The sequence below is a fragment of the Chryseobacterium shigense genome (assembly GCF_900156575.1).
Classification (GTDB): Bacteria; Bacteroidota; Bacteroidia; order Flavobacteriales; family Weeksellaceae; genus Chryseobacterium; species Chryseobacterium shigense.
Window position 1 is genome coordinate 173,015 of record NZ_FTNY01000006.1, and the last position, 94,736, is coordinate 267,750.

Sequence of the window (94,736 nt, forward strand, 5' to 3'; positions counted from 1 at the left end):
CTGCTTTTTCTGGGGAAATGTCAGTCAGCCCTTTATATTGGCAAGGTGCCTCATCACACTTTCCAATATTGTGAAATCCAGCTTTAATCTGTCGCCGTTTCAGATGGCCCTCCTTAAAGACCCCATCGTTACTGCCGGAAACAGCAGATTGCGATTTGAGGGATTTTCACACTGTGCCGGTGTGTATGCCAGAGTAGATGTACTGCCTGATGGTCTTGATGGTGAGTTTCTGGAAAATGGGACCACCAATGTAGATTTCAACCAGCCGATGATCACGGCTTTAGGAAGCATTCGGCCTAACGAAAAGATTATCCTTTCCGTAGGTGACAAAGAAGTAGGACTCTACAGAGAGGAACAAAAAATAGTGGAAAGAAAAGTTCCGCTGCCTGTAAAATGGATCAAGGGGCTCAGTACTGTCCAGATTTATCTGTCCCAGTCCGAAAAGCTTCATACATTCAACAAAATTCAGACCCAGCAGCTATTCAGAGGAATACCGAAAGGTCCGGTGAAATCCGATTATTACCTGATTATAAGAGGCAATAAGCCTATGTTCTCTCCGGTAAAATCAGCAAATGCTGTGTGTATTGGCGGACTCAACAGGCTTCGCCTGCTGGAGCCGCTTCTTCCTTATATCGATCAAATGCAGGTATTTCCGCATGCAGATATGCAGTCTACCACATGGCAGCTGTATATGGGACATATCCGGTTCAGTTTTTCATTGTCAAGAGAAAGCTGGAGAGGATTTTCCGGAGAAGGCGCTGTGTTAGACAGTCTGATTGATGATATATCTGATGAGTGGATTGATGCGCTGGATAAGTATGCTTATGCCAACCAGTCTTTTAATCCTACAGCTTTTGCTTTAGATGAAAAGATAAGCCTGAAGAAAACGGATAACCTCGCCGGACGATTGGCTGCCATGGGACTATTGGGGTATGACCTTGATGACAATGGATTTTTCTATCGAAGATTGCCGTTTAAACTCAATAGAATTATCGGTTTAAATCCAAGGATGAAAAATGCTGAAAAATTAATTGCTGAAGGAAAAGTACAGATATTAAATAAAAGTCTCGCCAGAACGGAAGCTAGGGTAGAAGGGACGGGGGTTCACCATACCGTCATTATCGACGATAGCAAAGAGCGTTGTACCTGCGAATGGTTCAGTAAATACCAGGGCGAAAGAGGACCATGCAAACATGTACTTGCGGTAAAAAAAATAGTACAGATGTAAAAACAAGGACAGCTTATCAGATAAGACTGTCCTTTTTTATTATTGATGGTTCATCCATTCTTCATAAGAGATCACCCCCAATTCAGGTTTTCCTTCTCCTTCAAGGATGGAGATAAACTCAAGTTGGTTACCATCCGGATCATTGAAATATATAGCTAATGCAGGCATCCAGGCAAAAACCATAGGTTCATCAAGACCATCTTTCAGGAAGTTATAAGGTTTCAGATCTTTATTTTTCAGAAAATCCACGGAATAATTTAAAATATCTTCTTTACTGCTTGAAAAAGCAAAATGTCTTGGCTGCAGGTTTTCTTTCTGCTCCCACAATCCCAGCATAAATTCTTTGCCTTCACCGATCCACAGAAATGCAATAGGACGCGTCTTGTCCATATGGGCCAGCTTCAGCCCCAGCACCTCAGTGTAAAACCGGATAGAATTTTCTAAACTGCTTACCTGCACATGGGTTTCATATAATCCTCTAATCATAGCTTGAATATTTATGTACACAAAACTAGACAATGCTATTTGGAAAAGCAGAGAATGGCGATTCCTTTATTGGAATTGAATGATAGACATTTTGTATGTGGGAAAGATTAGATAAAAGATAAAAGATAAAAGATAAAAGATAAAAGATAAAAGATAAAAGATAAAAGATATTGTCATTAAACATCAATTGCAGTGGGTTTAGTCCGCTTGAAAAATATCCCAGATTTTTCTGGATTTAGCCAAAAGCTAAATTTAAAGCACAAATACTCCCAATCCTTTACACAAAACACAATGATATGCACACATCTGAGAAATCTGTGGGAGATAAAACATGCATGCCGTTTAAAATTCACCAATTTGATTAAGCAAAAAAAATAATATAAATATTCACTACGCAAAAAGACTGCGTAATACTGTTTTTACTTTGCATTAGAAATCAGAGAGGATGAGGTGATCCTCAGAATAATGTTTAACAAAAAAACAGTAACTCATGAAATTTAATTTTTTAAAAAAAGAGAAAAATACCGTATTCAACCATGAAGGGACAAAGGCGTTCTCGTTGACACCTTCCGAAGAATTGTATAGTGCTGTTGTTACCACAGGATTATCCAACACTTCTTATGAAAAGGGGAATGACCGATGGAAAAGAATTCAGTCTCTGATCAAAAAAAATGATCCGGAATTTGTAGCTAAACTGGCAGTCTATGCCAGAAAGGATATGCATCTCCGTTCGATTCCTTTGGTTTTGACTGCGGAGCTTGCCAAACAGGCCTCCGGTACAGATCTGGTTAGCAGAACAGTTGACGGTATTGTCCAGAGAGTGGATGAAATCACCGAACTTTTAGCCTACTATCAGACTGCTAATGAAAGAACAGAAACCAAAAAACTGAACAGGCTTTCAAAGCAGATCCAGAAAGGTCTTGCTAAATCTTTTAATAAATTTGATGAATACCAGTTCGCAAAATACAATAGAAAAGCAGAAGTCACCCTTAAAGACGCCTTATTTCTCGTTCATCCGAAAGCAAAGGATGAAAACCAGCAGGCTATTTTCAACAAAATTGTGGCTGATACTTTGGAAACTCCGTACACTTGGGAGGTTGAACTTTCAGTTTTAGGTCAGACTAAATTTGCAGATGAAGCAGAAAAAAAGCAAGCTTTTAAAACAAAATGGGAAGAATTGATCTTCAGCAACAAACTGGGGTATATGGCAACGTTGAGAAATCTGAGAAATATTTTGGAATCACACGTTTCCTCGGATGCCATCTGTAAAATATGTACTTATTTATCTAATGAAAAAGCGGTCATCAACTCGAAGCAGCTTCCGTTTAGGTTTTTAGCGGCCTACAGAGAATTGAAGACTATTGATTCACCTTATGTATCATCTATTTTGGAGTCATTGGAAGATGCAGTGATGGTAAGTGCAAAAAATATAAAGGGTTTTGGCTTTGATACTTCGGTAGTCATCGCGGCAGATGTTTCAGGTTCTATGCAACAGCCGGTTTCTCCTAAAAGTAAAGTGTTGCTTTACGATATCGGATTATTGATGTCGATGATTTTGCAGTCTCAGTGCAAAAATGTGATCACCGGTATGTTCGGTGATAGCTGGAAAAGAGTGCCAATGCCTAAAAGTGGTATTTTGAGAAACGTTAATGAATTGTACAAAAGGGAAGGGGAAGTTGGTTATTCTACCAACGGTTATCTGGTGATCGAAGATCTGATTTCCAGAAAAGAAAAAACAGATAAAATAATGTTGTTTACAGACACTCAATTGTGGAATAGCAACTGGACCAAAAATTCTTTTGAAGATTCCTGGAATCGTTATAAAAAAATAGCTCCGGATGCAAAATTATATATTTTTGATCTGGCAGGTTATGGAAAACAACCGCTAGATATCAAAAAAAATGATGTCTACCTTATTGCTGGCTGGTCAGACAAGATTTTCGACGTACTGAATGCTTTGGAAGACAGAAAATCTGCGATTCAGGTTATTAAAAAAGTGGTGCTGTAAAAGGCACTGCTTTTAAATTAATGATGAATGATCTTCAAGTTTGGGATTGATTAAATAAGTCATTTGAACGTTAAAAAAATCTACTGTCTGAGTGCGGGATGAATTTTGAGTAAAGACATCAATATATAATTTGTGCAAGTTTTAAAATTTTTAGAGTGTATAGATTATTTTTAGCTGGAGTTTCCAAATATTGAATTTTGGGTTCTTTCGCTTCAAGGCAAAACGAACGAGTATGATTAATGAGACTGCTTCGTCACTTCATTCCTCGCAACGACAAAAATATAATACCATGTCCGAAAATTATCAATACCAGGAAAATCCTTTTATCAGAGAAGATCTCACGCATCTCTGCTTGTGCCCTTGTTGCGGAGCGCCCGATTGTGGTGAAGAATATAGGCTTCTTACCAAATCAGAAGGAAGACGTGAGGCGGTACTTTTTGGTGGGGCAAGTTTCAGAATGTATTTAAACTACTGGTTTTATGAAGGTATTACTCCGGAAGAATACGATAGATTACCGGAATTGGTGAGACAGAATAATGAGTGCATAGGTTGGCAGGATATCAGTGCTGAATGTACAGAAATAAATGCAGATGATTTTCTGTTCACTTTAGAATCCATAAAAAAAGGTAGCCGTAAAGGACATCTGGATAATGATTTTGAAAACTATTATTATCCCGTATTTAAAAGTTTCACACAGGAGGTTATAAGAAAAGGGCAGAAGCTCTATATCAACATTTAAAAAAATAATAAAAATAAAACAAGCTGCGTAAAATGAATGCGCACTTCTAAAATAACTTTGCAGTGTTATTCATCCGGTGCCGTATGGAAAGAACTTCTTCGACTTGAAACAAAGTCTTTCCGCCAGATGCCCGGTACCAACAGACCAATGCCGTACCATAAGAGTTTCATCGTCAAACTTCCAATTTGAATACATTCAAAACGCTTATGACTCCATTGCTTGGCTTTAATAAAATGAAAAATTAATAGTTAAAAACAGAACCATGAAAACTTACAAACCATGTCTTAAAGAAGCAGTGTATTGAGGTTAATTCCCAGTATACATGAAAAAATATAAGACATTAAAACAAACTTTTGGAATCAATGAATACGGACTGATTGATTTTCCAAAGAAAATTTCCGGAATACAGATATCAAGAATGCTATACGGAAATGAAATGGGGTGCTCCTATTGCTTTCCGCATGGTATTGAAACGGCTAATTCCCATCAGGAAAACGATCAGAGAAACTGGAAAAGATACAGGAAAACCCGTTGGAAAAATATAAAGCAGGTGCCGTAAAACAGAATTGCTTCGTTGGGTGGCAGCAATACAGGTTCGAATCCTGTTCTGGAAACAGATGGCGTAATGGTATCGCTCTGTCGTGAGTTTCTGTTTGATTGAATGCCCTGCTTAAAAAAAATCAAGTGTCGTTTTAGGATCATACTTCGATTGTTAAACGTTTAGGTCGCAGGTTCGACTCCTGCCTTCCCTGTTGTAAACGGGAGTGAAGCTCAGAAGGTAGAGCAAAACGCAGAAAAGATCCTTACATTATTACCTTGATTTCAACAAAAGAGTGTCGTTAGAGAAAACTTACTTCGGTTACTATTGGTTCGACTCCAGAATAAGCCTGATGGTTTATGTATTAAAGTTTTTTCGCCTTTAGCCTCTTTTTAATTTTAAAAAAACTTAGCAGATAAGTGTCGTAGAGAAGAGTTCCTTCGAATTAACGGTCCTAAGGTAGCGTCATTCGGGCGACCGAACTAGCGACGCTGGATTGAAACCCAGCCTGGCAAAAGTTTTTCTTCTGGGAAAATGCAAGTCTCAAGCAGATGTAGAATTGCCGGTTCACTGCCCGATAGGGTAAGAACGACGCTCTGAAAAGAGCAAACTCTTTTCGCCTGTTGCCTTATCTGCTTTTAAAAAACAAACAAGTGCCGTAGAACAGTGTTACTTCGCTCATTACGACGGGGTCACGGGTTCGAGTCCCGTCTCTTCCACAAAAAACACAATTCATCAATAGGAAGAGTAGCTCAGTTGGTTAGAGCACGACTACACTTTCGGTTGTTGCCTTGTTTTGCAATAAAAAAGTGTCGTAAAGGAAAAAATCCATCGTCACACTTTTTGGGGAGGAATAGCGAAGTCAGTCATTCCGGCAAGGCTATCCGGTTCGAATCCGGCAAACCGACTGTCCCCATTTTTCCTGACCATTACCTTTTACAAAAAATGCCGGTGAATTAATTTTCGCCGGCATTGATTACTTGATCTATTTCTTCTTCGAACGTTTTTTTCCAGTTGATAATTGTCGTCCGGCTGATCTTATATTTTCTGGACATGTAGCTGGTAGAAAAACCGTGCTTGCTTTGATATTGTAAAAGCTTAAACATGGTTTTCTTATCATATGTTTTAAGCTTCTGATTGTTGACCTGGCTTTCTTTTGACTGGGCAAAAATCTTCTCGTTAAAATTCAAGATATCCTCAGTGGTATTCAGTTTATCCAGAAGTTCTTTGATCTTCGGGTCCTTCAGCTTTTCAGGATGTTCCAGCCTCAGCATATCATAATATATCTTCTTGTAGTTGGGACGCATAATCAGTTCTGTTTATCCGTTAGTATTAGCATTGTTTTTCTGAAGCCAGCGATGAAGTGTACTTTTGGGAATAGAATATTCTTTGATCACTTCGCCGTAGGTCATTTCCCCGGATAAGATTCTCTTCATGATAAAATCTTTAATTTCCTGAGTGTAAATATTCTTTCTGAAATAAGGAATTTTATCAGACTTCTTTTGGTTCTTGTTAACGGCAGAGGGCGGTGCATATAAAATAAGATGCGAGCTGTAAAGCCTGAAAAAATCATATTCCAGAAGCTTGCTCCATCTCAGCAGTAATTCCACATCGATGGATTTGCTGTTGTATATATTTTCAATAAACTGCTCATCCTTGTTGAGAAAATTACAGATCCTCTCCATGGGTATCTCATTTTCATCAACCATCTCCTTGATAAACTTTCCTATATGAATTTCTTTATATAACATGTATGAGTACTATTTATTGTTAAATTCATGAATTAAAAAAATAGATAATATTACATTTCTATACTTCATGAATATGCTGTCTGAAAAATAAAATTACGCCAAGAAAATATCAGCGGTAGCAAAAAAGGAAATATTTAGCTCTTAGGTTATGGTATAGCTCTCAGTATAAAAGATGGGCGGCTGGTCATTTGGTTTTCAGGTTATAAATGTCTTAAGTAATACTATATATTTCCCATTTTCTGCTGGTATATTCTTACTCAAGAGATATAAATCAGACCTCCTTCGTGCTTCAACTTCTTTTCTTTACTATATAACCTATAAAAGCTCCTTCATGCAATTTTATTCGTACTATTTTTTACTATTGTCCTTAGGGTCAGCAGATCACTGTTTAATCAATCAATCTGATTATAAGTTTCCAAATTTAAATAAAAATTAGAATCTAATTCTCAAAAATGCATAAAAAATATCCTTTAAGGTGAAATTTAATTAAAATTAACAAACCAAACAAATATTTCTGAGAATTATTTCAAGTCCCTTCCCAAGATCTTTAACAAAAAGATAAAAAATACTAATTGTATTCCATCCTTCAAGTATATACCTTTGCAGTTCAATGAAAAATACCATAAGCTTATTCGATTTTTCGAAAAAAATAAATTACAAGAACGAACTTCTGGCCGGCTTTACCGTAGCGATGACCATGATTCCTGAGTCACTTTCCTTTGCGATCCTGGCCGGGCTTTCACCGCTTACCGGGCTTTATGCAGCCTTTATGATGGGAATTGTGACAGCTGTTTTGGGAGGCCGTCCCGGAATGGTGTCCGGTGGAGCAGGAGCTACCATTGTTGTCCTGATTGCTTTGATAAAATCTCATGGTATAGAATATCTTTTTGCTGCCGTGGCCCTCGCCGGACTTTTCCAAATACTGGTAGGAGTTTTTAAGTTAGGGAAATTTGTCAGGCTTATTCCGCAGCCTGTGATGTACGGTTTTCTGAATGGTCTGGCCATCATTATTTTTATGGCTCAGTTGGAGCAGTTTAAGATCACAGACAGTACCGGAGTTTCCAATTGGCTCCAGGGAGTTCCTTTATATAGTATGGCTGGATTAACCGCTCTCACCATTGCAATTGTCTATTTTTTTCCAAAGATCACAAAAGCAGTTCCTGCATCATTAGTAGCGATCATTATTGTTTTTGCGGTCGTTCTGGGTTTTAATATACCCACAAAAACAGTGGCAGATATTGCCCATATCAGCGGAAACCTTCCCACTTTCCATAGTCCTCAGATTCCTTTTACTTTGGAAACCCTGCAGATCATTTTTCCCTATGCTTTAGTCATGGCCGGAGTCGGCCTTATTGAATCGCTTTTAACCTTATCAATGGTGGATGAAATTACCAATTCAAAAGGAAATGCCAACAAGGAATCAGTGGCCCAGGGAATTGCTAATATCACCAACGGGTTTTTCGGTGGAATGGGAGGTTGCGCGATGGTAGCCCAGACATTGGTCAATCTCAATGCGGGTTCAAGAGCCAGACTGTCAGGAATTATCGGTTCAGTTATGATTCTTATAATCATCCTGTTTGGAGCCCCTTTTATTGAAAAAATACCGATGGCAGCACTGGTTGGAGTGATGATGATGGTTGCTATAGGTACTTTTCAGTGGGTATCGATCCGGATTGCCAATAAAATGCCGAAATCAGATATATTTGTTGGGATTACCGTAGCCCTCATCACGGTGATCCTTCACAATCTTGCATTAGCCGTATTGGTAGGGGTTGTGATTGCTGCTCTGGTGTTCGCATGGGACAATGCCAAAAGGATCCGGGCAAAAAAATCCATTGATGAAAATGGGGTCAAGCATTATGAAATATATGGTCCCCTTTTTTTTGGATCAGTAACTGCATTCATGGATAAATTTGATCTCATGGATGATCCGGAAGAAGTAGTCGTAGATTTTAAAGAAAGTCGTATCGTAGATATGAGCGCCATTGATGCTTTGGATAAACTCTCTAAACGATATAGCCAGCAGAATAAAAAACTCTATCTGCGACACCTCAGTGAAGACTGCCGTAAAATGCTGAAAAATGCAGAAGCAGTTATTGAAGTCAATATTCAGGAAGATCCTACGTATAAGGTGATGCCGGAGAAGTAGGGGATTTAAAGATTTAAGAAATTAAAATATTTGGAGATTCAGAAATCTGTTTTTTGTGGTTAAATAATATTATAATATCAACCACAAAAGTCACAAAAGTTTTTCAAACACTTTAGTTATTTTAAAGTAAATTCATTGCGCATATAAAGTACACTTAAGTTTTAAGAAAATCATTGATTTTCTCTTATGTGATCTTATTGTTTTCAGGATGATAACACTTTTGCAACTAAAGTGGTCTAAAGTGTTTATAGGCATAACCTTTTGTGCCTTTTGTGGTCAAATAATATTATAGTATCAACCACAAAAGTCACAAAAGTTTTTCAAACACTTTAGTTATTTTAAAGTAAATTCATTGCGCATATAAAGTACACTTAAGTTTTAAGAAAATCATTGATTTTCTCTTATGTGATCTTATTGTTTTCAGGATGATAACACTTTTGCAACTAAAGTGGTCTAAAGTGTTTATAGGCATAACCTTTTGTGCCTTTTGTGGTCAAATAATATTATAGTATCAACCACAAAAGTCACAAAAGTTTTTTGAACACTTTAGTTATTTTAAAGTAAATGCATTACGCATATAAAGTACACTTAAGTTTTAAGAAAATCTATGATTTTCTCTTATGTGATCTTATTATTTTCAGGATGCTAACACTTTTGTAACTAAAGTGGTCTAAAGTGTTTATAGGCATAACCTTTTGTGCCTTTTGTGGTCAAATAATATTATAGTATCAACCACAAAAGTCACAAAAGTTTTTTCAGACACTTTAGTTATTTTAAAGTAAATGCATTGCGCATATAAAGTACACTTAAGTTTTAAGAAAATCTATGATTTTCTCTTATGTGATCTTATTATTTTCAGGATGCTAACACTTTTGCAACTAAAGTGGTCTAAAGTGTTTATAAGCATAACCTTTTGTGACTTTTGTGGTTAAATAATATTATAATATCAACCACAAAAGTCACAAAAGTTTTTTCAGACACTTTAGTTATTTTAAAGTAAATGCATTGCGGATATAAAGTACACTTAAGTTTTAAGAAAATCTATGATTTTCTTTTATGTGATCTTATTATTTTCAGGATGCTAAAACTTTTACAACTAAAGTGGTCTAAAGTGCTTATAAGCATAACCTTTTGTGCCTTTTGTGGTTAATAATACTCAAAATTCACAATTGACCATTCACATTTCCCCCTACAATAACCAAACAAGGACTGTAAAATCACTTTACAGCCCTCGTTTTTTAGGTTATTAATGTATTCGCAATGAAATCAGGCACCAAAGCATAGTGTGACAGTTTCATGCTGATCGAAGCTCTTCCGCTCGTCAGCGTTCTCAGATCGGAAATATATCCGAAGGTAGAAGCCAACGGAACTTCTGCCGTGAAAATCTTTCTTCCCGATCGTTCATCGATGGACGAAATAATTCCCCTTCTTCGGTTGATATCAGCCGTTACAGCGCCCGTGTACTCTTCAATACTCTGGATTTCAACCTGCATGATGGGCTCCAGAAGCCTAGGGCTGCATGATAAAGCCGCCGCTCTGAATCCGTCTCTCGCAGCATTTTCAAAATCATATGCGCCAGAATCCTGAGGATGGAAAGAACCGTCCATAAGTCTGATCTTCATACTTTCCAAAGGATAACCTTTCAGGGGTCCGTTTTCCATAGCTTCCCTGAAACCTTTTTCTACGGAAGGAATAAATTCACCCGGAATCACACCTCCTTTGATCAGATTAATGAATTCCAGTCCGGGTTCATTATTTTCTCTTGGTCCGATTTCAAAGGTGATATCGGCAAACTGTCCGCTTCCGCCATTCTGCTTCGAAAGCTTTTCTCTGTGCGTTCTGGTTTCCGTTAAAATCTCACGGTAAGACACTTTAGGTTTCCCCTGATTGACTTCTATACCGTGATTCAGGCGGATCTTTTCCAGAGTGACCTCAAGGTGAAGCTCACCCAGACCGCTCAATAGAGTTTCTCCGGTCTGACGGTCTCTTTCCATCACTAGAGAAGGGTCTTCTTCCTGAATCTTAGCCAGAACCAAACCGAAAGATTTCTCATCACTGTTCGTTTTAGGCTCTATCGAAACCCTGATCACGGGAGCAGGAATGGTAATCGCTTCCAGAAGGACAGGCTTTTCAACTGCGGATAAAGAATCTCCGGTTTTGGCATCCTTAATTCCTGTTAAAGCCACAATATCTCCTGCTTTTCCTTCTTCTATCGACAACGTTTTGTCAGACTGCATTTTCAGAATCCTCGATATCCTGAAACTTTCGCTTGTTCTTACATTCACAATCGTATCACCGGATTTTATGCTACCGGAATACAAGCGGAGCATGACAAGCCTTCCCATATGTTTATCGATCACGACTTTAAAAACAAGTCCTGAAAAAGTTTCCGTTTCATTTCTTACCAATTCTACAGCTTCTTCTGTCTCAGGATCTTTCCCCTGAACGACTGGAAGTTGATCCGGAGCCGGGAAATAAGTGACTACCGCGTCCAAAAGAGGTTGCACCCCTTTATTTTTAAAGGCAGAACCACAGAGAACCGGAACTGCAGCTCCTGACCTGCAGACTTTCTGTAAAGCTTCAGTGATCATTTCCTCAGTAATGTTGTTTTCAGGATTCATGTAAGCCTCAAAGAACGTTTCATCGTATTCCGCGAGGATTTCCATTAATTTCATCCTGTATTCATCGGCATCCGCTTTGTGATCCTCGGGAATTTCCTTCTCAATAATGGTTTCCCCGTTTTCATCGGTCCAGTACAAAGCTTTCTGTTTAATTAAATCAATGACTCCTTCAAACTGGGCTTCAGCTCCGATTGGGATTTGCAGTGCCATAGGAACTGCATTAAGTTTCGTTTCAATCTCCTTAAGAACCGCGAAGAAATCGGCTCCGATCCTGTCCATTTTATTGATGAAGCATATCTTTGAAATTCCATGTTTTTCAGCCTGGAACCATACATTTTCGGTTTGTGGCTGAACGCCTGAAGAGGCACAGAACACAGCGACAACGCTATCCAGAACTCTTAAAGAACGTTCGACTTCCACTGCAAAATCGATGTGTCCGGGAGTATCAATGATGTTGATGTTATATACTGTTTCTCCTTTTTTCCATTGGGTAGAAACGGCCGCAGATGAAATGGTGATCCCTCTGTTTTTCTCCTGGATGTCTTTATCCATGGTGGTATTTCCATCGTCTACGTTTCCAATTTTATGAATGAGGCCTGTGTAATAAAGAAGCCTTTCCGTTAAAGTGGTTTTTCCTGCATCTACGTGGGCTATGATTCCTATATTTCTTGTGTTATATTTCATTTTGCTGAATTTAAATTGTTGATTTTGAGAATACAGATACGTATTCTCCTCGTTTTGAGGTCTGAAAATAAGGCAGCAAAAAAGACCCATCTGAACAGATAGGTCTTCAATATATTTTTAGTAATAAAAGATCTAAGGAACTATTCAGATAAATATTGAGTGCTGCCAGAGTACACAGCTCTCACAGGGTTACTTAAAGTGATTATATTGATCATTGTTGTTGACATTGTTGATTTTTAATCGGTTGCGAAATTAGATAAATTTTTTAATTGACCAAAATTTTTCAGATAAATTTTTTGATCAGGAAATTTAAACAAATCATGAAGTCCGACTGTCCTCAGTAGGAAAAGAGGTGAAAATTCATAAAAATTTCTTAAAACAGAGAAGTACGTAATGCTTTTCTAATAAAAATTTTATCTTTGGGAAGAATACCCAGTTAAACACTTGTTGATGATTAAACAATTTTAAATCTTTTTCAAGAAAGCTAAATAAAACTTTTAACTTAAAACTATTGAAAACGGATATCGACATTCACAACCACTGTCATTTTTCTTTTGACCTGTGGCTAACCCTAATCAAATCTCACCCTGAATTTAAAACAAAAAGAGTTGAGCTGTTCACCTCGTTTTTTACTATTGATAAACCCATTGATGAGGTTGCGAAAACTGTAAAATATTACGATGATCTCTGCAATACGATCAATGAGGTTACAGGAGGGAATATTGATACTTTTGAAATGTATTTACTGATTCTGGGATTACTGGATGTAGATGTAAAACAATTGAATAAGGAAAAATTGGAAGGATTTTATATGAAAAGTGAAGAACTGTTTTTAGAATACAAACCAGTTATCATTTTCGAAAACATAAAAGAGTTTTTTGATCAGATCAAGAATGAGGGAAAAACGGTAAATATTCTGAGTAATACAGGATTTATCAAAGGAAGGACAATGAGAAAGTTTCTGATTCAGGAAGAGCTGGATCAGTATATAGACTTCCATATTTATTCGGATGAGATCAATATTTCAAAACCGAATCCTCTTATTTTTCAGGAAGTGAAGAATAACCTTAAAGACCAGAATCTTCCGATGCATCGTGTCCTGCATATTGGAGATAATCCGGTGGCAGACTATAAAGGTGCAAAAGATTTTGGTTTCAGTGCCCACTTACTTAAACACTAGATTGTATGAATAAAAGATACAGCTTACACCCCATTCATTCCGCGGATGAATTCACTTTTTCACCCGCAGAATACAGCTATTTCAAATATGGCGATAAGTCGTATGCTGAAAAATTTGCTAAAGAATTATTCAACGGATTTATATCAGAACACGCAGAGCTTTTAAACACAGAAAAAGAGATCGTCGTTCTTCCAAGTCCGTATATGGCCATTCCTACGGCTTCTAATTTTTTGTGTTTTTTCTTTAAAAAGCATCTGGATCTGTACCTGTTTCAGAAAGGGAGAAGATCCAGTATTATATCGAAGATCAACCGTAATCATACCTATATCACGGATTATGGGAATCTTAATTTTGAAGACCGGAAAAATCTGATCGCCAATGATACTTATTATATCGATAAAGATTTTTTAAGAGGAAAACTTTGTATTTTTATAGACGATATAAAAATAACAGGGAGTCACGAACATACCGTGAACAGAATTTTGAACGAATATGAAGTTGAGGCGGATTTTATGTTCCTCTACTATGCGGAACTGATGAACTTTGACCTTGATCCGAAAATTGAAAACTTCTTTAATTATTACGCGGTAAAAAATATCAAACACGTTGCGGAAGTAATGATAAAGCCAAGTTTTGAATTTAACACAAGGATCGTGAAATATATTTTAGGACTGGATTCAAGTAATTTTGACTATCTTACGTCTAAAGTAAAAAAAGAGCAGATGGACCTGCTTCTGGAGCTGGCGATCAGCAACAATTATCATTTAATAAAAGAATACGAAAATAACATCAATACTTTAACACAAACGGAACTCTATTATGGCTATTAACTTACAAAAAGGACAAAGAGAAAACATTAACGCACCTAAATTCACTGTAGGTTTAGGATGGGATATCAATAATACTTCTACAGGAACAGGTTTCGACCTTGATGCTTCTTTATTCCTTTTGGGGGAAGACAAAAAATTGGTGTCAGACAATCACTTTATTTTCTATAATAACCTGGAATCTCCGGACAAGTCTGTGATCCACACGGGGGACAATCTTACAGGAGAAGGGGCAGGAGATGATGAGCAGATCAAAATTGATCTTACAAAAATAGATTCAGCGATTCAGGAAATTACCGTAGTGGTAACCATCCACGATGCTGATGCAAGAAAGCAGAACTTCGGACAGGTGAGAAATTCTTTCATCAGAATTTTCAATACAGATACCAATGAAGAAATCCTGAAATATGAACTGGACGAAGATTTCTCTATTGAAACGGCAGTAGAATTCGGAAGAATCTACAATAGAAACGGAGAATGGAAATTTGAAGCTGTTGGGGCAGGACAAAGAGACGGCCTTGACAAATTCGTATCAATTTATCAAAAATAATTATGGACAACCAGGATAATCAACCAACAGATCCAATGGGATCCATTGAGCCTCTTAAAACATTTGAACCCACTCCGGTGGCTCCTCAAAGTCAGCCTGTACAAAATACGGCACCGGCAGTTCTTGTGGACAGAGAGGGGAACGTTAATCTGACTCAGTTGCAGGTAGAAGAGCGTAAGAAATATGAAGTTCTTGCCAATTCGATCGATGAGACCAATCCGGGTTCCATCGTCAATTATGGAGCAGAGCTTCAGAAAACGTTATCCAACCAGAGTGACAGCTTTTTAGGAAATGTAAGAAGATCCAACTCAGGAGAAGTAGGAGTGCTTATCAATGATCTATTGGTGGAACTTAACTATGTAGACGTTGAGGAACTTCAGCAGAATAAAGTGAAAAGCTTCCTGAGCAAGATTCCGTTCATGAAAAAGGTCATGACACAGGTGGAAAACTTGTTCACAAAATATGATAAGATCATCAATAATATCGAACAGATCGCTCATAAGGTAAATGCCGGAATCATTACTTCTACCAAAGATAATGCGGTTCTTCAGACTATTTTTGAGAGCAATGTGAATTCCATTAAAGCCATTGAAGAATTGGTGATTGCAGGAAATGTAAGAATGGAAAGAGCTGCAGGAGAATTAGCTCAAATGGAAGCTGATCCGCAGACGTACCAGGATTATCAGATTGCGGACAAAAGAGATTTTATCGCGAGATTAGACAGAAGAATGGCTGACCTTAAAGTGGTACGTATCATCATGATGCAGTCCCTTCCACAGATCAGGCTCGTACAGAATAACAACGTTTCTATCGCTGAAAAAGCACAGACGATCCTTACCACCACACTTCCGGTTTGGAAAAACCAGCTTTCACTGGCAGTAGCGATGTACAGACAGCAGCAGAATATCGAGATCCAGCAGAAGGTATCTTCTACTACGGAAGCCATTCTGAAGAAAAATGCAGAACGTCTGGGTCAGAATTCAGTGAATGTAGCCAGAGCGAACGAGCAGACGATCGTATCGGTAGAAACATTGAGAGAAACAACTTCAATGCTGATCAACACATTGAATGAAGTGAAGCAGATCCAAAAACAGGGTGCTGAAGGAAGAAGAAAACTGGATCAGGATCTTCAGACACTGGAGCATGAATTAAAAGCTAACGTTAGAGGTTAATTAACAGAATATCAAGGTGGGAGATGATGCGGCAGCCATAATGTCTCAGAGCAGAAGAAGATTAACAAAGCTTAAACTTCTTGCTAATTTTTTTGAACATATTGACATCATATCTATTTACATCAAAACGGATATCATCCACAATTTGTTTCAGGAAAATACCGCTCTGGACTACAATAAGCTGGAACTTTTCCACCTGCAGTATACCGATAGCCTCATAGAACTTCTCACCAAAATAAAGCGGCAGAAGGAAAATGATATGCTGGCTGTCATTAATGAAATTGACGTTAACAGTAAATATATAGAAGGTTTTCAAGAGAGGCGTGTGGATAGTTTTCAGACCGACCGGAAGATGTACAGCGGTATATTTTCCCAACATCTGAAAATGCTTTACAAAGACCTTACCGAAGATATTTTTACGGCAGACTGGAACAATGTTCTGTATTTCCATAAAAAATACGGACAGGAATTTTACAGGACCAATGCAGATGAAGAGCAGTTGAAACCTAAGCCTTTTCCGGCCTATCAGTACAAAGATTATACGATAGAAAGGAAGCTTTTGGGAAGACTGAATATCCAGAGTTTTAAAGTACGCTTTGTCTGTGGTTATCTGATCGGAACCAATGAGTACGAGCTCTTTAAGATATTTCAGTCTGATGATCATTTTATTTTTGGCATTGATGATAAAAAACTCTATCTGTTTGACGGGGATCTTGAAAAATTGGATATTTCAGAGAACCAGTCTAACCAGAGTTCAATCATCAATCAGCTGAAAAGCAAAAATGAACTGCTGGAAAATTCCATCAACGAAAGGAAGCGAACGATTCCTGCAGAAGTGGAAAATGTGCTCAAAGATTATCTCAAAAACCTTGAGAATATAGATATTATGAGCAAAATATTTGACTTCGACGAAGAAACCAATATTCTGCGCGCAATGCTTAATTTAAATTTGAATAATAATTAATACGAAATTTGATTTGCAAATAGGTTCATAAGCCCATTTGCTAAAAATAAATAACAACAATAAACATAAAAAGATGGCTATTAACTTACAAAAAGGTCAAAGAATCAACCTGAAAAAGGAAAACGGTGCTGAGCTTACCCAAGCTTGTGTAGGAATCAACTGGGGAGCAATTGAGAAAAAAGGACTTTTCGGAACTAAAAAAGAAGCAGTAGACTTAGATGGAAGCTGTATCTTATTTGATTCAAACAAAACGCTTACGGAAGTGATCTATTTCGGAAACCTGAAATCAAGAAACGGTTCTGTAAAACACAGCGGTGATGACCTTACCGGAGATGTGAATGGAGATGACGGATTAGACAATGAAGTGATCACAGTAGATTTCAGCCAGCTGGAGCCTAACGTAGAACACGTTGCACTGGTACTGAACAGCTACCAGGGACAGGATTTCGGAACGATTCCTTTCGCTTCTATCCGTATCTATGAAGGAACACCTACCAATGTAAGAGAGGTTTTCGCTAAATATGATATCGCTAATGATGCTTCTTTCAAAGGACACGTTGCTATGGTAATGGGGGTTTTCTACAAGAGAAACGGAGAATGGAAATTCAACGCGATCGGAGATCCTACTTCAGACAGAAAACTGGAACAGACGATCCAAACGGTTCAGGCGAATTATTTATAATCAATAGATCATCAGTAAGAAAGAGCTTTGGTTCATTCAAAAAAAATGAATAGTTTTACAGGCTTGAGCTAAAACTTATTGACCTTATTGATATCAAATAAAAAACATTAAAAATTAGCAATATTTGTGCATCCAGTACATCTATTGCTTTTATCATATAATAACATAAACTGAAGTGGAACATCAAAGTATTTTAGAATTGCACCCGGGCTTGGTGTGGGGATTTGCGGTAACGGTCGTTATCATGCTGCTCCTGGATTTAGGAGTATTCAACAAAAAAAGCCATGAAGTATCATCCAAAGAAGCGACCATCTGGTCTATCGTATGGATTTCACTATCCATGATATTCTCCGGAGTAGTCTATTGGGTTTTCAATACAGACGGGAGCCCTGAGAGCCACGCGGTGGCCGTAGAGAAATTTACGCAGTATCAGGCCGCTTACTGGATCGAAAAGGCCCTCTCTGTGGATAACTTATTTGTATTTATCCTTGTTTTCGGGTTCTTTAAAGTTCCGAAATACCTTCATCACAAAGTTCTTTTCTGGGGGATCATTGGAGCACTGATCTTCAGAGCGATATTTATCTTCGCAGGAGTAGGATTGATCAACCTGACGTATCTTCCTGAAATGACTATTTTCGGAAAAGCAGTACAGATCAACGTGGTAATGGCCCTTTTCGGTCTGTTCCTTGTCTATGCCGGGATCAAATCCTGGGGCGATGGTGGTGACGATGATGACGAAGATTACAGCAATACAGCCGGTGCAAGACTGATCAAAAGCTTCTGGAAAGTTTCCGATAATTATGATGGTGATAAATTCTTCACGATCCAAAACGGAATCAAGATGGCAACACCACTTTTAGTTGTGGTTGGGGTTATTGAATTTACCGACGTTCTTTTCGCGGTAGACTCTATTCCAGCGATCTTTGCGATCTCCAATGACCCGTTCATCCTGTATACATCAAATATTTTCGCGATCTTGGGATTAAGATCTTTATATTTCCTGTTGGCGAATTTTATCCACATGTTCAGCAAGCTTCCTTACGGACTGGCGATTATCCTGTCATTTATCGGGGTAAAAATGCTGATCGCTCCTTGGATTCATATTCCGTCCCCGGTTTCATTGGGAATCGTAGGAGGAGTATTGGTACTTTCGGTTCTTGTATCTATTATTTTCCCTGAAAAAGAAGATGATGCAAAAGAAAAATCAGAAAAATAAGAATAGCAAAACCTGATCATATAGAAAGGCTTTACCATCTGTAAAGCCTTTTTTATTTTAAAAATTAATTGAATCACCCAAAATTCACATCTTGTAATTCACTATTGACCAATCACTTCACCCCGTGCAACAGCTGATTAATCTTTTTCCTGGTCTGCATAGAAACCTTATACGCTTCATCACGCAGTTTCTGTATCTTTCCTACAGGCTGGAAAAAAATCTTGCTTTCAAATGGATTGAATGATAACAACTCATTGCTGCAATTGCGCGGGTCCAGAAGATCGCCTTTATTTATTCTCACTTCTCCAATCTTTAGATAAGGTGAATTTTTCCATTCCACATTCAGCTTATTGACGGGCTGGTCTTTCAGATCGTAACAAAACTGGATCAGAACATCTGCTGCATAGTCATGATCTTGCAGATAGTTTTTCACAGCTTCCTTCATCTTTGATTTTTTACCGAAGTTTTTATCTACAGATTGAGGAACCAGTTTTATTTTAATCATATACTCACCAAGACGGTAAGCTCCTACAGAATGATAATCAAAAGAAAGAATAAAATCATTCCTTTTGCTCAACAATTTAAAGATATTTCTGGCGAATGAACGTGTGAAAACAGAAGGAACAACTTTTAAAGCCTGAGTTGCCAGTGAAAAAAAGCTACTCCATTTTTTAATGTAAAATCTGTTCACTGCAGTAAACAGTTTCAGGAAATGAGAAACCGAATTCGTTGGAAAGAGAGGAAAATTAACGAGAGGAAAGTTTGCAATTAAACCGCCTTTTTCATCCCTTACTTTTACTGCAAATCCATACGCTGGAATATCTTTTCCTTTGTTTTTAATTTTCAGATTCGCATTGGAAAGCCTTATCGTAAGGTCAAATTTTTCGCTGTCAAAGAATGGGAGAAGTTCGTCCGGAATATTTTTATCGATAAAAAATGTACCCTCTGCTGTGGCATAAGTTTTAGCATGAGCATTTCTGGTAGCGTAGTTGACATCACTTATCGAAGAGGACTGTTCTACAAAATCTGCAATCGTTTTTTTATTGATTTCCAGAAGTTCTCTTTCCTCTTCAGTAAGCTCATCAAATTTCCTATTATATTTTAGTGGTTGTGGCATTTAGTTTTTAAATTCAATTATAACGCCAAGTTTTGGAATCTGCGTTAACATAATATTAAAATTACTTGAATTTTGTAGCAGGTAATAGGGTTGGAAGGGAAAGTGTTGCTAATCTGTGGTTTAGCAAAAGTGATGGAAGAGGGGAACCGGAAGAGAGAAGTACTCCTGGTTTATCCTTCAACCCAAAGGCTTTTAAATTTATTTTTTAATTATACATTATACATTATACATTATACATTATACTCTTTAACCTATAACCCATAACTCATAATTCAAAACTCATAACTCCCACCTTATCCTAAATTCCATTCTCTCCAAAACTCCTATCTTTGTAAAAAATATCAACAATGGGAGTAGCAGATATGTTATTTAAAAAGAAAAAAGAACAGGCAGAAAAAAACCTTAACGATGGTAAGGAATATATGATGGAATATGGTAAAAGAGAAAGTGTTGTACAATTGCCAAGCGGTTTACAGTACGAGATCATTACTGAAGGCGATGGTGCACAGCCGGGACCTAAATCCACTGTAAAATGCCATTACCACGGAACTACTATTTCCGGAAAAGTATTCGACAGCTCTGTAAAAAGAGGAACACCTGCTTCTTTCCCTTTAAACAAAGTGATTAAGGGATGGACAGAAGCGCTTCAGCTAATGTCTGTTGGAAGCAAATGGAGACTGATCCTTCCTCCGCATTTAGCCTATGGAGATCAGCAGATCAGCAAAGAAATAGGACCGAATTCTACACTGGTTTTCGAAGTAGAATTACTGGATATTAAATAATCCTGCTTAAAAATAGCTTAAAAATTTACCTGAATTCAGGTAAATTTTTTTATTTGTACTATATTCGTATGGATCAATTTCAAAGAACAGGGAGTGTTATATTTTTTTAACGGATATGAAAGCCTGAAAAATATTATACAAAATAAGAAGATTTAAATTTTATCGAAGATAAAATTCTTGCGCCTTAAAGCATTCGAATTTGTTTAAAATCCTTGCGTCCTTTGCGATGATCCAACCAGCACACCACACAAAGAGAAAATATAAACTGAATGAAAAAACTCTTTTACCTTCTGGCAGTATTCAGCTTGCTGACTTCCTGTGTTTCCAAAAAGAACCAGGTCATCAGACAGAATATTCTTACTTTAAAAGACAGCTACTGTAAAGCTCCTTTTAAATATAACTACAGCAACAGAGTTCCATCCTATAATTCTGATTCTATTTTAGCGGCCAATAAAGAACTGCAGGGAATGTTCTCTGATCAGAGTATTTTGATTCTGAATGCTTTGGATAATCTGGACGAAGTCCATAAAATCGTTGATCTGAAAAAAGATTCATCCATTACAGCTCAGGTAAAAGTATTGCAGCTCAAAAGTAAGATCAACAGTAAAATTACGATTGCCCTTACCGAATTGGATGCAGTGGCCGCAGAATTTGATTGTGAAGGCGAGAGAGTAGCACAGATCGGAAATTATGTGGATAACCTTAATGACTCAAGAAACAATAAAATGATTCTCTACTCAATTGTGACAGGAGCGGCTGCCTCTATCGCAGGCGGTATCGTTTCAGACGGAGGGTGGAGTAATGCGATTGATATCAGTGGAGGGGTTGTAGGAGCAGGCTTCGGTTTGGCAACCCTGAATCCAAAAGGAAAAAAGGTAGAATTTATCCACCAGAGAAACCTATTGAGAGATATCTGGAGAGAAAAGCTGGAGTCTCCGAATTTTCCGCCATTCATCTGGTATATGTATACCGAGAAAAAATTCTCCAATAAAGAAAAACATTCCATCATCAGCAGTATGAAGGAAAGATGGCTTCATTACCAGTTTGATGACAGTAAAGAAGAGGCAGATCAATCGGTGATCTTTAGCGACGGAGGTTTTTACAGAGCTGACGATCTTCATAACCGGGCCGCAATGCTCAATCAGATGCAATCGGCAACAAGAACGATTAACCAGAATATTAATTATCTGCTGCTGGATCTGGACAAATTAATTCTTTAAGAAAAATTTAACTGTAATAAAATTTGTTACATTTAAAAATTTGTCTATCTTTGCCCTGTAATTATAATGAACAATACAAGATTTGCTACGGCGATACATATTCTGACCTTGTTGGCTAAAAGTCCTCAGGAGTGGCTCACTTCTGAATGGATTGCGGGCAGCGTGAATGTAAATCCGGTGATTGTAAGAAAGGAATTGAGTGTTTTAAGAGAAGCAGGTTTGATTATAAGCAGACAGGGGAAAGACGGAGGAACTCAACTTGCGAGAAATGCAGACGAGATCAGTATTTCGGAGATTTATAAATCTGTGAAAAATACAGATGTTTTGGGGAAAAAGAATCTGAATCCCAATCCGGCATGCAGCGTGGGAAAAGAAGTCAATGTTCATTTAAATACCCTGTTTGAAGAAACAGATAAGCTGGTTATTAACTTTTTAGGAGATAAGTCATTGCAGGAATTCAGCGATCAGTTCGAATAAAAATTTTTTACCCGTAAATGTAACAAAAGTTATTACAATTAATTTAAAATAAAATAGTATGAAAAAAGTATCAGTAATCGGTGCGACCGGTTTTGTAGGAGCAAAAATAGTGAATGAGCTAACATCAAGAGGATATGCAGTAGAAGCTTTGGTAAGAGACGCTTCTAAAGTAGAATCAAAAGAAAATGTAACCGCAAAAAGCGTAGATGTAAACAATACGGAAGAACTTGCTGAAGCTTTGAAAGGAAGTGATGCGGTCATCAGTGCATTCAACGCTGGCTGGACGAATCCAAATCTTTACAATGATTTCCTGAACGGTTCTGTCAATATTGAAAAAGCAGTAGAACAGTCAGGCGTGAAAAGACTGATCGTAGTAGGAGGAGCAGGAAGTCTTTATACACCTGACAATGTACAGATCGTAGATACTCCGGATTTCCCCGAAGCTTACAAACCGGGGGCAACAGCAGCAAGAGATTATTTAAACAAAATTAAAGAAAACACTACACTGGACTGGACTTTCTTCAGCCCTGCTATTGAAATGAACCAGGCAAATGTAGGAGAGAGAACCGGAAAATACAGAACTTCTCTGGAAACACCTGTTGTTGACGAAAACGGAAGAAGCCGTCTTTCTGTGGAAGATGTAGCAGCTGTATTGGTAGACGAACTGGAACAGAACAACCACATCCGCGAGCGTTTTACAGCAGCTTACTAATTCACAAAAAAAGAGACAATGTTAAAAAAGAAATTATTATCACTGACAGCAGTGCTGGGATTGGTAAGCATGATGTTTGCAGGAAACTTGAAGATCAAAGTATACAATCCCGGCTCAAAAGCCATTTTTCCTATTACTTCGACCCTAATTTACGGAGATAAAGATGCTGTGCTGATCGATGCCCAGTTTCAGAAGCAGTATGCGGAACAATTGGTGAAGGAAATTAAAGCAACGGGCAAAAATCTGAAAACCGTTTTTATCTCTCACAGCGACCCGGATTTTTATTTCGGACTGGATGTGATCAAAAAAGCATTTCCCAATGTGAAAATCATTTCCAAAGCTCAGACTGCGTATCTGATATCCGCTTCAAAAGATGATAAGATGGCGGTATGGAAACCACAGCTGAAAGAAGATGCTCCCTCAGAGATCATTGTTCCGGAAGCTGCCAATGCCATTCCTGACTTGGAAGGAAATAAAATTGAAATCAAACAGAATGCTGAAGACCCTGCTCACAGTTTTGTCTGGATACCATCTTTAAAAACAGTGGCTGGCGGTATTTCTGTTTCTGTAGATTCCCATATCTGGATGGCAGATACCCAGAATATCAAAGCCATTGATCAGTGGATCGGGCAGATTGATGCCATGAAAGCCTTAAAACCTGAGCAGGTGGTCCCTTCCCATTTTGCAAAGTTATCGCTGTCTCCCCAGTCTCTGGATTTCGTTAAAAACTATCTGGAAAACTATAAAAAAGCAGTCACTGAAAACAAAACATCGGCAGGTGTGGTAGATTTTGTGGTGAAACAATATCCTGACCTTCACGGAAAATATGAACTGGAAATGGGAGCGAAAGTTTTCTTTGGAGAAATGAACTGGGATTTGAGATCACCGTATCCGGCCATAGGCAACAAAGTGGAAGCTGATTTCGGAACTTTTAAATTCGTTCTGGATTTCAAAAACAATAAAGAAATGTCCTTCACAGGAGTTTCCGGAAACGTCAAGGGAAATACCGATACTGTCCGGTACACTGCTGTAGAAGTAGCAAAGAATGTCTTTATGGTCTACTGGCACGAACCAAAACTGGGTTCTAACATTACCCACATTCAGGATTATAATCAAAATATAGTGTATACCAATATTGCAGAACCGAACGGATCATTCACTCATCTGAAAGGAATCCTTAAAATTCTGAAATAATAGATAAAACTGCTGTCATTAGATGGCAGTTTTTTATTGATAATACAATTTATGGTGGGCTGAGGTTTTCGAAGCCCCCACGCGCTTAAATTATTTCAAACACAAAAGTTACAAAAGCCCATCGTTTTAAACACTTTAGATCACTTTAGTTTCAAAAGTTTTATCATCCTAAAAATAATAAGACCACATAAGCAGAAAATCAAAGATTTTCATAAAACTTTAGTGCACTTTATCGGTTTAATGTATTTAACTTAAAATCTTTTGTGACTTTTGTGATTGATGTTTTGTCTATAAATAGACACCTATTTTAATTTGAAACATTAAGAATAGTGAAGAGGTTAAGTTTCATTAAGAAAAATCATATAGATTTTTAAGTCGGGACTTCTTAAAGCGGAGCTCATCTTAATATTCTTACGAGCTTAATTAAATCTTAATGGTTCAAAAAAAGATTTTAAAATACGTTTAAATTTGCCATCCGGTTAAATAAGTAAATATAAAAAAATGGCCGTCGAACAGACAGCCATTTTTTTATAAATTCATAAACAGTTTCGGATTCACCGGCGTGTTGTTTTTATGGACTTCGTAATGCAGGTGAGGTCCTGTTGAACGTCCGGAATTTCCAGACTTGGCGATAACCTGTCCTACCTTTACTTTCTCATTTACTTTTGAAACCAATTGCGAAAGGTGACCGTAAAGGGTAGCCAGTCCGTTTCCGTGTGAAACAATGACACAGTTTCCGTAACCGCCTTTCTGACCGGAGAAAATAACCGTTCCGGCAGCAGCTGCTCTCACATCTGAACCGAAAGCTACCGCAATGTCAAGTCCCTTATGAAACTGCATCTGGTCAGCTTCAGCAGGTGGATTATTTTTTTCTACAGGAGCTTTAGCCGAAGAATTGCCGGCAACAGCTTTTGTTGAATTGGGAGTTGCAGACGATGGGGCCGGAGCAGAAGGAGCTGCTTTAGGCGTTACCATTACTTTTACTTCCCTTTTATTACCATAGCTGTCCGTTAATTCAATAATTTTCTCAACGGGTTCTACTTTTACTTCCGGTTTAGGAGCGGCAGCGGCTATTGGTTTAGACTCTGCGGCACCTGATTTTACAGAAGCAAATACGGTTTTAAAAGGAATTGGATTTTTTCTGATGCCGAAATTAGACGAGATGTATCCGTCGGTAGGCATTCCCAGAGGAACTTCCATCAGCTTTTTTTGAAGATTCATCAGATATTGGCTGTAGCGGTTGGCCTGTTTGGCCAGATATACAGAATTTGAAATACTGTCTTTACTAAGGATCATCAGTTTTTGATCACTGATGTTTTTGGATTTTAGAAATGAATTAAGTTCAGCCACAGTCTGATCTACCATCGTAAGATCAGTTTTCATTTTTAAATAATCTACACTGTCTTTTTCAGTGTTTATTTTAACGAGGTTTACTTCATACATCTTGTCATCCTTTTCAGAAAATAACCTGGCGATAAAGATGGCCTGTGCAAAAACTACCAGCAAAAGTCCTCCGAGGAGAATATTCACATTCTTCTTGCTGTTTAGAAATTTCTTCATATTTCTTCTCTTAAGTATATTACAAAACGGTTTTAAGCGTGCAAATTTAATTAAAAATACTCTTTGATGTATATTTTTAAAGAAAACTTAGTTTTTTCTGTATTTAACGTCTGATTAGATATTTAATTGTGTTTAAGTGTTAATTTTTTCAGAAAATGGCTTTTATCATAAGCCCAAAGTCCTTCTTCCGTCTTTGTTTTAATATATTTGTAGTTCATATTTCAATTATGGCTAAAAAGAAAATAATTTCAGAATCTTCGAATCCGAAAAAAAGTAAAAACGAAGTTTCTGTAGGGGTAGTAGGCAGTGGAAGTTTTGCAACTGCTATCGTAAAAATGCTTGTTGAAAACTGTAAAGTGGTACACTGGTGTGTAAGAAGTGAATTTGTAAAAGGAGCTATAGAGCTTCGCGGACACAACCCGTCTTACCTTACGGCAGTTAATTTTAATCTTAAAAGTCTGAAACTGACAACGGATATTAATGAATTGGTAAGCGCCTGTGATGTCATCGTATTGGCAACACCTTCCATTTACCTTTCAGATACGATGGATAAAATGACCTGTGAATATGGGGACAAGATTTTTGTTTCGGCGATTAAAGGAATTATCCCTAAAGTCAATGATGTGGTAGCCCATTATTTAAGAGATGAATTTAAGATTGGTTTTAGAAACCAGGCGGTTATTGCAGGACCTTGTCATGCCGAAGAAGTAGCGATGGAAAGACTTTCTTACCTTACTGTTGCCGCGGTAGAGGATGAGACAGCAGATAAACTGACCGGAATTTTCAGTTCAGATTTTATCAAAGTACATTCCAGTAAAGACATTTTAGGAAACGAATACAGTGCGATTCTTAAAAATATTTTTGCCATCGGAGCTGGAATCGCAAGTGGGTTGGGGTATGGAGATAACTTCACAGCCGTTTTTGTTTCCAATGCGATCCGTGAAATGGAGATCTTTCTGGAAGCGGTTTACGAAGCCCCAAGAGACGTTAATGAAAGTGCTTATCTGGGTGACCTTTTGGTAACAGCATACTCTCTTTTCTCAAGAAACCGAAGTTTAGGAAACCTTATCGGAAAAGGATATACCGTAAAATCTGCGATCCAATCGATGAACATGGTGGCAGAAGGGTATTATGCTGCTGATTCTATTTATAAAACAGCTAAGCAGAAGAATCTTAAACTTCCTATTATAGACACGGTTTACGCCATCCTTTACGAAGGGAAAAATGCAGAGAAACAATTCAAAAAGCTGACCGCAAAATTAAATTAATATAAAAGATAAAATTAGTGTAGCCAGCTCGTTATAAGATATAAATTTATATTTTAAATAACAGGTGTAAGGATAGGACGTAAAAAAAGAATAGTAAGAAATTTCATTAATAAAATCTCAACAAGAAATTTTAAGATTATTGGGTTTAGAGCTTAATAACAATATAAATAGAAAAGGATTAGGAGTTAGAAATAATTTTTAATCCATATAACCATGATCTTTTACTTTTTTATCTCATGCAGTGAAGAATATTGTTTTCAAATGAATTTATCTTAATTGGATAAGATAATTTTCAGAATTGAGATGCGTAATTGTATAATAGTATTTCGCGTGTTCAAATATAATACTCATTTCGCTATCATTAGTAGAAATATATTCTCCATAGTAAATAAAATCGTTTAAGATGGCTAATGCAAGAAAAAATGATATTGACTCTCTCATAGAAATTACAGATGTCTGCTCTAATCCTAAAATAAATTCCAGCTTTATATTTGTAAAAGTTGTATCTGCTGTGTTAAAATTTCCATAATTAGGTACTGAAGATCCTCTTAAATTTGGAATAAACCTTAAAGACGGTCCCTTCCAAAAAGTTAAACTTGCTAACACTTGTTCTTCTGTTAAGTTTGTTAAATCAACTAATTTATTTAGTATTATCGGATTATTTTGGATGTCTGTTTTTAGAGATTGTACTAATGCTGTAAATTTTGGATACTTTAATCGATCAATTTTTCTCATTTTGAAATCAGGAGAAATAAGAGATTCATAATTAAGAATTGTTGAAGGGTTTTCCAAAACGACTTGTTGTAAAAAGCCAGTAGGAGTATAGGTAAAAAACAAGCTTCTAAACTGCTCCCAAGAAACATCAGGATTATTTAATTTAAAATTCAATCCCCAAATAATAAAATCAGTAGTATGAGGATTATTGGGATTGATATTATAATAAGCTTTAAATCCCTGATAATACCCTGAAATTTGATCACTACTAATAACACTTCCCAAATTATTAGGTAAATAATATAAAAACCATGCAAAAGAATTGGAAACATTGGGCTGCGTAGGCACACCCCTGTTGTATGGTGCCAAGCTGCTAAATAGATCGGTAGGATTTTCAAATGCATAAACTACCCGTTCACGATTAGATTTTATCTCATTCCCTACCTTGTCACTATGATCCGGAATATTTTTTTCCCATACTTCCCCACTGTCATTATTACCTGTACAATTTCTATATCCAATGGTGTAAATGGTTTGGGGTGATGACGCAGTACAAGGTACCGATTCAGCAGACTTAGAGCTTTCATTACATTCATACCAAATCGTTTCATCTGCATATAAGCATCCGTCAGTTTTAGACGACATCGTAGGATGATCAAGATCTGTTATGCTTGTTTTTCCTTTAGTATCTATAGAAAGGCCTTTAAAAATATTTAGTTTTTCAACATTCGTTAAATTATATGTGAAAATTAATGCTTTATAACTTCCGTCGGGAAGAGGAGTTAATATCAGATTTTGTAATAATGCACCAGGAGTATTTTCTATATTGAAAGTATAAGTATGATAATTTGGACCATTTTCAATATAAATTACATGCTCTGTGTCAATAGAAACGCCGTTTTTGTGATCAATTATTTTTCCAAAGGCATTCTGTGTTGATGCTCTTAGTTTTGTTTCAATCTTATTGATCTCGGAAAGAAGTATCAATCCATGAGGTGCTTGATCCAGTGAAATTATCGTAGAAGTCAGTTTGAATTTATCTTCCCCGGCTGCTAAAGTTTCAGTATTTAATTTTTCTGTCTGACAGCTAAACAATAGAAAGACTAATACCAAGGGTATCAGGAAATTATTTTTTTTCATTTGTTTGTGAATTTTGTAATTGCTTAAGCAAATATGTAAAAAAAAAATCAATTACAATGCATTATTTTTTTAAGCAAATTGTATATTCTTTTATAAGTAAAAATTAACGTGTTAAAATCGGTAAACCCATCCTTACTTCTAAAACTTTTCCCGAAATTTGATGTAAAATTTAGAATTATGCCACACTCGCTTATAAGCAGAACACCGAAACCAAAATATGACGTTGTACTGATAGGCGGCGGAATCATGAGCGCCACTTTAGCAACACTACTTCACGAATTTGATCCCAATCTTGAAATTGCCATCTTCGAAAGGCTTGGCAGGTTTGCGAAAGAAAGTACCGCAGCATGGAACAATGCCGGTACGGGGCATTCAGCTTTTTGTGAACTTAACTATACGCATGAAAGATCGGATGGAACCGTTGATATTACTAAAGCCGAGAGTATTGCAGAGCAGTTTGAAATGTCAAAACAATTCTGGGCGTATCTCGTAACTAAAGGATATGTTCAGGATCCTAAGGACTTTATCAATTCATGCCCGCATATGAGTCTTGTATTCGGCGAAAAAGAATCTGAATATTTGAGAAAACGTCATCAGACGATGTCGGAATCGGTTCTTTTTTCCGGGATGGAATATTCTACCGATCATGATAAGCTTAGAGAATGGATTCCCCTGGTGATGAGCAAAAGAAATGATTCTGAAGTGATGGCGGCTACTAAGATGGATATGGGGACGGATGTCAACTTCGGAACTTTAACCAGAAAAATGGGAAGACATCTGCTGGAGGATTCTAATGTTGAGGTATTTCTTTACCATGAAGTGAAAGATGTGGATCCGAGAGAAGACGGAAAGTGGGAAATGAAAGTCAAAGACAGAATCCACAATCACAAACAGGAAGTTGTTGCTGATTTTGTATTCATTGGAGCTGGTGGCTATGCGCTTCCTCTATTGGACAGTTCAGATATCAAAGAAAGTGAAGGCTACGGAGGTTTCCCTGTTTCCGGGCAGTGGCTGGTAAGTCACAATCAGGAACTGGTTGAAAAACATCACGCCAAAGTATATACCCAGGCCACAGTAGATGCTCCGCCTATGTCTGTTCCTCACCTGGATCTTAGAATTATTGATGGTAAAAAAGCACTTCTTTTCGGACCTTTTGCCGGGTTCTCTACAAAATTCCTGAAAGAAGGAAGCTATCTGGATCTTCCTGAAAGCGTTAATACTAAAAATTTAAGATCACTATTTGGCGCTTGGTGGCACAATCTTCCGCTGACTAAATACCTCATTCAGCAGGTAGCGATGACCAAGTCACAAAGAATGCAGCATCTGAGAGAATTCATCAAAGATGCCAATGAAGAAGACTGGGAACTGAAAGTAGCCGGACAGAGAGTACAGATCATCAAAAAAGACGAAAAAGATGGTGGCAAGCTGGAATTCGGAACTGAAGTGGTGGTGAACAAAAGCGGAACCATTGCCTCATTGTTGGGTGCTTCTCCGGGTGCTTCCACAGCAGTATATGCTATGCTGAATGTTCTTGAAAAATGCTTCCCTGAAAAACTACAGGGTGAATGGAAAGATAAATTATTGGAAATAGTTCCTTCTTATGGTCAGAAATTAGCTCACAATCCTGAGCTTACAGAGAAAGTAAGAAATTATACCAAAGATAAATTAGAATTAGAATATTAAAAAAGTAAATGGGTGAATAGTCAATTGTGAATGCTATCCATTGACTATTCATCCATTCACAATTGACATACAATAAAAGGTGGAAGAAATACTCGTAAAACCCATTATCGCCAAAGAACTCCTGGAATCTCTTCAGACCAAAATTGAAGAGGAAAAGCAGGTTATTGTCCATTGCTGCTTTCCCGCATCGCCCTTTTTAGGAAATCTGATCAGAATATGGAATTCTACCTACCTTCTTGACAATCAGTCTGAGCATAAAAGCAAGCTTATCCATGCTGAGAATATCACCATCTACCCCAATTGGACACCCGTTCCATTTATGAGAGATTTTTGGTTTACCTTAGTGTTTTCCGGCTTGCCTAGAGACTGTAAAAGTTTTAATCTGAAAGAAGTAATTCCTGAGGAAGGCGGATTTTTTGTAGAATCCATCAAAAGAAATTCTCTGGATGTGTACCGGGTGAAAATTTCAGAATCTTATTAATAATGAAAGCGCGGGAGGAAAAGCTGAAGCACATCATCAGTTGGGCAGACAACAATCCTGACATCCGAACTGTTCTGCTGACTAGTTCGTTGGTAAATCCTTACGCACCTGTAGATGATTTCAGCGACCTTGATATAGAATTGGTTTTTGAAAATCTGAAGGACTACGAGACTGATAAAAAATGGATGCATCTTTTTGGTGATCCTGTTTCCATGGTAGAAGAAGATGATCCTTATTTTGATGGGAAACACGCTATGAAAATGGTTCTGTATTCCGACCATGTGAAAGTTGATTTTAAACTTTATCAAAAATCAGAATTTGTAAAAGAGGTCCAGAAAGAAAGGCTTCCCGATGATTGGGATGTTGGTTACAAGGTTTTGATTGATAAAGATCATCTGACTAAAGATTTAAAGCCGCCTACCTATCAGTCTGTCATGATCCGGAAACCTGAGGAACAAAAGTTTCAGCAATTGATAAACGACTTTTGGTGGGATACAACCTATGTGGCCAAATGCCTGAAGCGTGAAGATCTTTTTTATGCTAAATTCATGTCAGAAAATGTGATCCGGACAGATTATCTCGTGCCTCTTATTGAATGGTCTGTTGCCAGTTTTCATGACTGGAAAAATATGCCCACCAATAAACATGGCCGTCTTTTCAAAAAATACCTGTCTGCAGAACTCTGGGCAAAAGTAGAAGCTACCTTCTCAGGAAGTAATATTGAAGATAACTGGCGTGCTTTATACGCTTCAGCAGATCTGGTGCATGACCTTGGGACAGCTTTAGCAGAGAATCTCAATGTGGAGTACCCTCAGAAGCATGAAGAGGATATCAGAAAATATTTAGATGAAGTACAATCCATGTAGTGATATCTTAATCCTATGCAAATTCATTCTGTCTGATTAGATTTTCAATACAATATTCTGCAATAGCAGTAATGGTCACAAAAGGATTAACCCCGATGGTTCCCGGAATTAAAGAGCCGTCTAACACATATAGATTGTCGTGATCTTTTAGTTTTCCATAGTCATTGGTTGCCTTACCCAATACACAGCCTCCCAGCGGATGATAGCAGACATCAGCTCCGAAACCGTTATTAAATAAGAAATGACTTCTTGTTCCACCATTCGCCCGGTTCATCTTTTTGATAAAATAATCTGCATTCTCCTTCATTTTAGCCGTATGGCTCGGATCCCAGTCTAAACTCAGTTTTTTGGCATTCACATCATACGAAACTTCTCCTTTTTTATCAACTCTGTTGATCAGAAGATATAATGCTGTAGCTACATCCATTCCCATCGGAAGCGGAGCAATCTCTGTGAAAAAAGGATGTTCTTTGTCTTCCCAGTTATCGATACCTCCCACAGGAATCGTAGATTGTTTGGCGCCTGTTCCGCCAGATAATGGTTTTACCCAGTTTCTGCCTGTCATGAAATTACCGTTGTTCCCCCAGTTTTTCCCGATCTCTTCGTGTATCGGAAAGTTATTAACAGCATTTGACTGTAATAAAATTTTCAAAGTTCCCATAGTTCCCGCAGCGAGAATCAGTTTTTTACAGTTGAATACTTTATCAGAAACAACAGCTCCTGAAGTGTCTATTTGCTGAACATTCAAAGTATAGGTTTTATCATCATTAAGCTTAATATGTTCTACGCAATGAAGATCCAGAATTTCAAGATTTCCGGTTTCCAGTGCCTTTTTGAGGTAAGTCTTATCCAGACTGTTCTTCCCATGATTATTTCCGTAAATCACTTCCGTATTGAACGCAGAGCGGGGCACTTCATTTTTATATTCCTTTTCCATGTATTGGAAATCATAGACATTCGGAACCCGTATGGTTTTAAAACCTGCTTTATGAGCTTCCTCTTCACCAACCCGTGTAAATTGATAATAAGGGCAGTCTTTTAAAAATTGCTCACCAATAACATTCACTTTGAGTTCTTTATGAACCAATGGAAAATAGGTGTTGTAAAATTTTTCAGCATCCAGATGAGGAAAAACTTCTTTAAAGTAGCTTTCCTTTGGGGTAACGGCCATTCCGCCATTCACCAGAGAACCGCCACCTACACCGCGTCCAACCCAGATATTGATATGCTCAAAATCCATTCTGTCCAGTGTTCCCGTGAAAGGAGTTAATGAAAAAATATTCATAAACGGGGCAATGGTCTTCTTTTTCAGCCACGCTGCACTTTTGCCGGGTTTCAGCATACTGGAAAATGGAATTCCTGATTTTTCCCAATTCAGACCCATTTCAAGCATGACCACTTTTTTTCCGGCTTCACAAAGACGTAAAGCTGATACAGCTCCTCCATATCCGCTGCCTACAATAAGTATAGGGGCATCTATGACCTTTCCTTCCAGGCTGTCAGTTTTCGGCTGCATGGCCTGAAACAGATGAGCATTAAGGAAATAAAAACCTGATACTGCGAGAAGGCCCGTCTTGATGAATTTCTTTCTGTCCATAAGCTTTACAGGTCAAAAAATATGCTAAAGAAAATGGAACACGGATTATTTAAAACAGATTGTGCCTTTTTATTATAATTTTAACTTTTCATGCCATGAAAAATTCATAGTTTTACTTATAATTTGAAGCATTCATGAAAAAAATATTAATCATTCTTCTGTTGTCTCCACTGTTTATTTTAGCTCAAAAAGGAGTATCAAAAGCAAGCAAGGAGATCAGGAAATTTCAGAAGGAACTCGATGCAGAATATCGTAATCCAAAGGAAACCCCCTTACGTGGAGACAATTTTACGAATTTTAAAAAACATCCTTTCTTTCCGGTTAATTTAAAATACAGGGTTACTGCAAAATTCAGTAAAACTGAAAATCCACAGCCTTTTGAGCTTCCTACTTCTTCCGGTAAAACCAAGCCTTATCGTGAATATGGAAAAGCAACCTTTGAACTTGATGGAAAACCCTATACCGTGACTTTGTACCAGAGCCTTGACCTTATTAAGCAGGAGAAATATAAAGACCATCTTTTCCTTCCTTTTCGCGATGCTACCAATGAAAAAGAAACCTATGGAGGCGGAAAATATATGGACCTGAGAATTCCGAAAGGAAATACGATTGTTCTGGATTTTAATCAATCTTATCAGCCTTACTGTGCTTATAATGCTTATGACTACAATTGTCCCGTGGTTCCTGAAGAAAACAAGCTTCCGGTAGAGATCAGGGCAGGGGTGATGTATCAGGATATTTATCATCACTAAGAATATGGTCAGCTTAGATTTTTATAAACAGGAAGATTTCGAAGGGCTTAATTATACCCTGGATGAACATCAGCAAAAGTATACTTCAACTGTAGAGCAGGCCTTGAAAAGACTCAGCGAGATCAACGATCCTAAAGCGTATGCAATCACGGTCTTTGAAAACAGGCAGCCCTCCGGATTTTTTGTGCTGGATTTTGGTGAAGATAAATTTGAATTGACCGATAACCAAAAATCTGTTTTGCTGAGATCTTTGTCTATCAATCCTGACTTACAGGGAAAAGGAATAGGAAAAGCTGCTATGCAGATTGTTGATGAATTTGTAAGGGAAAATTTTCCCGATTGCGAGGAAATTGTTCTGGCAGTTAATCAGAAAAATCTTTCAGCCTATCATATTTATCTGAAAACAGGATATCTGTATGATGGTAAAAGCAGAATAGGAAGGAGTGGTCCTCAATATCTGATGTATAAGAAACTCTAGAAAATTCAGGCAATGCATTTCTTTTACTGATCAGCGATTCGATAGCCATTCCAGAAATAGGGTAGTCTTTTCTCTGGGTACAAAAACTTTCTCAGAGGTTTCCACATCCAGTAGAATCAAAAGTTTTCGATGAAAATAGTGCTGTACTTCCCTGATACTTTTGAAGGCGACCAGATATTGTCGGTTGACCCTGAAAAAATCTTCCGGACTTACCTGCCGCTGGATTTCCTCTAATGTTTCTTTCATTGGATATACCTTATTTTCAATGGTTGATACAAAGGTGCCTTCAGTTCTTTTACAGAAATAAGAAATTTCACCGGTAGGAACATTTAAATATCTGTTTTGTGAAAAGATCAGAAAATTAGTTTTTGCTTTTTCGGAAGGAAGCACTGATTTTATAATCTGTAAAAGTTCAGCTGGTGAATTTTGTTTTTGAAAGAAATTGCGGAACTGTTCTAGTTTTTGAAGGGATAACTCAATCTCGTTTGTTGTAAAAGGTTTCAGGATATAATCGATCCCATTATTTCTGAAGGCTTCGAAAGTATGATCACTGTAAGCAGTACAAAATATAACAGGGATATTGATATCAACCGATTCGAAAATTTCAAAACATTGACCGTCTGCCAATTGAATATCCATGAATATCAGATCCGGCAGAGTTTCATTCTGTAACCATTCTATTGCAGATTCTACGCTTTGTAGAATACTCAGAATATGACTTTCCGGCCTTATTTTCTTAAGATGGTCTGCCAGTGCTTTGGCAGCTTTTACTTCATCTTCAATAATGAGAATATTCATAGACAAGCGGTAATTTAACAATGAAAAAATCTTTATTATGGATCACTTTTACAGGTTGATCTGTTAAGTGTGAATATCGGCCTTTTATATTATCCAGTCCAATTCCGGATGATTGTTCTACATTTCTTTTGGGCTGTATATTATTCTGAATCACCAGTTGATGATCCTCTTCAAAGATGGTTATATGGATGGGTCTCTTCAATGATACAATATTATGTTTAATGCCGTTTTCAATAAGAAATTGTAGGGTAAACGGAGGAATTAAAGACATTCTGGTCTTGTCTGAAATTGAAATTTCAATCTGGAACCCATCTTCAAACCGTGATTTCAGGAGAAAAGTATAGGCCTCCAAAATAGCAATTTCTTTTTCAAGCGGGACTACATTCTCCCTTCTGCTTTCAAGCGAAAAACGGTAAAAATTGGATAATTTTACGACGAAATCCGATGCCTGACTATCTTGTACATCAATCATTGATTTCAGCGTATTGAGGCTATTGAATAAAAAATGAGGGTTTACCTGTTGTTTTAATAGTTCGTATTGAGCATTCAGATTATCGGTCTTTATTTTCTCAAGCTGTAATTTTACCTGTTGGGTGTCATAGCTTTGATAAATGAAGTGAATCAGTAAAAAGACCGTCAGATTAATTAAAATTCCTCTAAACTGATACATAAGAAACATTGGTAGAAACTGATAATGAGAGAAAATAAGATGGTACAAAGCGACTAAGATAGCCATAAAAACCGTTCCTGAAATCAAGCTGATTACAAGTTTCTTAGTCAGTTGATTCCGGCTGTTTCCGGGTACTGAAAATCTGGGTAGACTGTATAGATTATAGTACCATATAAATAAAGTATAGAGGAAAGCCATTCCTGCATCTACAGCCAATTCTGATGTTGTAATATTCATCTGAAGAACCTTTGGAATAGAGGCCAGAATAGCCATAAATACAGAGCTCAGCCATATTATTTTGGGAGAAACGTTAAAAGTATTTCTATTCAGCTGCATGTGATGAGTTACAAAATTAAAACGGGCTTCTACAAGGTACAAAAATTCACTGTTAATTATGAGATGGGTCCATGGCGTATTAAAATTTTCAGGTATATTTTTTCTCTTTTAAGGCATCACGGCTGGTTGTACTGCCAGAATATCTTTGATTCGTTTGCCGTTATCCGATGCCGGGATGTTTTTTTCTAAGTGTCCCCCCGGCAAAAATTCATAGGTGATATTTTGTAAGTCTTTAAAGTTGGTATTTGTTTTTAAAGTCTCGATACTCACCAGCGATCCAAGGATTTTTGCACCAAACCATTTAGGATCATCTTGCAGTTTCCATGTGATCAGTACTAAATTTTTACTGCTGTTACTTGGGGTGGAGTCTGAATGTAATAGTGCATTATAGGCGTTCTCGTTGCCATATAATGTACTTGTTGTATGGTTTTCCGGATGAATAAAAGTGGTAATGGCTTTAAGCTTCATCTCTTTGAAATTGAATTTTTCAGGAAGAGACGCTTGCTCGTTTCTGTTTTCCGGCAATGCTTTATTACATGAGCAGAGCAAAAAGGAAAATGTAATGGTAAGGATAAAGTATTTCATATCAGTGTTGCATTGGTAAGGTGAAAACGTAATCGGTATTGGCTACAGGAGTATGACAGTTGACACACTCTTTCGTGAAACCCGCATCACTTCCGTAAGGCTTCAGATCAGGAGTCAGAAATCTTGCCCATCCCCATCCTTTGGTAGAAGCATATTTTTTACGGTCTTTAATCATATACTCCACAGCCCTGAAAGCACCGGGAGAAATAGTTCCATCGGGAGTCGTCAAAGATTCCCAGTTCACTTTGGCAATGATGCTTCCATCGGGCCACGGGTTTGTATGATGCTCCCTGATAGCCTGTATGGCAATGTTATTTCCGAAAATAATCCGCAATGTTCCGTTATCAATTCTTTGGGTTGTGCTTATTGGAGTCCAGTTTTTATATTCCGGGATATAAGCAATTCCGTTTACGGCAACAGGTAACTTTTTGGGTGCTTTCATCTCTTTCTCACGCCATGCAGCATATTGTAAATGGAGCTTATGATCTTTTGCTGTATCCTGTTTTTGTTCAGGAGCGAGCGTAAGGGCATACTTTTTAAGTTTTTCCAGGTCAGCGTTCGATACTTTGGCTTCAGGGTGTAATGTTAAATAACTCTTTATCGGCATTGCACCCAGCATGATTTTATTAACAGCTCCCCATATTTTGGTGTTTTGATCGGATTTTTGAAGCTGATCAAATTCTGAAAAATTTAAAACACTTTTTGCCCTGTTAATATCATCTGCAACGATCCAGTTGGCAGGGGCTATCTGGTCAAACCATTTTAAATTTTGTTGGTTGGAATGGCAATCATAACATGAATTTTTAAGAATCGCCTGCACATCGTGAGGAAACACTTTTTTTTGACTTTCATGATGTCCTTTATCTATTTTTGGACGGTACAGTTGCATGAGTGCAAAAATACCGGTCATGACAAGTCCGGTTTTGATCATCTTGTTTTTCATAAGTAGGCTGGAATTGAGTACAAAGTAAAAGATGTTTTTCCTATCAAAACTATAAAATGAGTTGAAACGTTCATTTTTATTCCTGAAACGTTCATCCGGCTGAATCTAAAAAACTTTAAGAAAATTTTAAATTTAAAAATTCCATCCGGCTGATTTCTTTCCATAACTTTGAGTAAGATCAAATAATAAAATATGGAAATATCACTTCGTAATCAGGTAGCTGTCGTTACTGGAGGCTCAAGCGGAATAGGTTCAGGAATTGCAAAATCACTTGCATCTGCGGGGGCAACTGTTATTGTCAATCACTCTTCAGAAAGATCAAGAGATGAAGCGCAGGCTGTCTTAAAAGAAATTACAGATGCCGGAGGAAAAGGAATAACCTATCAGTGTGATGTTTCCAAAGAAGATCAGGTGGTTAAGATGTTTGAAGATACCGTTTCACAATTTGGAACCGTAGATATCCTTATTAATAATGCCGGAATTCAAAAAGACTCAAAGTTTACTGAAATGACCCTTGATCAGTGGAATGCGGTGATTGGGGTGAATCTTACCGGACAGTTTCTCTGCGCCCGCGAAGCTATTAAAGAGTTTCTTCGCAGAGGGATAGATCCGTCCCGTTCCGTTGCCTGTGGCAAAATTATTCATATCAGTTCTGTTCACGAAATTATTCCGTGGGCAGGCCATGCCAATTATGCCTCCAGCAAAGGAGCCATCAGAATGCTGATGCAAACTCTTGCACAGGAATATGGTGCAAATAAGATCCGCGTGAATTCTATCTGCCCTGGCGCGATTCAGACTCCGATTAATAAAGATGCATGGAGTACCCCTGAGGCTTTGAATTCTTTGCTTCATCTTATTCCGTATGACAGAATAGGGCAGCCGGAAGATATCGGAAATTTAGCCGCTTTTCTGGCAAGTGATCTGGCAGATTATATCACAGGAACCAGCATTTTCGTAGACGGAGGAATGACCACTTTCGAAAGCTTTTCTACAGGAGGGTAGGCGCTCTCAAAGTTTAAGGGTTGGGGAGTATCAGAGTACTAGAGTACCTGTAAAAGGCTCTTATTGAGTAGTCTGAAATCCGACATCTTAAGTCTTTTATCTTTATTCTTTATTCTTTTATCTTTTCTCTTTATTCTTTTCTCCACTGATCAATACATAAAAAAAACAATACATGTCCGAAAAACAAAGACTTTCAGAAATCTCATGGAAAAAATGGGGATCTTATGTCAGCAACCGCGAGTGGGGGCTTGTCCGTGAAGATTATAGCGGAAACGGAGACGCATGGAACTATACCAGCCATGACACCGCAGAAGCCAAAACCTACCGATGGGGTGAAGAGGGGATTTGTGGGATCTGTGATGATCTTCAGAAGCTGGTCTTTTCCATCGGATTCTGGAATAAAAAGGATAAAATGATCAAAGAACGTTTTTTCGGTCTTACCAACGGGCAGGGAAATCATGGCGAAGATGTCAAGGAATATTTTTATTACCTGGATTCTACTCCAACGCATTCCTATATGAAGATGTTGTACAAATATCCTCAGAATGCTTTTCCTTACGAAGACCTTTTAGAAACCAATGCGAAAAGAAGTAAAGATGAACCAGAATATGAGTTGATCGATACCGGAATCTTTGACCAAAATGAGTATTTTGATCTGTTTATTGAATATGCTAAAGAAAGTGAGCACGATATCTTAGTTAAACTTACCGTAGTCAATAAGTCTGAAAAAGAAGCCCCGCTTGTTATACTACCTACAATATGGTTCAGAAATACATGGAACTGGGGATATGATGAGTACAAACCGAAGCTGAACAGTGAAGATCCGAAACATATTACAATTGATCATAAGGATCTTGAAATTAAAAATATCTATGCAAGAGAATCGTTAAAAACATTGTTCTGTAATAATGAAACCAATACGGAAAGGCTGTATCAATCCGCCAGTGAAGTAAAATATTGCAAAGACGGCATTAATGATTTTATCATTAACGGAAATTCTCAGGCTGTAAATCCTCAAAGTAACGGAACTAAAGCTGCTTTTTTTATTGATGAGGTACTGAAAGCAGGAGCAGCTAAAGTTTTTGAATTCAGAGTAACAGATAAAGAACTAAAAGAACCTTTTGCTGATTTTCAAGAAGTCTTTGAGTTAAGAAAAAAAGAAGCGGACGATTTTTACGCTGACATTCAGAAGGGAATAGAGTCGGACGATGAAAAATTGGTACAGAGACAGGCTTTTGCAGGAATGCTCTGGAACAAAATGTATTATCATTACAATGTAGAAAAGTGGCTGAAAGGAGATCCGGCAGAAATACCACCTCCCAAATCCCGGGAGAAGATCCGGAACTACGAATGGAAGCATCTGAATAATGAACATATCATTTCCATGCCGGATAAATGGGAATACCCGTGGTATGCAACCTGGGATCTTGCCTTTCATACCATTAGTTTTTCATTGATAGACCCGGATTTTGCAAAATACCAATTAAAACTTTTTCTGTTTGAATGGTATATGCATCCCAATGGCCAGCTTCCTGCTTATGAATGGAACTTCAGCGATGTGAATCCTCCGGTTCATGCATGGGCTGTTTTCAGAGTGTTTAAAATCGATGAATACATCAAAGGAAAACCGGATGTCGAATTTCTGGAAAGTGCTTTCCAAAAGCTGCTCATGAACTTTACATGGTGGGTGAATAAAAAAGACAGCAACGGGAATAATATTTTTGAAGGTGGCTTTTTAGGACTTGATAATATTGGAGTTTTTGACCGCAATACCACGCTCCCAAACGGAGAACAGCTGGAACAGTCGGACGGAACTAGCTGGATGGCCATGTTTGCGTTGAATATGATGAGAATTGCACTCGAACTGGCTTTATACAATATGGTCTATGAAGAAATGGCGATGAAGTTTTTTGAACACTTCCTTGCCATTGCCAATTCACTGGATAATATGGGGGACGAAGAGTTCAGCCTCTGGGATCAGGAAGATGAGTTTTTCTACGACGCCATTGCTTCCAGTGATGGTCATCATATGTACTTAAAGCTGCGCACGATTGTAGGGCTGATTCCTATGTTTGCTGTTGAGGTAATTGATGATGAAATGATTGAAAAACTGCCCAATTTCAAAAAAAGAATGAAATGGGTTCTTGACAATAAACCCGAACTGGCCTCGCTTGTTTCCAGGTGGGAAGTGAAAGGACAAGATTCCAAACACCTTCTCTCATTGCTCCGTGGTCATCGTTTAAAGAGACTGTTAAGCAGAATGCTGAATCCGGAAGAGTTTCTGAGCGATTATGGAGTGCGTGCTTTGTCCAAAGAATATGAAAAAAATCCTTATACATTAAATTTAAACGGAACCGATTACTGTGTGAAATATATGCCTGCAGAAAGCGATAGCGGACTTTTCGGAGGAAACAGCAATTGGCGTGGGCCAGTCTGGTTTCCCATCAACTTTTTAATTATTGAGAGTCTTCAGCGGTTTTTCTTTTATTACAGTCCGGATTTTATAGTAGAATATCCTACCGGAAGTGGAAATTACTCTAATCTGGATGAGATTGCCGATTCTCTAAGCAAGAGGCTGTCTAAAATCTTTTTAAAAGATGAAAACGGAAAACGTCCGGTGAATGGGCAGTATGAAAGATTTCAGACGGATCCGGATTTTAAAGATTATATTTTATTCTACGAATATTTTCATGGTGATAATGGAAGGGGAGTGGGAGCCTCCCACCAGACAGGATGGACAGGACTTATTGCAAAAATCCTGCAACCAAGATTCTCTAAAAAAGAAATAGCGGAATCTGAAACGGAAATGCCGGGAGAAGTGAAGACAGTGGAAAAGGGAAAGTAAAAGCTGTTTTTAGCGTAAATACCTGAAACAGATTGAGGTTATTTTCGATCAATTCTAATAATCTTGACAAGGATATCCCTCAAAGCCGTATCCTGAGCTTCCTGATCTTCTTATTCAAATATCTGCTGGATCACCTCCAGTGATGCCGGAACTTTAAAATCTGTTATATGATAATGATAATAGACCAGAAGACTATCCAGAAAATCCTTTCTTAAAGACGAATGTATTTTTGTTGTATAAAGATTTTCTGAGCAAAGTGCAGTTTTCCAGATGTACGATATTTCCTCATTGAACATTTGGTGAGCAGGGGCTGCCGAGAAAGTTCCGGTTTCCGGATTCAGATAGGGTCCGTCATTAATCAATGGGGCAACTCCCTGAATTTTTAATATCATAATTAAAAAAAGCAGATGACACTGATAGTTTTTGCTCGTCAGTTCACTGACAAATTCATCAATACTAAAGAATAGACCCGGGTTTCTGTTTTCGTGTCTTAAAATCTGATTCAGGAAATCCGAAATGAAAAATATGACCGTATTGGCTTTGATATCCATATACATATCTGGATTCTTCAACAGTTCAAATCTCGACACGGACGGTATTCCATTGCCTCTTGTGGGATTAATGGTAAAACTGAGCATACTCAAAGGCTGAAGCAGGGCTTTCTTTTTATTTCTTTTAGCATAAATGCCTTTTACGAAATAGGTCTGAAAGCCATCCTCTTCTGTAAAACAATGCAGAACTGCATCATTTTCGCCATACTTTATAAATGATAATAAAAATCCGTTTTGTGAATTCATTAATTGACCACAGCTATTTTTGCGGTAGCTTTATCCGATCCGTCTTCGTTGGTCATCAGGACAAAGTAGATCCCGGAAGCAACCCGGTTCCCCTTCATATTATTAAGATCCCATTCATAATATCCTCCTCTGGCTACTGCAGAATGGATTACATTTCCAGCGGCATCTGTAATTCTGATATTGGTTTTTTCAGCAAGCCCTTTAATCGTCACTTTTCCTTTAAAGTTTGAATAGACTACAGGATTAGGATACACCACCACATGACCAAAGTTGGCAGTCAGATCAGCTACATCTCCCTGATAGGCAACAATACCGTTAAAAGTTACAAAATATACCTTTCCTGTTTTTTTGTCAACCTTTATGTCGGTAACGGAATTCGTAGGAAGAGGTGAATTTTCTTTTGTGAAATGTTTGATGGTCTGCTGTCCGTCTGAAGAGAGGTAGTATACTCCACCTCCGTCTACAGAGATCCATTTATAATCTCCTGCATCTACTTCTATCTGGAGTATCTGGCCGTCTCTGAAAAGTTCCTCTCCAAGCCCGTTTTGCTCTATAATAATAGGTTCTACTTTAGGATCAGGATTTTTTATTTCTGTTGCTGCGTTGGACATTATTCTTAAGCCACTGTCAGTACCGATCCAGGCATCTCCGGACTTACTAAATGCGACAGATAGTGTTCCCTTTGAATTTCCAGCGAATCCATTAGAGTCTTTTAAGATGTAATCTACATCATCAGAAAGATTCGTTGGATTTTTATAATCGTATACGATAAAATTATTGCTTCTTGGAATAGGAATCCATAGTTGATTTTCATGGAATATCGGTTTTTGCATACCTTCACTTGATATTCCGAATTTTTTTATGATAAAATCATCTGCTGCCTTGTCATAAATTCCTATCGAAGGTGAACCGTCATGGAACCCTACCGAAACAAAAATGTTGTTCTGATTGTCAAATGCAAAACCTACGGGGCGACGATAGTAGATACTTGGTGCTCCCATGTCATAATATTTTGACAGATCAAAATCTTTATTACCGGGATTATATTTCATTTTATAAACACCCTGCGCACCTACCGTATAGTTGGTGAAAAAAACTTCACTGTTGTCAGCTGGATTCATTACAGCATCAAGAACATTGATGGGAAAGGTCTTACCTATGAAATAAGATGGGTAGATCCATTCCGATCCATTAAAATAATAAAATCCAGGTTTTTTAGGATTTTCTCCAGGTTGATTATACCTGTTCAGTCTTGAACCTGAAGATATCAGCATCTGGTTATTGTCGTACAGATTTATCTTATATGAAGAGTTGGAATACGGACCTGATGGTTTATAAGTGGTACCGCCCTCGTCTTTTATTCCTGACAGTATTGTGCCTCCATATACTTTTCCGTTGGCAGTCAAAGCTGTATTACAGTCTTCTCCCATACTTACAGCGTTTAATGACACCCCATTTAAGCCAAATGTATAAATTCTGCTGTCTGTTACTACAATATTATTTGAACTTAATACAATGTCTTTGATACCTCCAAAAGTTGCCGGAAGAGGAGTGCCGGTTCCGTTATTATAGATAAATGCAGCCGTTGCTGACGAAAAAATAAGGGAGGAAGACTCTGCGTCGATATGCTTAAAGGATCCGGGTATTTCCGTGGTCCAGGTAGAAAATACAGGAAACGTTGTATTCAGTTCGTGACTTTTCAGGCCTGTATTGGTAACAGAATATAACTTGTTTCCAAAAATAGTGGCTTCATTGCTGGCTTCATAAACACCTCCGTTTACAAAAAATGCAGAATCTCCGAATTCTTTTTTATTAATATTAAATATAGAAACTCCATAGCCCACAGAAATTACAGCCTGATCTCCTGTAATCGAAATATGATTGATTCTTTTGCTTCCATTGTAACCGGTTGCAATAGGTATATCAACAATATATTTAATTTCCTGAGGAGTGATAACATCCATAGAACCGTTGGCATATCCTATGACACCTATTTTAGTTTGTGGGTTGTAATCGAAGGCGGATATATTAATATCATGGAGACCATTGGCTTTTGAAAGCTTTGTCATCTCCCCTGTAGCGATGGTATAATAGAATATCCCATTTTCTGTCGCGGCTACTATTTTCCCATTGTCTTCCTTCATAGCCAAGACATTATTATAGGAAAAATGATCCGTCCATTTTTTTGATGAAATGACCTGCGCATCGATGAATTGCATGGAGGCTAAAGTAGCGAGAGAGAGTAATGAGAGTTTTTTCATATTATACGGTTATACTGCTGTCTATTGTCTGGTTGTTCCAGGAAATATGCTTTACGTTTTTATTTGCATCAAAGTAAAAATCTATTCTGCCAAGAAGAAGGCCTGCCCATCCTACCTGATTAACCAGAACATTTTTTCCTTGTCGGTTGGTAAAAGTTTGTGGCTCAGGTAAAAAAGTATGGGTATGTCCGCCTAAGATAATATCAATGTTTTCTGTTTTGGCAGCAAGAATTTTATCGCTTATTTTATTAGGTTCATCTTTATAATCATAGCCAATATGTGAAAGGCAGATCACAAGATCACATTTTTGTTCGTTTTTCAGAAAGTTGGAATAGTGCTGGGCTACATCTACCGGATCTGAATACACCGTTTCACCATATTGTTTTTTCCCTACGAGTCCGTCCAGTTGAATGCCTACTCCGAAGATTCCTACTTTTATTCCATTCTTGTTAAAGATCTTGTATGGTGAAGTCTTTCCGTCCAGAACGGTATTTTTAAAATCATAGTTTGAACAGATGAACGGGAATTTTGCATTGGGAAGAACTTTTAAAAATCCGTCTAAACTATTGTCAAAGTCATGATTTCCCATTGTTGAAGCATCGTACTTCATCATAGACATCAGTTTAAACTCCAGTTCACCTCCGAAGAAATTGAAATAAGGAGTTCCCTGAAAAATATCACCCGAATCAAGAAGCAAAACATTACTTTCCTGATTTCTGATTTGCTGTATTAAACTTGCCCTTCTTGCAAAACCGCCCTGATTGGGATTTTTGGTATAGCTTGAATCAAAAGGTTCTATTCTGCTATGCTGGTCGTTGGTATGAAGAATGGTCAGTTTATTTGTGGAATTTAAATTAAGAATTTTTAATTCTTCCGCCATCATCATTTGGGGAGCTAAAGACATTGCTAAAGTTCCACCACCTAGTACTTTTAAAAAACTTTTTCTATCCATTATTTCTTACCGATAAAATTTAAACGAATATCTGTATTGGGAACTACTTCGGAGGTCTTCTTGAAATATTCAATGAAAAGATCCCTCAATTTGATTCCGGTAGAAATAGCTTCTCCTTTGGAAAAGAATTTCATATTGTCACCACCTAAAGCAAGATAATCTGAAGTTGCAATATAATAATCCTGCGTAGGAACTATAGCCTTTCCGTTGATCAGGGATTGGGTAAGCTGTCCATTTTTGGTTTCTATATATAAATGAGAAACAGGATTGTTGACCTGAGTTTTTGCATAATAATCAAAAAGTCCCTGCAGATCTGTCCCTTTCATTTTTACAATGATCACTTCATTTTCGAAAGGCATGACTTCAAAAACGCTTTTCAGAATAATATCTCCTTTTCCAATCGTTGTACGGATACCTCCGATATTGATCAGTGCAGCGTCTACATTTTTTTTAAGGTGGGTTTTCGTCCAGGCATCGGCACCTTCGAACGTGTAATCAGCCAAAAGATTGCCCAGATTGCTATTATCTCCTTGCTTGGTAAGATCTACGCTGGTATGAGAGATCTTCTGATTCATCTCTTTGTCCAGTTTTTGCTTGTAAGGTTCGATAATTTTTACAAACTCCTCATCATTCTTTAGCTCATTATTAATAGAAATGTTTTTCTGGGTCTTTACATCCGCCATCTGCAGCGTAGAAGCTGTTTTGCAGGCAGTAAGCGAAGCCAGAGCAATTCCTAGTAACAAGAATTTATTTTTCATAATATCTTTTAGTATATGCAAATATAATTATATGTAGAATAAAACATTATTATTTATTACAAATTCTTCTGGTAAATTATTAAATTTGACGAAAATAATTCTAGCAGATGAGCATTTTAAAAGGAGTAGGTGTTGCGTTGATAACGCCCTTTAATGAAGATTTATCCGTTGATTTCGACAGTTTAACAAAACTTATTGAGTATAATATCGAAAACGGAACCAATTATTTAGTTGTTTTGGGAACTACAGCTGAAGCGGCAACGCTTTCTGATGAGGAGAAGAAACAGGTGGTTGAGCATATCATTAAGGTTAATAATAAACGTCTTCCTTTGGTTTTAGGAATTGGCGGGAATAATACTCTTGAAGTCAAGAAACAGATAGAAGAAACAGATCTTTCAGCATTTGAGGCCGTACTTTCTGTATCTCCGTACTATAACAAACCGAATCAGGAAGGGCTTTATCAGCATTATAAAATGTTGGCTTCCACCGGGAAAAATATTATTATTTATAATGTTCCGTCAAGAACAGGACAGAATGTTGAAGCTGATACGACGATCCGTCTGGCAAAGGAATTCTCGAATTTGTTCATGATTAAAGAAGCAGCACCCAATATTCTTCAATACTTCGATATTTTAAGAAAGAAACCTGAAGGATTTTCATTAGTTTCGGGAGATGATGAATACACATTGCCAGTAACTTTAGCTGGTGGAAACGGAGTGATTTCTGTGATCGGGCAAGGTTATCCAAAAGAATTTTCTACGATGGTTCAGTTGGCTTTTGATGGAAAAGTAAAAGAAGCGTATGAAATTCATAATAAATTGGTTGAAATCACAAGATTGATTTTTGCAGAAGGAAATCCATGCGGAATTAAAGTGATTTTAACGGAAAAGGGGATTATCAAAAATTATTTGAGACTTCCTTTAGTTCCTGCTTCAGAAGGTCTTTATGAGAAGATCAAAGCTGAGATGGCGAAAATTTAATAAGCAATCCATTGTGAATTTTGCTTCGCAAGTGAGCAGTTAATTTTTTGAGGTTTAAATAAAAAATTCACCATTCACCATTAACGTTTAACAGTAAAATACCAAAGGTGAAAGGTTCCGGCTTTTCACTTTTTTTAATCATAACAAGTATGAAATTAATAAAAGCAACAGAAAATGATATTCCCCTTATTCAGGATTTGGCGAGAAGATCGTGGGGAAATGCTTATGCAGATATTCTTTCTGGTGAGCAAATGGACTATATGCTTTCAAAAATGTATTCCGAAGCGGAAATCGGGAGTCATCTCAGAAATGCAGATTATCATTATTATATGATTCAGGATGAAAACAACGGTTCTTATGAAGGGTTTATTGGTTATCAGCATCATTACGAAGAGCAAACCACAAAACTTCACCGTATTTATTTAGTTCCGGAAAGCAAGGGTAAAGGCTTTGGAAAACAGGCTCTGAAATTCCTGAATGGGAAAGTATCTGAGAACGGAGATCAAAGGATTATTTTAACAGTCAATAAACATAATACGGCCCGCAACTTCTACGAATCCCAAGGATACACGGTTTATGGTGAAGGTGTTTTTGATATCGGAGGTGGTTTTGTGATGGATGATTACCTGATGGAATTCTTAATTCACAAATAAATGACTTAAAATTGTGTAACATTTAATTTTAATTCTATAACGTGTGATGTTTCTTTTTGGCTCATCTTTGTATCAGAACCAAATCACTTTCAATAATACATTCATATGCTTGGTTTTGAGCTTTTGCAGCTTTTTATCAGTATATTTTTTTCATCCTTAGTGTTTAAATTCCTGTATTCAATATGCAGGAGTTTTTTGTTTTTATACATTATGTTAAAAAAAATAACCTCTATTTCACTTTTGAATGAAATAAATTATTATATTTACTTCGAAATTTGACACACTTATATCAGGATGAAAATGTATGTAAAATTTGATTTCAATGCTCTCTGCAAGAAAGTGTTGGATGAAAAGCTAAAAGAGCATGGGCTGAAATATCGCCTGCTGAACTTTGGTGAAGTGGAATTCTACGAACCCATTACGCAGGAACAGCATAATCTTTTTAAGAAGAATCTTGGAGATTACGGCATAGAGATTATCGAAAGCCAGAAGACGGCTTTAATACAGAAAATAAAAGATGTCATTGTAGAGCTCGTTTTTTCCGAAAATACTGTTCCCGTAAAAGCATCTATTTATATTGCTGAAAAACTGAACCATAGTTATGGTTATCTTTCCAATCTTTTTTCTGAAGTAGCCTATACTTCGATAGAAAATTTTATTATTCATCAGAAAATTGAGTATGCAAAGGAGCTGATTCTAAATAATAAGCAGAGTCTTACAGAAATTGCGCACAAACTGAACTATTCCAGCGTGGCGCATTTGAGTACCCAGTTCAAAAATACGACAGGGATTACGCCTTCTCAGTTTCACAAAATCATTACCAGAAGAAGAAAGGTCCAGAGTATGACTATAAATTCTAAAATGATGTATGAATAAAGAATATTTAAATGTGATCGCAGCAGATAATGACGAGGGTAATATCATATTCTTTAAAAATATTTTCAAGGATTTAAAGATAGGAGTAAAGTCCCAATGTTTCTCAAACGGAGAGGATCTTATGGAGTATCTGACCAGTGATGGAGTGATTGTTCCGGAAGTGGTATTCATAAAATATGATATTCCTGGAAAAAATTCTATGGAGTGCCTGGATGAGATAAAAACAGATCCAGGATTGAGTAATATAATTATTGTCGTGTACACGGATCATATTTCAGAAAGTGAAATAGAAGAAATATTTGTCAATGGCGGGAATATTTTTATGAGAAAGCCGGACAGCTATGAAGGTCTGAAAAAGTCACTTACAGAAATTATCACGATAAACTGGCAGTACCATACTTCCGGACTTAATAAAGATAATTTCATCATGAAAGTATGATGGATTAAGCTTTTTTTAGCTTTCATTTCTGAAAATAAAATTTGTATTTATTACATACTATTCACAGAAAGGTGAAAATTGTATAACTAATAATTAAAATGATATAAGACAAAATCCGCATAATATCAGCAATTTTGTAAATGTAAACATTGCAACACAAATTAGCTATATAAAAAGCAATGGATGATAGAGAATAGATTATTTCATTTAGAAATCAAGATATAAGTCACAATGTTAGTTTTACAAAATGAATTATGTTTATTTCCAGCTATAAAGCATAGAAGATCTTTAAACAAAACGGTACAATCATGAAAACTTAAAAAAGTTGAAGGGTATTTATTCGTTTCATTCCCACTTCCTTCAACTTGAAACAGTTAGTTTTTATAATAAGCAAGTTGGAAAAATAATTCATTTTGTTTTTTTTAATTTATTTTAATAGTCAGGACTGAAAATTCAAATAATATATAAATATTTTCACACCAAATCACAAGATATTAAGTTCTGACTACTAGAATAAATTCTTTAAACAGACCAAAAGTAATTTCTTCTAAATAACAGTTTTATAAGGGGGCCGCGGAAAGATTTTCTTTTCGCGGTTTTTTTATGAAATTTTACTCCACTTATTTTTTCCTTTGTAGTATCTCAGGTAGTAGTTTTTGATGATCAGATTATCCGGATTAGCCAGATGTGGGTCCGTTTCAAGAATCTTATCGACTGTATTTTTTGTTGTTTTGATAATGGCAGAATCATTCACCAGATCCAGTCTTTTAAAATCTACCACTCCGCTTTGTTGCGTTCCCAAAATATCTCCGGGACCTCTCAGCTGCATATCCACTTCAGAAATTTTGAATCCATCGTTCGTTTCCGTCATCGTCTTGATGCGCGTTCTGCTCTCTTTCGACAGCTTATCTGAAGTCATAAGGATGCAGTAGCTCTGTTCTGCACCTCTTCCTACACGGCCTCTCAGCTGGTGAAGCTGTGAAAGTCCAAACCTTTCTGAACTTTCGATGACCATTACAGAAGCATTCGGTACATTCACACCTACCTCAATAACAGTAGTTGCTACCATAATTTCTGCTTTGCCTGAAGCAAAATAATTCATAGCGGCATCCTTTTCAGCAGGTTTCATTTTTCCGTGAAGCATGGTGGTATTGTAATCGGAGAATGCCGTCATTACGTGGTCAAGGCCTTCCATCAGGTTTTTATAATCCAATGTTTCGGATTCTTCAATCAGTGGATACACAAAGTACACCTGTCTTCCTTTTTTGATCTCATCCCTGCAAAAATTGTACACATAGGTTCTGTCTTTTTCTCTTCTGTGTGCCGTGATAATGGGTTTTCTTCCTACCGGCATCTCATCGATCACGGAAACGTCAAGATCAGAATAAAAACTCATGGCCAGCGTTCTTGGGATAGGAGTGGCGGTCATGACCAGAATGTGTGGAGGGATTTTATTTTTAGCCCATAATTTGGCTCTTTGTGCCACACCAAATCTGTGCTGTTCATCGATAATAGCCAGACCAAGATTTTTAAATTTCACTTTATCCTCCAGGACAGCGTGCGTTCCTACCAATATAGACAACGTTCCATTTTCAAGTTCTTCGTGGATGATCTTTCTTTCCGAGGTTTTGGAAGAGCCTGTCAGAATACGCACATTGATATCTGTGGCCTCTAAAAGATCTTTGATGCCATTATAATGCTGTTGTGCCAGAATTTCAGTAGGAGCCATCAGACAACTCTGAAAGCCGTTATCCATTGCAATCAGCATGGTAAGTAAAGCCACCATTGTTTTTCCCGATCCTACATCACCCTGTAAAAGCCTGTTCATCTGGATAGGCCTTTTCATATCCATACGAATTTCCTTTAAAACCCGTTTCTGTGCACCAGTAAGATCAAAGGGAATATGATGATTATAAAAATTATTAAAATGTTCCCCCACAATCGGGAATGGATTTCCCGGGGAATGGGTTTTATGATGAATCTTTTTCAGCGCATAGCCGAGCTGGAAAAAGAAGGATTCTTCAAACTTTAGTCGGTTATCCGCTTTTTCATAGTGCTCCATATCCTTTGGGAAATGGATATTTAAATAGGTATGCTGTCTCGATAAAAATTTAAATGCTTTTGTAAGGTATTCAGGGAAATTTTCCTCTACCAGATTGGGAATCTCTTTGCATATATTTCTTAAAACAACCTGAAAAAATCTTTGATTCAATCCTCTCTTCGTTAATTTTTCAGAGCTTGGATAGATCGGTTTCAAGCGGTTTTCGCCTTCTTTTTTTTCTTCCACTTCTATCTCAGGATGGGGCATGGAAAACTGACGGTTAAAAACATTGATTTTCCCGAAAATATAAACTTCACGGTTAATCGGCAGCTGTTCTTTCAGCCATTTCGAATATTGAAACCACACCAGATCCATGGTTCCGGTATCATCATTGAATTTTGCCGAAAGCCTTTTCGTTTTTCCTGTTTGAATCTCCTGTACCTGTGTAATTCTTCCTTTAAGCTGTATTTCAATACTGCTTTCCTCAAGCTGGGAAATTTTAAATATTTTACTTTTATCCAGGTAACGGATAGGGTAGAAATTCAGAAGATCATCAACGGTTGAAAGGCCCAACACACTTTTGATGAGTTTGGCTCTGTCCGGACCGATTCCTTTCACATATTCTATGGATGTTTCTAGCGTCATTTTAAAAATGAGGCCTAATTTCGGGAAAATAGCCTGAAGATTAAAATTTTTTAGTGAAAATATTGGCCATTTATATCAAAAAAAAGCGGCTTTCTATGTATGAAAGCCGCTGTATGGTTTTAATCCTTGATGCTAGATTTGAATTTCTTCTGATAATCTTCCCACTGATCCCTTGTACGGATTTTTTTAAAGAGATCTTTTGAGATAAATTCTAAGTAAGGTTCCAGTTCTTTAGCAGACAATTCTCCCTGAAGAATGGTGATAGGACCTCCTTTTTCGTCCAGAAATACAGTACTGGGAACAGCTCCTACATTCATGTACTGAGTAAATTCATGCAAAGAATTTTTTCCCTTTTTATGTTCTTTATTATCATTGGAAAATGTTCTTCCGAAAACTTCAATAGAATTTTTCTCTTCCGCATTAAACTTGACTGGATAATAATTTTCATTTAAAATCTGAGCAATTACAGCATGGCCATAAGTGTTTTTATCCATGATCTTACATGGCCCACACCAGTCAGCATAAAAATCGACCAGGATTTTTTTTGGATTTTCTTTTTGGGCTTTTAAAGCTTCCTCTATGGTCATCCATTTTACCTGGGCAAAACTAAAATTGATTAAAAGTAGAAGGATTATGCTTATAATTTTTTTCATATTTGATATTTAAGTAAAAATAAGCATAATCTGCTTACCCTATTTTACATCTTGCATTAATTTTCTTACAAACGAGGATAGCAAAATTAATACCACACCGGCAATTAATGCGTAGATTCCCAGAGTTTTGTATCCATCTGTGTAAGCGATAAGTTTGCTCATATTGGTATTTCCTGTGTTTGCTTCAGAAAAACTGGCTCCAATTTTTCCAGCAGCAAACTGTCCGAATGCACTGGCTAAGAACCACAAGCCCATCATCATACCAAACATTTTTTTAGGAGACAATTTTGTAATAATAGACATTCCGATAGGCCCTAAACACAATTCACCGAAGGTGATCACCAGCCATGTAAAAGTAAATAAATTAAGTGAAGACTTCCCATCAGCACCGGCAAAATATCTTAAACTATAAAACAGAAAAAATCCTCCTGCCAGAAATAAAAATCCAATTCCAAATTTATTAATAGTATTAGGTTCAAGCTTCCTTTTATTTAATGCAACCCAGGCTAAACCGATAAGCGGGCTAAAAATGATGATAAAAAAGGAATTGGCACTGTTGTTAATAATATTAGGGTCCATACCAAAGCCTAAAAGGGTGTGAACCAAATTGTCTTTTGCAAATAAAGACAGTGATCCTCCGCTTTGTTCGTAAATAGAATTAAACAGGAAGTACATGAAGATAAATATAAATGCTGCAATAAGTTTCTTCTGGTATGCAGACGTCTGCTTAAGCGTTTCAAATATAAAATAACCTACAGCTGCAATACCTATCATATACATGAAATAATCTGTATAATCTGTATTTTTTACCATGATGAAAATAAGCGGCATACTTAATAGTGCCCCAATATAAACCAATACTTCCCGTAAAGTTCTTTTAGACTGGGGAAGAATTTGTAATGGCGAATCACCAATAGGTCCCAATGATTTTTTTGTAGCAAAAAAAGTAATTAATCCTAAAAGCATTACGATGGCCGCTGCTAAGAAACACCATGACCAAGAATGATATTTTCCCAGATAAACACAAAGGGCTCCTCCCAAAAGTCCTCCAATATTAATTCCTGCATAAAAAAGGCCATATCCTGCATCTCTTCTGGGATCGTCTTCCTTGTAGAGTTCTCCTACCATAGAAGAAATATTGGGTTTGAAAAATCCGGTACCAATAATGGAGCAGGTAATCCCAAAGTAAAAGAAGTCATGCGGAGAAAAAGCAATGATCAGATTTCCGACAGTCATAATAAGTCCTCCGAAAACCAAAGATTTTTTGAATCCCAGGATTTTATCAGCAAAGATTCCACCTATAAATGTAAAAGCATAAATAAAAGCCTGTATAGCTCCATATTGTAAATTCGCTTTGTCTTCTAACAGACCTAGTTGATCAACCATAAAAATGGTAAGAACACCTCGCATTCCGTAAAAACAGAAACGTTCCCACATTTCTACTGTGAACAACGTCCAAAGCTGCTTTGGATATTTTCCTTTAAAATTTTGTATTTCTTCAAGAGTTAAGCTCATAATTGTATATGATTGATTTTATTAGGGTTGTTTATTATTGTTTTGATCCAGTTCAAAACGGATTCTGTCCTGGTCGATGATTTCTTTTAGTTCCTCTTTTTTAGGAAGGTAGTCAAGTGTTTGCTGGTAACGGTATTGTTTTTCATTCAGTAAGAATTATTTTACGAAGATTCCCTGTTTTTAAGTTTGTAACATTCCCGTTGTTTTGTCCGGCTTTATTGTGAAAATAGCTTTTTTTGATTGTATCATCCTGGCGGAAAGTAATCTGTAATGAGACCAGCTCAATTGTAGAGACAATGTGTCAACAATTGGGAAAATTGTGTAGAATTTTCGCATATTGGAAAGGTTGGGGTAATCAAAGCCTTTTCCAAATTCCAGAGAAAGTTTTTTAGAAAGATTTTTTAACGTTTGCTTTCCGTATTCAGCACGTTCCTTTCCCTGCTGTTCATCTTCTGCGATCAGTTTTCCGATCTGCCAGTAAGCGAACAGTAAAGTAGAATTCGCGATCCGAAATACTTTTTCGTGCGACTGTCTAATGATTTCCTTTACGGATTGAAATAAAGAATCTTCGGAAATTTCCATCATACGAAAATAAAAAAAACCTCCGACTTAGCAGAGGTTTTATTGTATTTTGTTGATGCGGTTATTTTACACCGTGCATCATTTTCTTTAAGATGGGAGAAAGTAACGCCAAAATTATAGATGCGATACCACAAAGTACTACGAATACCATAAAGAATTCAAATAGATTGTGAATCTCAAATCCTGCAAAGGTAGGGTTGTGCAATGGTAACTGAGCTTTTTCAAAGGCTACCGCCTGATCTGCCGTTAATGTTACTTTTTTATCTAAAACATCCTGAAGATCAACTCCTATTTCTTTTGCTTTGGTGAATTTGTCACCTGTAGCCGGAATAAGAGCTCCCAATGAACCTGCCAAAGCATAACCTGCAGCATTGGAAATAAAGAATACACCATATAGTAAAGAGGCAAATCTTTTAGGGGCAAGTTTACCTACCAATGATAAACCAATTGGAGATAAACAAAGTTCACCACAAGTCTGAATGAAGTAAAGTAACATTAACCATTTGATGGCTAATAAACCTGTGTTTCCAAGATCTTTTACGTTGTGTGCAATAATGAAATAAGAAAGAGCAATCAATGCTAATCCCATCGCCTGCTTGAAAGGAGATACGGGCTCTCTTCCTTTTGTTCTTAATTTATCCCAAGTTAAACTGAATGGAACTGCTAACAGAACGACAAAGATTCCGTTGAAGATCTGAACCATTGAAGGAGGCATATTCCATCCGAAAATGCTTCTGTCAGTCTGGTTATCCGCGATAAATGTTAATGATGATCCTGCCTGCTCGAAAGCTGCCCAGAAGAATATGATAAAGAAGGATACGATATAAATTACCCAGATTCTTTGTCTTTCAATCTTGTTTTCTGCGGAACTCATGATAAGGAAGGCTAAGGAAATACCAGCCGCATAGATGAAAGGATAAATAATTCCTTTGATCATTTGACCCATTTCTACCGCATTAAATCCGAATTCTCCTACCAGAAGATATCTGAAAGCAAAGAATAAAACAACAAATAAAAACCCTGTAATCCCTAAAGATGTTCCTGAGAATTTGGCTGTCTGAGTTTCACCTTCTTCAAAATCTTCACTTGTATTGTTCTTTGGTAACCCACCGATAGGTCTTCCTTCCGGAGTTACTACATACTTATTTTTAAGGATGAAGAATGTTACCGTTCCAATCACCATAGCAATGGAAGCCGCCAAGAATCCCCATTTGAAAGCAAAAATATCTCTTACTCCTGTAGCTGCATCTTTCACGTCTCCTACATACGGGCAGATAAACTGTCCAAGGAATGCTCCGATGTTGATCCCCATATAGAAAATGGTGAATGCTGAATCTAATTTAGATTTCTCCTGCTTAGGATAAAGGCTTCCCACCATTGAGGAAATATTAGGCTTGAAAAATCCATTACCGAAAATGATAACGAATAAAGCCAGCCACATGATCATTTTTGAACTGCCAAGATCAGCAGAAAAAGTAGAGGCACTGATAAATAGCAGGAACTGGCCGATAGCCATTAAAGATCCACCGATTAAGATAGCGTTTCTGTTTCCGATATACTTATCTGCAATGAATCCTCCCAAAAGAGGCGTTAAATAACATAAAGCTAAAAATCCACCGTAAATGATTGCCGCATCAGCCTCTTTTATTAATAAGGAATTTACCATAAAGAGCGTCAAAAGGGCTCTCATCCCATAAAAGTTGAAACGCTCCCACATTTCTGTTCCGAAAAGAACCCACAATCCCTTTGGATGCCTTGAATTCTTATTCTCTACAAATTCATCCGGTTTCGGACTTAATGCTTCAATATTATCCATTCTATTGTTAATTTTTGTTAAGACTGACAAATATAGTTTTTTTTGAGTTTTTGGCAAGGTTTTAATTTTATATTTAAATAAAAAAGCTGCAGAGTGATTCTGCAGCTTGATATTCTTTATGATAAACAGGGATTAGTGCCCTTTTTCCTTCATGATCTTGTTTAATCTTTTTAACATAGACAGCCCTAAAAGTGTCGCAAATATTAACAGAGCGAAGTTCACCAGGAAGTAATTCATTTTGTTGTCGTAATTGTACCAGGTACTCGCCAGAATTCCTGAAAGTTTATTTCCTACCGAGTTGGCCAGGAAGAAACCTCCCATCATCAACGCGGTAATTCTCGCCGGTGAAAGCTTGGAAACAAAAGAAAGCCCCATAGGAGAGAGGCATAGCTCCCCGACAGTAATGACTCCGTAACCGGCAACCAGCCATAGTGGAGATACTTTTACGGCCCCGTTGTCTCCGGCCATAACAGCAAGAACCATGACCAGACAGGATAACCCGGAGATAAATAGTCCCAATACAATTTTTGTAGGAGTTAAAGGTTCTTTTCCTTTCCTTCTCAATAAAGCCCAGAACCCTACGACCAGCGGAGTAAGGGCAATCACCCAGAATGGATTGATAGACTGAAATAATTCTGTGTTGTATAAATAGACTTTAGATTCCGGATTTCTTTCTAGAGCTGCACGCTGCTCAGGAGAAATATTTCTGAAGTAGATATCTTTTCCGGTTTCCTTAATGCTTTTACCATCCTTGTCTTTTTGAGATTGGAACTGCGCGTCATAGACAGGAACTTCCTTGTCTTCATAGCTTTTTCCCTCTACCATATAGATGTCTTCAAGAGGTTTTTCCAAAGAAGCAGGAACACTTCTGTCCGTGTAATAATTGGCCCATCTTGTAAGTGCCGTACCATTTTGTTTGAAAACTGCCCAGAAGAACATGCTGATCAGGAATACCGAAAGGAGAGCTCCGATGGACGGTTTTTCTTCCGGTTTGGCTTTAAAGTAAAGCGAAGCATAAAAGTAAATAACAGGAACACAGGCAAAAATAAAGGCATCCGTACTGTCGCTTCCGAAAATATTGCCCGGAATAAACCATCCTATCGCTCCCACTGCAATCGCAGGAACAAAAACTTTAATTAGAATTTCAGAAAGTTTAGTGTCACCTTCCTCTACAGGTTTCATCTGTGCAGCATGGATGTAGTGTTTTCTTCCAATAGTAAAAATCACCATTCCGATCAGCATTCCTACTCCGGCCGTGATGAAAGCTTCACCCCATCCGAATTTATTACGCATGAAAGCAGCAATAATATTACAAATAAAGGCTCCGATATTAATTCCCATGTAGAAAATATTGTATCCTGAGTCTTTATTGGCTTTATAAGGTTCTTCAGAATATAGGTTACCTAGTAATGTAGAAATGGTGGGTTTGAAGAAACCATTTCCAATGATGATCAGGGCTAAAGAACCGTAGAAAAGAGGAAGTTCTTTGAAGACGCCCATTCCTATGTATCCTGCGGCCATTAAAATTCCGCCCAGATAAATAGATTTGATATATCCTAAAACCCTGTCAGCCAAAAATCCTCCAAGGAATGGCGTTAAATAGGTCAAAGCGATGTAGGTTCCGAAAATATCATCAGCGGTTTTGTCCGGAAGTCCAAGTCCTCCTTTTAGTCCGGTGGGCTCAATGACATAAAGAACAAAGATTCCAAGAATCAGATAGTACCCAAAACGCTCCCACATTTCTGTGAAAAAGAGAAAGGGCAGGCCTTTAGGATGTTTAGTCTTCATATATTCAAATTTCAAATTTCCCAAAAATAAGTTTTTAATTTCAATTGATAAAATAAATAATACTCTGAGAAATGATTAATGAAATAAATAAAAATCCCTTTCAGAATTGGGAAGGGATGATCTATTCGTTTATTTATAAATTTGAGGAGGAGGCACGGGAGCCTGTTCATTTCTTCTCAGCTTCTCGGCTTTTGAAAGTCCGTTGATCAGTTTTTCAAGATCTTCCTTTTTTTTTGCAAAGAAATGACTGTAGGTATATGCAGAAACATAACAATAGCCATAACTCGTCTGAAAATAATTGTCCATGAAATCAAAATGTCCATCATCCAGTTTTTTTGAATAATTGATATGGAACATCGGTAAACCATTCACCGTTCTATATTCAGTCTTCTTTAAAGTCGAAATATTGGGTGTATTCAAAACAGATCCTATCGCTTCATTTTTAATCGCTTCAATATTTTCTTTTTTTGAATTGATACAATAGAAATATCCATATAGTTTTGAATCGTCTGAGCTTACAAAATGATATTCAGAAAATCGGAGATTGTCGCTTTCGTAAGCGTCCCATTTTTTCTTATCAAAATAAACACCGCCATCAGCACGTTCGCTGCTTACCAATGAGTCTGCAGAGGGTGATTTTGTAATGAGTTGCTTATTGACAGGAATGTTTTTAAATGCCTCACGATCTTTACTGTTGGCGTAGGTCCAGGTTTTATCTTTATACAAAATAAGATGGGCACCATTTTCTGTTATTGCTGTTATCTGGGCAAGGTGAAATTCATCATTGATTTTTCTGATTTCCCAATTTCCTTCCGAAAAAACAGCAACCTCCATTTTCTCCTTTGTTATTGCCAATGCCTGCGAATCTGCAAAAGAATAGCACATGAGCATTGGCAAAACAAATAGATATTTCATATTACAGATTCTCAATAATAAAATCCGTCATTTTCTGATACAGTTGCGGTCTTGTCTGGCCACCATGAATCCCGTGGTTTTTATCAGGATACGCCATGAAATCAAACTGTTTTTTGTTCTGGATCAACGCTTCAGAGAATTCCATAGAATTCTGGAAATGTACGTTGTCATCGGCTGTTCCGTGGATTAGAAGAAACTTACCTTTCAGCAAGCTGGCATATTCCGTCGGAGAGTTTTTATCGTAGCCATCAGGGTTTTCCTGCGGTGTTCTCATGAATCTTTCTGTGTATACGGAATCATAATATCTCCAGTTGGTCACCGGTGCTACAGCGATTCCTGCCTTGAACACATCGGCTCCTTTGGTCATTGCCAGACTGGTCATATATCCACCGAAACTCCATCCGAACATTCCGATTCTAGTTTTGTCAATATAAGACTGACTTCCGAACCATTTTGCAGCCGTGATCTGATCTTCAATCTCGTATTTTCCTAAATTCATATAGGTCACTTTTTTGAACTTAGTTCCTTTATAGCCGGTTCCACGACCATCTACACACGCAACAATGTAGCCTTTCTGTGCTAAATGATTAAACCATAAAGTGTTTCCAGTGTCCCAAGAGTTAGCAACCTGTTGTGATCCCGGTCCGGAGTATTGGAACATAAATAAAGGATATTTCTTTTTGGGATCAAAGTTCTTAGGCTTTATGATCCATGCATTCATCTGATCACCTGCACCGTTTGGAATGGTGATGAATTCTTTCTCTGAAAAGTTATCAGCCTTTAATTTCTGAAGCTGATCATTATTGTTCTGAAGTTCTTTTACCGTTTTCCCATTTCCGTCTTTTAATACATACGTGTATGGTTTTGAAGCAGTGGAAGATGTTTCGATGAAATAGTTGTAATTTTTGCTGAAGTTGGCGGAATTGTTTCCTTCCGCATTAGAGATCAACTGAGATTTTCCGTTTTCAATATTGACTTTGGAAACCACTTTATTGATGCTTCCTTTTTCAGTGGTTTGAACGTAAACTTCTTTAGATTTTGGATTAAATCCATAAAAATCGGTTACCTCCCAGTTTCCTTTTGTAATCTGTTTTTTAAGCTTTCCATCCTTATCGTACCAATACAGATGGCGGTTTCCATCTCTTTCGGAAGCCCAAAGGAAAGAATCATCCTCAAGGAATTCAAGAGTAGGGCTGTCTGTATCAATCCATTTTTCATCTGTTTCAGTGAATAATTTCTGAACCGATCCGGTTTTGGTATTGACTTTCAAAATATCAGACGCATTCTGAATTCTTTCGGAAGTAACCAAAACAATTTCATCCGGCTTAGCGGTCTGAATAACGTTGGGGATATAATAGTTTTTAAAAGAACTCAGATTGAGCGGTATTGTTTTTCCGGAATCAAGACGGTATAGTTGAGCAGAAACGATAGAATTTTTCTCTCCTGCTTTAGGATATTTGTAACGCATTTCAGCCGGATACAGATTTTTTCCATAGATAGGAATATAGATCTCCGGAACCTGGCTTTCATCAGATTTTACAAATACTACTGCATCCGAGTTTTTGGTCCACTCAAACTGTCTTGCATGCCCGAATTCCTCTTCATATACCCAATCTGCAAGTCCGTTGATAATAGAATTTTTCTTTCCATCATTTGTCATCTGAATAATTTTTCCAGAGTTTAAATCCTGATAGAATAAATTGTTATCTGCAATAAATGCTACTTTGGTAGCATCAGGAGAAAATCTAGGCTCTTGAACTGGATTTCCATCATTTAAACTGATTGTTTTTCCGGATTTCAGATCTTTTACATCAAATTTTCCAAGGAAAGAATGTCTGTAGATGGGTTGGCTCTCTTTTAAAAGAAGAATTTTTGACTCATCATCAGAGAATTCGTAACTCTCAAACTTACCTTCAACAATATTTCCGTCTTTTTGTGAAGTTTTATAAGAATACCTGGCAATTCCCGTAGGTTCTATCACCAGATAATTCTCTCCGTTTTTCATGGATGCAATACCCGCGATGCTTTTGCCACGGTAATATCCCGAATATATTTTATCTAAAGTGATTTCCTGTGCAGATACATTATGGAATGCAGCAGCCACAGTAAGAGTTAAGAGTATTTTTTTCATTTCTAATTTTAATGGATCTCAAAGATAATAATTTTATTAAATGCATAAAAAACCTTTTTTAATACAGGTTTTGGCAAAAAAATTGAATGTATTACAGTACAATCAAATTAAATAATAATTATGGAAACGAATGCATACAACCAGAAACTGAACCGCTATGTTTTGGCAGATCAGATCGTCTATACCGGATTTTCCAGCTTTAAGGATGCAGAAGAATGTGCAAACAAAAAAGGAGGAACTTTAGTGGAAGTAGGTTTTAAAGATGGAAATGATAACCCGCAGATTACCAATGAAGCAGGGTTGATTGAAAAAAAACTTCATTATTATGTATATGCTGGTGAAGAATATAAATTTATCCATTCATCTGATCCCGGTTTTAGAAAATATGCGGATGAACTTCAGAAAATAAAAGCCAATAAAGATAAGACGAGCCCGGATGAGAGGTATCTGGCCAGTTTTGAAATTGAAAATACAGAAGACCCGATCGTAGTGATCAAAAATGACCATTTTGAATCGGTGACTTCAAGAGAACGCTCAAAATATTTGAAGCACGCTGAAGTTTATGAACTAGGGGTGTCTGTCCCAAAATCTTAAAAAAAATATACCATGAGCAAGACTAAATATTCAGATAAAGCTCAGAACAAAATAGGGGAGGTCCTGCACGAATTCAAGGAAGGGAAGCTGAAATCCTCTTCAGGAGAAAAAGTGACCAGCAGAAAACAGGCTATTGCCATCGGAATTTCCGAAGCGAAAGACAAAGGTTTACGGGTACCCAAGAAGAAAAAAGAGTAATCCACAAAAAGACCGTGAAAATATTTTCACGGTCTTTTTATTGTAAAGTAATCAACCGGCCCTGATGGATGAGGCTGGAAATTTCATTAACCTTATTGGTTTTTCACTTATTTATATACTATTTTATAATACTCATCTGCCATTCTATCACTGTTAAAGTGTTCTTGAACATCATTCATAGCATTATACTGAATCTTTCTCCATTGGTCCGGATGGTCGTAGTAGGTAGGGAGAATTTTATTTTCAAGGATTTCGTACAGCTGATTCAGGTCGTAGGTATCTTGTTCATAGATGCTCATATTGAGATAGTCAGCTTTCGGAACGACAAATGAATTTTCTCCCGGTTTTGCAAATTCAGGAATCCAGCCGTCATCGGTAGAAAGGTTGACAGAGCCATTCATCGCTGCAGTCATTCCGGAGGTTCCGGATGCTTCTCTTGGTACCCTTGGATTGTTAAGCCATAGATCGGAGCCCTGTTTCATTGATTTACTTAAAGAAAGTTCATAGCCTGTAAGGACTGCCATATTTTTATGATTCTTACTTTCTTCCACCAATGTGTTAAAGGTAGAAATTGCGGAATAGTCCATAGGATAAGGTTTCCCAGACCAAATGATCTGTACCGGATATTTTGGATTATTCAGTAATCTGTAGAATCTTTCTTTATCGTGCAGCAATAAGTCTGCACGTTTGTAGCCTGCAAATCTTCTGGCCCAAACAATGGTAAAAATGTTAGGATTAAATAAATTTCCTGTCTGATCTGCAACGATTGTGAAAAGCCTTTTCTTTAAATGCTTTTTACGGTAATCAAAAACGGTTTCATCATTTTCATCTTTAGCATTATAAAGAGGTTTGTCTGCCCAGTATTTAAATTCCTGAGCATTGGTAATCGAGGTGATTTCGCATATCCCCGGATATTTGCTCCACATCGCTCTGGAAACCACGCCATGCAGTTTCGAAACACCATTGGCTATTCTCGCCATTTTCAAAGCACATAAGGAGTGATTGAAACGGTCGTCATCCGCCCCTTCAATGCTTTTCACATCCTGCATACTGAATCCGGAAAAATAGGACATGTCATAGCAGAGCTTAAGATTATGTTTTTCATTTCCAGCCTCTTCCGGAGTATGGGTTGTGAAAACCAGTTTTTCTTTTACCCTGTTCAGATCTCCGTTGTACTTTTTCAAAAGATAGAATGCTGCGGGAAGTCCGTGAGCTTCATTCAGGTGATAAACATCTCTTTCAGTGTTCATTTCATCCAGCAATTTAGCACCTCCTTTTCCTAATAAGATATATTGAGCCAGTTTTGTAGATTCATTGGCATCATATAATTTATGACAGATGGTTTTGGATACATGATCATTTTCAGGAACATCCGTAGAAAGGAAAAACATAGGTGCTGTATTGAAAATTTCAGGATCTAGGTACCATACTTTCACCCATACCGGTGCACTATGAATCTCAATCTGGAATTTTATGCCGGTATCTTCAAGAAAGCTGTACATTTTTTTGGTCCACACAGGCTGAAGAGTCTGATCATGATTCCTGACCTGATCATAATAGCCAAACTTCCATAAAATACCGATCCCGATAAGATCTTGTTTTAGGTTGTAAGCACTTCTCATATGAGATCCTGCGAGGAATCCCAAGCCTCCCGAATATATTTTCAAAACCTGTTCAATGGCAAATTCCATTGAAAAATAGGCGGTTTTTTTAGAATATTGTGGATTGATGCTGTAAGGTATTTTAAAATTTTTAAAATCCATAAATCACAGTTTTATTGTTAAAGCTCTAAAGGTATCGATTATGAAAATAAACTTTACATTAATTATTTGATAAATTCATTTAAAAATATCTTATGAATAGTTTTTTTACCTACCTTTAATAGGTAAATTTTTGAAAATCAAAAACTTCTAACGGTGAGAACCATTATGGCATGTGTTCTTTGGTCACATAAAAAAATCACCCATGAAAAAGACATTTTCTGATGAAGATTTAATAAAGAATCTCAGCCTATACTATATGAATCGGCATTTGAAAAAAAAGCCGATGGAAAAATATCACCGTAAAATAGACGAATCTCTTCTTCATGACCGTGAAAAATATAGAAAAAAATCAGAGATTCTACTCCTCAATTCTTTTATGCATCATTTTCCCGATGTCAAATTTGAAGACCTTACCTGCGAAAGTCCTGACTTTATCGCCAAACTCAACGACAAAAAGATCGGAATAGAGCTCACCGAAGTTATTAATCATCTTGAAATGAAAAAGGTAGAAAGTACATTGAATAAGATGTTCCGTCAGGCAGAAATATTATTAGAACAGGAAGACACCGCGAAATACCGTGGTGTTTATTTTTTAGAATTTCACCCAAATATCAAATTTGACAATATTGAAGAACAAGAAGAAAATATCATCAGCATTTATAAAAGCATCAGAAAGAACAAGGCGGTAGGCTGTGTAAAGGGAATCAGGAAATCTTTTCACCGAAGAAATGTTTTTATTACTCATGAGTACAGCATGAATCTTTTTGATGAGCTTTGTTCAGAAAAAATCCTGGACCTTATTGATAAAAAAAACGAGAAGTTCCCATATTACGATACTTCTGTTGATGAGTGCTGGCTGGTCATTGTTTCCGATATGAATTCCATTGCCTCCAGATATACATTTATTCAGGATAAAGAGCATCTGCAGGAAGTGAAGAGCCCTTTTCATAAGATCTTTCACCTCGAAAATCTCTGTGGAAATATTACAAGTATAAAATAGTTGGATTTTATTGGGTAATATCATAATTATTTCATGTTTTTATTTGAAATAATTTAAGATTTTTAAAAATCCATTGTTTGTGATTAAAATATAGGTATATTTGATGAATGTGTTATGAATCAATAAAAACTATGTGTTTTTCACATTATATCCACTAAAAACAATATATCTATGAAAAAACTTTTACTTCTTATTTTTTTCGGTATATCACAGGTTTTCTTTGCTCAGGCGGATTGTGCAACAGCCCTTGCAGTCTGTGGTAACTCGAATATTACTTACAGTCCGACAGGATATGGAGATATCAAAGAACTGGTTAATTCAGGAAGCTGTATCGATGCCACGGGTGAGCACAATTCCATTTGGTATAAAATTACAATTGCTACAGGAGGAACCCTTACCTTTGATCTGGTGCCGAATAATCCGGATGCCGACTATGACTGGGCGGTTTTTGGACCTAATGTAACCTGTGGGAGTCTGGGAGCACCCATACGCTGCAATGCTGCAACCGTTATTGGAGTGGGGCCCTCTACAGGACTGAATATGACCAGTACCATCACCAATGCACTGGGTGGAACACTGACTCCGTATTGTAAGTATCTGGATGTTCTGCCGGGACAAACTTATTATTTATTTATTGACAACTGGGTGAGTAGCACCAGCAGTACTACAGCTCCATTTTCTTTAACCTGGGGCGGAACGGCAACTCTGGCTTCTCCGTTTACAGATCCCAATACACAACCCTATCCATTTAACCCTCCGGGGATTCCAGCCGCTAATCCGGCAGATCCTAGAGAAGTAATTATTTGTGTCAATCCGGCTGTATTTGATTTCAATACTTTATCTTCAGGAATTCTAAATGGAAATCCTAATTTTAATGTAAGCTATCATACAAGTCAGAACGATGCACTGACAGGAAGTAATGCGATTACTGTTCCCACGATAGTCAATACAACTTCTGTCTACTATTATAGTATAGGCTATACAGATCCTGCCAACCCAATCAGTCCACTCAATAAATGTAAACAAATTGGAACCTTTAAATTCAAGGATGGCAAAATCACAGCAAAAAATGCGACATTAACTCAGTGCAACAACAATAATGCAGGAACTGCAATATATGATCTGACCACAGCAGATGTCATCGCAGATCCAAATGTGACCAAAAAATACTACAATACGCTTTCTGATCTCAATGCAGGAATTAATGAAATCACCAATCCGTCAGCATTTACTTCTGCGGAAGCTACCATTTATGTAAAAGTGATTTCCTCATTTGGGTGTACTGCTATAGCGCAGATCATGCTGAAATTTCATCCGGTCGTTGTCGTTAGTGATACAACATTAAGATCATGTTCTATCGGAAGTAGTCCGTCTACAGCATCTTTTAATCTGGCCGGAGCGATCGTCACTACACTCAATGGTGCTGTGAAAAAATATTATCCTTCAGCCACAGATGCAGCGAATCAGACTAATGAAATTTTAACAACCGGAGCCTATATTGCCCCTAGTGGAGTAGTTTATGTAAGAGTTTCCAATGCACAAGGTTGTTTTAATATCGCTAAAATTACTTTAGTTGTTATTCCACCCGTTTATTCCAGCACCCTTAAAGATAAAACGATTTGTGTAGAAGACAAAACTACCCTGGATGCAGGACCTGGCTTCAATGCTTATGAATGGAGTACAGGAGCAACCACTCAGACTATTACCAATGTAGGAGTAGGTAGTTATTGGGTAAAACTTAAAACAGGAGATTGTACCGTTGTACAAAATGTAAAAGTTTATCCTTCCGAACAGCCTGTAGTTTCAAGTATCGAAATTTCAAGCACGACCGTTACGGTATTTGTGATCGGAGGTACTCCAGCTTACAAATACTCTATGGACAATGTAAACTGGCAGGACTCCAATATATTCACTAACGTTAAAAGAGGAGATGCTACTATATTTGTAAAAGATTCTTATGACTGTGATCCTATCGATATCAGCATAGTGGTTCCGAACCTCGTGAATGTAATCACACCAAATGGTGATGGTTATAATGATTTTATTGATTATTCTGCACTGGCAAATAAGAAAAACTTAGTAATGAATATTTTCGACCGCTATGGAAATATGATCTACCAGATCGATAAATTTAGCGGTTACAAGTGGGAAGGAACCAGCAAAGGCGGAGCTAAAGTCCCTACCGGAAACTACTGGTATTCCGTAGGCTGGAATGAAAATGATAAAATGAGTACACCCATCAAATATTCAGGTTGGATTGTCGTTAAAAACAGAGATTAAGCTTTTAATAATAAACTATTCAGATAAAACCATTTCGTAAGAAGTGGTTTTATTTTGATTTTTATTGAAGATTGAAATCCTTAATTAAAAGCTTTTGTATCTTTAAAATAATCAGAAAGGTAAATGATTTGTCCCTCTTCGGAAAAATGAACTACCGTACAGATATTGTTCTCATAGACGCCTTTATTGATCATAGTCCCGTAAGACGTAGTCTGATAAAAATATTTCTGATTACCCAAAGGGAAAATTTCAAAAACCTTCCACTCAATTCTATCATACCGTCTGAAAATCGCTCTGAACAAAGCTAAAATTCTATTCTTACCTGAAATTTCTTTTGAAGGAGGAATCCAAATAGTACTTTCGTCTGTGAACCATTTTTCAAGATGTTCAATATTCAATGAATTAAGGTCTTTCATGAAGTCACTGATCTTACACAACATATCGGAGTTTGTCTATATATACGGAAAAAATCTTAACTTGGATTTTATTTTAAACACCATGAAAGATCTTTTTATTAAACGTTTTAAGTACTACAAATCTCTCGGAGATCAATCATTCGGACAGCTTTCTGATGAACAAATCTTTTGGCAGTATAATGATGAAAGTAATTCCATTGCCATAATTGTGAAACATATCGCCGGAAATATGCTTTCAAGATGGACCCATTTTTTGACAGAAGATGGAGAAAAACCTTGGCGGAACCGTGACGATGAATTTGTCAATACCTTTAAAACAAAGCAGGAAGTTATTGAATATTGGGAAACAGGCTGGAAATGCCTTTTCGAAGGTCTTGATCAGATTAATGATGAAAATTTATACCACACTGTTTATTTAAGAGGCGAAGCACATTTGGTTATTGATGCAGTCTGTCGCCAGCTTGCGCATTATCCATATCATATAGGACAGATCGTTTATATTGCGAAAATGATGAAAAATGATCACTGGAAAACACTTTCCATTGAAAGAAATAAGTCTCAGGAGTTTAATAATGAAATGAAAGATAAGTTCTCCAATGGAGATGTACATTCCAACTCATCACCGATATGCTTTCAAAACAGCCCTGAAATAAGGGATGAATATAAATAATAGACTGAATCGATTTAGAATTATTATTAAAATTACTATCTTTGCACCCAGAAAAATCAGGAGTAATAAAATGTCTACTTTTCACGGAACAGCCGCATTTCATACACTTGGCTGCAAATTAAATTTTGCGGAAACATCTACTATTGCCCGTCAATTGACAGATGCAGGTTATGATAAAGTAAGTTTTGATGATAAAGCAGATGTATATGTGATCAATACCTGTTCTGTAACTGAAAACGCTGACCGTGAGTGTAAACTCCACGTGAAGAGAGCAATGAAGGCTAATCCTGAAGGACTGGTTGTTATTGTAGGATGTTATGCACAGCTGAAACCTGAAGAAATTTCACAGATCGATGGAGTAGACCTTGTTTTGGGAGCCAAAGAAAAATTCAATATCTTAAGTTATCTGGATGATCTGGAAAAGACGGAAAATGAAGGGATTGTTCATTCATGCGAAATTGAAGAAACCGATTTTTTTATCGGAAGCTATTCAATCGGTGACAGAACCAGAGCTTTTCTGAAAGTACAGGACGGATGCGACTACAAATGTACCTACTGTACCATTCCATTGGCAAGAGGGATTTCACGCTCAGATACCATCGAAAACGTTCTTAGAAATGCCAAAGAAATTGCCGGAAGAGACATCAAAGAAATTGTTCTTACTGGTGTGAATATCGGAGATTATGGCAAAGGAGAATTCGGAAACAAAAGACATGAACATACTTTCCTGGATTTAATTTCAGAGCTTGATCAAGTAGACGGTATCGAGAGAATACGTATTTCTTCCATTGAACCGAATCTGTTGAAAGACGAAAGTATTGACCTCGTTTCAAAAAGTAAAAGTTTTGTTCCTCATTTTCATATTCCGTTACAGTCGGGATGCGATGATCTGTTGAAAAAAATGAAGCGTCGTTACCTTACAAAACTTTATAACGACCGTGTAAATAAGATCCGCGAGGTAATGCCTGATGCGGCTATTGGTGTAGACGTTATTGTAGGATTTCCGGGTGAAACAGAAGAGAAATTCATGGAGACTTATAACTTCCTGAATGCGCTTCCTATCACTTACCTACACGTATTTACTTATTCTGAAAGAGAAAATACAGAAGCTGCGGATATGGAAGGTGTCGTACCTATCCCGGAAAGAAAAAAACGAAATAAAATGCTCAGAATTCTTTCTGAAAAGAAGAAAATGGCATTTTATCAGACCCAGCTTGGAAAAACGCTTCCTGTACTTTGGGAGCACGAAAATAAAGACGGCAAAATGTTTGGTTTCACGGAAAACTATGTGAGAGTCCAGAAAGATTTTGATCCCGCATTCGTTAATCAGATTGAATTTCTAAATTTAGAAAAAATCCTGTCAGATGGCACGGTTTCTGTGCTATCATCATTCGAAAGTTTTTTAGCAAAAGCGTAGTCTCTTTGCAAAATTTCCACTAAATTTATTTTAACTTTAAATAACTACATTCATGAGAGATAAGTTTTTATCTTGGGGAATTGTATTAGTAACTGCTACATGGATTGTTGCATTACTGATCAGAGCGCATTACTGGATACCCATTCTGTTGTCCGCCATCTATGCATTGGGGGTTTACAATGCCTATCAGTCGAAACACGCTATTTTGAGGAATTTCCCGGTATTGGGCTACTTCAGATACTTTTTCGAGAGTATTTCACCCGAAATGCAGCAGTATTTCATTGAAAGAGAGACAGACGGGAAGCCGTTTCCCAGAAATCAGCGCTCCGCGGTATATAGACGAGCCAAAAACTTAAGTGACACCGTTGCTTTTGGAACACAGTTAGAAGTTAATCACAGAAAATATGAGGGGATCAAGCATTCCATTTATGCAAAATCGCCTGTAGAAGAGCTACCGAGAGTTTGGGTAGGAGGAGAGCAGTGTACCCAGCCTTACCATGCTTCTCTGTTCAATATTTCGGCCATGAGTTTTGGTGCGTTGAGCGACAGGGCACAAATGTCTTTAAACAGAGGGGCTAAAAAAGGAAACTTCTACCATAATACAGGTGAGGGGGGGATTTCTCCTTATCATATGGAAGGTGGAGATCTTTGCTGGCAAATTGGAACAGGATATTTTGGATGTCGTGACGAAGAAGGGAAATTTAACCCCGAACTCTTTGAAAAGTACGCTACCCTCCCAAATGTAAAGATGATTGAAATTAAGCTGTCTCAGGGTGCAAAGCCAGGACATGGAGGTGTTCTTCCAGGGGTAAAGAATACACCTGAGATTGCAAAGATCCGTCATGTCACCCCGGGAATGACTGTCATTTCACCACCCTCTCATAGTTCATTTTCTGATGCTTCAGGGTTGCTTAGATTTGTACAGCAGCTGAGAGAACTTTCAGGAGGTAAACCCGTTGGTTTTAAGCTTTGTATAGGGGATACCAAAGAATTTGAAGATATCTGTGTACAGATGAATGTGATGAAAATCTATCCGGATTTTATTACGATAGATGGAGCAGAAGGAGGGACCGGAGCAGCACCACCGGAATTTTCAGATGGAGTGGGGATGCCATTGGAGCCGGCTCTTATTTTTGTGAATAGAACACTTAATAATTATAATTTAAGAAGCAAATTAAGAGTTATTGCGAGTGGAAAAGTACTGACAAGTTTAGATATTCTGAGAGCGGTAGCGATGGGAGCGGATATGTGTAATAATGCAAGAGGATTTATGTTTTCACTGGGATGTATTCAGGCTTTAAGATGTAACAATAACAATTGTCCTACTGGAGTTGCCACTCAGGACAAAATGCTTGTCAAAGGGCTTGATGTTACTGATAAAAGTGAAAGAGTATATCATTTCCATAAAAATACATTGCATACCTGTAATGAGCTGATTGCAGCTGCAGGAAGAAGTTCTTACGAAGAAGTAGATGCTACTATGTTTATGAGAGGAGATGAGTTTGATCATCTTGCAGATCTTTATTTTCCGGATATTTTAGGGAATGTAAAACAGAAAGCAAGATATTAGTAAAGTGTAAGAAAATATAAAAACCGCCTTAATTTTAAGGCGGTTTTTATATTGGTATAAAATATCTTTTAACTTATTGTTGGTCCACAGGTCTGTCGGCTCTTCCATACACCTGGAAATTGAAAACAAAAGAATAATTTCTTAAAGAATAAGAAGTGTTGTAAGGGAAATGTGCATCTCTCGCAAAAGCAGCTCTTGATGGCACTAAAATAACACCTTGAAGATTGTAAGGACTTCCACTTGGAAGATTGTTAAAGGCTTTGAATTTCTGAATAGCTTCTTGGAACCCTTCAATTTCATAGTAGCTTGGTTGCTTGGCAGCATCTGTAGTGGCAGCGGTTAACACGCTTTTTTTAACATAATAGAACATCGGATCAATCATAGGAAGTGCACTTCCATTAATTGTATTAACAATAGTCAGTGAAGAAATGAAAGAAACATTTCCATCGGTGTTACCTGCTAAATAAGCAGTAGATTTAACCATTAGCGTAAGAATATCTTCTGGTTTAATGGTCTGCGCTTGATCAGCAGGGGGTTGTGCTCCATCTCTCATAATGTATATAGTTCCTGATGGAAGCGTTTCATACGGAAGGTCGGATAATTTTTTTTCGTTATCATCACTTGCGTCCGTTGCGCTGAAAGCTTTTATATTTCCCTGAGCATCCAGATAATTTTCGCCCATAAACTTCTTAATGGCCTGATCATCATAGTTGTTTTGAACGGCAATGTCTTCCGGTTCTTTATAAGTTTCAACTTCATCATCTTTTTTACACGCAGTAAAAGATAGAGACCCCGCAAGGATATATAAAAATATTTTTTTCATTTCAAAAAACTTTAATTACTTTACAAATAATATAACGGCAAAAGTATAAAAAATTATGAGAATAGATAAATTTTTATGGTGCATTCGTTTTTATAAGACGAGAAGTATTGCAACAGAGGAAATTAAAAAGAACAGAGTTTCAATAGGAACGTCTGCCGTAAAGTCATCTAAGGAGGTAAAAGAAGGAGATGTAATCAAGATTCGAAAAAATCAGATCGACTATAAAATAAAAGTGCTCCAGATCCCTAAAAGCAGATTAGGAGCGAAGCTCGTTCCCCTCCATATACAGGATGTGACAGATAAAGAGCAGTACGAACTGTTAAAGCTCCGCAAAATGTCACAGGATTATTACAGAATTAAAGGAGAGGGCAGACCTACCAAAAGAGACAGAAGAGATATGGATGAATATGTAGGAAATGATATTGCCTCAGACTTTACAGACTGGGATGATTTCTTTGGCGAAACGGCAGACATTACTGAAAAAGAAGATTAAAACTAAAAAAGCTCTAGAGATAGAGCTTTTCTATTATTTCTTTAACAATGTCTTCAGGATCTCTGGCATCAGTATTGACGCTGAACTGAGCTTTGCTGTAAAATGCATTTCTTTCAAATAAATGCTTGGCTATAAATTCAGGAAGATTTTCATCTGAAATAGCGGCAATCAACGGCCTTTTTTCTTTTTGCTTTGAAATCCTCTCGTATAAAGTACCTACCGAGGCTTTTAAAAATATGCTTTTAGAACCGTGATTGATAATTTCCATATTATTATAATAAACCGGAGTACCACCACCAAGGCTTAAAACCGTATTTTCTTCCGAAGCCAGTATTTCTTCCAGAGCTTCCCTTTCCAGCTTTCTAAAATGAATTTCTCCCTTTTTTTCGAAAATCTCAGGAATGGTTAATTTATTTCGGCTAGAAATCTCTTTATCTAGGTCAATTAGCCTAAAATTTATTTTATCGCTTAATATTTTGGAAATGTGAGATTTGCCAGATCCCATGTATCCGATCAGTGAAATAACCATGAATTTTTTTTAAACAAATTTGCAAAAAAGTTTTGAGATAAAGAAAAAACTTATATCTTTGCACCACTGAAAACGAGGGACATTATTCAAATGTAAATCGTAAACAAAGTGACCGACTCGGTAGCTCAGCTGGTAGAGCAATACACTTTTAATGTATGGGTCCTGGGTTCGAATCCCAGCCGGGTCACAAGCGAAAAAGATTACTAGATTTTTGTAATTTTATAGCCTGCGTGGTGGAATTGGTAGACACGCCATCTTGAGGGGGTGGTTTCCTAAGGATGTGCTGGTTCGAGTCCAGTCGCAGGCACTGCAAAGAAAAATTGAATGATTACTAATGAATATATTTCATTTTTAATTGTGGCCGACTCGGTAGCTCAGCTGGTAGAGCAATACACTTTTAATGTATGGGTCCTGGGTTCGAATCCCAGCCGGGTCACAAGTTTACTGAAAAGTAAATTTTTTTCATATTAATATTTTGTGATTTGGTGTTTCAAAGGTCTCCGCAAGAGACCTTTGATTTTTTAAAAAAAGAGACACTTAAATTTTTTTTATAAAAAACATTGCGGGGATAAAAAAAAATCATATCTTTGCACCTCTTAAAAACGACATCTGTTATACAAATACAAGTCGTTGGCAAGTGACCGACTCGGTAGCTCAGCTGGTAGAGCAATACACTTTTAATGTATGGGTCCTGGGTTCGAATCCCAGCCGGGTCACAAGTTTACTGAAAAGTAAATTTTTTTCATATTAATATTTTGTGATTTGGTGTATCAAAGGTTTCCTCAAGAGACCTTTGATTTTTTTATATACATAACACACATGGAAAACAAAAAACTCTGATGACAATGATCAGAGTTTTTTATTTTTTAGCAGTGTGCAGTCGTATTTTTGTTGAACGGGTGTTTAAATATCAATCCAAATGCAGATTGTCAATAAGTCTTACGCCATCTACCACCACCACGATGAATGCTCTATAGCTTCTGTCTTTATAGAAGAAGTCGGTTTCTTTCAGTGTATCTTCATCAGCGATCAGAAAATATTCTAATTTCATTCCATGCTCATGATCAAAAATATCTTTTACTCTTTCTTTTATTTCAGGAATAGTGATGGTCCTGAACCAGTCATTTACCTTGTTTAAGGTTTGGAAAATTACTTTTGAGGTCTCTTTCCGATCTTCGTGAAGTCTTTGGTTTCTGGAGCTTAATGCAAGGCCGTTTTCTGCCCTATAAATGGAGACACCAATGATTTTTACAGGAAGATGCTTCTTTTCAACCATTTTTTTGATAATGGCAAGCTGTTGAAAATCTTTTTCACCAAAATAGGCATTGTCAGGATGGACCTGTCTGAAAAGCTCCTCTACTACAGTTCCAACTCCGTCAAAATGTCCGGGTCTAGATTTTCCTTCCATTTCATTTTCCAGTCCATCAAAGTCATACTGCTGACTTTCTGTTTTTTCAGGATAGATATCAGCTACTTCAGGGATGTATACAGCATCGACCAGTCCTGAGTTTTTCAGAATAAGAATGTCTCTGTTGATATCTCTTGGATACTTTTCAAGATCTTCCGGATTGTTAAATTGAGTTGGATTTACAAAAATTGAAGAAATCACCAGGTCATTGTCTTTTCTGGCTTCTTCATACAGGGAAAGATGGCCCTTGTGGAGGGCTCCCATAGTGGGGGCGAAGCCTATCTTTTTACCCATTTCTTTCTGTCTTTCAATGAAATCCTGAAGAGTTTTCTTGTTCTTTATAACTTCCATAGTTTATTTTAATACTAATTCAAAAATACTAAAAATATAACATAATTATATGTGTTTTTAATAAATTCAAAATAGGAATTATCGTAAAATAATGTTAATTAAAATAATGTTGAATGTTTTTTTGTAATTTTGCACATTAAAGCATTTTTACAAAAATATAGATAGAAATTTATGCCGAATCAAAAAATACTGTACATTACTACAGAGATGTATCCATATCAGGAAGATACTAATATGGCTGCAGTGGTAAACAAAATGGCACTTAAGATGCACAATGAAGGCAATGATGTAAGAGTTTTTATGCCAAGATTTGGACAAATAAGTGAAAGAAAATTCCAACTTCATGAAGTGATCCGTCTTTCGGGAATGAACATTATTATCAATGACCTGGATCAGCCCTTAATCATTAAAGTGGCATCTCTTCCTGGAGAAAGGCTTCAGGTTTACTTTATTGATAACGAAGAATACTTCAAAAGAAAGCAGTACTATGTCGATGATGAAGGAAATCCTTTTGATGACAACGACGAAAGAGCTATTTTCTTTGCAAGAGGGGTTATCGAAACCATTAAAAAACTAAACTGGGTTCCGGATGTGATCCACTTAAATGGATGGATGTCTTCTTTTGTTCCAATTTACCTTAAAACATATTACGAATCTGACACGTATTTCAAGGATGCCAAAATCGTTCTTTCCCTGTACAATGAGAAAGACGCTGACCTTGATAAAAACATCGCTGAAAAATTGACATTTGATAATATTTCAGGATTAAAAGCGTTAGATAATCCGACAATCAAAAATTTTGTTATTGAAAGTATGAATTACGTTGACATGGTCGTAAAAGGAGATGAGTTTCTGGATGAGGACCTGGATAAAGGGTTCAATGAAACAACAACTCCAAAGTCAGAATACGTAGACGTAGATTCTATAAACCAACTTTATTAAACACATTTTTAATGACTCATACTGTTAAAAGGACTTTAGCCATACTTTTTATGGCTGTTTTTGGGAGTGCTCTTCTTTATAATTGCGAACCGGAAACGGATTCGCTGGGTGAGCAGCTTTTTATCGATGGTGCAGCGGAAGGCAATGTAGCTTCTTATGACCTTGTTGCATATAATGTTAATAATAATGATTCGATCAGAAGTGATGCTGGGAGACTTGTTAATATGATTAATACATCTGGGATCTCGACATCTTATGCTGTTCTTGGAGCTTTTTCTGAGGGACAGTTCGGGATGCAGAAAGCATCCTATCTTACCCAGTTAAGAATGAGCACTGATAATTTTAACTTCGGAACGACTCCAAAAGTGGATTCTGTAGTTTTAGTATTAAGACCCAATTCTATTGCTGATTCAGTAGTTACACGTCCTCTAAAAGACGAAAACTTATTGGTAGGAACTGAAACGGTACCTGTTTCCACAGAAATAAAGTCATATCCTACTAATTTTATTAATAAGTATGGTAAGACAAAACTAGGTCCGGGAGGATCACATACCCTAATGCATATTAATGTAGATGAAATTACGACTTTCTTGGATAGTAATACAGATGCATTTAAATACTCCAACGTAGTTGTCAATACCGGAGAATCACTGGGGTCTGCTGTGTTCGATGGAAATGTAACTTCCAAAACTATTACAAAAAAGTCAGATAATTCAGCTTTGTTTACTTCAGATGCAGGGCTTAGAATCCGTTTGAACAAAGATTTTTTCCAAACAAAAATTCTTGATAAAAGCGGAAAGCCAGAGCTTATGGACGCGGCTAACTTTACAAGATACTTCAAAGGGATAAAGTTATCTGTAACTGATACAGATGGTTATCTTTTACAGCTTCCTACAGAAACGATGGAGCTGATCATGTATTATACCAATGAGAAAAATGATAATGGTACAATCACGAGACCGCAGTCTACTTTCAAATTACTTCTTACCGGAGGTATTGGTAATGCACGTATAGGAAAGTATGAATATAACAGAACAAACTCTGCATGGGAAACGGCCAGGGAGTCTATCAACACCACTGACGGGGATGGCAAGCTTTATTTACAGGGAATGGGTGGACCCTCTATACGGGTGAAAATTCCTGATGAAACCATTACTAAACTTAAAGTGCTATATGATCAAGATAAAGCAGCTATTACAAGTGCTAGGATCAGAATCTTTACGGACGCAGCAACATGGAGTAATAACTATAGAAGGCAAAACAATAATTTCAATCTTGTCCCTTTGACAAAAAACGAAAAAACGGGATTGCTTGAACCATCAGGTTTTACTTCTGACCTTACGGCTGGCTTTGGCATGATGAAATCATATGACTTGGATAAAAATCCTTCTTATTATGATTTTGTTGTTACGAAAACGGTGAAAGATATTGTAGAAGGCGGTAAAGACAATAACTTATTGCTTTTAAGTATGGGAGATTTTATTCTAACTACAACAGGTACTTATGGGGGGTATAAATTCACCTCAAGATCTTTCGCAACAGAAAGAGCGGTTTTTGTTGGATCGGATAAAAATAATGCCAACAGAATTCAGTTAAAAATTATTTACGGTACAAAAAAATAAAAAAAACACTAGAAAAAATATGTGCGGAATTGTAGGATATACAGGATTTCAGGATGCGTATGATATTGTTATCAACGGTCTTAGAAGATTAGAATATAGAGGGTATGACAGTGCTGGAATTGTTTTAGAAGGCTCAAATAAAAAATTTGAAGTAGAAAAAACAAAAGGCAAGGTAGATGATTTGGTTAGTATTTCAGAACAGTTGAAAGGAACTGCCAAAATAGGAATGGGACATACCAGATGGGCGACACATGGCGTGCCAAGTGATAGAAACTCACACCCGCATTTATCAAATAATGGAAAAATAGCAGTTGTACATAACGGTATTATAGAAAACTATGATACTATTAAAACAATGCTTACAGAAAAAGGATTTACTTTTAAATCGGAAACCGATACAGAAGTACTGGTGAATCTTATCCAGTATTTTATAGATTTAAAATCGGATACAGATTTCCCTACAGCAGTAAGATATGCTTTGAATGAAGTATATGGAGCTTATGCTATTACAGTACTTCACGAAGATTATCCTGGAGTTTTGGTTGTAGCAAGATTAGGGTCTCCACTGGCTATCGGAATTGGCGATAAAGAATACTTTATTGCTTCTGATGCCTCTCCTTTTGTAGAATTTACAAAAGAGGCAATTTATCTTGAAGAAGGACACATGGCTACTATTTCGTTGGAAAATGGGGTAGATATCAGAACTATTAATGATAATTCTAAGATTGAACCTGAAATTCAGGAGCTTAAGCTAAGCTTAGAGCAGATAGAAAAAGGGGGTTATGAGCATTTCATGCTTAAAGAAATCTTCGAACAGCCTAAATCTATACATGATACGATGAGAGGAAGACTTCTTGTAGATGAGGGCATTATAAAAATGGCAGGGATCTGGGATCATTTAGAGAGATTCAAGAATGCAAACAGAATCATCATCATTGCTTGTGGTACTTCATGGCATGCGGGTCTTATCGGAGAATACCTTATTGAAGAATATGCAAGAATACCTGTAGAGGTAGAATATGCATCAGAATTCAGATATAGAAATCCGATTATTACGGATAAAGACGTTGTTATTGCTATTTCCCAATCCGGAGAAACAGCAGATACAATGGCTGCATTGAAGCTGGCAAAAGAAAAAGGTGCATTTATATATGGTATATGTAACGTAGTAGATTCTTCTATTGCACGAATTACAGACGCAGGTTCGTATACCCATGCAGGTCCGGAGATTGGGGTAGCTTCTACTAAAGCATTTACTGCACAGCTTACCATTCTTACTTTGATAGCATTTAAATTAGGGAAACATAACGGTAACCTTGGAAATGCTGAATTCATGAGCTTAATTGCCGAATTGGATGCTATTCCTAAAAAGATAGAAGAAGTTTTAAGTACGACTCACGAGCTGACTCAAAATATCGCCAAAGATTTTATAAACACTACCAATTTCCTTTATTTAGGAAGAGGATACAATTATCCTGCGGCATTGGAAGGGGCATTAAAACTGAAAGAGATCTCTTATATTCATGCAGAAGGATATCCGGCAGCAGAAATGAAACACGGACCTATTGCCCTTATTGACGAGAATATGCCTATTGTTATCATTGCTCCTAAAAAAGGACACTATGACAAGATTGTGAGTAATGTTCAGGAAATTAAGGCAAGAAAAGGAAAGGTTATTGCGGTGGTTAATAAAGGAGATAAGCAGGTAAGTGCAATGGCAGATTATGTTATTGAAATTCCTGAGACTTCAGAATGTTTCTCACCCATTGTAGCATCGGTGCCTTTACAGCTATTGGCTTACTACATTGCTGTATACCGAGGAGCGAATGTTGATCAGCCAAGAAACCTTGCAAAATCCGTAACTGTAGAATAAAAAGTAGTTGTAAATAAAATAAATTTAGATTTCTTCCGTTATTTCAAAAAAAATCTTAAAAGTTTCTTAAAAAAATTATATATTTACGGCTTAATTATAAAAATTAACATGAAAAGGATATTTCTTTTATTATTGTCTGCGTCGGTAGCATCAGTATCTTGTTCAGGTGGTGGCAGTTCTTCTGTAGGGAAGCCTGGAACGAAAGGAGAATTGATACCAAGAGAAAAAACGAAATCATTTGTTGCGGAAAGACCATTCGGAATGGTGGCTATTCCAGCAGGTTCATTTGTTGCTGGTTTGGCAGATCAAGACCCAACAAATACGCCGGAAAAAGCAACATTGAAAACCGTTACGGTCTCTTCTTTCTTCATGGATGAAGCAGAAACTACCAACGCTGAGTACAGGGTATTTATCAATTATGTAAGAGATTCCATTGCGAGAACTCTATTAGCTGAAGCCGCTGGGGAAGGCGGTGAAGAAGGCGGACGTAAAGGAGCAAGCATAGGTGACTATGCATACCTTGCTAAAAAAGAAGAAAATTTAACACCTTATCAGGAATATTTAGAAGGTCAGGGAGGAAGAGAAGACGGAGCGTATGATGCAAGTAAGAAATTAGACTGGAAAATTCCTTTACATTGGAGCACTGGAAAGTACCCTGATGTAGAATATGCAGAGGTTCTTGAGTCTATGTATCTGCCTGCTTCTTCTAGAATCGGAAACGAAAGAATTTTAGACGTAAGTAAACTAAAATACAACTATCAGTGGGGAGATATGGATGCCGCATTGGCTGACAACGAAAGAGGTGCTAACTACCTTAAGAGTTCAAGCATTGCGATCTATCCTGATACAACGGTTTGGGTAAATGATTTCCATTTTACGTATAACGAACCTTTGTTTGAACAGTATTTCTGGCACAAAGCCTACAAAGATTATCCTGTAGTAGGGGTAACCTGGGATCAGGCGAGAGCTTACTGTAACTTCAGATCTAAACTGAAAACAGACTACAACGAAAGCTTAAAAAGAAAAAAACAAAGACCATTGATATTCCGTCTGCCTACAGAAATCGAGTGGGAATATGCTGCAAAAGGCGGAATGCAAAATGCTACTTACCCTTGGGGTGGTCCATATTTAATGGATGACAGAGGTTGCTACCTGGCCAACTTCAAACCGAAGAGAGGTAATTACATGGAAGACGAGAAAAAAGGTACTTATACATATACAGCTCCAGTAAAGAAATTTAAGAAAAATGGATTTGGGTTATTTGATATGGCTGGAAACGTTTCTGAATGGACAGAATCTGCGTATAACAACTCTTCTTATGGGTTCTCCTCTACGTTAAATCCTTCTACTAAAGATAAAAAGGATACGAAGAGATCTGTAAGAGGTGGTTCTTGGAAAGATATAGGATATGCCCTGATGACAGGTGCTAGAGATTGGGAAAGAAAAGATTCTGCAAGAAGCTATATCGGATTCAGAACTGTACAGGATATTCCTGAAGCAGCAGTGAAGCCAAGAAGAGTTAACAGATAATTAACCAGACAATTATTTTCAATAACAATTTTATTTAACAAAAAAACTAACTTAATATGTTTAAGACTAAAGATGCTTGGATGAATTTCTTTTATTCATTCGGTGCTGCAATTGTAATTCTTGGAGCTTGGCTTAAAATTACTCACATTACCTTGGGACCAATTAATGGTAATATCGCTCTTACTGTGGGACTTATTACCGAGGCTATTATCTTTATTATTTTCGCATTTGACCCTCCAAAATCAGAAGAATCTTATGCATGGGAGAATGTTTATCCTGAATTATTAGATAAACATGCACACCCAAACCCTTTACATTCTAATGTGTCATCTAAAAACAATGCACAACAGTTTGCAGAATTAGAAAATTCTCTTTCAAATAAATTAGACAAAATGCTTCAGGATGCAAAACTGGATGTTCAGTTGTTTGACAGACTAAGAACAGGTATCGACAAGTTCTCTAGTTCTGTTGATCAGATCAATCAGACTGTTGACGTATCAGCTTCTACTCATAAATATAATGAACAGCTTAACAAAGCAGCTCAGCATATGGAAAGTATGAATGCTTTATATACAATGCAGCTTGAAAGTGGTAAAAGACAATCTGAATTTGCCAACAAATATGTAGCAGATATGCAGAAATCTGCAGAGCAATCTGAAAAATTCAACCAAGAGTTACAAGGTTTAACAACTAATCTTAACAGCTTAAATAGAGTTTATGGTGGTATGCTTACTGCTATGAAGTCTTAATTTCCTAACCATTTCTAAATTTAACTACTTAATCAAAAACTAAAAGAAAAGAGAATGGCACAAGGAAAACAGACACCTCGTCAGAAGATGATCAACCTAATGTATCTGGTGTTCATCGCTATGATGGCCCTTAATATTGATGCAGAAATCATCAGATCATACTACGACTCTACCAGAGCATTGAATGAAACAAGAACTTTAACAGAGAATAAGAACGAAAAGATTTTCGAAAAAACGCTTGAGGCTAAAGCACAGCAGGTTCCAGATACCTATGCTCAACCTTGGGGACAGTATAAAGTTTTAAAAGGTAAAATTGATGCTTTAGTTGCTTCGGCTCAAGGCATTAAGGATAACCTTAAAAAGACTTCTGATTTTCATGATAAAGACCCTAAAACAGGAAAAGATATTGATGTAAGCGAAAATTTTGCAGCGCTTAACAATAACGAGGCGACTACAGATTATTTCTTTAAAGAAGGAGAAGAAAATACACCTTCAAAAGGCGCTTTAGACTTAAAAGCTAAAATTGATGATGTAAGAAATTATATCAATGCTACTTTTGGGAATAATGCACAGTTGAAAGATTTAGTAGACAGAGCAAACAAGTCTTTGATTGCTGAATATCCAAAAGGAAAATCTCCGAACGATAAGACCTGGTTTCAGAACAAGTTCTATCATCAGCCGTTAATCGCGGCGATCTCAAATCTTGAGATCATTCAGAATGATGCAAGAAACGTTCAATCTGATGCATTGGCACTATTACTTCAGGAGAAAGTGGATGCTAATATCAAATTCTCAAGCTACGAGCCTATCGTTTCTGGTCCGGTAGATATCCAGGCAGGAAAACAGGCTGAAGTAAAAGTAATGTTAGGTACGTATTCTACCAGCAACAAAATTGGTATTTCAGGTGTAGGTAAAGTGGAAAATGGAAAAGGGATTATCTCTATTTCAGGTTCAGGGATCGGAGAACATAAACTTGGAGGAACCATTACTTTAACGGATGCTTCAGGAAAACCTCAAAGTTTCCCATGGACGCATACTTATAACGTCATTGCAGGACCAAGAGAAGTAAAACTTGAAAAAGGATTATTACTTTCTGCTGATAAAATGAATGTGATGTATAGAGGACTTGAGAACCCTGTTTCAGGATCCATCTTAGGTGCTGATAATTCTAAACTTTCATTATCTGCTCCTGGAGCTTCTGTGAAGAGCCTGGGTGGTGGTAAGTGGAGTGTGAAACCTACCTCAGGAAATACAGTTAAGCTTACATTATCAGGAATAGATCCTTACGGAAAATCTGTATCTCAGGTATTTGAATATAGAATTAAGAATGTACCGCCGCCACAAGGTCAGATCAGAGGACAAAGTATGGTCTCTATGCCGGCAACATCTATTCAGAATCAGACAGTACAAGCAGCTATACCTGATTTTGACTTCCCAGTTTCGTTTACTGTAACTCAGTTTATGGTAAGAGTACCGGGAAGAGCAGCACTACTAGTTCATGGAAGTTCATTAAATGATGCCGCTGGATTGGTGAAGAATCTTAGATCAGGAGACGTAGTTTCCATCTTTGATATCAAAGTTACTGCTCAAGGTCTGGACGGTCAGGTAATTAAAAATATTACTCCTATAATCATTAATATTCCATAGGACTAAAATTGTAATTTATTATGAAAAAATATATTAGCACCCTTTTAGTATTAGTTTCGGGATTTGCTTTATCCCAAACTATTCTGAACGCAACTTCTCCGGAAGAGTTCAGACAGATGAGAGAGGAAAACAAACAAAAAGTTGGTGATACTATTATTGATAAAACAGTAAAGCCTCTTGAATATGGTTTTGTAGAAGATAAAGATATCTTTAAGAGTATGTTTGTTTGGGAGATCATCGATATGAATGATAAGATCAACCAGCCTTTCTATTATGATAATCCGGACGGACTTCTTGCGACACCTACAAGATCTCTATATCAGTTATTATTAGATGCAGCGTTAACCGGAAAAATTGAGCAGGTTTATGATGATGAAAACTTTACGGTAAAATTGACACCGGAAGGGATCCAAAAAAGATTGGAAAAAGTAATTATCAATGATGCTGCGATTGATATTCTTAACTCTGGTAGACAACTAACAGATCAGGAGAAAAAAGAATATACCGACGTTTTCAAGACGACTACCGATAAAGTAAAAGTTCTTAAAATCATGGGTATGTGGTTTATTGATAAGAGAGATGGACAGATGAAGTACAGACCTCTTGGTATTGCAGCAATGGGACCAGATCCTGCTGTACAGGGAGTTATTGGACCAGATGGAAAGCCGATTGCTAGTAATGACGAGCTTATCGATTTATTCTGGATCTTCTATCCGAATGCAAGAGACGTGTTGGCAAACAATTATGTTTACAACAGAAAAAACTCTTCTGCTGACCTGTCTTTCGATGATATCATCAATGCAAGAAGATTCTCTTCAGTGATCTATAAATCATCAGGCGGTTTAGGAGACGGTACCATCAAGGACTATATTCCTAAAGATGCTGACGATCAGTTAGCTGAAAGTGAAAGAATCAAAAATCAGATCCTTAACATGGAAAATGATATGTGGAATTACTAAGATTTCACTTGATATTTATATAAAACCTGAGTACTTTTACTCAGGTTTTTTTTATTATGAAACATATAGACTATATCATTGTTGGAGACGGGTATGCAGCATTATTTTTCGCCCATCAGTTAATTAAGCATAACAAATCTTTCGTCCTCTTCTCAGAAGGAAGAAAGAGCGCTTCACAGGTTTCTGCGGGAATTATCAACCCTGTCGTCCTAAAAAAATTCACAACTTTCTGGAAAGCACAGGAACAGATCGACTTTCTTAAAGATACCCTCACAGAGATAGAATCTTACACGGGAAAAAATTATCTCGTGGATTCGCCGATTCACCGAATTTTTCATGATGAAAACGAACAGAACCTGTGGATAAAAAAATCCAAAACTGAAGAACTTTCCAGCTTTCTCGATGAAAATTTCGATCATTTAGAGGTAGTAAAAAACAACTTTAACACCGGAAAGGTCAATCAGTCTGCCAGATTGAAAGTAAGCGCCTTTTTCATAGATCTATTTGATTTTTTAGGAAAAAAAGAACTTTTGATCAATGAAAAGTTTGATTATGAAAAATTAGATGTTACTTCGGGTTCCTATAAAGACTGGCAATCAAAAAATATCATATTCTGTGAAGGAATGGGAGTGAAAGAAAATCCTTTCTTCTCAACCATTGCCGTTATTCCAAATAAAGGGCATCATATCAAAGTAAAACTTTCTGAGTCCATTCCAAAGGACATTACCATTAAAAAGAAACATTTCTTATTCCCAACAGATAACGGACTTCATTTTTATGGCGGAACTTATGATAGAGAGCAACTCCATCATCATATAGACGAATCTGCGGTGGCGCAACTTGTCAAGGGGTTGTCTGAAATTTATCCCCATGATTTTGATGTGGAAGAAGTGAACTTTGGTTTCAGACCAACCGTAAAAGACAGAAGACCGATTATCGGAAGGCATGAATCGTTCAAGAACCTTTATGTTTTCAATGGTCTTGGCGCAAGGGGAATTTTAAATGGATGCTACTTTTCAAGAAGTTTGTACCAGTTTATTGAAGAAGGTATTCCATTGCATGAAGAAGTTTCCAGCGATCGATTTAAATAATTTCAGGATCGTTATAAAATAGCGAAGAAATTCATATCTTCAAAAGAGAATTTTAACTATGAATGAAAATATTTTGGGAATAATAGCCGGTGTTTTGACCTCTATTTCTATGATCCCTCAACTGATCAAGGTAATCAGAGATAAGAATGTGGATGATATTTCTCTGGTCATGCTGATTGTCCTTATATCAGGGCTTTCACTGTGGGTGTGGTATGGTTGTATGAAAAATGAGCTGCCTATTATTTTGTCCAATGCATTTGCCGTTCTGGTCAATATTAGTCTGCTGGTAAGTTATATGATCTATAGGAAGTCTTAAAATAGGGGTTGCGAGTTCCGGGTTTGAAGGAGTTATGAGTTATGAATTTGTTGCGGGATTCGGGTTCCCGATTGGATTGATGAGTTTGTTGAGTGATGCTGTCCGTAATTGAAATGACGACCAATTGTTCTCGACCCTAATTCCCCTTCGATGAAGGGGTGGATTTTTGCAAAGCAAAAAGACGGGGTAGTTTAAAACATGATAAAATTACAGCATTCAAATCATTTCATCCTTAAACTCTACGATCCGTATCTTTTAATCACTTGATTTAAATTCAGGTTAATAAATAAAAAAAGGTGGCTGAGAAACTCCAAGCCACCTTTTTATATCGTAAAATTTTAAATTCAGTTAAGGCTGAAGAACAAATTTAGCCAAAGGAGCCATTCTCGCCTTGTTTAAGGTCAGTATATTGCCATTCACGGAATAGTTATCGGCAGCAAGCAAAGCTTTGGTGAACAACTGCTCTGTTTCAAGATCCTCACAAGCCATCATGGTAGACATTCCCTGGTTGAATTTGATTCTCATGAGATCAGGCTTGATCTCAAAAGTACCTCCAACCCCGTTACAGCCTGCATGGCCTTCATATCTCATCCCTTCTGTATTAAGCTTGAAATAAGGATTGTTTTTAGGGTTTTTTAGTTGGATAGGTTGTCCGTTCAGTTCCGTAAGCTTCCATGTTTTGCCCATAATATCGGTTGTCTTTTGAACAGGAGGTGTTTTACATGCGGTAAGAAATACCAGTAAAAAAAGAGCTGATAAATAATAGTATAAGTTTTTCATAATTATTAATTTGTAAGATTGGTGTGATGTTTTGGTTCTTAAATTAGTATGAGGCCATTTTTGCAGATCCTGACCCTTTCGTTTCACGCTTTGCATGGAACAGAACCATATCAACATTTTTTTTCAGTAAAGTAATATTCCCTTTGATATCCGAATACTGATATTCCTCATTGCTTGCTGTATATTCAGGAAGAGCATCGCTTTTCTTAAGGTCATACGTTTTACCTTCCAGATGAATGGTAGCTGTGTTTTTGGTGTGGTTGATAGTAACTTCAATTTTTTCTCCGTAACTGTCTGTAAAAACGTCTTTAGAGATTTCATCTTTGTTTTCAGGTGCTGCTTCAGTGAGCGTTTCGGATTCTTTACCCGGATGCTTACACGCTGTTGAGGAAAGGACTGCCAGCCCTATAAGAACTGATGTAAATAATTTTTTCATAGTGATAAGTGATTTGAATAGGTGTCATGAATTAGTGGTATTAATAGTATATAAATTTACAAATATTTTTAATAAATATATGTTAATTTTACATAAATTAATCTGATGTTTCTATCTGTTGGGCATTATATCTCCTTTAGAAAGTCTTCTTCTGAATCTTGAAAATGATTTTATTTCAGTAAAGGTTGCTCAGCTGATAACCGTTGAAATACTGCGTCAAACAGCCGGTTCTAAGAATAAAAAAGTACAGTTTTTTTTCATATTACATTTGTTGTTTTAATTTGGTGCAAAAGTATTGAAAATTATATAATGTTGATACCCAGTGAAAAATGATTTAAATCATACACGTGAGATTTTATTTGGAGCATCTTATTTTACCATATCAAAAGGAAATGAATATTATTTTTTCAGATTTATCGAGCAGCCAACAACTATTAAAACAATAATTGTCAATAATTGATTACTGACGTCCATTAAATGAAATTGTAGGGCTCATTTTTAGATGCAATTTCTTTTTTATCCTATATTTTTAATTCATTATCAAGTCACAATTGATGTATATTTTCTTTTTCTTTCAACTCAGCAGATACTGAAACCGTTATTATTCACAGGACCAATGCATACTTTCCTTATTCAGCTAATTTAAAGGAGAGTTAAATTTTGTTAATCTATTATGACGGTATACCTTTCTAAGTGTACATTTGCCACTTCAAAATGAGAAACCTATTAGTATATTTTTTGACCGGCCTTTTTCTGCTATTCGTAGTAGAAAGCAGACTTGATGTCAAAACACTTCGCAATGACTATTCCGGTCATGTTTCTCATCATATGCCCAAAAAAGCCAACCGCCTGAACCAGACTTTCGAGAAACTCTCGGTACAGCAAATGGCCGACAATATTGATAATACGACTCTGGAGCTTGCTGAAGATAACTTTCAGTTATCTGATACCATGCAGATTATTGCCGTGTTCGCCACGGTATTCAGTCTTGTTTATATTTTTGGACTTCGTTCTTTTAAAAGCAGAAAACCTGGGTTCCATGGTCTTCTTTCGCTGTATTCTCATGTTAAAACATTCATTCTGATTCGTTCTATCAGAATTTAAAAATCTTTTTCCCCCCGATTTGTTTTCTGTCCACAGTCCGGACAGGACCTCTACTGCGTTGCCTATGTCGGTAATCATCACGGCGCAGGATTCTATTACCGTTTTATTCTATTCAAAACATTAACGATTTATATTAAACTCTAGAATTATGATCAAAAGAGTTGCCTCAGGCATTGCGATAAGCACCCTTTTATTGACTGTTGGCTGCAGTCAGAAGAAAGAAGAAAAAGAAGAAGCCACTGTATATCCCGTCACCAGCCCCGTGAAAATGGACACCGTGATCAACAAAGAATATGTAGCCCAGATCCAGTCTGTAAAAAACATTGAACTTCGTGCACAGGAAAAAGGATTTCTTGAAAAAATTTATGTAGACGAAGGTCAGTATGTACATGCTGGTCAGACCTTATTCAGAATTATGCCGCAGCTATATCAGGCAGAAGTACTGAAAGCGAAGGCAGAAGTAGAACAGGCGACCATCGAACTGAAAAATGCCAGCACCTTGGCCAGTAACAATATTGTTTCCAAAAACGAGAGAGCAATGGCGAAGGCTAAACTGGATGCAGCCAATGCTGAAATGAAACTGGCGCAGATTCATTTATCCTTTACGGATATTAAAGCCCCATTCTCAGGCGTCATCAACAGAATTCCCTTAAAACTGGGAAGTCTTGTAGACGAAGGAGATCTGTTGACCTCTCTATCAGACAATACCAATGTTTACAGCTATTTTAACGTTTCAGAACCTGAATATTTAACCTACCAGACTCACGTTGCTGACAGAGGGAGCAATCAGGTATCTTTAATTATGGCGAACGGAGAAATGCTTCCTCAAAAAGGAGAGATTCAGACTATAGAAGGGGAATTTGATAATGAAACAGGAAATATTGCTTTCAGAGCAAAATTCCCTAATCCTGATAAACTGCTTAGAAACGGCGAAACAGGAAAAGTTCAGATGACCTTGCCTGTTCATAATGCACTGATCATTCCACAGAAAGCTACTTATGAAATTCAGGATCAGAAGTATGTATTCATCATCGATAAAAACGGAACTGCGAAATCTAGAAATATAAAAGTAGCTTATGAACTTCCCGATCTCTATGTTGTAGGTTCAGGACTTGCAGCAGGAGATAAGATTCTTTTAGAAGGGGTACAGAAGGTGAAAGATGACCAGAAAATAAAGACCAAATTCCAGGATCCCAAGAAAGTTCTCCAGTCATTGAAACTAAAAGCAGAGTAGTCTACTCGTAAAACGAAGCAGTATGTTTAAGAAATTCATCCGCAGACCTGTTCTGTCTATCGTGATCTCACTGATCATCGTATTTATGGGGGTTCTGTCGCTGGTAAAGCTTCCAGTGACCCAGTTTCCCTCCATTTCACCCCCTAAAGTAAATATCACCGCAGAATATCCGGGAGCCAACAACGAACTATTGATCAAATCAGTAGTGATTCCCCTCGAAAGAGGTCTGAACGGAGTTCCGGGTATGAAATATATGACGTCCGATGCCGGTAACGACGGGGAAGCATCCATTCAGATCGTATTTGATCTTGGAACGGATCCCAATGTAGCCGCAGTAAACGTTCAAAACCGTGTATCTTCCGTGGTCAACAAACTTCCGCCGCTGGTCGTGCGTGAAGGGGTAAAAATTACCCGTGAAGAACCCAACATGTTGATGTACATTAACCTGTACAGTGACGATCCCAAAGCGGACCAGAAATTCCTTTTCAACTATGCAGACATCAACGTGATGTCTGAATTGAGAAGAGTTAGTGGAGTAGGTTTCGCAGATATCCTCGGAACCCGTGAATATGCCATGCGTATCTGGCTTAAACCGGACAGGCTGACCGCTTATAATATTTCGGCAGACGAAGTAATGGAATCCCTGAACCAGCAGAGTTTAGAAGCTTCTCCCGGGAAGACAGGAGAAAGCTCAGGAAAACGTTCCCAATCCTTTGAATACATTCTGAAATATTCCGGACGTTTCAACACTGAAAAAGATTATGGGAATATTATTCTAAAAGCTAAGCCCGGAGGCGAATTTGTAAGATTAAAAGATGTTGCAGATATAGAATTCGGTTCCTCAATGTATGACATCTATTCTACACTGAATGGAAAACCGTCTGCAGCGATTACCGTAAAACAATCTTATGGCTCCAATGCAAGTGACGTTATCAAGAATGTTAAAGCTTTGATGAAAGATCTTGAGAAAAATAATTTCCCGAAAGGAATGCACTATGACATCAGTTATGACGTTTCCAGATTCCTGGATGCATCCATGGAGAAGGTTATTCATACTTTGTTTGAAGCCTTTATTCTGGTGGCCATCGTGGTATTCCTCTTCCTTGGTGACTGGCGATCAACCTTAATTCCGGCGCTGGCGGTTCCGGTTTCACTGGTGGGTACATTTGCGGTCATGTCCGCATTTGGAATTACGCTGAACATGATCTCACTATTTGCATTGGTAATGGCCATCGGAGTCGTCGTCGATGATGCGATTGTGGTGATTGAAGCTGTTCATGCCAAGATGGAAGAAAAAGGACTTTCCCCATTAAAAGCGACGGAAGAAGCGATGCATGAAATCAGTGGGGCGATTATCGCGATCACTCTGGTAATGGCATCCGTATTCATTCCGATTGCATTTATGTCAGGTCCGGTTGGGGTATTTTACCGTCAGTTCTCCATTACGATGGCTTCAGCGATTATCCTTTCAGGGGTTGTAGCTTTGACACTGACTCCGGCTTTATGTGCTTTGATCTTAAGAAATCACCATGGAAAAGCTAAAAAGAGAACGCCAATCACTATTTTCCTGGATAAATTCAACAATTTATTTACGAAAGGAGCCGGAAGATATGAGAAAATGCTTAACAAAACCGTTAAGAAAAAATCGATTACTCTTCCATTATTGCTGGCATTTTGTGCCTGTACCTTTTTCTTAAGCAACTCCCTTCCTTCAGGATTTATTCCGGCGGAAGATCAGGGGATGATTTATGCGATTATCCAGACGCCTCCGGGATCTACACTGGAAAGAACCAATCAGATCGCTAAAGAATTATTAAGAGAATCTGAAGATATCGATGGGGTACAGTCCGTTTCTTCACTGGCAGGATATGAAATTCTGACGGAAGGTACGGGATCCAATTCAGGAACCTGTCTGATCAACCTTAAAAGCTGGGAAGAACGTAAAGAATCTGCCGCAGAAATCATTGAAAAACTCGAAGAAAAAGCCAAGAATATTCCCGGTGCCAATATAGAATTCTTCCAGCCGCCTTCTATTCCGGGCTACGGTGCTGCCGGAGGTTTTGAACTCCGTCTGCTGGATAAAGCAGGAAGTGGAGATTATCATAAAATGGAGCAGGTAAGTAACGATTTTGTGAAAGAATTAAAGAAGCGTCCCGAACTTGGGTCTGCATTTACCTTCTATTCTGCAAGTTTCCCTCAGTACATGCTGAAAGTAGACAATGATCTTGCCGAACAGAAAGGAGTGACGATACAAAGTGCGATGGATAACCTGTCTACCTTGATCGGTTCCAACTATGAGACCAGTTTCATCCGTTTCGACAGACCGTATAAGGTAATAGTACAGGCGGGTCCTCAATACCGTGCCCTGCCTACCGATCTGCTGAAACTCTATGTGAAAAATGATAAAGAACAGATGGTTCCGTATTCAGACTTTATGAAGATGCAGAAAGTATACGGATTATCAGAGATCACAAGACACAATATGTATAATTCCGCAGAGGTGAGTGGTACTCCGGCACCGGGATACAGTAGTGGACAGGCCATTAAAGCGATTCAGGAAGTTGCCGATAAAACACTTCCGAGAGGTTTCGGGATCGACTGGGCGGGGATTTCTAAAGACGAGGTGAGCAGAGGAAATGAAGCTGTATTTATTTTCTTAGTCTGTCTTGGGTTTGTATACCTGATCCTTGCAGCACAATATGAAAGTTTTATTTTGCCGTTGCCGGTGATCTTATCTCTTCCTACAGGTATTTTCGGAGCATTCTTATGCCTGAAATTGCTAGGCCTTGAAAACAACATTTACGCTCAGGTAGCCATGGTCATGTTGATTGGTCTGTTGGGTAAAAATGCGGTATTGATTGTAGAATTTGCCGTTCAGAAGAAAGCGGAAGAAGGAATTCCTGTAGCGCAGGCAGCGATTGAAGGGGCAGCGATCCGTTTCCGTCCGATCCTGATGACGTCCTTTGCATTCATCGCCGGTCTTATTCCACTGGTGATAGCCACCGGACCAGGTGCTGTAGGAAACAGAACAATTGGTACTGCTGCAGCTGGTGGAATGCTGATAGGAACGATTTTCGGGCTGATGATTATTCCGGGACTTTACTATATTTTCGGAACGATCGCAGAGAAATCAAGACTGGCAAGATATGAAGAGGAGAATCCTTTAACAGAACAAACTGAACCTTATCAACACGATGACAAACATGAAGATTTATAATAAATATATAGCAGCCATTGCTTTATCGCTTGTACTTACAGGCTGTAGAGCTCCCATGGCTACCGTCATAAAAGATGAAGTAAAAGAGAACCTGCCTCAGAATTTCAATCAGGAAGAGCAGCAGGATGCCAATGCAAACAGTGGTACAACCCCATGGAGACAGTTTTTTACAGATCCCAATTTGGTTAGCTTAATTGAAACTTCTTTAAAAAACAATCAGGAATTACTGATTACCCTTCAGGAAATTGAAATTGCGAAAAGCGGTGTTTTAGCTAAAAAAGGAAAACTGACCCCTACCGTTTCAGCAGGAATAGGAGCAGGCCTAAAAAAAGCAGGTCGCTATACCAGTGAGGGAGCCGGTGATGCTGCCACTGAAATAGAACCGGGAAGAGAAATGCCGGATCCGCTGGGCAATTTTGAAGGCGGACTGATGGCGAACTGGGAGATTGATATCTGGAAGAAGCTTAGAACCGAAAAGGAAGCAGCGGTTGCTCACTACCTTTCTACAGTGGAGGGGAAAAACTTCGTACTGTCCAATCTTATTGAAGAAGTAGCGGATAATTATTATGAATTGCTGGCGCTTGATAACCAATTGGACATCATTCAGCAATACATTAAGTTGCAGCAAAGAGCATTGGAGATTTCTAAAATTCAAAAGGAAGCTGCTGCTGCTACGGAATTGGCTGTGAAGAAATTCGAGGCAGAACTGGCAAAGTCCAAAGCTGCTGAATATACGATCCGCCAGGACATTACAGAGAAAGAAAATCAGATTAATGCACTTCTGGGAAGATATCCGCAACCCATCGTAAGAACGAAAGAAAGTTTTATGTCTACGATGCCACAAACGGTTTACACAGGAATACCCTCTCAGTTATTGGCCAACCGTCCTGATATCAAACAGGCGGAATTGGAATTGAAGGCAGCAAAACTTGATGTACAGGCGGCGAGAAAAGAATTTTATCCTTCACTGGAAATTTCGGCTACTTTAGGATTGGAAGCATTCAAGCCTTCTTATCTGGTTAAATTGCCGGAATCCATTGCTTACAATTTAGCAGGAGAACTGGCTGGTCCGCTGATCAATAAAAGTGCGATCAAAGCCAATTTTCAGACTGCTGATGCGAAACAGATACAGTCGCTGTACGAATATGATAAAACGATTCTACATGCTTATCTGGATGTAGCGAATCTTATGTCGAGGGTCAAAAATATAGACCAATACTATCAGATGAAGTCCCAGGAAACAAAAGCCTTGGATCAGTCTATCGATATAGCCAACCAATTGTTCCGAAATTCAAGAGCTGACTATCTCGAAGTTCTTCTGAACCAAAGAGACGCTCTGGATGCAAAAATGGAGCTGATCGAAGCCAAACAGAAACAGCTGAGCACGGTTGTGGATATTTACAAAAGTTTAGGCGGTGGCTGGAAATAAGAAATCATAATTCTATCAATATAAACAGTTAATGTTTTGGGCTGATCCTTTCGGGGGTTGGCTCTTTTTATTTTTATGGAATAAGTTTAGTCGGGTGATGGATTGATTTTATTCATTAGATGATTGCAAAGTGTTAATAATATATCACTTAATTGAAATTTATATTAAATCTCAATTGAGAGATTTGAAATGCGTTAAAAAGTGTTAAATTTGCGCAACTTTTATAAAAATTAACATTAACTCAAATACACAAATAGATGAAGAAATTCTACTCTGGTGCATTGACCTTATGCACTCTTCTGGGGCTGTCTGCTCAGGAAGTATTGTGGCAAAAAGATATCACATCCTCTACGCAGGATTTCTTAAGCCAGGTTACAACAACTATTGATCAGCAGTATCTTATTTCTGGAAGCAGTATTCAAAGCGATAAGCTGAAGGCTGGGAGCAGTAAACAGAATAGTGGGTATGATTTTCACCT

At 37.4% G+C, this 94,736-nt stretch carries 81 protein-coding genes, 4 tRNA genes and 1 pseudogene (1 of these 86 cut by a window edge); 55 read left to right on the plus strand and 31 right to left on the minus strand.

What is annotated here, in order from left to right; genetic code table 11:
• Positions 1 to 1,228: the 3' portion of an SWIM zinc finger family protein gene (locus BW964_RS19405; RefSeq protein ID WP_076509742.1), read on the plus strand. It extends 116 nt beyond the left edge of the window; only the last 1,228 of its 1,344 coding nucleotides appear in the window; the start codon falls outside the window, past its left edge; its stop codon occupies positions 1,226 to 1,228.
• Positions 1,229 to 1,267: 39 nt separating this feature from the next.
• Here BW964_RS19405 and BW964_RS19410 read toward each other — a convergent pair whose 3' ends face one another.
• Positions 1,268 to 1,714 (minus strand): VOC family protein, encoded by a 447-nt coding sequence (locus tag BW964_RS19410; protein ID WP_076509744.1) that lies wholly within the window; start codon positions 1,712 to 1,714, stop codon positions 1,268 to 1,270.
• Between the two features lie 490 nt (positions 1,715 to 2,204).
• Between BW964_RS19410 and BW964_RS19415 the strand changes: the two genes are divergently transcribed.
• From BW964_RS19415 to BW964_RS19425, 3 genes are all read left to right on the plus strand, one after another.
• The gene (locus BW964_RS19415) at positions 2,205 to 3,722 is read left to right on the plus strand and encodes a TROVE domain-containing protein (protein ID WP_076509747.1); all 1,518 of its coding nucleotides are present in this window, start codon (positions 2,205 to 2,207) and stop codon (positions 3,720 to 3,722) included.
• Between the two features lie 289 nt (positions 3,723 to 4,011).
• On the plus strand, positions 4,012 to 4,461 hold the full coding sequence (locus BW964_RS19420; RefSeq protein ID WP_076509749.1) for a hypothetical protein: 450 nt from the start codon (positions 4,012 to 4,014) through the stop codon (positions 4,459 to 4,461).
• 322 nt (positions 4,462 to 4,783) lie between these two features.
• Positions 4,784 to 5,020: a phosphate ABC transporter substrate-binding protein gene (locus tag BW964_RS19425; RefSeq protein ID WP_076509751.1), complete on the plus strand. Its 237-nt coding sequence runs from the start codon at positions 4,784 to 4,786 to the stop codon at positions 5,018 to 5,020.
• Positions 5,021 to 5,955: 935 nt separating this feature from the next.
• On the opposite strand, the gene BW964_RS19430 is transcribed toward BW964_RS19425, so the two are convergent.
• The gene (locus tag BW964_RS19430; protein WP_076509753.1) at positions 5,956 to 6,306 is read right to left on the minus strand and encodes a hypothetical protein; all 351 of its coding nucleotides are present in this window, start codon (positions 6,304 to 6,306) and stop codon (positions 5,956 to 5,958) included.
• Positions 6,307 to 6,318: 12 nt separating this feature from the next.
• Positions 6,319 to 6,750, minus strand: coding sequence for a transposase (locus tag BW964_RS19435; protein WP_076509755.1), 432 nt, complete (start codon positions 6,748 to 6,750; stop codon positions 6,319 to 6,321).
• A 610-nt stretch (positions 6,751 to 7,360) separates the two neighbouring features.
• On the opposite strand from BW964_RS19435, the gene BW964_RS19440 reads away from it, so the two are divergent.
• Positions 7,361 to 8,899 carry a SulP family inorganic anion transporter gene (locus tag BW964_RS19440; protein ID WP_076509757.1) on the plus strand — a complete coding sequence of 513 codons (1,539 nt, stop codon included), beginning with the start codon at positions 7,361 to 7,363 and terminating at the stop codon, positions 8,897 to 8,899.
• Positions 8,900 to 10,137: 1,238 nt separating this feature from the next.
• Here BW964_RS19440 and fusA read toward each other — a convergent pair.
• Positions 10,138 to 12,204: an elongation factor G gene (gene fusA / locus BW964_RS19445; protein WP_076509906.1), complete on the minus strand. Its 2,067-nt coding sequence runs from the start codon at positions 12,202 to 12,204 to the stop codon at positions 10,138 to 10,140.
• A gap of 511 nt (positions 12,205 to 12,715) precedes the next feature.
• Between fusA and BW964_RS19450 the strand changes: the two genes are divergently transcribed.
• The 7 genes from BW964_RS19450 to BW964_RS19480 all read left to right on the plus strand — a co-directional run bounded on the left by BW964_RS19450 (position 12,716) and on the right by BW964_RS19480 (position 18,795).
• A complete protein-coding gene (locus BW964_RS19450; RefSeq protein ID WP_076509759.1) occupies positions 12,716 to 13,384 on the plus strand; it encodes an HAD family hydrolase in 669 nt (222 codons plus the stop codon).
• Positions 13,385 to 13,389: 5 nt separating this feature from the next.
• Positions 13,390 to 14,214, plus strand: a complete 825-nt coding sequence (locus BW964_RS19455; protein ID WP_076509761.1) for a phosphoribosyltransferase family protein — start codon at positions 13,390 to 13,392, stop codon at positions 14,212 to 14,214.
• Entirely contained in the window at positions 14,204 to 14,761 is a 558-nt protein-coding gene (locus BW964_RS19460; RefSeq protein ID WP_076509763.1) for a TerD family protein, read from the plus strand. The genes BW964_RS19455 and BW964_RS19460 overlap by 11 nt, the downstream gene beginning before the upstream one ends.
• A gap of 2 nt (positions 14,762 to 14,763) precedes the next feature.
• Complete coding sequence (locus tag BW964_RS19465; protein ID WP_185117126.1) at positions 14,764 to 15,933, plus strand: toxic anion resistance protein; 1,170 nt, start codon at positions 14,764 to 14,766, stop codon at positions 15,931 to 15,933.
• Between the two features lie 16 nt (positions 15,934 to 15,949).
• On the plus strand, positions 15,950 to 16,897 hold the full coding sequence (locus BW964_RS19470) for a hypothetical protein (RefSeq protein WP_084176038.1): 948 nt from the start codon (positions 15,950 to 15,952) through the stop codon (positions 16,895 to 16,897).
• A gap of 73 nt (positions 16,898 to 16,970) precedes the next feature.
• Positions 16,971 to 17,579, plus strand: coding sequence for a TerD family protein (locus tag BW964_RS19475; protein ID WP_034703446.1), 609 nt, complete (start codon positions 16,971 to 16,973; stop codon positions 17,577 to 17,579).
• Between the two features lie 175 nt (positions 17,580 to 17,754).
• Positions 17,755 to 18,795: a TerC/Alx family metal homeostasis membrane protein gene (locus BW964_RS19480; RefSeq protein WP_076509765.1), complete on the plus strand. Its 1,041-nt coding sequence runs from the start codon at positions 17,755 to 17,757 to the stop codon at positions 18,793 to 18,795.
• Between the two features lie 112 nt (positions 18,796 to 18,907).
• Here the strand turns inward: BW964_RS19480 and BW964_RS19485 are convergent, their stop codons facing one another.
• A complete protein-coding gene (locus tag BW964_RS19485) occupies positions 18,908 to 19,912 on the minus strand; it encodes a catalase family protein (protein ID WP_076509767.1) in 1,005 nt (334 codons plus the stop codon).
• Positions 19,913 to 20,259: 347 nt separating this feature from the next.
• Here BW964_RS19485 and BW964_RS19490 point away from each other — a divergent pair, with 347 nt between their 5' ends.
• From BW964_RS19490 to BW964_RS19510, 5 genes are all read left to right on the plus strand, one after another.
• Positions 20,260 to 20,694 (plus strand): FKBP-type peptidyl-prolyl cis-trans isomerase, encoded by a 435-nt coding sequence (locus BW964_RS19490; RefSeq protein WP_076509769.1) that lies wholly within the window; start codon positions 20,260 to 20,262, stop codon positions 20,692 to 20,694.
• Between the two features lie 269 nt (positions 20,695 to 20,963).
• A complete protein-coding gene (locus BW964_RS19495) occupies positions 20,964 to 21,914 on the plus strand; it encodes a hypothetical protein (protein ID WP_076509771.1) in 951 nt (316 codons plus the stop codon).
• Between the two features lie 66 nt (positions 21,915 to 21,980).
• Positions 21,981 to 22,391 (plus strand): Rrf2 family transcriptional regulator, encoded by a 411-nt coding sequence (locus BW964_RS19500; protein ID WP_072925251.1) that lies wholly within the window; start codon positions 21,981 to 21,983, stop codon positions 22,389 to 22,391.
• A 58-nt stretch (positions 22,392 to 22,449) separates the two neighbouring features.
• Positions 22,450 to 23,103: an NAD(P)-dependent oxidoreductase gene (locus tag BW964_RS19505; protein ID WP_076509773.1), complete on the plus strand. Its 654-nt coding sequence runs from the start codon at positions 22,450 to 22,452 to the stop codon at positions 23,101 to 23,103.
• An 18-nt stretch (positions 23,104 to 23,121) separates the two neighbouring features.
• Positions 23,122 to 24,297 carry an MBL fold metallo-hydrolase gene (locus tag BW964_RS19510; protein ID WP_076509775.1) on the plus strand — a complete coding sequence of 392 codons (1,176 nt, stop codon included), beginning with the start codon at positions 23,122 to 23,124 and terminating at the stop codon, positions 24,295 to 24,297.
• Between the two features lie 528 nt (positions 24,298 to 24,825).
• Here the strand turns inward: BW964_RS19510 and BW964_RS19515 are convergent.
• Positions 24,826 to 25,857, minus strand: coding sequence for a M23 family metallopeptidase (locus BW964_RS19515; RefSeq protein ID WP_084176041.1), 1,032 nt, complete (start codon positions 25,855 to 25,857; stop codon positions 24,826 to 24,828).
• Positions 25,858 to 26,084: 227 nt separating this feature from the next.
• Here BW964_RS19515 and BW964_RS19520 point away from each other — a divergent pair, with 227 nt between their 5' ends.
• A complete protein-coding gene (locus BW964_RS19520; RefSeq protein WP_076509777.1) occupies positions 26,085 to 27,125 on the plus strand; it encodes an NAD(P)H-dependent glycerol-3-phosphate dehydrogenase in 1,041 nt (346 codons plus the stop codon).
• 267 nt (positions 27,126 to 27,392) lie between these two features.
• Here the strand turns inward: BW964_RS19520 and BW964_RS19525 are convergent, their stop codons facing one another.
• Complete coding sequence (locus BW964_RS19525) at positions 27,393 to 28,979, minus strand: hypothetical protein (protein WP_076509779.1); 1,587 nt, start codon at positions 28,977 to 28,979, stop codon at positions 27,393 to 27,395.
• Positions 28,980 to 29,156: 177 nt separating this feature from the next.
• Between BW964_RS19525 and mqo the strand changes: the two genes are divergently transcribed.
• From mqo to BW964_RS19540, 3 genes are all read left to right on the plus strand, one after another.
• The gene (gene mqo, locus BW964_RS19530; protein WP_076509781.1) at positions 29,157 to 30,662 is read left to right on the plus strand and encodes a malate dehydrogenase (quinone); all 1,506 of its coding nucleotides are present in this window, start codon (positions 29,157 to 29,159) and stop codon (positions 30,660 to 30,662) included.
• 79 nt (positions 30,663 to 30,741) lie between these two features.
• The gene (locus BW964_RS19535) at positions 30,742 to 31,143 is read left to right on the plus strand and encodes a hypothetical protein (RefSeq protein WP_076509783.1); all 402 of its coding nucleotides are present in this window, start codon (positions 30,742 to 30,744) and stop codon (positions 31,141 to 31,143) included.
• A gap of 2 nt (positions 31,144 to 31,145) precedes the next feature.
• Positions 31,146 to 32,009, plus strand: a complete 864-nt coding sequence (locus tag BW964_RS19540) for an AadS family aminoglycoside 6-adenylyltransferase (protein ID WP_076509785.1) — start codon at positions 31,146 to 31,148, stop codon at positions 32,007 to 32,009.
• Between the two features lie 13 nt (positions 32,010 to 32,022).
• Here the strand turns inward: BW964_RS19540 and BW964_RS19545 are convergent, their stop codons facing one another.
• Entirely contained in the window at positions 32,023 to 33,606 is a 1,584-nt protein-coding gene (locus BW964_RS19545) for a GMC family oxidoreductase N-terminal domain-containing protein (RefSeq protein WP_076509787.1), read from the minus strand.
• Positions 33,607 to 33,740: 134 nt separating this feature from the next.
• On the opposite strand from BW964_RS19545, the gene BW964_RS19550 reads away from it, so the two are divergent.
• Both BW964_RS19550 and BW964_RS19555 read left to right on the plus strand, forming a co-directional pair.
• Positions 33,741 to 34,358, plus strand: coding sequence for a DUF1684 domain-containing protein (locus BW964_RS19550; RefSeq protein ID WP_076509789.1), 618 nt, complete (start codon positions 33,741 to 33,743; stop codon positions 34,356 to 34,358).
• 4 nt (positions 34,359 to 34,362) lie between these two features.
• Entirely contained in the window at positions 34,363 to 34,836 is a 474-nt protein-coding gene (locus BW964_RS19555) for a GNAT family N-acetyltransferase (protein WP_076509791.1), read from the plus strand.
• A 30-nt stretch (positions 34,837 to 34,866) separates the two neighbouring features.
• Here the strand turns inward: BW964_RS19555 and BW964_RS19560 are convergent, their stop codons facing one another.
• The 4 genes from BW964_RS19560 to BW964_RS19575 form a co-directional block, all read right to left on the minus strand.
• Positions 34,867 to 35,634, minus strand: a complete 768-nt coding sequence (locus tag BW964_RS19560) for a LytR/AlgR family response regulator transcription factor (protein WP_076509793.1) — start codon at positions 35,632 to 35,634, stop codon at positions 34,867 to 34,869.
• A complete protein-coding gene (locus tag BW964_RS19565; RefSeq protein WP_228431932.1) occupies positions 35,615 to 36,682 on the minus strand; it encodes a sensor histidine kinase in 1,068 nt (355 codons plus the stop codon). Before BW964_RS19565 ends, BW964_RS19560 begins: the two co-directional genes overlap by 20 nt.
• A 66-nt stretch (positions 36,683 to 36,748) precedes the next feature.
• A complete protein-coding gene (locus tag BW964_RS19570) occupies positions 36,749 to 37,225 on the minus strand; it encodes a hypothetical protein (protein WP_123911917.1) in 477 nt (158 codons plus the stop codon).
• Between the two features lies 1 nt (position 37,226).
• Positions 37,227 to 38,168, minus strand: coding sequence for a heme-binding domain-containing protein (locus tag BW964_RS19575; RefSeq protein WP_076509799.1), 942 nt, complete (start codon positions 38,166 to 38,168; stop codon positions 37,227 to 37,229).
• Positions 38,169 to 38,360: 192 nt separating this feature from the next.
• Between BW964_RS19575 and BW964_RS19580 the strand changes: the two genes are divergently transcribed.
• Together BW964_RS19580 and BW964_RS19585 are read left to right on the plus strand one after the other, a co-directional pair.
• Positions 38,361 to 39,170 carry a glucose 1-dehydrogenase gene (locus BW964_RS19580; RefSeq protein WP_076509801.1) on the plus strand — a complete coding sequence of 270 codons (810 nt, stop codon included), beginning with the start codon at positions 38,361 to 38,363 and terminating at the stop codon, positions 39,168 to 39,170.
• 172 nt (positions 39,171 to 39,342) lie between these two features.
• On the plus strand, positions 39,343 to 42,015 hold the full coding sequence (locus BW964_RS19585) for an MGH1-like glycoside hydrolase domain-containing protein (protein ID WP_076509803.1): 2,673 nt from the start codon (positions 39,343 to 39,345) through the stop codon (positions 42,013 to 42,015).
• Between the two features lie 110 nt (positions 42,016 to 42,125).
• Here the strand turns inward: BW964_RS19585 and recO are convergent, their stop codons facing one another.
• From recO to BW964_RS19605, 4 genes are read right to left on the minus strand one after another with little or no spacing between them, the layout of a single operon-like run.
• A complete protein-coding gene (gene recO / locus BW964_RS19590; RefSeq protein WP_076509805.1) occupies positions 42,126 to 42,812 on the minus strand; it encodes a DNA repair protein RecO in 687 nt (228 codons plus the stop codon).
• Positions 42,812 to 45,073: a type IX secretion system anionic LPS delivery protein PorZ gene (gene porZ / locus BW964_RS19595; protein WP_076509807.1), complete on the minus strand. Its 2,262-nt coding sequence runs from the start codon at positions 45,071 to 45,073 to the stop codon at positions 42,812 to 42,814. Before porZ ends, recO begins: the two co-directional genes overlap by 1 nt.
• Position 45,074: 1 nt before the next feature.
• On the minus strand, positions 45,075 to 46,025 hold the full coding sequence (locus tag BW964_RS19600; protein ID WP_076509809.1) for a bifunctional metallophosphatase/5'-nucleotidase: 951 nt from the start codon (positions 46,023 to 46,025) through the stop codon (positions 45,075 to 45,077).
• On the minus strand, positions 46,025 to 46,783 hold the full coding sequence (locus tag BW964_RS19605) for a 5'-nucleotidase C-terminal domain-containing protein (RefSeq protein WP_076509811.1): 759 nt from the start codon (positions 46,781 to 46,783) through the stop codon (positions 46,025 to 46,027). The genes BW964_RS19600 and BW964_RS19605 overlap by 1 nt, the downstream gene beginning before the upstream one ends.
• Before the next feature lie 107 nt (positions 46,784 to 46,890).
• Here BW964_RS19605 and dapA point away from each other — a divergent pair, with 107 nt between their 5' ends.
• The 4 genes from dapA to BW964_RS19625 all read left to right on the plus strand — a co-directional run bounded on the left by dapA (position 46,891) and on the right by BW964_RS19625 (position 49,731).
• Positions 46,891 to 47,763 (plus strand): 4-hydroxy-tetrahydrodipicolinate synthase, encoded by an 873-nt coding sequence (gene dapA, locus BW964_RS19610; RefSeq protein ID WP_076509813.1) that lies wholly within the window; start codon positions 46,891 to 46,893, stop codon positions 47,761 to 47,763.
• A 149-nt stretch (positions 47,764 to 47,912) separates the two neighbouring features.
• Positions 47,913 to 48,416 carry a GNAT family N-acetyltransferase gene (locus BW964_RS19615; protein ID WP_076509815.1) on the plus strand — a complete coding sequence of 168 codons (504 nt, stop codon included), beginning with the start codon at positions 47,913 to 47,915 and terminating at the stop codon, positions 48,414 to 48,416.
• Between the two features lie 294 nt (positions 48,417 to 48,710).
• Complete coding sequence (locus BW964_RS19620) at positions 48,711 to 49,292, plus strand: helix-turn-helix domain-containing protein (RefSeq protein WP_076509817.1); 582 nt, start codon at positions 48,711 to 48,713, stop codon at positions 49,290 to 49,292.
• Positions 49,285 to 49,731 carry a response regulator gene (locus tag BW964_RS19625; protein WP_076509819.1) on the plus strand — a complete coding sequence of 149 codons (447 nt, stop codon included), beginning with the start codon at positions 49,285 to 49,287 and terminating at the stop codon, positions 49,729 to 49,731. Before BW964_RS19620 ends, BW964_RS19625 begins: the two co-directional genes overlap by 8 nt.
• Positions 49,732 to 50,332: 601 nt before the next feature.
• Here BW964_RS19625 and recG read toward each other — a convergent pair.
• The 8 genes from recG to BW964_RS19665 form a co-directional block, all read right to left on the minus strand.
• Positions 50,333 to 52,417, minus strand: coding sequence for an ATP-dependent DNA helicase RecG (gene recG / locus BW964_RS19630; RefSeq protein ID WP_076509821.1), 2,085 nt, complete (start codon positions 52,415 to 52,417; stop codon positions 50,333 to 50,335).
• 119 nt (positions 52,418 to 52,536) lie between these two features.
• The gene (locus tag BW964_RS19635; RefSeq protein ID WP_076509823.1) at positions 52,537 to 53,070 is read right to left on the minus strand and encodes a thioredoxin family protein; all 534 of its coding nucleotides are present in this window, start codon (positions 53,068 to 53,070) and stop codon (positions 52,537 to 52,539) included.
• A gap of 39 nt (positions 53,071 to 53,109) precedes the next feature.
• Positions 53,110 to 54,585, minus strand: a complete 1,476-nt coding sequence (locus tag BW964_RS19640) for a peptide MFS transporter (RefSeq protein ID WP_076509825.1) — start codon at positions 54,583 to 54,585, stop codon at positions 53,110 to 53,112.
• A gap of 180 nt (positions 54,586 to 54,765) precedes the next feature.
• Complete coding sequence (locus BW964_RS19645; protein ID WP_228431934.1) at positions 54,766 to 55,170, minus strand: DUF1016 N-terminal domain-containing protein; 405 nt, start codon at positions 55,168 to 55,170, stop codon at positions 54,766 to 54,768.
• A gap of 58 nt (positions 55,171 to 55,228) precedes the next feature.
• On the minus strand, positions 55,229 to 56,983 hold the full coding sequence (locus BW964_RS19650; protein ID WP_076509827.1) for a peptide MFS transporter: 1,755 nt from the start codon (positions 56,981 to 56,983) through the stop codon (positions 55,229 to 55,231).
• Positions 56,984 to 57,115: 132 nt separating this feature from the next.
• Complete coding sequence (locus BW964_RS19655; RefSeq protein ID WP_076509914.1) at positions 57,116 to 58,771, minus strand: peptide MFS transporter; 1,656 nt, start codon at positions 58,769 to 58,771, stop codon at positions 57,116 to 57,118.
• 129 nt (positions 58,772 to 58,900) lie between these two features.
• Positions 58,901 to 59,686 (minus strand): hypothetical protein, encoded by a 786-nt coding sequence (locus BW964_RS19660; RefSeq protein ID WP_123911918.1) that lies wholly within the window; start codon positions 59,684 to 59,686, stop codon positions 58,901 to 58,903.
• Between the two features lies 1 nt (position 59,687).
• Positions 59,688 to 61,817: a S9 family peptidase gene (locus BW964_RS19665; protein ID WP_076509831.1), complete on the minus strand. Its 2,130-nt coding sequence runs from the start codon at positions 61,815 to 61,817 to the stop codon at positions 59,688 to 59,690.
• A gap of 120 nt (positions 61,818 to 61,937) precedes the next feature.
• Between BW964_RS19665 and BW964_RS19670 the strand changes: the two genes are divergently transcribed.
• Positions 61,938 to 62,411, plus strand: a complete 474-nt coding sequence (locus tag BW964_RS19670; protein WP_076509834.1) for a hypothetical protein — start codon at positions 61,938 to 61,940, stop codon at positions 62,409 to 62,411.
• Positions 62,412 to 62,423: 12 nt separating this feature from the next.
• On the plus strand, positions 62,424 to 62,609 hold the full coding sequence (locus BW964_RS19675) for a DUF6496 domain-containing protein (protein ID WP_076509837.1): 186 nt from the start codon (positions 62,424 to 62,426) through the stop codon (positions 62,607 to 62,609).
• Positions 62,610 to 62,716: 107 nt separating this feature from the next.
• Here the strand turns inward: BW964_RS19675 and glgP are convergent, their stop codons facing one another.
• A complete protein-coding gene (glgP, locus tag BW964_RS19680) occupies positions 62,717 to 64,372 on the minus strand; it encodes an alpha-glucan family phosphorylase (RefSeq protein WP_076509839.1) in 1,656 nt (551 codons plus the stop codon).
• Between the two features lie 202 nt (positions 64,373 to 64,574).
• On the opposite strand from glgP, the gene BW964_RS19685 reads away from it, so the two are divergent.
• Complete coding sequence (locus BW964_RS19685; RefSeq protein WP_076509842.1) at positions 64,575 to 65,372, plus strand: hypothetical protein; 798 nt, start codon at positions 64,575 to 64,577, stop codon at positions 65,370 to 65,372.
• Positions 65,373 to 65,543: 171 nt separating this feature from the next.
• The gene (locus BW964_RS19690; protein WP_076509844.1) at positions 65,544 to 67,652 is read left to right on the plus strand and encodes a T9SS type B sorting domain-containing protein; all 2,109 of its coding nucleotides are present in this window, start codon (positions 65,544 to 65,546) and stop codon (positions 67,650 to 67,652) included.
• Between the two features lie 80 nt (positions 67,653 to 67,732).
• Here BW964_RS19690 and BW964_RS19695 read toward each other — a convergent pair whose 3' ends face one another.
• Entirely contained in the window at positions 67,733 to 68,068 is a 336-nt protein-coding gene (locus tag BW964_RS19695) for a nuclear transport factor 2 family protein (protein WP_165789165.1), read from the minus strand.
• 82 nt (positions 68,069 to 68,150) lie between these two features.
• Between BW964_RS19695 and BW964_RS19700 the strand changes: the two genes are divergently transcribed.
• The 3 genes from BW964_RS19700 to BW964_RS19710 all read left to right on the plus strand — a co-directional run bounded on the left by BW964_RS19700 (position 68,151) and on the right by BW964_RS19710 (position 71,725).
• Positions 68,151 to 68,738: a DUF1572 family protein gene (locus BW964_RS19700; RefSeq protein ID WP_076509847.1), complete on the plus strand. Its 588-nt coding sequence runs from the start codon at positions 68,151 to 68,153 to the stop codon at positions 68,736 to 68,738.
• A gap of 70 nt (positions 68,739 to 68,808) precedes the next feature.
• Positions 68,809 to 70,155 carry a tRNA (N(6)-L-threonylcarbamoyladenosine(37)-C(2))-methylthiotransferase MtaB gene (mtaB, locus tag BW964_RS19705; RefSeq protein WP_076509849.1) on the plus strand — a complete coding sequence of 449 codons (1,347 nt, stop codon included), beginning with the start codon at positions 68,809 to 68,811 and terminating at the stop codon, positions 70,153 to 70,155.
• A gap of 52 nt (positions 70,156 to 70,207) precedes the next feature.
• The gene (locus BW964_RS19710; RefSeq protein ID WP_076509851.1) at positions 70,208 to 71,725 is read left to right on the plus strand and encodes an FMN-binding glutamate synthase family protein; all 1,518 of its coding nucleotides are present in this window, start codon (positions 70,208 to 70,210) and stop codon (positions 71,723 to 71,725) included.
• A gap of 73 nt (positions 71,726 to 71,798) precedes the next feature.
• Here BW964_RS19710 and BW964_RS19715 read toward each other — a convergent pair whose 3' ends face one another.
• A complete protein-coding gene (locus BW964_RS19715; protein ID WP_076509853.1) occupies positions 71,799 to 72,548 on the minus strand; it encodes a hypothetical protein in 750 nt (249 codons plus the stop codon).
• A gap of 55 nt (positions 72,549 to 72,603) precedes the next feature.
• On the opposite strand from BW964_RS19715, the gene BW964_RS19720 reads away from it, so the two are divergent.
• The gene (locus tag BW964_RS19720) at positions 72,604 to 73,041 is read left to right on the plus strand and encodes an RNA-binding S4 domain-containing protein (protein WP_076509855.1); all 438 of its coding nucleotides are present in this window, start codon (positions 72,604 to 72,606) and stop codon (positions 73,039 to 73,041) included.
• A 13-nt stretch (positions 73,042 to 73,054) separates the two neighbouring features.
• Here BW964_RS19720 and BW964_RS19725 read toward each other — a convergent pair whose 3' ends face one another.
• Entirely contained in the window at positions 73,055 to 73,570 is a 516-nt protein-coding gene (locus BW964_RS19725; protein ID WP_076509857.1) for a shikimate kinase, read from the minus strand.
• A gap of 114 nt (positions 73,571 to 73,684) precedes the next feature.
• On the opposite strand from BW964_RS19725, the gene BW964_RS19730 reads away from it, so the two are divergent.
• From BW964_RS19730 to BW964_RS19745, 4 genes are all read left to right on the plus strand, one after another.
• A tRNA-Lys gene (locus tag BW964_RS19730) sits at positions 73,685 to 73,757 on the plus strand.
• Between the two features lie 37 nt (positions 73,758 to 73,794).
• Positions 73,795 to 73,877, plus strand: a tRNA-Leu gene (locus tag BW964_RS19735).
• A gap of 56 nt (positions 73,878 to 73,933) precedes the next feature.
• Positions 73,934 to 74,006: transfer RNA gene (locus BW964_RS19740), tRNA-Lys, on the plus strand.
• Between the two features lie 207 nt (positions 74,007 to 74,213).
• A tRNA-Lys gene (locus tag BW964_RS19745) sits at positions 74,214 to 74,286 on the plus strand.
• A gap of 194 nt (positions 74,287 to 74,480) precedes the next feature.
• Here the strand turns inward: BW964_RS19745 and panC are convergent.
• Positions 74,481 to 75,329 carry a pantoate--beta-alanine ligase gene (gene panC / locus BW964_RS19750; RefSeq protein ID WP_076509859.1) on the minus strand — a complete coding sequence of 283 codons (849 nt, stop codon included), beginning with the start codon at positions 75,327 to 75,329 and terminating at the stop codon, positions 74,481 to 74,483.
• A gap of 171 nt (positions 75,330 to 75,500) precedes the next feature.
• On the opposite strand from panC, the gene BW964_RS19755 reads away from it, so the two are divergent.
• The 9 genes from BW964_RS19755 to BW964_RS19795 all read left to right on the plus strand — a co-directional run bounded on the left by BW964_RS19755 (position 75,501) and on the right by BW964_RS19795 (position 86,058).
• Positions 75,501 to 76,271, plus strand: a complete 771-nt coding sequence (locus BW964_RS19755; protein WP_073331647.1) for a glycogen/starch synthase — start codon at positions 75,501 to 75,503, stop codon at positions 76,269 to 76,271.
• Between the two features lie 11 nt (positions 76,272 to 76,282).
• Positions 76,283 to 77,893 (plus strand): DUF4270 family protein, encoded by a 1,611-nt coding sequence (locus tag BW964_RS19760; protein WP_076509861.1) that lies wholly within the window; start codon positions 76,283 to 76,285, stop codon positions 77,891 to 77,893.
• Positions 77,894 to 77,912: 19 nt separating this feature from the next.
• On the plus strand, positions 77,913 to 79,766 hold the full coding sequence (gene glmS / locus BW964_RS19765) for a glutamine--fructose-6-phosphate transaminase (isomerizing) (RefSeq protein ID WP_076509863.1): 1,854 nt from the start codon (positions 77,913 to 77,915) through the stop codon (positions 79,764 to 79,766).
• A gap of 108 nt (positions 79,767 to 79,874) precedes the next feature.
• Positions 79,875 to 81,296 (plus strand): T9SS ring complex lipoprotein PorK/GldK, encoded by a 1,422-nt coding sequence (gene porK, locus BW964_RS19770; RefSeq protein WP_076509865.1) that lies wholly within the window; start codon positions 79,875 to 79,877, stop codon positions 81,294 to 81,296.
• Between the two features lie 56 nt (positions 81,297 to 81,352).
• Positions 81,353 to 82,045, plus strand: coding sequence for a type IX secretion system motor protein PorL/GldL (gene porL, locus BW964_RS19775; RefSeq protein ID WP_076509867.1), 693 nt, complete (start codon positions 81,353 to 81,355; stop codon positions 82,043 to 82,045).
• Between the two features lie 54 nt (positions 82,046 to 82,099).
• Positions 82,100 to 83,692 (plus strand): type IX secretion system motor protein PorM/GldM, encoded by a 1,593-nt coding sequence (gene porM / locus BW964_RS19780; protein ID WP_076509869.1) that lies wholly within the window; start codon positions 82,100 to 82,102, stop codon positions 83,690 to 83,692.
• Between the two features lie 20 nt (positions 83,693 to 83,712).
• Complete coding sequence (porN, locus tag BW964_RS19785; protein ID WP_076509871.1) at positions 83,713 to 84,651, plus strand: type IX secretion system ring subunit PorN/GldN; 939 nt, start codon at positions 83,713 to 83,715, stop codon at positions 84,649 to 84,651.
• Between the two features lie 56 nt (positions 84,652 to 84,707).
• Entirely contained in the window at positions 84,708 to 85,742 is a 1,035-nt protein-coding gene (locus BW964_RS19790; protein ID WP_076509873.1) for an NAD(P)/FAD-dependent oxidoreductase, read from the plus strand.
• A gap of 58 nt (positions 85,743 to 85,800) precedes the next feature.
• The gene (locus BW964_RS19795) at positions 85,801 to 86,058 is read left to right on the plus strand and encodes a SemiSWEET transporter (protein ID WP_076509875.1); all 258 of its coding nucleotides are present in this window, start codon (positions 85,801 to 85,803) and stop codon (positions 86,056 to 86,058) included.
• 348 nt (positions 86,059 to 86,406) lie between these two features.
• On the opposite strand, the gene BW964_RS19800 is transcribed toward BW964_RS19795, so the two are convergent.
• Complete coding sequence (locus tag BW964_RS19800; RefSeq protein ID WP_076509878.1) at positions 86,407 to 86,838, minus strand: META domain-containing protein; 432 nt, start codon at positions 86,836 to 86,838, stop codon at positions 86,407 to 86,409.
• A gap of 43 nt (positions 86,839 to 86,881) precedes the next feature.
• Positions 86,882 to 87,274, minus strand: a complete 393-nt coding sequence (locus BW964_RS19805) for a hypothetical protein (RefSeq protein ID WP_076509880.1) — start codon at positions 87,272 to 87,274, stop codon at positions 86,882 to 86,884.
• Between the two features lie 714 nt (positions 87,275 to 87,988).
• On the opposite strand from BW964_RS19805, the gene BW964_RS19810 reads away from it, so the two are divergent.
• The 5 genes and pseudogenes from BW964_RS19810 to BW964_RS19830 all read left to right on the plus strand — a co-directional run.
• On the plus strand, positions 87,989 to 88,378 hold the full coding sequence (locus BW964_RS19810; protein ID WP_076509882.1) for a hypothetical protein: 390 nt from the start codon (positions 87,989 to 87,991) through the stop codon (positions 88,376 to 88,378).
• A gap of 148 nt (positions 88,379 to 88,526) precedes the next feature.
• Positions 88,527 to 89,612 carry an efflux RND transporter periplasmic adaptor subunit gene (locus BW964_RS19815; RefSeq protein WP_185117127.1) on the plus strand — a complete coding sequence of 362 codons (1,086 nt, stop codon included), beginning with the start codon at positions 88,527 to 88,529 and terminating at the stop codon, positions 89,610 to 89,612.
• 22 nt (positions 89,613 to 89,634) lie between these two features.
• A complete protein-coding gene (locus tag BW964_RS19820) occupies positions 89,635 to 92,829 on the plus strand; it encodes an efflux RND transporter permease subunit (protein ID WP_076509884.1) in 3,195 nt (1,064 codons plus the stop codon).
• Positions 92,816 to 94,258 (plus strand): TolC family protein, encoded by a 1,443-nt coding sequence (locus tag BW964_RS19825; RefSeq protein WP_076509918.1) that lies wholly within the window; start codon positions 92,816 to 92,818, stop codon positions 94,256 to 94,258. The genes BW964_RS19820 and BW964_RS19825 overlap by 14 nt, the downstream gene beginning before the upstream one ends.
• A 257-nt stretch (positions 94,259 to 94,515) precedes the next feature.
• Positions 94,516 to 94,736, plus strand: a pseudogene (locus tag BW964_RS19830) (T9SS type A sorting domain-containing protein); the annotation flags it as partial.

Bases quoted from the DNA above. Each gene is read 5' to 3' on its own strand.
- BW964_RS19820 (WP_076509884.1), top strand. From the start codon at position 89,635: ATGTTTAAGAAATTCATCCGCAGACCTGTTCTGTCTATCGTGATCTCA.
- glmS (WP_076509863.1), top strand. From the start codon at position 77,913: ATGTGCGGAATTGTAGGATATACAGGATTTCAGGATGCGTATGATATT.
- BW964_RS19710 (WP_076509851.1), top strand. From the start codon at position 70,208: ATGAGAGATAAGTTTTTATCTTGGGGAATTGTATTAGTAACTGCTACA.
- BW964_RS19635 (WP_076509823.1), bottom strand. From the start codon at position 53,070: ATGAAAAAAATTATAAGCATAATCCTTCTACTTTTAATCAATTTTAGT.
- BW964_RS19715 (WP_076509853.1), bottom strand. From the start codon at position 72,548: ATGAAAAAAATATTTTTATATATCCTTGCGGGGTCTCTATCTTTTACT.
- BW964_RS19660 (WP_123911918.1), bottom strand. From the start codon at position 59,686: ATGAAATATCTATTTGTTTTGCCAATGCTCATGTGCTATTCTTTTGCA.
- BW964_RS19490 (WP_076509769.1), top strand. From the start codon at position 20,260: ATGGGAGTAGCAGATATGTTATTTAAAAAGAAAAAAGAACAGGCAGAA.
- BW964_RS19655 (WP_076509914.1), bottom strand. From the start codon at position 58,771: ATGAAGACTAAACATCCTAAAGGCCTGCCCTTTCTCTTTTTCACAGAA.
- BW964_RS19420 (WP_076509749.1), top strand. From the start codon at position 4,012: ATGTCCGAAAATTATCAATACCAGGAAAATCCTTTTATCAGAGAAGAT.
- BW964_RS19425 (WP_076509751.1), top strand. From the start codon at position 4,784: ATGAAAAAATATAAGACATTAAAACAAACTTTTGGAATCAATGAATAC.
- BW964_RS19505 (WP_076509773.1), top strand. From the start codon at position 22,450: ATGAAAAAAGTATCAGTAATCGGTGCGACCGGTTTTGTAGGAGCAAAA.
- BW964_RS19455 (WP_076509761.1), top strand. From the start codon at position 13,390: ATGAATAAAAGATACAGCTTACACCCCATTCATTCCGCGGATGAATTC.
- BW964_RS19515 (WP_084176041.1), bottom strand. From the start codon at position 25,857: ATGAAGAAATTTCTAAACAGCAAGAAGAATGTGAATATTCTCCTCGGA.
- BW964_RS19585 (WP_076509803.1), top strand. From the start codon at position 39,343: ATGTCCGAAAAACAAAGACTTTCAGAAATCTCATGGAAAAAATGGGGA.
- porZ (WP_076509807.1), bottom strand. From the start codon at position 45,073: ATGAAAAAACTCTCATTACTCTCTCTCGCTACTTTAGCCTCCATGCAA.
- BW964_RS19625 (WP_076509819.1), top strand. From the start codon at position 49,285: ATGAATAAAGAATATTTAAATGTGATCGCAGCAGATAATGACGAGGGT.
- BW964_RS19600 (WP_076509809.1), bottom strand. From the start codon at position 46,025: ATGGATAGAAAAAGTTTTTTAAAAGTACTAGGTGGTGGAACTTTAGCA.
- BW964_RS19650 (WP_076509827.1), bottom strand. From the start codon at position 56,983: ATGGATAATATTGAAGCATTAAGTCCGAAACCGGATGAATTTGTAGAG.
- BW964_RS19430 (WP_076509753.1), bottom strand. From the start codon at position 6,306: ATGCGTCCCAACTACAAGAAGATATATTATGATATGCTGAGGCTGGAA.
- panC (WP_076509859.1), bottom strand. From the start codon at position 75,329: ATGGAAGTTATAAAGAACAAGAAAACTCTTCAGGATTTCATTGAAAGA.
- mqo (WP_076509781.1), top strand. From the start codon at position 29,157: ATGCCACACTCGCTTATAAGCAGAACACCGAAACCAAAATATGACGTT.
- porK (WP_076509865.1), top strand. From the start codon at position 79,875: ATGAAAAGGATATTTCTTTTATTATTGTCTGCGTCGGTAGCATCAGTA.
- BW964_RS19805 (WP_076509880.1), bottom strand. From the start codon at position 87,274: ATGAAAAAATTATTTACATCAGTTCTTATAGGGCTGGCAGTCCTTTCC.
- BW964_RS19525 (WP_076509779.1), bottom strand. From the start codon at position 28,979: ATGAAAAAAAATAATTTCCTGATACCCTTGGTATTAGTCTTTCTATTG.
- BW964_RS19545 (WP_076509787.1), bottom strand. From the start codon at position 33,606: ATGGACAGAAAGAAATTCATCAAGACGGGCCTTCTCGCAGTATCAGGT.
- BW964_RS19500 (WP_072925251.1), top strand. From the start codon at position 21,981: ATGAACAATACAAGATTTGCTACGGCGATACATATTCTGACCTTGTTG.
- BW964_RS19675 (WP_076509837.1), top strand. From the start codon at position 62,424: ATGAGCAAGACTAAATATTCAGATAAAGCTCAGAACAAAATAGGGGAG.
- BW964_RS19615 (WP_076509815.1), top strand. From the start codon at position 47,913: ATGAAATTAATAAAAGCAACAGAAAATGATATTCCCCTTATTCAGGAT.
- BW964_RS19690 (WP_076509844.1), top strand. From the start codon at position 65,544: ATGAAAAAACTTTTACTTCTTATTTTTTTCGGTATATCACAGGTTTTC.
- BW964_RS19605 (WP_076509811.1), bottom strand. From the start codon at position 46,783: ATGAAAAATAAATTCTTGTTACTAGGAATTGCTCTGGCTTCGCTTACT.
- BW964_RS19720 (WP_076509855.1), top strand. From the start codon at position 72,604: ATGAGAATAGATAAATTTTTATGGTGCATTCGTTTTTATAAGACGAGA.
- BW964_RS19555 (WP_076509791.1), top strand. From the start codon at position 34,363: ATGGTCAGCTTAGATTTTTATAAACAGGAAGATTTCGAAGGGCTTAAT.
- BW964_RS19460 (WP_076509763.1), top strand. From the start codon at position 14,204: ATGGCTATTAACTTACAAAAAGGACAAAGAGAAAACATTAACGCACCT.
- BW964_RS19795 (WP_076509875.1), top strand. From the start codon at position 85,801: ATGAATGAAAATATTTTGGGAATAATAGCCGGTGTTTTGACCTCTATT.
- fusA (WP_076509906.1), bottom strand. From the start codon at position 12,204: ATGAAATATAACACAAGAAATATAGGAATCATAGCCCACGTAGATGCA.
- BW964_RS19495 (WP_076509771.1), top strand. From the start codon at position 20,964: ATGAAAAAACTCTTTTACCTTCTGGCAGTATTCAGCTTGCTGACTTCC.
- BW964_RS19520 (WP_076509777.1), top strand. From the start codon at position 26,085: ATGGCTAAAAAGAAAATAATTTCAGAATCTTCGAATCCGAAAAAAAGT.
- BW964_RS19790 (WP_076509873.1), top strand. From the start codon at position 84,708: ATGAAACATATAGACTATATCATTGTTGGAGACGGGTATGCAGCATTA.
- recG (WP_076509821.1), bottom strand. From the start codon at position 52,417: ATGACGCTAGAAACATCCATAGAATATGTGAAAGGAATCGGTCCGGAC.
- BW964_RS19415 (WP_076509747.1), top strand. From the start codon at position 2,205: ATGAAATTTAATTTTTTAAAAAAAGAGAAAAATACCGTATTCAACCAT.
- BW964_RS19645 (WP_228431934.1), bottom strand. From the start codon at position 55,170: ATGATGGAAATTTCCGAAGATTCTTTATTTCAATCCGTAAAGGAAATC.
- BW964_RS19510 (WP_076509775.1), top strand. From the start codon at position 23,122: ATGTTAAAAAAGAAATTATTATCACTGACAGCAGTGCTGGGATTGGTA.
- BW964_RS19440 (WP_076509757.1), top strand. From the start codon at position 7,361: ATGAAAAATACCATAAGCTTATTCGATTTTTCGAAAAAAATAAATTAC.
- BW964_RS19465 (WP_185117126.1), top strand. From the start codon at position 14,764: ATGGACAACCAGGATAATCAACCAACAGATCCAATGGGATCCATTGAG.
- BW964_RS19410 (WP_076509744.1), bottom strand. From the start codon at position 1,714: ATGATTAGAGGATTATATGAAACCCATGTGCAGGTAAGCAGTTTAGAA.
- BW964_RS19695 (WP_165789165.1), bottom strand. From the start codon at position 68,068: ATGAAAGACCTTAATTCATTGAATATTGAACATCTTGAAAAATGGTTC.
- BW964_RS19620 (WP_076509817.1), top strand. From the start codon at position 48,711: ATGAAAATGTATGTAAAATTTGATTTCAATGCTCTCTGCAAGAAAGTG.
- BW964_RS19670 (WP_076509834.1), top strand. From the start codon at position 61,938: ATGGAAACGAATGCATACAACCAGAAACTGAACCGCTATGTTTTGGCA.
- BW964_RS19570 (WP_123911917.1), bottom strand. From the start codon at position 37,225: ATGAAATACTTTATCCTTACCATTACATTTTCCTTTTTGCTCTGCTCA.
- BW964_RS19815 (WP_185117127.1), top strand. From the start codon at position 88,527: ATGATCAAAAGAGTTGCCTCAGGCATTGCGATAAGCACCCTTTTATTG.
- recO (WP_076509805.1), bottom strand. From the start codon at position 42,812: ATGAATTCACAAAACGGATTTTTATTATCATTTATAAAGTATGGCGAA.
- BW964_RS19550 (WP_076509789.1), top strand. From the start codon at position 33,741: ATGAAAAAAATATTAATCATTCTTCTGTTGTCTCCACTGTTTATTTTA.
- porM (WP_076509869.1), top strand. From the start codon at position 82,100: ATGGCACAAGGAAAACAGACACCTCGTCAGAAGATGATCAACCTAATG.
- porL (WP_076509867.1), top strand. From the start codon at position 81,353: ATGTTTAAGACTAAAGATGCTTGGATGAATTTCTTTTATTCATTCGGT.
- BW964_RS19700 (WP_076509847.1), top strand. From the start codon at position 68,151: ATGAAAGATCTTTTTATTAAACGTTTTAAGTACTACAAATCTCTCGGA.
- BW964_RS19760 (WP_076509861.1), top strand. From the start codon at position 76,283: ATGACTCATACTGTTAAAAGGACTTTAGCCATACTTTTTATGGCTGTT.
- BW964_RS19485 (WP_076509767.1), bottom strand. From the start codon at position 19,912: ATGCCACAACCACTAAAATATAATAGGAAATTTGATGAGCTTACTGAA.
- BW964_RS19640 (WP_076509825.1), bottom strand. From the start codon at position 54,585: ATGAGCTTAACTCTTGAAGAAATACAAAATTTTAAAGGAAAATATCCA.
- BW964_RS19540 (WP_076509785.1), top strand. From the start codon at position 31,146: ATGAAAGCGCGGGAGGAAAAGCTGAAGCACATCATCAGTTGGGCAGAC.
- BW964_RS19665 (WP_076509831.1), bottom strand. From the start codon at position 61,817: ATGAAAAAAATACTCTTAACTCTTACTGTGGCTGCTGCATTCCATAAT.
- BW964_RS19475 (WP_034703446.1), top strand. From the start codon at position 16,971: ATGGCTATTAACTTACAAAAAGGTCAAAGAATCAACCTGAAAAAGGAA.
- BW964_RS19560 (WP_076509793.1), bottom strand. From the start codon at position 35,634: ATGAATATTCTCATTATTGAAGATGAAGTAAAAGCTGCCAAAGCACTG.
- BW964_RS19825 (WP_076509918.1), top strand. From the start codon at position 92,816: ATGAAGATTTATAATAAATATATAGCAGCCATTGCTTTATCGCTTGTA.
- BW964_RS19725 (WP_076509857.1), bottom strand. From the start codon at position 73,570: ATGGTTATTTCACTGATCGGATACATGGGATCTGGCAAATCTCACATT.
- dapA (WP_076509813.1), top strand. From the start codon at position 46,891: ATGAGCATTTTAAAAGGAGTAGGTGTTGCGTTGATAACGCCCTTTAAT.
- porN (WP_076509871.1), top strand. From the start codon at position 83,713: ATGAAAAAATATATTAGCACCCTTTTAGTATTAGTTTCGGGATTTGCT.
- BW964_RS19580 (WP_076509801.1), top strand. From the start codon at position 38,361: ATGGAAATATCACTTCGTAATCAGGTAGCTGTCGTTACTGGAGGCTCA.
- BW964_RS19435 (WP_076509755.1), bottom strand. From the start codon at position 6,750: ATGTTATATAAAGAAATTCATATAGGAAAGTTTATCAAGGAGATGGTT.
- BW964_RS19575 (WP_076509799.1), bottom strand. From the start codon at position 38,168: ATGAAAAACAAGATGATCAAAACCGGACTTGTCATGACCGGTATTTTT.
- glgP (WP_076509839.1), bottom strand. From the start codon at position 64,372: ATGGATTTTAAAAATTTTAAAATACCTTACAGCATCAATCCACAATAT.
- mtaB (WP_076509849.1), top strand. From the start codon at position 68,809: ATGTCTACTTTTCACGGAACAGCCGCATTTCATACACTTGGCTGCAAA.
- BW964_RS19810 (WP_076509882.1), top strand. From the start codon at position 87,989: ATGAGAAACCTATTAGTATATTTTTTGACCGGCCTTTTTCTGCTATTC.
- BW964_RS19685 (WP_076509842.1), top strand. From the start codon at position 64,575: ATGAAAAAGACATTTTCTGATGAAGATTTAATAAAGAATCTCAGCCTA.
- BW964_RS19755 (WP_073331647.1), top strand. From the start codon at position 75,501: ATGCCGAATCAAAAAATACTGTACATTACTACAGAGATGTATCCATAT.
- BW964_RS19800 (WP_076509878.1), bottom strand. From the start codon at position 86,838: ATGAAAAACTTATACTATTATTTATCAGCTCTTTTTTTACTGGTATTT.